At 65.0% G+C, this 112,578-nt stretch carries 100 protein-coding genes (1 of these 100 cut by a window edge); 44 read left to right on the top strand and 56 right to left on the bottom strand.

All coding sequences use genetic code 11. From position 1 onward, the window contains the following. The 3 genes from K2O50_RS21035 to pcaQ form a co-directional block, all read right to left on the bottom strand. A protein-coding gene (locus tag K2O50_RS21035; protein WP_050703967.1) for a hypothetical protein crosses the window boundary here: on the bottom strand, positions 1-1,920 show its 5' portion. The gene continues 726 nt to the left of window position 1, outside the view; the window shows 1,920 of its 2,646 coding nt (coding positions 1-1,920); it begins with the start codon at positions 1,918-1,920; its stop codon lies off the left edge, out of view. Then, positions 1,917-2,609, bottom strand: a complete 693-nt coding sequence (locus tag K2O50_RS21030) for a DUF1266 domain-containing protein (RefSeq protein WP_050703968.1) — start codon at positions 2,607-2,609, stop codon at positions 1,917-1,919. The genes K2O50_RS21035 and K2O50_RS21030 overlap by 4 nt, the downstream gene beginning before the upstream one ends. A gap of 63 nt (positions 2,610-2,672) precedes the next feature. Then, a complete protein-coding gene (pcaQ, locus tag K2O50_RS21025) occupies positions 2,673-3,605 on the bottom strand; it encodes a pca operon transcription factor PcaQ (RefSeq protein ID WP_050703969.1) in 933 nt (310 codons plus the stop codon). A 131-nt stretch (positions 3,606-3,736) separates the two neighbouring features. On the opposite strand from pcaQ, the gene K2O50_RS21020 reads away from it, so the two are divergent. Together K2O50_RS21020 and K2O50_RS21015 are read left to right on the top strand one after the other, a co-directional pair. After that, positions 3,737-4,162 (top strand): DcrB-related protein, encoded by a 426-nt coding sequence (locus K2O50_RS21020; RefSeq protein ID WP_050703970.1) that lies wholly within the window; start codon positions 3,737-3,739, stop codon positions 4,160-4,162. A gap of 24 nt (positions 4,163-4,186) precedes the next feature. After that, positions 4,187-4,666: a hypothetical protein gene (locus K2O50_RS21015; protein WP_050703971.1), complete on the top strand. Its 480-nt coding sequence runs from the start codon at positions 4,187-4,189 to the stop codon at positions 4,664-4,666. Here the strand turns inward: K2O50_RS21015 and nirD are convergent. The 3 genes from nirD to K2O50_RS21000 form a co-directional block, all read right to left on the bottom strand. Next, the gene (gene nirD, locus K2O50_RS21010; RefSeq protein WP_050703972.1) at positions 4,659-5,027 is read right to left on the bottom strand and encodes a nitrite reductase small subunit NirD; all 369 of its coding nucleotides are present in this window, start codon (positions 5,025-5,027) and stop codon (positions 4,659-4,661) included. The two genes, K2O50_RS21015 and nirD, sit on opposite strands and share 8 nt — an antisense overlap. Next, positions 5,027-7,579 (bottom strand): nitrite reductase large subunit NirB, encoded by a 2,553-nt coding sequence (gene nirB / locus K2O50_RS21005; RefSeq protein ID WP_050703973.1) that lies wholly within the window; start codon positions 7,577-7,579, stop codon positions 5,027-5,029. The genes nirD and nirB overlap by 1 nt, the downstream gene beginning before the upstream one ends. 273 nt (positions 7,580-7,852) lie before the next feature. Beyond that, complete coding sequence (locus K2O50_RS21000) at positions 7,853-11,833, bottom strand: bifunctional nitrate reductase/sulfite reductase flavoprotein subunit alpha (RefSeq protein WP_050703974.1); 3,981 nt, start codon at positions 11,831-11,833, stop codon at positions 7,853-7,855. Between the two features lie 305 nt (positions 11,834-12,138). Between K2O50_RS21000 and K2O50_RS20995 the strand changes: the two genes are divergently transcribed. From K2O50_RS20995 to K2O50_RS20970, 6 genes are all read left to right on the top strand, one after another. Continuing rightward, the gene (locus K2O50_RS20995) at positions 12,139-12,342 is read left to right on the top strand and encodes a ParD-like family protein (protein ID WP_050703975.1); all 204 of its coding nucleotides are present in this window, start codon (positions 12,139-12,141) and stop codon (positions 12,340-12,342) included. Then, entirely contained in the window at positions 12,339-13,118 is a 780-nt protein-coding gene (gene map, locus K2O50_RS20990) for a type I methionyl aminopeptidase (protein ID WP_050703976.1), read from the top strand. Before K2O50_RS20995 ends, map begins: the two co-directional genes overlap by 4 nt. Positions 13,119-13,310: 192 nt before the next feature. Then, positions 13,311-14,033, top strand: a complete 723-nt coding sequence (locus K2O50_RS20985) for an FKBP-type peptidyl-prolyl cis-trans isomerase (RefSeq protein ID WP_050703977.1) — start codon at positions 13,311-13,313, stop codon at positions 14,031-14,033. Positions 14,034-14,312: 279 nt separating this feature from the next. Further along, entirely contained in the window at positions 14,313-14,753 is a 441-nt protein-coding gene (locus K2O50_RS20980; protein WP_050703978.1) for a YkvA family protein, read from the top strand. Positions 14,754-14,843: 90 nt separating this feature from the next. After that, complete coding sequence (locus K2O50_RS20975; RefSeq protein WP_050703979.1) at positions 14,844-15,188, top strand: helix-turn-helix transcriptional regulator; 345 nt, start codon at positions 14,844-14,846, stop codon at positions 15,186-15,188. Beyond that, positions 15,185-15,553 carry a hypothetical protein gene (locus K2O50_RS20970; protein WP_050703980.1) on the top strand — a complete coding sequence of 123 codons (369 nt, stop codon included), beginning with the start codon at positions 15,185-15,187 and terminating at the stop codon, positions 15,551-15,553. Before K2O50_RS20975 ends, K2O50_RS20970 begins: the two co-directional genes overlap by 4 nt. Before the next feature lie 70 nt (positions 15,554-15,623). On the opposite strand, the gene K2O50_RS20965 is transcribed toward K2O50_RS20970, so the two are convergent. Both K2O50_RS20965 and K2O50_RS20960 read right to left on the bottom strand, forming a co-directional pair. Continuing rightward, positions 15,624-17,381, bottom strand: coding sequence for a bifunctional diguanylate cyclase/phosphodiesterase (locus K2O50_RS20965; RefSeq protein WP_050703981.1), 1,758 nt, complete (start codon positions 17,379-17,381; stop codon positions 15,624-15,626). 108 nt (positions 17,382-17,489) lie between these two features. Then, positions 17,490-19,571 (bottom strand): carboxy terminal-processing peptidase, encoded by a 2,082-nt coding sequence (locus K2O50_RS20960; protein WP_052896222.1) that lies wholly within the window; start codon positions 19,569-19,571, stop codon positions 17,490-17,492. Between the two features lie 144 nt (positions 19,572-19,715). On the opposite strand from K2O50_RS20960, the gene K2O50_RS20955 reads away from it, so the two are divergent. Next, positions 19,716-20,678 carry an NAD(P)H-quinone oxidoreductase gene (locus K2O50_RS20955; protein WP_050703983.1) on the top strand — a complete coding sequence of 321 codons (963 nt, stop codon included), beginning with the start codon at positions 19,716-19,718 and terminating at the stop codon, positions 20,676-20,678. A 149-nt stretch (positions 20,679-20,827) separates the two neighbouring features. On the opposite strand, the gene nadB is transcribed toward K2O50_RS20955, so the two are convergent. Further along, the gene (gene nadB / locus K2O50_RS20950; RefSeq protein WP_050703984.1) at positions 20,828-22,429 is read right to left on the bottom strand and encodes an L-aspartate oxidase; all 1,602 of its coding nucleotides are present in this window, start codon (positions 22,427-22,429) and stop codon (positions 20,828-20,830) included. A gap of 436 nt (positions 22,430-22,865) precedes the next feature. Between nadB and rpoE the strand changes: the two genes are divergently transcribed. The 10 genes from rpoE to pdxJ all read left to right on the top strand — a co-directional run bounded on the left by rpoE (position 22,866) and on the right by pdxJ (position 32,903). Next, a complete protein-coding gene (gene rpoE, locus K2O50_RS20945) occupies positions 22,866-23,447 on the top strand; it encodes an RNA polymerase sigma factor RpoE (protein WP_010220971.1) in 582 nt (193 codons plus the stop codon). A 31-nt stretch (positions 23,448-23,478) separates the two neighbouring features. After that, positions 23,479-24,069: a sigma-E factor negative regulatory protein gene (locus K2O50_RS20940; RefSeq protein ID WP_050703985.1), complete on the top strand. Its 591-nt coding sequence runs from the start codon at positions 23,479-23,481 to the stop codon at positions 24,067-24,069. Positions 24,070-24,082: 13 nt separating this feature from the next. Beyond that, positions 24,083-25,048, top strand: coding sequence for a MucB/RseB C-terminal domain-containing protein (locus tag K2O50_RS20935; RefSeq protein WP_050703986.1), 966 nt, complete (start codon positions 24,083-24,085; stop codon positions 25,046-25,048). Between the two features lie 200 nt (positions 25,049-25,248). Beyond that, positions 25,249-26,655, top strand: coding sequence for a DegQ family serine endoprotease (locus K2O50_RS20930; RefSeq protein WP_371263124.1), 1,407 nt, complete (start codon positions 25,249-25,251; stop codon positions 26,653-26,655). A 270-nt stretch (positions 26,656-26,925) separates the two neighbouring features. Continuing rightward, positions 26,926-28,725, top strand: coding sequence for a translation elongation factor 4 (gene lepA, locus K2O50_RS20925; protein WP_050703987.1), 1,800 nt, complete (start codon positions 26,926-26,928; stop codon positions 28,723-28,725). 5 nt (positions 28,726-28,730) lie between these two features. Continuing rightward, positions 28,731-29,585 (top strand): signal peptidase I, encoded by an 855-nt coding sequence (gene lepB, locus K2O50_RS20920; protein WP_028690124.1) that lies wholly within the window; start codon positions 28,731-28,733, stop codon positions 29,583-29,585. Between the two features lie 161 nt (positions 29,586-29,746). After that, positions 29,747-30,436, top strand: coding sequence for a ribonuclease III (gene rnc / locus K2O50_RS20915; RefSeq protein ID WP_028690123.1), 690 nt, complete (start codon positions 29,747-29,749; stop codon positions 30,434-30,436). Beyond that, the gene (gene era / locus K2O50_RS20910) at positions 30,429-31,331 is read left to right on the top strand and encodes a GTPase Era (protein WP_028690122.1); all 903 of its coding nucleotides are present in this window, start codon (positions 30,429-30,431) and stop codon (positions 31,329-31,331) included. Before rnc ends, era begins: the two co-directional genes overlap by 8 nt. 103 nt (positions 31,332-31,434) lie before the next feature. Continuing rightward, positions 31,435-32,118 carry a DNA repair protein RecO gene (gene recO / locus K2O50_RS20905; RefSeq protein WP_050703988.1) on the top strand — a complete coding sequence of 228 codons (684 nt, stop codon included), beginning with the start codon at positions 31,435-31,437 and terminating at the stop codon, positions 32,116-32,118. A gap of 62 nt (positions 32,119-32,180) precedes the next feature. After that, positions 32,181-32,903, top strand: coding sequence for a pyridoxine 5'-phosphate synthase (gene pdxJ, locus K2O50_RS20900; protein WP_189656959.1), 723 nt, complete (start codon positions 32,181-32,183; stop codon positions 32,901-32,903). Positions 32,904-33,030: 127 nt separating this feature from the next. On the opposite strand, the gene K2O50_RS20895 is transcribed toward pdxJ, so the two are convergent. Beyond that, the gene (locus K2O50_RS20895; protein ID WP_050703989.1) at positions 33,031-34,416 is read right to left on the bottom strand and encodes a heavy metal sensor histidine kinase; all 1,386 of its coding nucleotides are present in this window, start codon (positions 34,414-34,416) and stop codon (positions 33,031-33,033) included. Then, positions 34,413-35,087 carry a heavy metal response regulator transcription factor gene (locus tag K2O50_RS20890; RefSeq protein ID WP_050703990.1) on the bottom strand — a complete coding sequence of 225 codons (675 nt, stop codon included), beginning with the start codon at positions 35,085-35,087 and terminating at the stop codon, positions 34,413-34,415. Before K2O50_RS20890 ends, K2O50_RS20895 begins: the two co-directional genes overlap by 4 nt. Before the next feature lie 311 nt (positions 35,088-35,398). On the opposite strand from K2O50_RS20890, the gene K2O50_RS20885 reads away from it, so the two are divergent. Continuing rightward, positions 35,399-35,602 carry a hypothetical protein gene (locus K2O50_RS20885; protein WP_050703991.1) on the top strand — a complete coding sequence of 68 codons (204 nt, stop codon included), beginning with the start codon at positions 35,399-35,401 and terminating at the stop codon, positions 35,600-35,602. A gap of 69 nt (positions 35,603-35,671) precedes the next feature. Here the strand turns inward: K2O50_RS20885 and cmoB are convergent, their stop codons facing one another. From cmoB to K2O50_RS20850, 7 genes are all read right to left on the bottom strand, one after another. Further along, positions 35,672-36,628: a tRNA 5-methoxyuridine(34)/uridine 5-oxyacetic acid(34) synthase CmoB gene (gene cmoB / locus K2O50_RS20880; RefSeq protein ID WP_050703992.1), complete on the bottom strand. Its 957-nt coding sequence runs from the start codon at positions 36,626-36,628 to the stop codon at positions 35,672-35,674. Further along, entirely contained in the window at positions 36,625-37,368 is a 744-nt protein-coding gene (gene cmoA / locus K2O50_RS20875; RefSeq protein WP_050703993.1) for a carboxy-S-adenosyl-L-methionine synthase CmoA, read from the bottom strand. Before cmoA ends, cmoB begins: the two co-directional genes overlap by 4 nt. 90 nt (positions 37,369-37,458) lie before the next feature. Continuing rightward, the gene (locus K2O50_RS20870; RefSeq protein ID WP_050703994.1) at positions 37,459-37,851 is read right to left on the bottom strand and encodes a protease inhibitor I42 family protein; all 393 of its coding nucleotides are present in this window, start codon (positions 37,849-37,851) and stop codon (positions 37,459-37,461) included. A gap of 226 nt (positions 37,852-38,077) precedes the next feature. Continuing rightward, positions 38,078-40,498 carry an endopeptidase La gene (gene lon / locus K2O50_RS20865; protein WP_050703995.1) on the bottom strand — a complete coding sequence of 807 codons (2,421 nt, stop codon included), beginning with the start codon at positions 40,496-40,498 and terminating at the stop codon, positions 38,078-38,080. A 182-nt stretch (positions 40,499-40,680) separates the two neighbouring features. After that, a complete protein-coding gene (locus K2O50_RS20860) occupies positions 40,681-43,092 on the bottom strand; it encodes a glucose/quinate/shikimate family membrane-bound PQQ-dependent dehydrogenase (protein WP_050703998.1) in 2,412 nt (803 codons plus the stop codon). A gap of 31 nt (positions 43,093-43,123) precedes the next feature. Beyond that, positions 43,124-44,470, bottom strand: a complete 1,347-nt coding sequence (locus K2O50_RS20855; RefSeq protein WP_050703999.1) for a carbohydrate porin — start codon at positions 44,468-44,470, stop codon at positions 43,124-43,126. Between the two features lie 282 nt (positions 44,471-44,752). Continuing rightward, positions 44,753-46,792, bottom strand: coding sequence for a TonB-dependent receptor (locus K2O50_RS20850; protein ID WP_050704000.1), 2,040 nt, complete (start codon positions 46,790-46,792; stop codon positions 44,753-44,755). Positions 46,793-47,083: 291 nt separating this feature from the next. Here K2O50_RS20850 and K2O50_RS20845 point away from each other — a divergent pair, with 291 nt between their 5' ends. Next, positions 47,084-47,305, top strand: coding sequence for a VF530 family DNA-binding protein (locus tag K2O50_RS20845; RefSeq protein WP_028690109.1), 222 nt, complete (start codon positions 47,084-47,086; stop codon positions 47,303-47,305). Further along, on the top strand, positions 47,305-47,931 hold the full coding sequence (locus tag K2O50_RS20840) for a Pr6Pr family membrane protein (protein ID WP_050704001.1): 627 nt from the start codon (positions 47,305-47,307) through the stop codon (positions 47,929-47,931). The genes K2O50_RS20845 and K2O50_RS20840 overlap by 1 nt, the downstream gene beginning before the upstream one ends. Positions 47,932-48,088: 157 nt before the next feature. Here the strand turns inward: K2O50_RS20840 and K2O50_RS20835 are convergent, their stop codons facing one another. The 3 genes from K2O50_RS20835 to K2O50_RS20825 form a co-directional block, all read right to left on the bottom strand. Then, complete coding sequence (locus K2O50_RS20835; protein ID WP_050704002.1) at positions 48,089-48,850, bottom strand: siderophore-interacting protein; 762 nt, start codon at positions 48,848-48,850, stop codon at positions 48,089-48,091. Further along, a complete protein-coding gene (locus K2O50_RS20830) occupies positions 48,847-49,380 on the bottom strand; it encodes a PadR family transcriptional regulator (protein ID WP_050704003.1) in 534 nt (177 codons plus the stop codon). Before K2O50_RS20830 ends, K2O50_RS20835 begins: the two co-directional genes overlap by 4 nt. Positions 49,381-49,484: 104 nt before the next feature. Next, positions 49,485-52,604, bottom strand: coding sequence for a transglycosylase domain-containing protein (locus tag K2O50_RS20825; RefSeq protein WP_050704004.1), 3,120 nt, complete (start codon positions 52,602-52,604; stop codon positions 49,485-49,487). A 425-nt stretch (positions 52,605-53,029) separates the two neighbouring features. On the opposite strand from K2O50_RS20825, the gene K2O50_RS20820 reads away from it, so the two are divergent. Continuing rightward, positions 53,030-54,448 carry an amino acid permease gene (locus K2O50_RS20820; RefSeq protein WP_050704005.1) on the top strand — a complete coding sequence of 473 codons (1,419 nt, stop codon included), beginning with the start codon at positions 53,030-53,032 and terminating at the stop codon, positions 54,446-54,448. 95 nt (positions 54,449-54,543) lie between these two features. Here K2O50_RS20820 and K2O50_RS20815 read toward each other — a convergent pair whose 3' ends face one another. Further along, positions 54,544-56,163 (bottom strand): FMN-binding glutamate synthase family protein, encoded by a 1,620-nt coding sequence (locus tag K2O50_RS20815; protein WP_050704006.1) that lies wholly within the window; start codon positions 56,161-56,163, stop codon positions 54,544-54,546. Between the two features lie 180 nt (positions 56,164-56,343). On the opposite strand from K2O50_RS20815, the gene K2O50_RS20810 reads away from it, so the two are divergent. Next, a complete protein-coding gene (locus K2O50_RS20810) occupies positions 56,344-56,601 on the top strand; it encodes a type B 50S ribosomal protein L31 (protein WP_028690102.1) in 258 nt (85 codons plus the stop codon). Positions 56,602-56,704: 103 nt separating this feature from the next. On the opposite strand, the gene K2O50_RS20805 is transcribed toward K2O50_RS20810, so the two are convergent. Beyond that, the gene (locus K2O50_RS20805) at positions 56,705-60,991 is read right to left on the bottom strand and encodes a DEAD/DEAH box helicase (RefSeq protein WP_050704007.1); all 4,287 of its coding nucleotides are present in this window, start codon (positions 60,989-60,991) and stop codon (positions 56,705-56,707) included. A 175-nt stretch (positions 60,992-61,166) separates the two neighbouring features. On the opposite strand from K2O50_RS20805, the gene K2O50_RS20800 reads away from it, so the two are divergent. After that, positions 61,167-61,580: an NUDIX domain-containing protein gene (locus K2O50_RS20800; protein WP_050704008.1), complete on the top strand. Its 414-nt coding sequence runs from the start codon at positions 61,167-61,169 to the stop codon at positions 61,578-61,580. Here the strand turns inward: K2O50_RS20800 and metR are convergent. Continuing rightward, positions 61,564-62,481, bottom strand: coding sequence for a transcriptional regulator MetR (gene metR, locus K2O50_RS20795; RefSeq protein ID WP_050704009.1), 918 nt, complete (start codon positions 62,479-62,481; stop codon positions 61,564-61,566). The two genes, K2O50_RS20800 and metR, sit on opposite strands and share 17 nt — an antisense overlap. A gap of 197 nt (positions 62,482-62,678) precedes the next feature. Between metR and K2O50_RS20790 the strand changes: the two genes are divergently transcribed. Beyond that, positions 62,679-63,674 (top strand): alpha/beta fold hydrolase, encoded by a 996-nt coding sequence (locus K2O50_RS20790; protein WP_050704010.1) that lies wholly within the window; start codon positions 62,679-62,681, stop codon positions 63,672-63,674. A gap of 209 nt (positions 63,675-63,883) precedes the next feature. Here the strand turns inward: K2O50_RS20790 and K2O50_RS20785 are convergent, their stop codons facing one another. From K2O50_RS20785 to K2O50_RS20755, 7 genes are all read right to left on the bottom strand, one after another. Beyond that, positions 63,884-64,219, bottom strand: coding sequence for a GlpM family protein (locus K2O50_RS20785; RefSeq protein WP_050704011.1), 336 nt, complete (start codon positions 64,217-64,219; stop codon positions 63,884-63,886). A gap of 27 nt (positions 64,220-64,246) precedes the next feature. Continuing rightward, positions 64,247-65,524 (bottom strand): sigma-54 dependent transcriptional regulator, encoded by a 1,278-nt coding sequence (locus K2O50_RS20780; protein ID WP_238349771.1) that lies wholly within the window; start codon positions 65,522-65,524, stop codon positions 64,247-64,249. Between the two features lie 47 nt (positions 65,525-65,571). Further along, positions 65,572-67,476 carry an ATP-binding protein gene (locus K2O50_RS20775; protein ID WP_050704013.1) on the bottom strand — a complete coding sequence of 635 codons (1,905 nt, stop codon included), beginning with the start codon at positions 67,474-67,476 and terminating at the stop codon, positions 65,572-65,574. A 68-nt stretch (positions 67,477-67,544) separates the two neighbouring features. Continuing rightward, positions 67,545-68,279, bottom strand: coding sequence for an amino acid ABC transporter ATP-binding protein (locus K2O50_RS20770; RefSeq protein ID WP_050704014.1), 735 nt, complete (start codon positions 68,277-68,279; stop codon positions 67,545-67,547). Further along, the gene (locus K2O50_RS20765; RefSeq protein WP_011532506.1) at positions 68,276-68,947 is read right to left on the bottom strand and encodes an amino acid ABC transporter permease; all 672 of its coding nucleotides are present in this window, start codon (positions 68,945-68,947) and stop codon (positions 68,276-68,278) included. Before K2O50_RS20765 ends, K2O50_RS20770 begins: the two co-directional genes overlap by 4 nt. After that, positions 68,948-69,694, bottom strand: a complete 747-nt coding sequence (locus K2O50_RS20760) for an amino acid ABC transporter permease (protein WP_023629014.1) — start codon at positions 69,692-69,694, stop codon at positions 68,948-68,950. It lies immediately after the preceding gene. Positions 69,695-69,841: 147 nt separating this feature from the next. After that, positions 69,842-70,759, bottom strand: coding sequence for a glutamate/aspartate ABC transporter substrate-binding protein (locus K2O50_RS20755; RefSeq protein ID WP_050704015.1), 918 nt, complete (start codon positions 70,757-70,759; stop codon positions 69,842-69,844). Between the two features lie 319 nt (positions 70,760-71,078). Between K2O50_RS20755 and K2O50_RS20750 the strand changes: the two genes are divergently transcribed. Beyond that, positions 71,079-75,209: an NEL-type E3 ubiquitin ligase domain-containing protein gene (locus K2O50_RS20750; RefSeq protein WP_220689936.1), complete on the top strand. Its 4,131-nt coding sequence runs from the start codon at positions 71,079-71,081 to the stop codon at positions 75,207-75,209. On the opposite strand, the gene glpD is transcribed toward K2O50_RS20750, so the two are convergent. The 4 genes from glpD to K2O50_RS20730 form a co-directional block, all read right to left on the bottom strand. Then, positions 75,210-76,739, bottom strand: a complete 1,530-nt coding sequence (glpD, locus tag K2O50_RS20745; protein WP_050704016.1) for a glycerol-3-phosphate dehydrogenase — start codon at positions 76,737-76,739, stop codon at positions 75,210-75,212. A 255-nt stretch (positions 76,740-76,994) separates the two neighbouring features. Continuing rightward, a complete protein-coding gene (glpR, locus tag K2O50_RS20740) occupies positions 76,995-77,750 on the bottom strand; it encodes a DNA-binding transcriptional repressor GlpR (protein ID WP_050704017.1) in 756 nt (251 codons plus the stop codon). Positions 77,751-77,863: 113 nt separating this feature from the next. After that, positions 77,864-79,363 carry a glycerol kinase GlpK gene (glpK, locus tag K2O50_RS20735; protein ID WP_050704018.1) on the bottom strand — a complete coding sequence of 500 codons (1,500 nt, stop codon included), beginning with the start codon at positions 79,361-79,363 and terminating at the stop codon, positions 77,864-77,866. Between the two features lie 79 nt (positions 79,364-79,442). After that, positions 79,443-80,294 (bottom strand): MIP/aquaporin family protein, encoded by an 852-nt coding sequence (locus K2O50_RS20730; RefSeq protein WP_050704019.1) that lies wholly within the window; start codon positions 80,292-80,294, stop codon positions 79,443-79,445. Positions 80,295-80,600: 306 nt separating this feature from the next. Between K2O50_RS20730 and ybaK the strand changes: the two genes are divergently transcribed. Both ybaK and K2O50_RS20720 read left to right on the top strand, forming a co-directional pair. Next, positions 80,601-81,071, top strand: a complete 471-nt coding sequence (gene ybaK, locus K2O50_RS20725; RefSeq protein WP_050704020.1) for a Cys-tRNA(Pro) deacylase — start codon at positions 80,601-80,603, stop codon at positions 81,069-81,071. Between the two features lie 99 nt (positions 81,072-81,170). Continuing rightward, positions 81,171-81,950: a PhzF family phenazine biosynthesis protein gene (locus K2O50_RS20720; RefSeq protein ID WP_050704021.1), complete on the top strand. Its 780-nt coding sequence runs from the start codon at positions 81,171-81,173 to the stop codon at positions 81,948-81,950. Between the two features lie 191 nt (positions 81,951-82,141). On the opposite strand, the gene K2O50_RS20715 is transcribed toward K2O50_RS20720, so the two are convergent. Both K2O50_RS20715 and argF read right to left on the bottom strand, forming a co-directional pair. Next, the gene (locus K2O50_RS20715; protein WP_050704022.1) at positions 82,142-83,251 is read right to left on the bottom strand and encodes an ABC transporter ATP-binding protein; all 1,110 of its coding nucleotides are present in this window, start codon (positions 83,249-83,251) and stop codon (positions 82,142-82,144) included. Further along, positions 83,248-84,168, bottom strand: a complete 921-nt coding sequence (gene argF / locus K2O50_RS20710) for an ornithine carbamoyltransferase (protein ID WP_050704023.1) — start codon at positions 84,166-84,168, stop codon at positions 83,248-83,250. The genes K2O50_RS20715 and argF overlap by 4 nt, the downstream gene beginning before the upstream one ends. A 364-nt stretch (positions 84,169-84,532) precedes the next feature. Between argF and K2O50_RS20705 the strand changes: the two genes are divergently transcribed. Both K2O50_RS20705 and grxD read left to right on the top strand, forming a co-directional pair. Then, positions 84,533-86,641: a molybdopterin oxidoreductase family protein gene (locus K2O50_RS20705; protein ID WP_050704024.1), complete on the top strand. Its 2,109-nt coding sequence runs from the start codon at positions 84,533-84,535 to the stop codon at positions 86,639-86,641. Between the two features lie 91 nt (positions 86,642-86,732). Then, on the top strand, positions 86,733-87,068 hold the full coding sequence (grxD, locus tag K2O50_RS20700) for a Grx4 family monothiol glutaredoxin (protein ID WP_016713741.1): 336 nt from the start codon (positions 86,733-86,735) through the stop codon (positions 87,066-87,068). Between the two features lie 65 nt (positions 87,069-87,133). Here grxD and bfr read toward each other — a convergent pair whose 3' ends face one another. Both bfr and K2O50_RS20690 read right to left on the bottom strand, forming a co-directional pair. Next, complete coding sequence (gene bfr, locus K2O50_RS20695) at positions 87,134-87,607, bottom strand: bacterioferritin (RefSeq protein ID WP_028690081.1); 474 nt, start codon at positions 87,605-87,607, stop codon at positions 87,134-87,136. 202 nt (positions 87,608-87,809) lie between these two features. Continuing rightward, a complete protein-coding gene (locus tag K2O50_RS20690) occupies positions 87,810-88,031 on the bottom strand; it encodes a bacterioferritin-associated ferredoxin (RefSeq protein WP_046854452.1) in 222 nt (73 codons plus the stop codon). A 214-nt stretch (positions 88,032-88,245) separates the two neighbouring features. Here K2O50_RS20690 and K2O50_RS20685 point away from each other — a divergent pair, with 214 nt between their 5' ends. Further along, the gene (locus K2O50_RS20685; RefSeq protein ID WP_023629028.1) at positions 88,246-88,848 is read left to right on the top strand and encodes a peroxiredoxin; all 603 of its coding nucleotides are present in this window, start codon (positions 88,246-88,248) and stop codon (positions 88,846-88,848) included. A gap of 75 nt (positions 88,849-88,923) precedes the next feature. On the opposite strand, the gene rnt is transcribed toward K2O50_RS20685, so the two are convergent. Together rnt and pyrC are read right to left on the bottom strand one after the other, a co-directional pair. Then, complete coding sequence (gene rnt, locus K2O50_RS20680; protein WP_225933324.1) at positions 88,924-89,535, bottom strand: ribonuclease T; 612 nt, start codon at positions 89,533-89,535, stop codon at positions 88,924-88,926. A gap of 59 nt (positions 89,536-89,594) precedes the next feature. Continuing rightward, positions 89,595-90,641 carry a dihydroorotase gene (pyrC, locus tag K2O50_RS20675; RefSeq protein WP_050704025.1) on the bottom strand — a complete coding sequence of 349 codons (1,047 nt, stop codon included), beginning with the start codon at positions 90,639-90,641 and terminating at the stop codon, positions 89,595-89,597. A gap of 130 nt (positions 90,642-90,771) precedes the next feature. On the opposite strand from pyrC, the gene K2O50_RS20670 reads away from it, so the two are divergent. Beyond that, on the top strand, positions 90,772-91,755 hold the full coding sequence (locus tag K2O50_RS20670; protein WP_050704026.1) for an OmpA family protein: 984 nt from the start codon (positions 90,772-90,774) through the stop codon (positions 91,753-91,755). Between the two features lie 128 nt (positions 91,756-91,883). Next, complete coding sequence (locus tag K2O50_RS20665) at positions 91,884-93,101, top strand: argininosuccinate synthase (RefSeq protein ID WP_050704027.1); 1,218 nt, start codon at positions 91,884-91,886, stop codon at positions 93,099-93,101. Positions 93,102-93,144: 43 nt separating this feature from the next. On the opposite strand, the gene K2O50_RS20660 is transcribed toward K2O50_RS20665, so the two are convergent. Beyond that, complete coding sequence (locus tag K2O50_RS20660) at positions 93,145-93,600, bottom strand: hypothetical protein (RefSeq protein ID WP_052896229.1); 456 nt, start codon at positions 93,598-93,600, stop codon at positions 93,145-93,147. A gap of 367 nt (positions 93,601-93,967) precedes the next feature. Between K2O50_RS20660 and K2O50_RS20655 the strand changes: the two genes are divergently transcribed. Beyond that, complete coding sequence (locus tag K2O50_RS20655) at positions 93,968-94,594, top strand: response regulator transcription factor (RefSeq protein WP_028690074.1); 627 nt, start codon at positions 93,968-93,970, stop codon at positions 94,592-94,594. A gap of 48 nt (positions 94,595-94,642) precedes the next feature. Here the strand turns inward: K2O50_RS20655 and K2O50_RS20650 are convergent, their stop codons facing one another. The 7 genes from K2O50_RS20650 to metG all read right to left on the bottom strand — a co-directional run bounded on the left by K2O50_RS20650 (position 94,643) and on the right by metG (position 100,423). Next, positions 94,643-94,819 carry a PA3496 family putative envelope integrity protein gene (locus K2O50_RS20650; protein WP_050704028.1) on the bottom strand — a complete coding sequence of 59 codons (177 nt, stop codon included), beginning with the start codon at positions 94,817-94,819 and terminating at the stop codon, positions 94,643-94,645. A 104-nt stretch (positions 94,820-94,923) separates the two neighbouring features. Continuing rightward, positions 94,924-95,562 (bottom strand): endonuclease III, encoded by a 639-nt coding sequence (nth, locus tag K2O50_RS20645; RefSeq protein ID WP_050704029.1) that lies wholly within the window; start codon positions 95,560-95,562, stop codon positions 94,924-94,926. A gap of 4 nt (positions 95,563-95,566) precedes the next feature. Beyond that, complete coding sequence (locus K2O50_RS20640) at positions 95,567-96,091, bottom strand: Rnf-Nqr domain containing protein (protein WP_050704030.1); 525 nt, start codon at positions 96,089-96,091, stop codon at positions 95,567-95,569. Continuing rightward, positions 96,088-96,699: an RnfABCDGE type electron transport complex subunit G gene (locus K2O50_RS20635; RefSeq protein WP_220689935.1), complete on the bottom strand. Its 612-nt coding sequence runs from the start codon at positions 96,697-96,699 to the stop codon at positions 96,088-96,090. Before K2O50_RS20635 ends, K2O50_RS20640 begins: the two co-directional genes overlap by 4 nt. Then, on the bottom strand, positions 96,696-97,667 hold the full coding sequence (locus tag K2O50_RS20630; RefSeq protein ID WP_050704032.1) for an RnfABCDGE type electron transport complex subunit D: 972 nt from the start codon (positions 97,665-97,667) through the stop codon (positions 96,696-96,698). The genes K2O50_RS20635 and K2O50_RS20630 overlap by 4 nt, the downstream gene beginning before the upstream one ends. 75 nt (positions 97,668-97,742) lie before the next feature. Further along, complete coding sequence (locus tag K2O50_RS20625; RefSeq protein ID WP_050704033.1) at positions 97,743-98,291, bottom strand: Rnf-Nqr domain containing protein; 549 nt, start codon at positions 98,289-98,291, stop codon at positions 97,743-97,745. 89 nt (positions 98,292-98,380) lie between these two features. Next, positions 98,381-100,423 carry a methionine--tRNA ligase gene (gene metG / locus K2O50_RS20620; RefSeq protein ID WP_050704034.1) on the bottom strand — a complete coding sequence of 681 codons (2,043 nt, stop codon included), beginning with the start codon at positions 100,421-100,423 and terminating at the stop codon, positions 98,381-98,383. Between the two features lie 158 nt (positions 100,424-100,581). On the opposite strand from metG, the gene apbC reads away from it, so the two are divergent. Next, positions 100,582-101,676, top strand: a complete 1,095-nt coding sequence (gene apbC / locus K2O50_RS20615; protein WP_050704035.1) for an iron-sulfur cluster carrier protein ApbC — start codon at positions 100,582-100,584, stop codon at positions 101,674-101,676. Between the two features lie 222 nt (positions 101,677-101,898). Here the strand turns inward: apbC and K2O50_RS20610 are convergent, their stop codons facing one another. Continuing rightward, complete coding sequence (locus tag K2O50_RS20610; RefSeq protein WP_003254922.1) at positions 101,899-102,108, bottom strand: cold-shock protein; 210 nt, start codon at positions 102,106-102,108, stop codon at positions 101,899-101,901. Between the two features lie 328 nt (positions 102,109-102,436). On the opposite strand from K2O50_RS20610, the gene dcd reads away from it, so the two are divergent. Beyond that, entirely contained in the window at positions 102,437-103,003 is a 567-nt protein-coding gene (dcd, locus tag K2O50_RS20605) for a dCTP deaminase (RefSeq protein WP_050704036.1), read from the top strand. A 93-nt stretch (positions 103,004-103,096) separates the two neighbouring features. Continuing rightward, positions 103,097-103,339 (top strand): hypothetical protein, encoded by a 243-nt coding sequence (locus tag K2O50_RS20600; RefSeq protein WP_050704037.1) that lies wholly within the window; start codon positions 103,097-103,099, stop codon positions 103,337-103,339. A 6-nt stretch (positions 103,340-103,345) separates the two neighbouring features. Here K2O50_RS20600 and K2O50_RS20595 read toward each other — a convergent pair whose 3' ends face one another. After that, positions 103,346-104,461, bottom strand: a complete 1,116-nt coding sequence (locus K2O50_RS20595; protein WP_050704038.1) for a succinylglutamate desuccinylase/aspartoacylase family protein — start codon at positions 104,459-104,461, stop codon at positions 103,346-103,348. Between the two features lie 232 nt (positions 104,462-104,693). Between K2O50_RS20595 and K2O50_RS20590 the strand changes: the two genes are divergently transcribed. Together K2O50_RS20590 and K2O50_RS20585 are read left to right on the top strand one after the other, a co-directional pair. Beyond that, entirely contained in the window at positions 104,694-104,876 is a 183-nt protein-coding gene (locus tag K2O50_RS20590) for a type II toxin-antitoxin system HicA family toxin (protein ID WP_050704039.1), read from the top strand. Between the two features lie 20 nt (positions 104,877-104,896). Beyond that, the gene (locus K2O50_RS20585; protein ID WP_050704040.1) at positions 104,897-105,322 is read left to right on the top strand and encodes a type II toxin-antitoxin system HicB family antitoxin; all 426 of its coding nucleotides are present in this window, start codon (positions 104,897-104,899) and stop codon (positions 105,320-105,322) included. Between the two features lie 79 nt (positions 105,323-105,401). Here the strand turns inward: K2O50_RS20585 and K2O50_RS20580 are convergent, their stop codons facing one another. The 5 genes from K2O50_RS20580 to K2O50_RS20560 all read right to left on the bottom strand — a co-directional run bounded on the left by K2O50_RS20580 (position 105,402) and on the right by K2O50_RS20560 (position 109,696). Continuing rightward, positions 105,402-107,837 (bottom strand): penicillin acylase family protein, encoded by a 2,436-nt coding sequence (locus K2O50_RS20580; protein WP_050704041.1) that lies wholly within the window; start codon positions 107,835-107,837, stop codon positions 105,402-105,404. Between the two features lie 193 nt (positions 107,838-108,030). Continuing rightward, complete coding sequence (locus K2O50_RS20575) at positions 108,031-108,234, bottom strand: SEC-C metal-binding domain-containing protein (protein WP_012313055.1); 204 nt, start codon at positions 108,232-108,234, stop codon at positions 108,031-108,033. A 7-nt stretch (positions 108,235-108,241) separates the two neighbouring features. Beyond that, positions 108,242-108,718, bottom strand: a complete 477-nt coding sequence (locus K2O50_RS20570; RefSeq protein ID WP_050704042.1) for an LEA type 2 family protein — start codon at positions 108,716-108,718, stop codon at positions 108,242-108,244. Between the two features lie 2 nt (positions 108,719-108,720). Further along, positions 108,721-109,197, bottom strand: a complete 477-nt coding sequence (locus K2O50_RS20565; protein ID WP_050704043.1) for a YchJ family protein — start codon at positions 109,195-109,197, stop codon at positions 108,721-108,723. A 4-nt stretch (positions 109,198-109,201) separates the two neighbouring features. After that, positions 109,202-109,696, bottom strand: a complete 495-nt coding sequence (locus K2O50_RS20560) for a DUF6231 family protein (protein ID WP_028690059.1) — start codon at positions 109,694-109,696, stop codon at positions 109,202-109,204. A 160-nt stretch (positions 109,697-109,856) separates the two neighbouring features. Between K2O50_RS20560 and K2O50_RS20555 the strand changes: the two genes are divergently transcribed. From K2O50_RS20555 to K2O50_RS20540, 4 genes are all read left to right on the top strand, one after another. Further along, positions 109,857-110,549 carry an OmpA family protein gene (locus K2O50_RS20555; RefSeq protein WP_050704044.1) on the top strand — a complete coding sequence of 231 codons (693 nt, stop codon included), beginning with the start codon at positions 109,857-109,859 and terminating at the stop codon, positions 110,547-110,549. 89 nt (positions 110,550-110,638) lie between these two features. After that, positions 110,639-111,358 (top strand): OmpA family protein, encoded by a 720-nt coding sequence (locus K2O50_RS20550; RefSeq protein WP_050704045.1) that lies wholly within the window; start codon positions 110,639-110,641, stop codon positions 111,356-111,358. Between the two features lie 98 nt (positions 111,359-111,456). Continuing rightward, the gene (locus K2O50_RS20545; RefSeq protein WP_050704046.1) at positions 111,457-111,732 is read left to right on the top strand and encodes a DUF1145 domain-containing protein; all 276 of its coding nucleotides are present in this window, start codon (positions 111,457-111,459) and stop codon (positions 111,730-111,732) included. Continuing rightward, a complete protein-coding gene (locus tag K2O50_RS20540) occupies positions 111,725-112,483 on the top strand; it encodes a collagen-like protein (RefSeq protein ID WP_220689934.1) in 759 nt (252 codons plus the stop codon). The genes K2O50_RS20545 and K2O50_RS20540 overlap by 8 nt, the downstream gene beginning before the upstream one ends. Positions 112,484-112,578: the final 95 nt, after the last annotated feature.

The raw sequence follows: 112,578 nt of genomic DNA, 5'->3' as shown, positions 1-112,578 counted from the left end.
CAGCAGGTAGCCCAACAGATAGTCGCTGCGCAGGGTGCCGTTGTCGTTTTCCAGGCAGGCCAGCAGTTGCTGGGCGCTTGGCAGGCGGGTGCTGTTGAGCGCCTGCTGCAGGGTCAGCAGGCGAGCCGAGATCATCGCCTGCACAGGGTCGTGGATGTCCAGGCTGCCGAGCAGCCCAATACTACCGTCAGGGCTGGCCAATTGCTGGCAGAGCAGGGCGTGTGCCGCGGCGAACGGGTGTTCGACCGGGTAGTGCAATTGCCCGGGCAGCACGGGATCGATCAGTGCCAGCCAGCGCGAGGGCTGTTCCAGCAGGGCAAGCATGAACAAGTGCTGGCGGTGCCAGTTCCACAGCGCGTCACCCTCGGGCATGGCCGGCAGCAGTACGCCGGTCTCGGCGAGCGTGTCCTGCAGTTGCAGGGCGAACGGCGTGGTGAACAGGCGGCGCATGTCGAATTGCGCATTCAGGGCGTGCAGGGCGTGGGCCGGGTAGACCCGCATGCGCCGCAGCCATTCGCGGCAGACCGGGCGAATGGCGTCCTCGGTCAAGGCCTCGGGCAGCACCGCCACCGGGTCGTCGCTGGCGCAGAAGTCCACCAGCACCTTGACCACCGGGGCCTGTTCAAGCCAGTGCAACTGTTGGCTGGCCTGGCGCTGGAAGCCTTCGAGGATCAGCGCGTCGAGGGCATCTTCGGCGAGCGGTTGGGCGAGCACCTGGCGCAGCAGGCCGGCTTCCCCGCGTTGCAGCGCCCAGGCCTGCCAGTACAGGCGGTGCAGGTCGTGGTCCTGCGGGTCCTGCAGCAGCCAGGCGAGCAGCGGCAGTTCGTCGTCGCCGTCCAGCCGCCAGTCGACGAAGGTCGCGGCGATGCCTTGCAGTTCCAGGCGCGAGGCTTCGGACCAGCGCGCCAGGGTCTGCGGGGACTGCCCGGGGCTGCCCCAGTTCTGCGCGGGGTCGTCCAGCTCGGCGGGCCAGCCGGCCGGGGTGTGCAGGCGGTCGAAGGCCTGGATCAGCAACGGCAGGCGCTGGGGCTGGTGACGGGCGCAGAGGTCGATCAGCCAGCGTTCGGCCTGTGGGTGCTGGTGTTCGCGATACAGCCGCAGCCAGCAGTCCAGGGCCTGTTGCTCGGCGCCCAGGGCATCGGCCTGGCGAGCCAGCAGGTAGAGCAGGTCGGCATCGTCCGGGGCCTGTTGCTGGCGCGCCTGGAGCAGGTCGTGGAAGGTCCGGCTAGGGATGCCGGCCTGGCTGAACTGCACCAGCAGGCGTTGCACCAGGGCGGGGTCATCCGGCATGGCCAGGCAGGTATGCACGCCGGCGAACTGCTCGTATTCGAACAGTGGGCGCTGCTGGTAGCAGTACTCGAGGCTGCGGAAATACCACAGGCTTTCCATCTGTGCGCTGGCCGGCCAGTCGCGCATGCAGGCGGTGTCGAAGGGATCGGGCTCTTCCAGGCGGTCGAGGAAAGCCTCCACTTCGTGGCGGTCGTCCAGGCGCAGCAGCTGTTCGGCCCAGCCCAGGCGCCGGGCCAGCAGGCTCGCGCAGTGGTGGGACAGCGGTCCGCAGTCGCGCAGGGTGTACAGCAGTTGCCAGCCGAGATCGTCCAGTTCGTCCAGCGGCAACTCGTCCAGTTCGGCGATAAAGCTCTGCCAGGCTTGCGGGTCGAAGCGCAGGGCCGGTTCCTCGAGCAGGGTGTGGAATTGCTTGAGTGCCGGATGGGGGGCGTCTTCCTCGGCGACGGGCTCGGCCTCCCGGGGCGCCTGATCGTGGGCCAGGCGCAACGCTTCCTCGTAGGCTGTCCGCAATGCCTGGAACCCTTCGGGGTCGGTTTCCGGGTGGTGCGAGGGCAGGCGGCCGCGATAGGCCAGGCGGATGGCGTCCAGGTCCTGGGTCGGTTCGATTCCCAGGCGAATCCAGCAACTCATGACCAGCAGTCCTCTTCCAGCGTGGTGGGCCGTGCGGGCTCGGGCAGGGGCATGTCCCAGGGCAGTCCGGCCAGCAGGTCATGGGCGCCGAGGCGCAGGTTGAGCACGATGCAGCGGTTCCAGTGCTCGCTGCCCTGGCGCTCGAGGTTGGCGGCCAGGGTTTCGTCGCTGCTGTCGCTGGCATTCCACAGTGCCTTGCCGAACAGGTAGCCGGCCAGGTAGCCGTCCCAGCGGTTGTAGTAATGGCGGGCGCGCAGGGCCAGGCGGTAATGCAGGTAGAGGCTCTCGTCGCGATCGATCAGGCCCTTCTTGACCCCGGCACGCAGCAGGAAACCCATGCGCCCCAGGTCCCAGGCACGGGTGCCGCCCGGGCCGCAGTCGGGGAAGGTGCGGGCGGCGTATTCGTGGCGGATGCGCTCGCGCGGGGGCAGGGTGTCGAGCAGGGCCTGCCACTGGCTGGGCAGGCAGCGCTGGTACTGCCAGTAGGCCTCGCTCATCTCGGTGGCGTGGCCGTTGTCGGCCATGCTCAGCATGTCCAGCAACTGGGCGCGGTTGCTGATGCCCCACCAGCGCTCGAGGTCGGTCTGGTCCTCGTCCTCGAAATAGTCGGGGGCGGTGTAGCTGGCGCCGTTGAGGGCGGCCATGGGGGCGGAGAGGGCATGCAGCCAGTGCTGCGCGGTTTCGTCCATGAAAAGGGTCCTGGAGGCGCTGGGAACTGGCCGGGATTGTATAGGAAGATGCCCGCCGGGTTGTCAGGGATAGGTCCCGAGTCGATAGGCCTCGGCCACTTCGCGGAGCACCTCGCACACCCATTGCGCCGGCAGGCTCTGGGGCAGGGCCGCATTGCGGCAGATGCCCACCGACCCGCCCGGTTCGCGCACACCGAGGTCGAGTTCGGCCAGCTCGCCACGCCCGAGGTCGATCAGCACGGCGTCTCGTGGCGCCACCCAGACCGCCTCGCTGCCCAGCACATAGCGCCTGCTCAGGGCCAGCGACAGGGTTTCCAGGCGCTGCGCCGGCAGTGCAATGGCGCATTGCACGAACAGGCTGTCGGCATGCTGGCGAATGGTCGTCCCCGGTGGCGGCAGTACCAGCGGATAATCACCGACCTGCCTGCGCTCGACGGGCCGCTGCGCCAGCAATGGATGCCCGGGCCGCACCACCAGGGTCATCGACTCGCTGTACAGGTGCTCGAACGACAGCCCCTGGATCTGCGGGCTGTCGGTCATCCGCCCAACCACCAGCTCCAGTTCCCCCAGGTGCAACTGGCCGAGCAACTGGGCACTGGCCCCGGTCACCACGCTGATCAGCAACGCTTCGTGACGCTGGTGCAGGCGGCACAGCACCTCGGGCATCAGCAGCCCTTCAACGGTCGACAGCACGCCGATGCGCACCTGCGACGGCGCCCGCGCCTCGCCGCGCACACTGCCGACCCCGTCGCGTAACGCCTGCACGCTGGGGCCGGCGTAGCGCATGAAGCGCGTGCCGGCCGGGGTCAGGGTCACGCCGTTGTGGCCACGTTCGAACAGGCGTGCCTCGAGCAGGTCCTCCAGCTCCTTGAGGGTCTTGGAGATCGCCGGCTGGCTGATCGCAAGCACGTCGGCGGCCCTGGCCAGGCTGCCCTGCCGGGCAATCTCCAGGAAGCACAGCAGGTGGCGGAACTTGATGCGGGTATCGAGGTTCATGCCCGGCAGTGTATCCGTGCGGGCCAGACCTGCAACGTCTGGGTGATGTTCGTCACCGGGCGGCGGTTCCTCCCTTGCAGGCGAAGCCCTGAAGCTTTAGCGTGTGCCACTTCGATGCATGGAGCTGCGTTATGACCGCCTACCTGACCCAGGATCTGGTCCTCGAACTGGGCGATGAAACACCCGAAGACACCACCATGAACATGCTGACCTTCCGTCAGCGTGGCACCACCCTGGTGATCGCTCGCAGTCCGCTGGCGGCCGGGCAGACGCTGGAGGCGCTTTACCAGCAGCAACTGGCGCAGTTGCGTGAGCGCCTGGGGGCGGTCGTCAGCGAACCGCAGCCGGTCAGCGCAGGCCTCGATAATGGCATCCACGGCTTGGAAGTCAGCCTGCAATTCAAGCGCGGCGAAGTGGTCTCGTACCAGCGTCAGTTGGCTTATGCGCCAAGCGGACACGCCCGTTTCGTGGCAATCAGCTATAGCAAGGAAACACCGCTGGCGGCGGTCGACCTCGCCCATTGGGAAGCCATCAAGGCAGGCTTGCGGCTGAACTGACCCGGGCTGATTTGAGGCTGTAACATGATCGACCTGGAACAAACGCTCGAGCGGATCGGGCAGACTCGATTCTTCGATAATCTGGGCAAGCCCGACATCCACGATCCGCAGGTGATTCTCATCGCCTCGGTCGAGGCGGTGTTCGTGACCCCCTCGGACCAGGCGTTTCAGGGCTTGTACGATGCCACTCAGTGGCTCCCCACCTCGCCGGGCGAAGACGACCCGTACTACCCGCGGCAAGAGACGCCCAAAGCGCTGAGCGAGCAGCGCATGGCGCTGAACAGGGCAGTGATGGCCGCCACCCGCACGCTCGACAAGGCGCCGTTCACCTGCCGCCCGCACGACTTCAGCGAGGCCGCTCGCGGCGGCGCGGCCTATGCGTTCCGTCAGTACGCCACCGAGCAGTTCTTCGGTCTGGGCGATCACTGGCGTCGGGTGGTCGACCTGTACCTGGCCGGGCACTGGCCGGTGGGGCATGCCCCCGGCAAGCTGATTGTCATCTGAGCCCTTGTCCCAGTTCGACCGTCACACCATGGATACGCACCGGCCACACCGGTAGGCGCTGTGTCGGATCTTCCAGGCAGTTGCCGTTTTGCAGGCAGAAATGCTGCTTGTACAGCGGCGCCGCTACCACCACGGTTGCTCCCAGGCTGGCCACCAGCCCACGCCCGATGATGTTCGCGCCCGAACGCGGGTCACGGTTACCGACGGCGTACAGCTCCTGCCCTTGTCCCGGCAGGTAGAACAACGCCACCTGCTCGCCCTCGTGCCACACCACCACCCCGGAGTCGGCGACCAGGTCGCTGGCCTGGCACACCGCCTGCCAGCGGGTTTCACTTGCTACTGCCGTGTTGGACGGGCTCATCACATCGCCTCCTCATGGGTGGGAATCAGCTGCAGTGGCGCCGCCGGCCGGCGCTGGCCACGCTCGCGCACGAAGTGCACATCCGGATCGGCGCGCTGGTCGTTGACGAAGGTGCGGAAGCGCTTGAGCTTTTCCGGATCGCCCAGGGCGTTGGCCCATTCGCATTCGTAGCGGTCGACTACCTGCTGCATCTGTGCCTCGAGTTCGGCGGCCAGGCCCAGGCTGTCGTCGATCACCACCTGCTTGAGGTAGTCGAGCCCGCCTTCGAGGCCCTCGCGCCACACTGAGGTGCGCTGCAGCTTGTCGGCGGTACGGATGTAGAACATCAGCACGCGGTCGATCAGCCGTACCAGGGTTTCGTCGTCGAGGTCGGTGGCGAACAGTTCGGCGTGGCGCGGGCGCATGCCGCCATTGCCGCACACGTACAGGTTCCAACCCTTGTCGGTGGCGATCACGCCGATGTCCTTGCTTTGCGCTTCGGCGCATTCGCGGGTGCAGCCGGACACCGCGAACTTGAGCTTGTGCGGTGAGCGCAGGCCCTTGTAGCGCTCCTCCAGGCGCAGCGCCATGGCCACGCTGTCCTGCACGCCATAGCGGCACCAGGTGCTGCCGACGCAGGATTTCACCGTGCGCGTCGATTTGCCGTAGGCGTGTCCGGTCTCGAAGCCGGCGGCGATCAGTTCACCCCAGATCAGTGGCAGTTCATGCAGCTGGGCGCCGAACAGGTCGATGCGCTGGCCGCCGGTGATCTTGGTGTAGAGGTCGTATTTCTGCGCCACCTGCCCGATGACGATCAGTTTCTGCGGGGTGATTTCGCCACCGGGAATGCGCGGCACCACCGAGTAGGTGCCGTTCTTCTGCATGTTGGCCATGAAGGTGTCGTTGGTGTCCTGCAGCGGCACCAGCGCCGGGTCCATGATCGGCTGGTTCCAGCACGAGGCGAGGATGTTGCCTACCGCCGGCTTGCAGATGTCGCAGCCCACGTGGCCTTTGCCATGGCGTTCGAGCAGCTCGCCGAAGGTGCGGATGCCTTCCACCCGCACCAGCCCGTAGAGTTCCTGGCGGGTGTAGGCAAAGTGCTCGCACAGGCTCTTGTCGACCGTCACGCCACGGGCGGTCAGTTCGTGCTCGAAGACCTGCTTGAGCAGCGCCGCGCAACCACCACAGCCGCTGGCGGCCTTGGTGCAGCCCTTGACGGCGGCGAGGTCGCCGCAGCCACTGTCGATGGCGGCACACACCGCGCCCTTGCTGACGTTATGGCAGGAGCAGATGGTCGCGCTGTCGGGCAGCGCATCGGCGCCCAGGGCCGGCGCGCCACCACCTTGGGGCAGGATCAGCGCGGCCGGGTCGGCCGGCAGGGCGATGCCGTTCTGGGCATACTGCAGCAAGGTGTCGTAGTAGCTGTTGTCGCCCACCAGCACCGCGCCGAGCACGTGCTTGCCGCTGGCATCCACCACCAGCCGGCGGTAGGCGCTGTTGGCTTCGTCGATGAAGCGGTAGCTGCGTGAGCCGGGCGTGGCGCCGTGGGCGTCGCCAATCGAGCCGACATCCACGCCCAGCAGCTTGAGCTTGGTCGACATGTCGGCGCCGGTGAAGTCGTCCGCCGCCTCGCCCAGCAGCCGCGCGGCCAGGTTGCGCGCCATGGCGTAGCCGGGGGCGACCAGGCCGAACACGCTGCCGTTCCACGACGCGCACTCGCCGATGGCGAAGATCTGCGGATCGCTGGTCCTGCACTGGCTGTCGATCATCACGCCTCCGCGCGCGGCGATCTCCAGGCCACAGGTCCGGCCCAGGGCGTCCTGTGGGCGGATGCCGGCGGAAAACACGATCAGGTCGGTCTCCAGGTGTTCGCCACCGTCGAAGTTCATCCGGTAGCGATACTGTTCGCCAGCGCTGATCGACTGGGTCGAGCGGGACAGGTGCACGCCCACGCCGAGGGCCTCGATCCGCGCCTTGAGCGCCGCGCCGCCTTCGCTGTCCAGCTGTACCGGCATCAGGCGTGGGGCGAACTCCACCACATGCGCCTCCAGGCCCAGGGACTTCAGGGCGTTGGCTGCCTCGAGGCCGAGCAGGCCGCCGCCGACCACCACGCCACGGCGGGCATCTGCGGCGGCGGCGCGGATCGCGTCGAGGTCCTCGAGGGTGCGGTAGACCAGGCGCGCATTGCCGCTGGAACCTTCGATTGGCGGCACGAACGGATAGGAACCGGTAGCCAGGATCAACTGGTCGTAGCCCAGGCGGCCCTCGGCGGTGACCAGCTCCCGGCGCTCGCGATCGATGTCCAGCACCGTCTCGCCCAGGTGCAGGTGCACGCCGTGGCGGCTGTAGTAATCCGGGGCGCACAGGGCCAGGGTCTCGGCGCAGCTACCGGTGAAATACTCCGACAGGTGTACCCGGTCGTAGGCACGCTGGCGCTCCTCGCCGAACACATGCAGCTCGAAGTGTGCCGTGGCGCCGCGTTCGATCAGTTGCTCGACGCAGTGATGGCCGACCATGCCATTGCCGACGATCACCAGTCGTGCTCGTTGTGCCCCGTTCGCTGTTGCCTGCATAGCCGATCCTCGATCACGGAAAACGAAAAAGGCGCCTGGAGTCGAAGCTCCAGGCGCCTTTGCCTGTACTCATCAGTGTGAGGCCCCTGTCGACCGCCGTTGGTCGTTGGGGCTGTTGTGCATTATGTGAAGCAGGGAGTGTGCCAGGCTCCCGCGCATCGCTGGTCAAACCAGCTCCCATGAGGGTTGCAGCGTGTCAGGCTGCCTTTAGGTATGAGCTGCCCAGGTGGTGCGGTCGCACAAGCAGGGTGCAGCCCTCACCACCGTGGTGCATCAATACACATCCCGCCGGTAGCGCTTGTCCCGTCCCAAGCCTTCGACATAGGCCGCTGCCGCGCTCTCGTCCAGGCCGCCGTGCTGCGCCACCACCTGGTGCAAGGCCGCATCCACATCCCGGGCCATGCGCTGGGCATCGCCACAGACATACACATGCGCGCCGTCCTGCAGCCAGCGCCACAGTTCGGCGCCCTGTTCCAGCAGGCGTTGCTGCACATAGATCTTCTCCGGCTGGTCGCGGGAGAACGCGGTGCTCAGGCGTACATGGCCCTGCGCTTCCCAGGCCAGCAACTGCTCGCGATAGTAGAAGTCGTGTGCCTCGTGCTGCTCGCCAAAGAACAGCCAGTTACGGCCACTTGCAGCGCGTGCCTGGCGCTCTTCGAGGAACGCCCGGAAGGGCGCGATGCCGGTGCCGGGGCCGATCATGACGATGGGCGTGCCGTCGTCGTCGGGCAGGCGGAAGTGTTTGGATGGTTGGGCAAAGATGGCCACTTCGACGTCCGCCGCACGATCAGCGAGAAAGGCCGAGCAGACCCCCTTGCGTTCGCCGTAGCGCACCGTGGACACCGTCAGGTGCACCTGCCCCGGATGCGTCTTGGGGCTTGAGCTGATCGAGTACAGCCGTGGCTGAAGGGGCTTGAGCAGTTCCAGCCAGCGGGCCAGTGGCCATTGCCGGGGAAACTCGCGCAGCACATCGACCAGTTGCCGGCCCCACAGCCAGTCCTTGAGCGCGGTCTTGCATTCTGGCTGCAACAGCTGTTGCAGAAATGGCGTGTTTTCGCTGAACGCTTCGAGCTGTCGTGGCGTGACACGGGTAATGTCCAGCTGCCGCTCCAGCGCCAGGCTCAGGGGCATCGGTTTCTGGCCTTCAAGCTCGACCACGGCCTGGCCATCGAGCTGCATCAGGCCAAGCAGTTCCTCGACCAGCGCCGGGCAGTTGCGCGGCCACACGCCCAGCGCATCACCGGGCTGGTAGTCCAGGCCGCTACCCGCGAGATCGAATACCAGTTGGCGGGTCTCCTTGGTCGAGCCGGGGCCATTGAGCAGGCGGTTCTGCACCAGGCGCGCAGGCCATGGCTGGTGTCTGCCCTGAGATTCGGCGGTTGCTGGTGCCGATATCGCGGGGGTGTTTGTGCCAAGGGCCGCCAGCAGGGCCTCGAGCCACGCACTGAATGCGGCATCGAAATCCGGCTCGCAGTCGATCCGCTCCAGCAGGCGCTGGCCGCCCAGTTCCGCCAGGCGCTGGTCGAGCTTGCGGCCGAAGCCGCAGAACTGATCGTAGCTGGAGTCGCCCAGGGCCAGCACCGCATAGGGCAGCTTGGCGCAGTCGGCGTCGCTCGCGCCCTGCAGGGCCTGCCAGAACGCGGCGCCACTGTCCGGGGCGTCGCCGTCGCCGAAGGTGCTGGCAATCAGCAGTACGCTGGCGCAGCCGCGCAGTTGTGTCGGACTGACGCTTTCCATGCTGCTGAGCTCCACCTTAAGCCCCGCCTCGCGCAGGCGTTGGGCGCAGCGTTCGGCCAGCGCCTCGCCGTTGCCGGTCTGCGAGGCCCACAACACGCGATGGCAAGGTACTGCTACCTGCGCTTGGGGCTGGGCAAACAACCCCGCCAGCAGGCCATCGACGAACAGGCGCCGGGCCGGCGCCAAGGGTGCGGTGGCCGGGAGGCTTGGCACACCCTCGGCGCGAGTCTGCTGCAGGCCAAGCAGGAAACCTTGCAGGTAATGGCGCTCCTCTTCGGCGAGCACCGGAGCAGGTTGTGTCTCCAGGCCCAGCAGTCGGGCGAGGGTGGCGGTCGGCATGGGGACGGGCTCCGCAGGAATGGTGACGTCCAGGTCGAGGACCTCGATGCGTTCGCCCGCGACCCGTTCGAGGGTCACGGCGCAGTACTTGAAGGCCGGTTGCAGCGAGGTGGGGTCGACGGCGTCGCAGGTCACCGCGTTGATCGCCAACTGCTCGCCGTACAGGTCATTCCAGTGGAACGGCGCGAAGCAGCCGCCGGGCAACACCCGGTCGCTGAGGCGGGCCGGCAGCAGCGCCTGGCCTCGGCGTGAGCGGATCGCTACCTGGTCCTTGTCGCGGATGCCCAGGCGGCGGGCATCGTCGGAATGGATCTCGACGAAGGGGCCGGGTTCGAGGCGGTTCAGACTCGGGACCTTGCCGGTCTTGGTCAGGGTATGCCAGTGGTGTTGCACGCGGCCGGTGTTGAGGACGAAGGGGTAGGCGTCGTCCGGCAGCTCGGCGGGCGCCAGCCAGGGCCGCGCGTGAAAGCGTGCCTTGCCGCTGGCGGTCGGAAAGGCCAGCGTCGCTGGCTGGCCGTGTTCGTCGTAGCGATAGCGCAGCGGGCTGCGGTCATCTTCGCGCCCCGGCGCGCAGGGCCACTGCCGGGGGCTGGCGCGCAGCCCGGCATAGTCGATGCCGCGCAGGTCGTAGCCGGTGTCCGGGTTATGGAAGCGGCGGATCTCCTCGAACACCGCCTCGGCGTCGGGGTAGTCGAAGGCATGCGCGTAGCCCAGGGCACAGGCGATGCGCGCGATCAGGCGCCAGTCCTCAAGGCTCTCGCCGGGCGGCTCGACGGCGCGGGGCATCAGGGTCAGGTTGCGCTCGCTGTTGATCATCACACCTTCACCCTCGGCCCACAGCGCCGCCGGCAGGAGAATGTCGGCGTAGCGGTTGGTCTCGGTGTCGAGGAAGGCGTCCTGGCTGATCACCAGTTGCGCCTGGTTCAGGCCGTCGATCACTTGCTGGCGATTGGCGACGCTGGCCACCGGGTTGCTGCAGATGATCCAGCAGGCCTTCACCTCGCCGCTCTTGAGCTGTTCGAACAGCGCCACGGTGCCTTCGCCGCCCTCGCTGCGCAACGTGCCGGGCGTGAGCTGCCATTGCCGCTCGACGAAGGCGCGGTCCGCCGCCACCTGCGCCGAACGCTGGCCCGGCAGACCCGGCCCCATGTAGCCCATCTCGCGACCGCCCATGGCGTTGGGCTGGCCGGTCAGCGAGAACGGCCCGCTGCCGGGGCGGCAGATGGCGCCGGTGGCCAGGTGCAGGTTGCACAGGGCATTTGTGTGCCAGGTGCCGTGGATGCTCTGGTTCAGGCCCATGGTCCAGCAGCTCATCCATTCACCGGCCTCGCCGATCAGGCGGGCGGCTTCGCGGATGTCGGCCTCGTCCAACCCGGTGATGGCCGCGACCCGTTGCGGGCTGTAGTCCTCGAGAAAAGCCGGCAGGTCCTCCCAGCCCTCGGTGTGGCGAGCGATGAAGTCCGCGTCGGTGTGGCCGTTGGCATGCAGCAGGTATAAAAGACCATTGAGCAGCGCCAGATCAGTGCCCGGGCGCAGTTGCAGGAACAGGTCGGCCTTGTCGGCGGTGGCGCTGCGCCGGGGATCGACGACGATCAGCCTGGCCCCGGCCTTGAGCCGGTCGAGCAGACGCAGGAACAGGATCGGGTGGCAGTCGGCCATGTTCGCGCCGATCACCAGGAACACCTCGGCGCGCTCGAAGTCCTGATAGCTGCCCGGCGGTCCGTCCGCCCCCAGCGACTGCTTGTAGCCGCTGCCGGCACTGGCCATGCACAGCCGCGAGTTGGACTCGATATGGCGGGTACGGATGAAGCCCTTGGCCAGTTTGTTGGCCAGGTACTGGGCTTCCAGCGACATCTGCCCGGACACGTACAAGGCCACGGCATCCGCGCCATGGGTGTCGATGATCGCGCGCAACCGCGCGGCGGTTTCGCTGATGGCCGTGTCCAGGCTGCGGCGCGCCGGCTGCTGGTTGCGCTGGTCGCGCACGAAGGCGTGGGCCATGCGCCCGGCCTGCAGCGGCACATGGGCGCTCTGGCCCTTGGTGCACAGGCGGCCGAAGTTGCTCGGGTGCTGCTTGTCGCCACTGACCTTGACCACCTTGCCATCGCTCACGTGCATGACGATGCCGCAGCCGACCCCGCAATACGGGCACACACTGCGCACTTGGCTGTCGCTCATCGGCAATCTCCTGCTGATGAAACGACAAAGGCGCCGGCTGCCCGGCCTGCAAACGGCAAGCGGGGCAACACGGCGCCTTCGTCGTGATGGGAGGGGACCATCGGCGTTGATGGTCTCGATGGCGTATGGGGAGCAAATCCCGGGCCATGTCATCGCGGGGCAAGCCCGCGCCCACGCTCAGCGAGGTGGCATGGGCTTGATCTGTGACGGGTGTGCACCGATACGGGGAGCCACGCACCAACGGATGACACATGCAAACGGACGGATATATGATTCGAATACGTTTCATATATAGGTAGCAACACATGGGCATCGTCAAGATCTCCGACGACCTCCACGAAGACCTGCGCGTGGCCAGCGCCGCGCTGTCGCGTTCGATCAACGCCCAGGCCGAGCATTGGATCCGCATCGGCATGCTGGCCGAACTGCACCCGCAAGCGACCTACCAGGAACTGCTGCGCCAGTTGCTGCGCCAGGAACAGGCCAACCTCAAGGAGTTGCTGCAATGAGCAAGGTCATCCTCAAGGACGCCGCCGAGCTCGAGCTGATGCGCAACGCCGGTCAGCTGCTGGCCCGGGTGTTCGCCGACCTCGACGGTTTCATTCGCCCCGGGGTGACCACGATGCAGATCAACGACCGCGCCGAGGCCTTCATCGTCGAAACCCTCAAGGCCCGCCCGGCGAGCAAGGGCCAGTACGGTTTCCCCTATTCGCTGAACACCTCGGTGGACCATGTGGTCTGCCATGGCATGCCCAAGGTCGACGAGGTGCTCAAGGAAGGCTCGATCGTCAACGTCGACATCACCCTGGAGCAGGGCGGCTACATTGCCGACTCGTCGAAGATGTACTGCATCGGCAAGATCGGCGACGAGGCCAGGCGTCTGGTCGACACCACCTATGCCGCCTTGTGGAAGGGCATCGAGCAGGTGCGTCCCGGCGCGACGCTCGGCGATATCGGCCATGCCATCCAGGCCCATGCCGAGGCCGCCGGCTACAGCGTGGTGCGTGAGTACTGCGGGCACGGCATTGGCCGGCAGATGCACGAGGCACCGGAGGTGCTGCACTACGGCCAGCGCGGCCTGGGCATGGCGCTGCAAGCGGGGATGGTGTTCACCATCGAGCCGATGATCAACCAGGGGGGGCGTGGCACGCGCGGGTTGCGCGATGGCTGGACGGTGATCACCCGCGACCACAGCCTGTCGGCGCAGTGGGAGCACACGGTGGCGGTGACCGAAAGCGGGTTCGAGGTGCTGACGCTGCGAGAGGAAGAGCAGCGGCCTGTGTGAAATTCTTCCGGCAACACGCCCTTGAACCGTCAATACTGGCCATTGGCTTCAAGCGCCGAGGATGAACAACCTTTCACCCAGGAACTTCCTGCGCGCAACCCGCTCTTATGCCGGTAGCCATTGGTCGCGGCCGCCTGCTAAGCTCGCGGCTTTACCCTGATTGCCCTCATGGCGCATGAACAAGGAAATTACATGAAACAGCATCGTTTGGCGGCCGCGGTTGCCCTGGTAGGCCTGGTCCTCGCGGGCTGCGACGCCCAGACCAGCAGCGTCGAGCTGAAGACTCCGGCACAGAAGGCCTCCTACGGTATCGGCCTGAACATGGGCAAGAGCCTGGCCCAGGAAGGCATGGACGACCTGGACTCGAAAGCCGTCGCCCAGGGCATCGAGGACGCGGTAGGCAAGAAAGAGCAGCGCATCAAGGACGAAGAGCTGGTCGAAGCCTTCACCGCCTTGCAGAAGCGCGCCGAGGAACGCCTGGCCAAGGCCAGCGAGGAAGCTGCCGCCGCCGGCAAGAAGTTCCTCGAGGAAAACGCCAAGAAGCCTGGCGTGATCACCACCGCTTCGGGCCTGCAGTATGAAGTGGTCAAGAAGGCCGACGGCCCGCAACCCAAGCCGACCGACGTGGTCACCGTCCACTACGAAGGCAAGCTGACCGACGGCAAGGTCTTCGACAGCTCCGTCGAGCGCGGCAGCCCGATCGACCTGCCGGTCAGCGGCGTGATCCCGGGCTGGGTCGAAGGCCTGCAACTGATGCACGTCGGCGAGAAGTACAAGCTGTACATCCCGGCTGAGCTGGCCTATGGCGCCCAGAGCCCGAGCCCGCTGATCCCGGCCAACTCGGTCCTGGTCTTCGACCTGGAACTGATTGCCATCAAGGATCCGGCCAAGGCCGACCAGGCACCGGCCAAGTAATACCCGGCCCGTTGCAAGAAGACGCCCCGTTTCGACGGGGCGTCGTCGTTTTCAGCTCGGCTTGACGCGAACCGTCGGCGTCATTCACTGTCGCAAGCTGTAGCCGCGCAGACACGGGTGCCGGTGTCGCAAAACGTTTGCGCGGTTGAAACGGTTGTGTAAAAAACGCCCGATTCGTACCTGGCCCTTGCCCGGCGGGCACCACGCGGCGCCAATGTCGCCCTGTTCACAAGGTTATCCACAATAAATGTGGATAACCCCTGCTCCTCTGGAGGTCCCATGAGCGCACCCTGGAATTTCGCCCGCTTCCTGCCCTTGGCCGAGCGCCTGCTCAGTCGTGGCCGGCTGCCGGCCCTGCTGTTCGCGGTGGCCCGCAAGGGGCCGAAGCTGGGCCAATTACGCGAGGACCTGCGCCTGATGCAGGCGCTGTGCCTGGCCTGGTGGCGTGGCGAGTACCGCGCCGTCAGCCCCAGGGCGCTGGTGACCATCGTTGCCGGGCTGCTGTATTTCGTCAGCCCCCTGGACGCCATCCCCGACTGGTTGCTGGGTGTCGGCCTGCTCGATGACATCGCCGTGCTGGGCTGGGTGCTCAAGACCGTGGCTGATGAGCTGGGCCGTTTCAAGGCCTGGCGCGATGCCCAGTCGCCGGAACGGCTGCGGGTGGTCGAGCGTCTGCCTGATACTCCCGAGGCCCTGCGCCTTGAGCGTCCTGGCAGCTGATTCCGCACAGACCCCCGAGGTTGGTAATATAATTGGCATAAGGGTTATGCCTACGGATTACATGCCGTAATCCAACGTCAAGGGGGTTGTATGGGTATTCAGGTCATCAGCCGGGACGGTCAGCCCGAGTACGCAGTGGTTCCCTGGGAGCACTATCAGAAGTTGCTGGCGGCCGCAGGCCAGGCGCCGGCCGTAGCTCCCGACTCAGTCAGTCCCAACGAGAGCACTCAACCGAGCGCCAGCCTGTCCTCCCTGGACCAGCTGGCGTCCTTGCGTGAGGCCAAGGGCCTGGCCCCGGAGCAACTGGCACGCAGTGTCGGCATCAGCCCGGCCTACCTGGCGATGATCGAGTCCGGGGAGCGACGCCCGGACGCTGCGATCCTGCGCAGCCTGGCCTGGCACCTGGGCGTGGCCGGCTGGAGCGAGCCGTCATGAGCCAGGTCAGGATCAGCCGTCAGCAGTGGCAGAGCCTGCTGACCGAGCTCGACCTGGCCCGCCGTCAACGCCACCTGCTCACGTACCGTGCGCTGCTCGAGCGTCTGCAATTGCCCAGCCCGGCCATGCAGACCCTGACGGCGGCCCTCGAGTACCTGGCGACCCTCGACGCCCGCGCCGAGCAGCCGCTGCGCAGTTCGCTGGTGATCAGCCAGGGGGCCAGCCGCCTGCCGCGCACCGGGTTCTTCGAGTGTGTCGAGCGCCTGGGGCGGTTTTCCGGACCGGTGGATGGCATGGAGGCGGCATCCTGGCATGCCTCGGAAGTGGTGCGGGTGTTCGAGTATCGCTACCCGGAAGAAGCCTGACAGGCATCGCGGGGCAAGTCGCATCGGCGCACCGCCGCTCCCACGCATTTCCCGGCGAGTCGACGGGCGATCATGGCAACACGGTGGTATCGATCAGGCTCAGGCCTGAACCACCGCCATCCTTGGCCTGGCGCTTGGCCTGGGAGGCGAGCTCGGCCAGTTGACCGGCATCCAGCCCGTCGCTGCTGCCCGGCTCCAGCCAGACCACGCCGATCGACAGTGACAGCAAGGCGAACGTCTCCCGCTGTCCCTGGCGGTTGTGGGCGATGAAGCACCCGGCCTCCAGGTGTTCGCTGCGGTAGAAGCGTCGACATTGCCGGCCAAAGGCCTCCAGCAGCAATTGCAGGCGCTCGCGCCAGTCCGTCGAGCCCAGCACCAGCATGAAGTCGTCGCCGCCGATATGGCCGACGAAATCCCGGCTCGGATCGACGCAGTCGTTCAGGCACTGGGCCAGGCACAACAGCACTTCATCGCCTCGGGCGTAGCCATAGATATCGTTGAAGGGCTTGAAACTGTCGATGTCCACGTAGCACACAGCTGCCTTGCGCCGCTGCAACAGCAGGCGCGCCAGGCACTGCTGGATCGGCACGTTGCCCGGCAGCAAGGTGAGCGGATTGGCATGCCGTGCCTGCTGGATCTTCTGCTCGGTGATCAGCTTGAGCACGTCGATCACCCGCCCCAGCCCCAGGTAACGCCCATTCTGGGTGATGATGAAGTCCTCCTCGATACGCTGGCGCGCACGGCTGGTAAGCAGGCGGCTGACCTGCTGCAGCGACTGGCCGCGCTCGACGGCGAGAAAGTCCTGGCTCATCAGGCGGCTGATCGGCTTGCGCGCGAACAGGTCGGTGCCGAAGGGCTTGAGCAGGGCGTCGGCGAGCAAGTGGCGGTGGACGATGCCACAGGGGCGGCCTTGCGCGTCCAGCACGGCGAGGGAATTGAGGTTGGCCTGTCGACGGAAAGCGTCGAGCACCTGCTGCGTGGCGGTGTCGAGGGTGACCGAGGGTTGCTGGATAAGCAGGGCGCTGAGGTCGCGGCTGTCCTCGCACAGCGCAACGCCCGAGCCTGTCATTGGCGGCGGCAGGCCGAGGCTGTCCACGACCGGAAACTCCTGGGGGCGGCCGAGCAGGTAGCCCTGGACCAGGGTCACCCCCATGTCGCCCAGTACCGCCAGTTCCTCGGCCAGTTCGATGCCCTCGGCGATCACCTGGGCGCGGGAGGCGCGGGCGATCTGCAGGATGGAGCCAACGAACTCGCGCTTGAGCGGGTCCTGGTGGATGCCATCGATGAAATGACGGTCGATCTTCACATAGTCCGGGCGCAGCTCCGACCACAGGCGCAGGCTCGAGTAGCCGGCGCCCAGGTCGTCCAGGGCAATGGAAAAGCCCATGTCGCGGTAGTGGTGCAGGGCGTTGTACAGCAGCTGGAAGTCTTCGGTGGGCGTCTGCTCGGTCAGTTCGATGACTACCCGGCTGGGCGCCAGGCCGAGCTGTTCGAGCATTTTCAGGGTGCGCCCGGACGGGTAGTCGGGTTCGACCAGGGACTCGGGCGAGACGTTGAGGAACAACTGGCCCGGCAGGTTAAGCTCGCTGAAACGGCGGCAGGCGGTTTCCCGGCACAGCACCTCCAGTTCGGCGAGGCGGCCGGCCTGGCGGGCGATGGCGAACAGGTTCAGCGGCGAGTGCAGCGGGCTGTTGGACGGGCCGCGGCTCAGGGCCTCGTAGCCGAGGATGCGCCTTTCAGAGAGGCAGACGATGGGTTGGAACAGACAGTGGACGCTGCGTTGAGCCAGGATGGCGCTCAATGCGCTGAGCTGTTCGGTGACGGTCATGGACTGCTTCCTGAAGTGAAAAAGGCCGGACGCTTGCACGTCCGGCCCTTCCATTTCACGACAGTCCGGTGACTGTTTGATGACAGGTCACATTATTTCGCCATCATTTCAGTGCTTGGCCACCGACGTGCTGAGGCCCAGATAGTCGAGCAGGATGCGACCGGTCTCGGACAGGTAGGCATCGTCCTCGGGCTTGGTGTCGTCCGGCTCGGCGGGCAGGGCGTCCTCGTCTTCCTTTTTCAGCTCCTTGAGCGGCTCTTCGCCCTTGGCCTTGCGGCGGATGTTCTCCAGCGCCAGCTGTTTGGCCTCGATCTCATCGTGGCGGGCGCGACGTTGCTGCTCGTTGAGGCTGACGGTCTTCTCGTTCATCAGCTTCTGGGTCAGCGCCAGGCGGTCGCGGATATAGACGAACTCGGCATCCTTGTCGCTGCGCGCCTCATGCTGCGCCTTGAGCTGGGCCAGGAACGGCTTGAACGGATCGGAAGCCGGTTTGACCACCGGGCGGATGGTGTCCCACGGCATGGCCTCCGGCAGGGCGCTTTCGCCGATTTCCTTGGTGTCGATGATCGACGGATAGGCGATGTCCGGCAGCACGCCCTGGTGCTGGGTGCTCTGCCCGGAAACCCGGTAGAACTTGGCCAGGGTCAGCTTGAGCTCGCCGTGGTTGAGCGGCTGGATGGTCTGCACGGTACCCTTGCCGAAGGTCTGGCCGCCGATGATCAGCGCGCGGTGGTAGTCCTGCATGGCACCGGCGAAGATCTCCGAGGCCGAGGCCGACAGGCGGTTCACCAGCAGCGCCAACGGGCCTTTGTAGAAGGCGCCCGGGTTCTCGTCCTCGAGCACGTCGACACGGCCGTCGGCGTTGCGCACCAGTACGGTCGGGCCCTTCTCGATGAACAGGCTGGTCAGCTCGGTGGCTTCCTGCAGCGAGCCGCCACCGTTGTTGCGCAGGTCGATGACCACGCCGTCGACTTTTTCCTTCTGCAGCTCGGTGAGCAGCTTCTTGACGTCGCGGGTGGTGCTCTTGTAGTCCGGGTCGCCAGCGCGATAGGCCTTGAAGTCCAGGTAGAAGGCCGGGATCTCGATGATGCCCAGCTTGTAGTCACGCCCGTCCTGCTTGAGCTTGAGCACCGACTTCTTCGCCGCCTGCTCTTCGAGCTTGACCGCTTCGCGGGTGATCGAGACGATCTTGCTGGTCTGGTCGTTCGGCGCGTTGCTGGCCGGAATCACCTCCAGGCGCACCACCGAGCCTTTCGGGCCGCGGATCAGCTTGACCACTTCGTCCAGGCGCCAGCCGACCACGTCGACCATTTCCTTGTTGCCCTGGGCCACGCCGATGATCTTGTCGGCCGGGGCCACCTGCTTGGTCTTGGCGGCAGGGCCTGCCGGCACCAGGCGCACGATCTTGACCTGGTCGTTGTCGCTCTGCAGCACCGCGCCGATGCCCTCAAGCGACAGGCTCATGTTGATGTCGAAGTTCTCGGCGTTGTCCGGCGACAGGTAGTTGGTGTGCGGGTCGTAGGACTGGGCGAAGGTGTTGATGTAGGCCTGGAAGATGTCTTCCGCGCGGGTCTGGTCCAGGCGCGCCAGCTGGTTCTTGTAGCGCTTGATCAGGGTTTCCTGGACCTGCTTGAGTTCCTTGCCGGAGATCTTCTGGCGCAGCACCTCGTCTTTCACGCGCTTGCGCCACAGGTCGTCGAGTTCGGCCTGGTTCTTCATCCACGGCGCGTCCTTGCGGTCGACCAGCAGGTCTTCCTTGACGCTGAAGTCGATCTTGTCGACGCCCTTGTTCAGTTCGCCCAGGGCATAGTCCAGACGCTGCTTCACGCGGTCCAGGTAGCGTTTGTAGATGGTGAAGCCGGGCTCGAGGTTGCCGCTCTTGAGGAAGTCGTCGAACTGGGTCTTCCATTTGTCGAATTCGGCGATGTCGGCCGCGGTGAAGTAGCTGCGCGAGGGGTCGAGCAGCTTGATGTAGCTGTCGTAGATGATGACCGAACGGGCGTCGTCCAGCGGCGGCTTGCTGTAGTGGTGGCGCTTGAGCAATTCGACGATGTTGAGGCTGGCCACGACCTCGTCGCGGTCCGGCTGCAGGCTGTCCCACTTGTTGGCGGCGGCCGCATTGCCACCGAGCGTGAGGCTGCCCAGGCCGATCATGAGGGCGAGGGCGGTGCTGGGGAGGAAATGCTTCATGCTGATTCGACGTGGAGGCAATTGATCACGCATAGTAGGCCGTCTTATCCGTTCGCCGGTTCCATCGGAGCCGGACGCATACTGCAAAAAGCCTGGGACTTGGCGTTCCCAGGCTCGGTCATATGATTCAACTATGGAGGCACTGTGAAGGCATTGCAAGGCGTTGACGGACATGTGGCGTGGGTCGAGGCCGAGCGCCCGGCCTGCGATGCCGGGCAGGTGCGCATTCGCGTGGCCGCCGCCGGGCTGAATCGTGCCGACCTGCTGCAGCGGGCCGGACTGTACCCGCCGCCGCCCGGCGCCAGCCCCTATATGGGCCTGGAGTGCTCAGGGATCATCGAGGAGGTCGGAGCCGGCGCCGACTGGCGCGTGGGCGACCGGGTCTGCGCGCTGCTGGCCGGTGGCGGCATGGCCGAGGAAGTCGTGGTCGACGCCCGGCATGTGTTGCCGGTGCCTGAAGGCCTGAGCCTGCACGAGGCGGCGGCGGTGCCCGAGGTGTATGCCACGGCCTGGCTGAACATCTTCCAATTGGGCGCATTGAAAGCCGGTGAGAAGGTGCTGGTGCATGCCGGTGCCAGTGGCGTGGGTTCCGCGGCGATCCAGCTGTGCAAGGCGTTCGGCAACCCGGTGTGGGTCAGTGTCGGTTCGCCGGAGCGCCTGGCCTATTGTCAGGCCCTCGGGGCCGCGGGCGGCGTGGTGCGCAATGGCAACCTCGACGACCTGGAGCAGCTCGGGCCGTTCGACGTGATCCTCGACCCGGTGGGCGCCAGCTATGGCCCGCTCAACCTCAAGCTGTTGGCTCGTGACGGGCGCTGGGTGATCATCGGTCTGATGGGCGGGCGCAAGGTCGAACTGGACCTTGCGCTGGTGCTGGGCAAGCGCCTGGAAATTACCGGTTCGACCTTGCGCAATCGCGATGACGCGTTCAAGGCAGAGTTGTTGCGCGAGCTGCGCCAGCAGGTGTGGCCCCTGTTCGCCGAGGGGCGCCTGTCGCCACAGCTGGTCGACACCTACCCGGTGGCGTTCGCCGAGGCGGCCTATGCGGAACTGGCGAGCAACCAGGTGTCCGGCAAGCTGGTGCTGGTGATCGATCCGACACTCGTGTGATCTGGCGCATGGCCCTGTAGGAGCGGCCTTGTGCCGCGAAAGGGGTGCGAAGCACCCCCATCGATTGATGCGTTATCGCTGATATCCTGGGGCTGCGTCGCAGCCCTTTCGCGGCACAAGGCTGCTCCTACAGGGATCGCGCAGACTGCCTACGGCACCAGAATGGTGTCCCGGGCCTCGGGCAGCATCCCCGGGTAGTCCAGGGTGTAGTGCAGGCCCCGGCTTTCCTTGCGTTGCATCGCCGAGCGGATCATCAGCTCGGCCACCTGCGCCAGGTTGCGCAGCTCGATCAGGTCGCGGCTGACCTTGTAGTTGCTGTAGAACTCGTCGATCTCGTCCAGCAGCATGCGTACCCGGTGCTCGGCGCGTTGCAGGCGCTTGCTGGTGCGCACGATGCCTACATAGTCCCACATGAACCGCCGCAGCTCGTCCCAGTTGTGGGCGATGATCACGTCCTCGTCCGAGTCGGTCACCTGGCTTGCGTCCCAGCAGGGCAGGGCGCGGGGCATGGCCACCTGGTCCAGGCGCGCCTCGATGTCGGCGGCGGCGGCGCGGCCATAGACGAAGCATTCGAGCAGTGAATTGCTGGCCATGCGGTTGGCACCGTGCAGGCCGGTGAAACTGGTCTCGCCGATGGCGTACAGGCCGGGCACGTCGGTGTGGCCGTGCTCGTCGATCATCACCCCACCGCAGGTGTAGTGGGCCGCGGGCACCACCGGGATCGGCTGGCGGGTGATGTCGATGCCGAAGGTCAGGCAGCGTTCGTAGACCGTCGGGAAGTGGCTGGTGATGAAGTCGGCCGGTTTGTGGCTGATGTCCAGGTAGACGCAGTCCACGCCCAGGCGCTTCATCTCGTGGTCGATGGCGCGGGCGACGATGTCCCGTGGCGCCAGTTCCTCGCGCGGATCGAAGCGCGGCATGAAGCGCTCGCCGTTGGGCAGGCGCAGCAGGGCGCCCTCGCCGCGCAGGGCCTCGGTGATCAGGAAGCTCTTGGCCTGCGGGTGGTACAGGCAGGTCGGATGGAACTGGTTGAACTCCAGGTTCGCCACCCGGCAGCCGGCGCGCCAGGCCATGGCGATGCCGTCGCCGCAGGCGCCGTCGGGGTTGCTGGTATACAGGTAGACCTTGGCCGCGCCGCCGGTGGCCAGCACGGTGAAGCGTGCGCCGAAGGTGTCCACCTCACCGGAGTTGCGGTTCAGTACGTAGGCGCCCAGGCAGCGGTCGCCGTCCAGGCCAAGGCGGCGCTCGGTGATCAGGTCGACGGCCACGCGCTGTTCGAGCAGCTCGATGTTCGAACGTTGCCGGGCCTGTTCCAGCAAGGTGGTGAAGATCGCGGCGCCGGTGGCGTCGGCGGCATGGATGATGCGCCGGTGGCTGTGGCCGCCCTCGCGGGTCAGGTGGAATTCGAAGCCGCCGTCGTCGACGCTGTAGTGTTCATCACGGGTGAATGGCACGCCTTGCTCGATCAGCCACTGGATGGCCTCGCGGCTGTGCTCGACGGTGAAGCGCACGGCGTCCTCGTGGCACAGCCCGCCACCGGCGTTGAGGGTGTCCTCGACATGGGACTGCACGGTGTCGGTGTCGTCGAGTACCGCGGCGACGCCGCCCTGGGCCCAGAAGGTCGAGCCGTTGGCCAGGTCGCCCTTGCTCAGCACGGCGATGCGCAGGTGGCGCGGAAGGTTAAGTGCCAGGCTGAGACCGGCGGCACCGCTGCCGATCACCAGGACATCATGTTGGAATTGTTGGCTCATGTCGGGACACTAGTAATCTTTGGAAGGGGCACGGCACAATAGTCGAGCGCAGATGGCACTGTGAAACTATCGTGAAACCTGGCCGGGATGCCTTTATAGCAGCCCCGGGCGCCTGATTTCCAATGGCGCATATGGGGTGGTGGCGATCTTTTTAGGAACTTTCCGATACTCTTGGAAATCCTATGAAGGCTGCCCGTACGCCACAGATTGCCGCGGCGACGCAAGGAGGCAGCTCTATCTTGGGCTGACACCTGCGTAACGAAACCAGATTATCGACGCAGCCGGCCGTGACCGCGCTGCGTCTTTCGTGCGAGCCGACCAAGGGCCGCAGGAAACTTGCTTGGAGGGGAGAACTTTTGCGCAAAGCCCGAGTCTATGGTTGCAAGCCTGAACGATGGCTGTTGCAGCGCTCCTTCGAGATCACTGAGGAGTGTTCATGCTAACCCAGGAAGAGGATCAGCAGCTTGTCGAGCGCGTGCAGCGTGGCGACAGGCGAGCTTTCGATCTGTTGGTGCTGAAGTATCAGCACAAGATTCTCGGGTTGATCGTGCGTTTCGTACACGACACCCATGAGGCGCAGGACGTGGCGCAGGAAGCCTTCATCAAGGCATACCGGGCGCTTGGGAATTTTCGCGGTGACAGTGCTTTTTATACCTGGCTGTACCGCATCGCCATCAACACGGCGAAGAACTATCTGGTGTCCCGCGGCAGACGGCCACCAGACAGCGATGTGAGCTCCGAGGATGCGGAGTTTTACGACGGCGATCATGGTCTCAAGGATCTCGAGTCCCCAGAGCGCGCGTTGTTGCGGGATGAAATCGAAGGCACTGTCCATCGCACCATCCAGCAACTGCCGGAAGACCTGCGTACAGCATTGACGCTGCGCGAGTTCGATGGACTGAGTTACGAGGACATTGCCAGCGTCATGCAATGTCCGGTGGGTACCGTGCGCTCTCGAATCTTCCGCGCTCGGGAGGCCATAGACAAAGCCCTGCAACCCTTGTTGCAGGAAACCTGAGACAGCGGCGACAGCCAAGAGAGGAACCGCCATGAGTCGTGAAGCTTTGCAGGAATCGCTGTCCGCGGTGATGGATAACGAAGCGGACGAATTGGAACTGCGTCGCGTGCTGAATGCCGTCGACGATGCCGAAACCCGTGCCACCTGGTCGCGTTACCAGGTCGCCCGCGCAGCCATGCACAAGGAGCTTCTGCTGCCCAAGCTGGACATCGCCTCGGCGGTTTCCGCAGCGCTGGCTGACGAGGCCGTGCCGGCCAAGGTCAAGCAGGGCCCGTGGCGCAGCCTCGGCCGCCTGGCCGTGGCCGCTTCGGTGACCGTTGCCGTGCTGGCCGGCGTGCGTTTCTACAACCAGGACGAGATCACCGGTGCCGAACTGGCCGCCCAGCAGCCTGCCCAGCAGGGCCTGAGCATGCCACAGGCGCAAGGCCCAGCCGTATTGGCAGGCTATAGTGAAGGCAACGAGCAACCGACCGGGCCGATGGCCAACGGTGTGCTGCAGAACCAGGCCGGCTGGGATCAACGCCTGCCGGGCTACCTGCGCCAGCACGCCCAGGAGTCCGCGCTGAAGGGCAACGAGACCGCGCTGCCTTACGCCCGCGCCGCCAGCCTGGAAAACCGCTAAGTTAAGGAGGATCATGCGCGCGCTACCTCTCCTGTCGCTGCTGCTTGGCAGCAGCCTGACGGTGCAGGCCCTGGCCGCAAACTCATCGCCCGAGGCGAGCGAGTGGCTGAACAAGCTGGCACGGGCCGAGCAGCAGCAGAGTTACCAGGGATCCTTCGTCTACGAACGCAACGGCAGCTTCTCATCCCACGATATCTGGCATCGCGTCCAGGACGGCAAGGTCAGCGAGCGGCTGCTGCAGCTCGACGGCTCGGCCCAGGAAATCGTGCGGGTCGATGGCAAGGTGCAGTGCGTCAGCGGCAACCTGGTCAGCAGCGTGGGCACACCGCCGGACAGCGCTCCGCGGGTGCTTGATCCCCTGAAGCTCATGGGCTGGTACGACCTGAGCGTGGCAGGCAAGTCACGCGTCGCCGGGCGCGACGCGGTGATTGTCGCGCTCACCCCGCGTGACCAGCATCGCTATGCCTTCGAATTGCACCTGGACCGCCGCACCGGCTTGCCCCTGCGTTCGTTGATGCTCAACGACAAGGGCCAGTTGCTCGAGCGCTTCCAGATGACCCGCCTGGACACCGACGCTGTGCCAACCGACGCCGAACTGGCTGCCGGTGCCAGCTGCAAGCCAGTCGAACGTTCAGTGGCCGGCACAGCCGAAACCGTCGCCGGATGGCGTTCGGACTGGCTGCCGCCGGGGTTCGAGCTGGTCAATAGTTCGGTTCGCCGCGACCCTGAGCGCAAGAGCAACGTCAGTAGCCTCATGTATGACGACGGCCTGGCCCGTTTCTCGGTGTTCCTCGAGCCGATCGGCAACGAGGCCGGTGTCGATACCCGTGCCCAGCTCGGCCCCACCGTCGCGGTGTCGCGGCGCCTGAACACACCCAAGGGCAAGGTAATGGTCACCGTGGTCGGCGAGATCCCGCTGGGCACCGCCGAGCGTGTCGCCCTGTCGATGCGGGCCCAGGATGCCCAGGCGCGTCAATGACGGCGCGCCCTCTGACAGCTCTTGTTACACAGAGCTGACATGAAATTAAGGCATTGTCATTTGCAATCCTGCCGCAAATTTTCTATAGGTCAGGCTTCTCGGAGTCTGGCCTTTCCTGCGTCTGCGGGAACCTTACTGCTAACTACGCTCGTTGTGACGGGAGCCGTATGTCAATACCACGCTTGAAAACCTACCTATCGATGTTCGCCGCCGTGCTCATGCTCGGCCAGGTGCTCAGCGCCCAGGCCGAGGAGTCCCTGCCGGACTTCACCACCCTGGTCGAGCAGGCCTCGCCAGCGGTGGTCAACATCAGTACCAAGCAGAAACTGCCGGATCGCCGCGTCGCCGCCGGGCAGATGCCGGACCTCGAAGGCCTGCCGCCGATGTTCCGCGAGTTCTTCGAGCGCAATATGCCGCAGCAGCCGCGTTCGCCCCGTGGCGACCGCCAGCGCGAGGCGCAGTCGCTGGGTTCGGGCTTCATCATCTCCAGCGATGGCTATGTGCTGACCAACAACCACGTGGTGGCCGACGCCGACGAGATCATCGTCCGTCTGTCCGACCGCAGCGAACTGCAGGCCAAGCTGGTAGGCACCGACCCGCGCACCGATGTGGCCCTGCTCAAGGTCGAAGGCAAGAACCTGCCGACCGTCAAGCTGGGCGACTCGGAGAAGCTCAAGGTTGGTGAGTGGGTGCTGGCCATCGGCTCGCCGTTCGGCTTCGACCATTCGGTGACCAAAGGTATCGTCAGCGCCAAGGGCCGTACGCTGCCCAACGACACCTATGTGCCGTTCATCCAGACCGACGTGGCCATCAACCCGGGTAACTCCGGTGGCCCGCTGTTCAACATGAAAGGTGAGGTGGTGGGGATCAACTCGCAGATCTTCACCCGTTCCGGCGGCTTCATGGGCCTGTCGTTCGCCATCCCGATCGATGTGGCGATCGATGTGTCGAACCAGCTGAAGAAAGACGGCAAGGTCAGCCGCGGCTGGCTGGGCGTGGTGATCCAGGAGGTCAACAAGGACCTGGCCGAATCCTTCGGCCTGGACAAGCCGGCCGGCGCCCTGGTGGCCCAGGTCCTGGAAAACGGCCCGGCAGCCAAGGGCGGCCTGCAGGTGGGTGACGTGATCCTGAGCATGAATGGCCAGCCGATCGTCATGTCCGCCGACCTGCCGCACCTGGTTGGTAGCCTCAAGGACGGCGAGAAGGCCAAGCTGGAGATCATCCGCAACGGCAAGCGCCAGAACCTGGATGTCACCATCGGCGCATTGCCCGAGGATGACGCCGACATCGGCCTGGGCGCGGGTGCCGATGGCAGCGCCGAGCGCAGCAGCAACCGCCTCGGTGTGTCCGTGTCCGACCTGACCGCCGAGCAGAAGAAGTCGCTGGAACTCAAGGGCGGTGTGGTCATCAAGGAAGTCCAGGATGGTCCGGCGGCCATGATCGGCCTGCGTCCGGGTGATGTCATCAGCCACCTGAACAACCAGGCCATCGCCTCGGCCAAGCAGTTCACCGAGATCGCCAAGGAGCTGCCGAAGAACCGTTCGGTGTCCATGCGCGTGCTGCGTCAAGGGCGTGCGAGCTTCATCACCTTCAAGCTGGCTGAGTAAGCGGGTTGAACGGTAGGGAAAGGGCAGCTTCGGCTGCCTTTTTTCATGAGCAGCAGGCTTGATGGTCCTGCGTGGGAGCGGGCTTGCCCCGCGATGTGGCTCGATCAGGCAACATTTTCAGCTGATCGGACGCCATCGCGGGGCAAGCCCGCTCCCACGCTAACCGATAGGCAGGTGACAAGGGTTCTCCCATATCCCTCCGGCTTGAGGTACAATTCCCGGCTATTTTTCGGCGGGCGTCCGGCTCGCAGCCTTTTCGAGTGTTGACCCGTGAGTGATTTGAGTCATATCCGCAATTTCTCCATCATCGCCCACATCGACCATGGCAAGTCGACGCTGGCCGACCGTTTCATCCAGATGTGCGGTGGCCTGACTGCGCGCGAAATGGAAGCTCAGGTTCTCGACTCCATGGATCTCGAGCGCGAGCGCGGTATCACCATCAAAGCCCACAGCGTCACGCTGCACTACAAGGCTCAGGATGGTAAGACCTACCAGCTGAACTTCATCGATACCCCCGGCCACGTCGACTTCACCTATGAAGTCTCGCGCTCGCTGGCGGCGTGCGAGGGTGCGCTGCTGGTGGTCGATGCCGGTCAAGGTGTCGAGGCCCAGTCCGTGGCCAACTGCTACACCGCCATCGAGCAGGGCCTGGAAGTCATGCCCGTGCTGAACAAGATGGACCTGCCCCAGGCCGACCCGGACCGCGTCAAGGACGAGATCGAGAAGATCATCGGCATCGACGCCACCGACGCCGTGGCCTGCAGCGCCAAGAGCGGCATGGGCGTCGACGAGGTACTCGAGCGCCTGGTGCAGACCATCCCCGCGCCGGAAGGCGAGATCGATGCGCCGCTGCAGGCACTGATCATCGACTCCTGGTTCGACAACTACCTGGGCGTGGTCTCGCTGGTGCGCGTGCGCCAGGGCCGCGTCAAGAAAGGCGACAAGATCCTGGTCAAGTCCACCGGCAAGGTGCACCTGGTCGACAGCGTCGGCGTGTTCACGCCCAAGCACACCCAGACCGCCGACCTGAAAGCCGGTGAAGTGGGCTTCATCATCGCCAGCATCAAGGACATTCACGGCGCGCCGGTCGGTGACACCCTGACCCTGTCCAGCACCCCTGAAGTCGAAGTGCTGCCAGGCTTCAAGAAGATCCAGCCGCAGGTCTACGCCGGCCTGTTCCCGGTCAGCTCCGACGACTTCGAGGATTTCCGCGACGCCCTGCAGAAGCTCACGCTGAACGACTCGTCGCTGCAGTACATGCCGGAAAGCTCCGACGCCCTGGGCTTCGGCTTCCGTTGCGGCTTCCTCGGCATGCTGCACATGGAGATCATCCAGGAGCGCCTGGAGCGCGAATACGACCTGGACCTGATCACCACCGCGCCAAGCGTGATCTACGAGCTCGAACTCAAGACCGGCGAGACCATCACCGTCGACAACCCGTCGAAGCTGCCGGACGTCTCGGCGGTCAACGACTTCCGCGAGCCAATCGTCACCGCGACCATCCTGGTACCCCAGGAGCACCTGGGCAACGTCATCACCCTGTGCATCGAGAAGCGTGGCGTGCAGCGCGACATGCAGTTCCTCGGCAGCCAGGTGCAGGTGCGCTACGACCTGCCGATGAACGAAGTGGTGCTGGACTTCTTCGACCGCCTGAAGTCCACCAGCCGCGGCTACGCCTCGCTGGACTACCATTTCGACCGCTACCAGTCGGCCAACCTGGTCAAGCTGGACGTGCTGATCAACGGCGACAAGGTCGATGCCCTGGCCCTGATCGTGCACCGCGACAACGCCGCCTACAAAGGCCGTGCGTTGACCGAAAAGATGAAGGAACTGATCCCTCGGCAGATGTTCGATGTGGCGATCCAGGCAGCCATTGGCGGCCAGATCATCGCGCGGACAACCGTCAAGGCGCTCAGAAAGAACGTACTGGCCAAGTGCTACGGCGGTGACGTCAGCCGTAAGAAAAAGCTGCTGGAGAAGCAGAAGGCCGGTAAGAAACGCATGAAGCAGGTGGGTAACGTGGAGATTCCACAGGAAGCCTTCCTTGCCGTGCTCAGGTTGGATAGCTAGGTCCTATGTCGCTAAATTTCCCGCTGTTGCTCGTCATCGCCGTCGCCGTCTGCGGTCTGCTGGGTCTGATCGACCTGCTGTTCCTGGCCCCGCGCCGGCGGGCGGCGATCGCCAACTACCAGGGCAGCGTCAGCCAGCCCGAAATGGCCGTGGTCGAACGCCTGAACAAGGAGCCCTTGCTGGTTGAATACGGCAAGTCGTTCTTCCCGGTGCTGTTCATCGTGCTGGTGCTGCGTTCGTTCCTGGTCGAGCCGTTCCAGATCCCGTCGGGGTCGATGAAGCCGACGCTGGAAGTGGGCGACTTCATCCTGGTGAACAAGTTCTCCTACGGCATTCGCCTGCCGGTGATCGACAAGAAGGTCATCGAGGTGGGCGATCCGCAACGCGGGGATGTGATGGTGTTCCGCTACCCAAGCGACCCCAACGTCAACTACATCAAGCGTGTGGTCGGCCTGCCGGGCGACGTGGTGCGCTACACCAGCGACAAGCGACTGTTCGTCAACGGCCAGTCGATCGCCGAGCAACTGGTCGGTAGCGAGCCGGGTACCCTGGGCAGCGCCGAGCTGTACAAGGAAAAACTCGGTGAAGCCGAGCACCTGATCCGCAAGGAAATGACCCGCTACCGCATGCCGCCGGACCAGCAATGGACCGTGCCGGCCGGTCATTACTTCATGATGGGCGACAACCGCGACAACTCCAACGACAGCCGCTTCTGGGATGACCCGAACATTCCCAAGGAGCTGCACGGCATGGTTCCGGACCACAATATCGTCGGCAAGGCGTTCGCGGTCTGGATGAGCTGGCCCGAGCCAAAGCTCAGCCACTTCCCGAACCTGTCGCGGGTCGGGCTGATCCATTGAGTAACGACGGCGCTGTCCACGGACAGCGCCGATTGCATTTCTGACATAGGCTGTGTTCTCAGGGAGCGAGAGCTTTCGCCGTTTCCGGCGACAGACCGCAGTCAAACCGTCTTTCAGGATGTTGATTTGAACAACGCGTTGAACATTGCACGGGTGGCCCCATGAGCGCTTCCCTGGCCCGCCTGGAGCGCAAGCTCGGCTACACCTTCAAGAACCAGGACCAGATGCTGCTGGCCCTGACCCATCGCAGCTACGCCGGGCGCAATAACGAGCGCCTGGAGTTCCTCGGCGATGCCATCCTCAACTTCGTGGTCGGCGAGGCGCTGTTCGAGCGCTTCCCGCAGGCCCGCGAAGGCCAGCTGTCGCGCCTGCGTGCCCGCCTGGTCAAGGGCGAGACCCTGGCCCGCCTGGCCCGTGGCTTCGACCTGGGCGAGTACCTGCGCCTGGGCTCGGGCGAACTCAAGAGCGGGGGCTTTCGTCGCGAGTCGATCCTCGCCGACGCCCTCGAGGCCCTGATCGGAGCCATCTACCAGGACGCCGACATGCAGACCGCCCGCGAGCGTATCCTGGCCTGGCTGACCGATGAATTCGACGGGCTGACCCTGGTCGACACCAACAAGGACCCCAAGACCCGCCTGCAGGAGTTCCTGCAGTCGCGTGCCTGCGAGCTGCCACGTTACGAAGTGGTGGACATCCAGGGCGAACCGCACTGCCGGACCTTCTTCGTCGAATGCGAAGTGGTCCTGCTGAACAAGAAAAGCCGCGGCCAGGGCGTGAGCCGGCGTATCGCCGAGCAGGTCGCCGCCGCCGCCGCATTGATCGCCCTGGGCGTGGAGAATGGCAATGACTGAGAACACTTCGACCCGCTGCGGCTACGTGGCCATTGTCGGTCGCCCGAACGTGGGCAAGTCCACGCTGCTCAACCATATCCTCGGGCAGAAGCTGGCAATCACCTCGCGCAAGCCGCAGACCACCCGTCACAACATGCTCGGCATCAAGACCGAGGGTGACGTGCAGGCGATCTATGTCGACACCCCTGGCATGCACAAGGCCAACGACAAGGCGCTGAACCGCTACATGAACCGCAACGCCTCGGCGGCCCTCAAGGACGTCGACGTGGTGATCTTCGTGGTCGACCGTACCAAGTGGACCGACGAGGACCAGCTTGTGCTGGAGAGGGTGCAGTACGTCACCGGCCCTCTGATCATTGCGGTCAACAAGACCGACCGCATGGAAGAGAAGGCCGAGCTGATCCCGCATCTGCAATGGCTGCAGGAGCAACTGCCGAACGCCGAAGTGATGCCGATCTCCGCGCAGCAGGGGCACAACCTCGAAGCGCTGGAAGCCCAGATCGCCAAGCACCTGCCGGAAAACGAGCACTTCTTCCCGGAAGACCAGATCACCGACCGCAGCAGCCGCTTCCTCGCCGCCGAACTGGTGCGCGAGAAGATCATGCGCCAGCTCGGTGCGGAGCTTCCGTACCAGATCACCGTGGAAATCGAGGAATTCAAGCAGCAGGGTCATGTGCTGCACATCCATGCGCTGATCCTGGTCGAGCGTGACGGGCAGAAGAAGATCATCATTGGCGACAAGGGCGAGCGTATCAAACGCATCGGTTCCGAGGCGCGCAAGGACATGGAAGTGCTGTTCGACTCCAAGGTCATGCTCAACCTCTGGGTGAAGGTCAAGGGTGGCTGGTCCGACGACGAGCGCGCCTTGCGTTCGCTGGGTTACGGCGACCTGTAAGCCTCAAACCCTGCTTTTGCTCCTGTGGGAGCGGGCTTGACCCGCGATGGCGATCGCGGGGCAAGCCCGCTCCCACAAGCATTTCTGGTATCGAGAGAGCCGAATGGACCAACCCACCCCCCAACCCGCCTACGTGCTGCACAGTCGCGCCTACAAGGAAACCAGTGCGCTGGTGGACTTCCTCACCCCCCAGGGGCGGGTGCGGGCGGTGCTGCGCCGGGCGCGGGGCAAGGGTGGCAGCCTGGTGCGGCCGTTCGTGCCGCTGGAAGTCGAACTGCGCGGGCGCGGCGAACTGAAGAACGTCGGTCGCCTGGACAGCATTGGCATCGCGGCCTGGCTGCACGGTGACGCGCTGTTCAGCGGGCTCTACCTCAACGAGCTGTTGATGCGCCTGCTGCCCGCCGAGGCGCCGCACCCGGCGTTGTTCGAGCACTACACCCTGACCTTGCAGGCCCTGGCCGCCGGACGTCCGCTGGAGCCGCTGCTGCGCTCCTTCGAATGGCGCCTGCTGGACGAACTGGGTTATGCCTTCGCTTTGGACCATGACGTCAACGACAGCGTCGTTGTCGCCGAGGGGCTGTATCGCCTGCAGGTGGACGCTGGCCTGGAGCGGGTCGAGCTGTTCCAGCCTGGGCTGTTCAAGGGCAGCGAGTTGCTGGCCCTGGCCCAGGCCGACTGGGACGCGCCCGGCGCCTTGCTCGCCGCCAAGCGCCTGATGCGCCAGGCCCTGGCGGTTCACCTGGGGCCCAGGCCGCTGGTCAGCCGGGAACTGTTTCGCAAGCGCTGAGCACGACGTATGCTGTGGGGCTCAATCTTCAGGAGAGCCCCTTCGTGACTCACAGCAACCGCATGCTTCTCGGCGTCAACATCGACCACGTGGCGACCCTGCGCCAGGCCCGGGGCACCCGCTATCCGGATCCGGTCAAGGCCGCCCTGGACGCCGAGGAAGCGGGTGCCGACGGCATCACCGTGCACCTGCGCGAAGACCGCCGGCATATCCAGGAGCGCGACGTGCTGCTGCTCAAGGATGTGCTGCAGACCCGCATGAACTTCGAGATGGGCGTCACCGAAGAGATGATGGCCTTCGCCGAGAAGATCCGCCCGGCGCATATCTGCCTGGTACCGGAAACCCGCCAGGAACTGACCACCGAAGGCGGCCTCGATGTGGCCGGCCAGGAGGCACGGATCAAGGCGGCGGTCGAGCGCCTGTCGCGCACCGGCGCTGAAGTATCGCTGTTCATCGATGCCGACGAGCGGCAGATCGAGGCCTCACGTCGCGTCGGCGCACCGGCCATCGAACTGCACACGGGGCGCTACGCTGACGCCGAGACGCCGACCGAGGTGGCCGAGGAGCTCAAGCGTATTGTCGATGGCGTGGCATTTGGTGTTGGCCAGGGGCTGATCGTCAACGCCGGCCATGGCTTGCACTACCACAACGTCGAGGCCGTGGCCGCGATCAAGGGCATCAACGAACTGAACATCGGCCATGCGCTGGTGGCCCATGCGCTGTTCGTCGGCTTCAAGGCGGCGGTAGCAGAGATGAAGGCACTGATCGTCGCCGCTTCGCGCTGACCAGCGCTCTTCAGTACCGGCCCTTTCGCGGGTGAACCCGCTCCCACAGGTAATGGGCAAGCCCAAGGGCTGTTGAGATCCCTGTGGGAGCGGGTTTACCCGCGAAGAGGCCGGCGCTGGCGGTGGATCACTCGGCCTGGAAGACCAGGGTGAAGCGAGTCGGGCCCGCTGGTTGGCTTTGAACCTCCACTCGCCCCCCATGCAGCTGCATGATCGACTTGACGATCGCCAGCCCCAACCCCGTCCCGCCTTCCAATCGCGAACGCCCGGCCCCGGCCCTGTAGAACCGCTCGAACAGGTGTGGCAAGTATGTCTCGCCAATCCCCGGCCCGCGATTTTCCACCCACACGCCGATCTGGTCGCCGATTCGCTCGATGCCCACGGCCACTGGCTGACCTTCAGGGCCATGGCGAATCGCATTGCTGAGCAGGTTCGACAGCGCCCGCTGGAACATCAGCTTGTCCGCCATCGCGGTACCCCAGCCTTGCAGGTGCAGGGAGATGCCCTTGAGTTCGGCGCTGAAGGTGAACAGCTCGCTCACCCGCGCCACTTCGTCCGCCAGCGCCACGGGAACCAGGGCCACCTGGGTCTGTGGCTGGCTGACCTGGGCCAGGAACAGCATGTCGTTGATGATGCGGTTGAGCCGAGTCAGCTCCTCTACGCTGTCCTCCAGGGCTTCGCGGTACTTGTCGCCGTCACGCCCGCGGGCCAGGGTCACCTGGGCCTTGCCCATCAGGTTGCCGATGGGCGTGCGCAGTTCGTGGGCCAGATCATCGGAGAACTGCGACAGCTGGCGCACGCCCTGGTCGAGCCGGTCGAGCATGACGTTGATGGCGCGGGCCAGGTCGGCCAGTTCGACGGGCAGGCCCTCATCCGGCAGGCGATGCGCCAGGTCCTGGGTCGAGACTTGCCCGGCGATCCGGCGAAAATGCCGCAGCGGACGCAGGCCACGCTGCACCAGCTTCCACGCGGCGATGCCGATCAGCACCAGCAGCAGCGGCAGGGCCAGCAGGGTCGAGTTCAGGTAGGCCTGCAACAGGCTGTTGTCGTCGCTGCGGTTGAGCGACATCAGCACCTTGACCGGGGTGTCGTCGCGCAGGCGCATCAGACGGCTGGCCGTGAGGATCTGATTACCATCATCGTCGCGCCAGGTATGGAAGGTCAGCTGGTTGTCGGCCTCCTGGTTCAACAGGTGCTGCGACTGCAGCGCCGGCCCCAGGCTGAGCAGGGCGGGGTGGCGGCCGTTGACGGCCAGCACGCTGAGGCTGAGGTTGTCGTGGCCCATGACCAGGTCGAGCAGGGGGTGGGCGCGGGCGCCGAGGTCGTCGCTGCGCAGATCGACGCGCAGGTTGTGTTCGACCTGCTGCATCTTGCGCGCCAGGTCCTTGCGCGCCCGGCTGTCCAGCTCATGATCGAGGGCGAATACCGCCAGGCACGCCAGCAGCAAGACCAGCGCCGCCCCCAGCAAGGTGACGGTCAGGCCCAGGCGCAGCGACAGGCTGGGGCGCTTCACGTCCGCGCCTCGAGCACGTAGCCGACGCCGCGCAGGGTGTGGATCAGCTTGTCCTCGAACGGGTCGTCGATCTTTGCCCGCAAGCGGCGGATCGACACTTCCACCACGTTGGTGTCGCAATCGAAGTTCATGTCCCACACCAGCGAGATGATCTGTGTACGCGACAGCACCTCGCCGCTCTGGCGCATCAGCAGGTGCAGCAGGGCGAACTCCTTGGCGGTCAGGTCGATGCGCTGGCCGCCGCGCCAGGCGCGGTGGCGGCCGGGGTCAAGCTCAAGGTCGGCGACTTTCAGCGTGCTCGGCTGCAGGTGCTGGTCGTTGCGTCGCAACAGGCTGCGGATACGCGCCAGCAGTTCGGGAAACTCGAAGGGCTTGAGCAGGTAGTCGTCGGCGCCCAGGTCCAGCCCCTTGACCCGGTCGGCCAGACGGCCATGGGCGGTGAGCATCATGATTCGCGTCGAAGACTCGGCGCGCAGGCGCTGCAGCACGCCCCAGCCATCGAGCCCGGGCAGGTTGACGTCGAGGATTACCAGGTCGTACGCCTGCTGGCGGGCCAGGTGCAGGCCGTCGGTGCCGGTGTGGGCGCAGTCGACCACGTAGCCGTTCTCGCGCAGGCCCTGTTGCAGGTAGTCGGCGGTGCGGGGTTCGTCCTCGATGATCAGTAGGCGCATGGTCGGGCTCTGTGTGGAAAGGGGGCGATTCTCGACCCTGTAGTGACATCAGGGTCAAGCGGCGAGGATGTTACTGGATGCGAATGGGCAAGCGGCGGGAATAACGGATTTGTAATACGCGGGTCATGTGCCTGACAGGGCCGTCGCCATCATGGGGCAAGCCCACTCCGAGAAAGCCAGCAGGATCCCGTGGGAACGGGCTTGCCCCGCGATGCGGCTCTCTTGCAAGACTGTAATGTCCGCCTCACCTTGGCGTTAGCTGCCGCTTGCGATGATGGCCCTGTCGAAACGGTTATCACGAGGCAAGCACGATGAACCTGACCAAGTACCTGCTGCTGGCGATTCTCGCCCTGGGCAGCACCAGCGTTTTCGCCGAAGGCGGCGCGGAGCGTTCGAAGCAATTCTGGCAAGCGTTCCGCGACGACCAGGCGCGCCTGTACGGCGACAAGCAGCAGGCGCTGGCCGAGCGCGAGCGCAAGGCCGAGGAAAAGGCCCGCGAACTGGCCGAGGACTGAGTACCACACACCTGCGCCGCGACAGCTCCTCGCCGCTGGTGAACCTGGGCGCCCGAATGGGCGCCTTTTTTATTTGCGTGCCAGCAATGTGGCGCGGCGCGGGGCCGGCAGGCCCTCGACGGTCTTGCCGTGGTCGTTCGGGTCGAGGAAGTCGCCCAGCGACTGGTAGCGCATCCACTCGGTGCTGCGCTGCTCCTCGACGCTGGTGACACTGACATCGACGCAGCGCACATCACTGAAGCCGGCGCGGCGCAACCAGAGCTCCAGGGCCGGCACCGACGGCAGGAACCAGACGTTGCGCATCTGCGCGTAGCGGTCCTCGGGTACCAGCACCTGGTTTTCGTCACCCTCGATCACCAGGGTTTCCAGCACCAGTTCACCGCCCTTGACCAGGCAGTCCTTGAGCGCCAGCAGGTGCTCGATGGGCGAGCGGCGGTGGTAGAACACGCCCATGGAGAACACGGTGTCGAAGCCTTCGAGGTTGGCCGGCAGCTCTTCGAGGGCGAATGGCAGGTGCCAGGCCGGCAGTTCAGGCAGGTACTGCTGCACGGCCTGGAACTGGCAGAAGAACAGCCAGTTGGGGTCGACGCCGATGACCATGTCGGCGCCGGCGCCGAGCATGCGCCATTGGTAATAGCCATTGCCGCAGCCCACGTCGAGCACGCGCTTGCCCTTGAGGTCCAGGTGCGGGCCGACTCGCGACCATTTCCAGTCCGAGCGCCACTCGGTGTCGACATGCACGCCGAACAGGTCGAACGGGCCCTTGCGCCAGGGTGACAGGCCCATCAGTGCCTGACGCATCTGCGCCCGGGTGGCGTCGTCGCAGTCGCAGTCCAGGCGCAGGCCGTCGACCAGGTCGATTTCGCTGGGGGTCAGCCGCGGCAGTGCCTCGAGGGCGCCGCGCCAGCGGTCGAGGTCGCCGTGGCCCTTCTCCAGCTTGGCTTCGAGTTGCGCCTGCAGGCCGTGGGACCAGGTGGCAAGGGGCGTGCCCGCCAGGCGGCGGACAAGGGGGGACAGATCGATCATGGCAGGGCTATCAGCGAGGCGAAGTTGAGGCATTGGAACCAGGGCACGACCTTGGAGAAGCCGGCGGCGCGCAGGCGCTGCTCATGGGTTTCCAGGGTGTCGGGCTTCATCACGTTCTCGATGGCGCTGCGTTTCTGGGCGATTTCCAGTTCGCTGTAGCCATTGGCACGTTTGAAGTCCAGGTGCAGTTCGTTGAGCAGGTCCTGCTCCTGCGCGTCGGTGAAGCGCAGTTTTTCCGAGAGGATCAGCGCACCGCCCGGCAACAGGGCCTGGCGGATGCGGCCCAGCAGCTCCAGGCGCTGCTCGGGGGCGACGAACTGCAGGGTGAAGTTCATCGCCACCACCGAGGCGGGCTCGAAGGGCAGGGCGAGGATGTCGGCCTCCAGCACCTGCACCGGCAGCAACTCCTGGAACATCGAGTCCTGGGCGGTGAGGTACTGGCGGCAGCGCTCGACCATGGCCGCGGAATTGTCCACCGCGATGACCCGGCAGCCGTCCGTGCGCACATGGCGACGCAGCGCCTGGGTCACCGCGCCCAGCGAGGCGCCGAGGTCATACAGCGCGGAGTTCGGCTGGGCGAAGCGCGCGGCCAGCACGCCGAGGTTCTCGACAATGGTCGGGTAACCGGGCACCGAGCGCTTGATCATGTCCGGGAACACCTGCACCACGTCTTCGTTGAAGACGAAGTCGGGCACCTGCTCCAGGGGTTGGGCGAAAAGGCGGTCGGGTTGTTTGCTCACGGGTGGGTCCAGGCGGCTGGCAATCTACAGGGGCGGCATTCTAGCCAAACCACGGCAAGCTTGCATGACTCACTGACCGGCGCCGTCCGCTCACTTCACCCGGATGGCGCAATCGAAGGTCTGCACCGGCCGCACTTCAGGGGCCCAGGGCTGCTGGTAGACCAGGATCAGGTGACCCTCGCCTGCGGCCTTGGCCTGGAAGCGCCAGGAAGAAAGCCCGCCGCTGCCGACGATGCCGGCCTGTTCCGGGGAGCTGTACACCTCGGGGCCGAGGCTGCGCAGGATCTCCGGCGCCGGGTTCTGCAGCAGCCAGCGGTAGCCGGTGGTGGGGTTGCTGGGCAGGGTGAGGGTCATGGTCTGGCCGACGACCAGGCGCGTGGGGCACTCGCTTTCGCCGTCCAGTTCGACGGTGCGTTGCGGTTGCTGGGCGCAGGCGGTGAGCAGGGCCAGGCCCAGGGGAACGAGCAGACGAGGGGCGGACATGGTGGCTCCTGAGGCTGAAGTTGCCTGAGGATAACCGAAGCAGATGGAAGTTTGTGATGGCAGTGTTGGCGTCTCATTGCCATGCACGAGCCCTGTAGGAGCGGCCTTGCGTCGCGAAAGGGGTGCGAAGCACCCCCAGGGTCTCTGGCCTACTTTGAAATAGCCGGGGCCGCTGTGCGGCCCTATCGCGACACAAGGCCGCTCCTACAGTGGCCCGGCTGGGCGTTCAGAACAGCACTTTCGCCACGTCGGCAAAGCGCTTGGCGAAATGCACGGTCAAGCCGTCCTTCAGGTACTCCGGCAACTCCTCGAAATCGCCGCGGTTGGCCTCCGGCAGGATCAGTTCGAAGATCTTCTGCCGGCGCGCCGCGATCACCTTCTCGCGCACCCCGCCGATCGGCAGTACCTGGCCGGTCAGGGTCAGTTCGCCGGTCATCGCCACGCCTTTCTTCGGCGCCTGGTCCCGGGCCAGCGACAGCAGGGCGCTGGCCATGGTCACGCCGGCGCTGGGGCCATCCTTGGGCGTCGCGCCTTCAGGGACATGCAGGTGGATGAAGGCCTCGTCGAAATAGCCGGGCGTGCCGCCGAACTGCTTGAGGTTCGAGCTGACATAGCTGTAGGCGATTTCCGCCGATTCCTTCATCACATCACCCAGCTTGCCGGTGAGCTTGAGGCCGCGGCCGAGGGTGTGGATGCGCGTGGCCTCGATCGGCAGGGTGGCGCCGCCCATGCTGGTCCAGGCAAGACCTGTGATCACGCCCTTGCCGGCCAGTACCTGCTCGCTGCGAAACACCGGCATGCCCAGGGCGGGCTCGAGGTCCTTGGTGCCGATCTTGAGCTTGGCCTGCGGATCCTCCAGCAGCTTGACCACCGACTTGCGCACCAGCTTGCCCAGCTGTTTCTCCAGCTGGCGCACACCGGCTTCGCGGGCATAACCTTCGATCACCGCGCGCAGCGCGGCGTCGTTGATGCTCAGGCTGGCCTTGGCCACGCCGGCCTTGTCCAGCTGCTTGGGCCACAGGTGGCGCTTGGCGATGGCGAGCTTTTCCTCGGTGATGTAGCCGGACAGGCGGATCACTTCCATGCGGTCGAGCAACGGGCCGGGGATCGAGTCGAGGGTGTTGGCGGTGCAGACGAACAGCACCTTGGACAGGTCCAGGCGCAGGTCCAGGTAATGGTCGAGGAAGTCGACGTTCTGCTCGGGGTCGAGGGTCTCCAGCAGTGCCGAGGCCGGGTCGCCCTGGTAGCTCTGGCCCATCTTGTCGATCTCGTCGAGCATGATCACCGGGTTCATCACCTCGACTTCCTTCAGCGCCTGCACCAGCTTGCCCGGCTGTGCGCCGATGTAGGTGCGGCGGTGGCCCTTGATCTCGGCCTCGTCGCGCATGCCGCCGACACTGAAGCGGTAGAACGGCCGGCCCAGGGATTCGGCGATGGACTTGCCGATGCTGGTCTTGCCCACGCCCGGCGGACCCACCAGCAGCACGATGGAGCCACTGATCTCACCTTTCCAGGCGCCCACGGCGAGGAACTCGAGGATGCGCTCCTTGATGTCGTCCAGGCCCGCGTGGTGACGGTCGAGTACCTTGCGCGCGTGCTTGAGGTCGAGCTTGTCCTTGCCGTACACGCCCCAAGGCAGGGCCGTGGCCCATTCCAGGTAGTTGCGGGTGACGGCGTACTCCGGCGAGCCGGTTTCGAGGATGGCCAGCTTGCCCATCTCCTCGTCGATGCGTTTTTTCGCCTGGTCAGGCAGGGTCTTGCCCTCCAGGCGCTGCTGGAACTGCTCCAGGTCGGCGCTGCGGTCGTCCTTGGTCAGGCCCAGCTCCTGCTGGATGACCTTGAGCTGTTCCTTGAGGAAGAACTCGCGCTGGTGCTCGCCGATCTGCCGGTTTACCTCGGCGGATATCTCGTTCTGCAGCCGGGCCACCTCGACTTCCTTGCGCAGCATCGGCAGGACCTTTTCCATGCGCTTGAGCATGGGCACGCAGTCGAGCACTTCCTGCAGCTGGTTGCCGGTGGCCGAGGTGAGGGCGGCGGCGAAGTCGGTCAGCGGTGACGGGTCGTTGGGGCTGAAGCGGTTGAGGTAGTTCTTCAGCTCTTCGCTGTACAGTGGGTTGAGCGGCAGCAGTTCCTTGATCGCGTTGATCAGGGCCATGCCGTAGGCCTTGACCTCGTCGGTGGGTTCCGCCGGCTGGCGTGGGTAGTCGACTTCCACCAGGTAGGGCGGACGATGGTGCTTGAGCCAGGTGCGGATGCGCACCCGGGTCAGGCCCTGGGCGACGAACTGCAGCTTGCCGCCTTCGCGGCTGGCGTGGTGCACCTTCACCAGGGTGCCGTACTCGGGCAGGGCCTTGGTGTCGAAGTGGCGGTGGTCTTCCGGCGGGGTGTCCATGAAGAACAGCGCCAGGGAGTGGTGCGGGGTCTTGGCGACCAGGTCGAGGGTTTCGGCCCAGGGTTCTTCGTTGACGATCACCGGCAGCACTTGCGCGGGGAAGAACGGGCGGTTGTGGATCGGGATTACGTAGACCTTGTCCGGCAGCTGCTGGCCGGGCAGGGCGAGGTGGTGGCCGGGGGCGGCCGAGGGATCGAGGTGTTCGACTTCGCTGTGTTCGTCGGGATGTTCCGGGAAATCCTGCTGGTCGCTCATGGGGCACCTGCGTGAATGGCTATGGTGCTTAGATGGGGCAGGGGAGGATGGGTTTCAATGGTAGACGAACGGGGTGAAACCATCGCGGGGCAAGTCGGGGCGCCGAACCGCCGCTCCCACGAGCCCCATACAGGCTGCGTGGGAGCGGCGGTTCGGCGCCTCGACTTGCCCCGCGATGAGGCTTACTCGGCCAGTTTGTAAGCGATGATGTAATCACCCATGCGGGTGCCCAGCGAGCCATGGCCGCCGGCGGTCACCAGCACGTACTGCTTGCCGTCCTTGCCGGTGTAGGTCATCGGCGTGGCCTGGCCGCCTGCCGGCAGGCGGCCCTTCCACAGCTCCTGGCCGTTCTTCACGTCATAGGCGCGCAGGTACTGGTCCAGGGTGCCGCTGAGGAAGCCCACGCCACCGGCGGTGACAATCGAGCCACCCATGCTCGGCACGCCCACCGGCATGCCGATCGGCACCGGGGTGCTGTCGCGGGTGGTGCCGTTCTTGTGCTTCCACACTACCTTGTTGGTGAACAGGTCGATGGCCGCCACATAGCCCCAGGCTGGCGCCTGGCACGGGATACCGAGCGGCGACATGAACGGGTGCATGGTCACCGCGTACGGCGCGCCGGCGTTCGGCTGCACGCCGCTGGTCTCGCTTTCGCGCTTGCTGCCTTCGGCCACCTGCTCGCGCGGGATCATCTTCGACACGAAGGCCATGTAGTTCGGCGAGGTGAAGAGGATCTGGCGCACCGGGTCGACCGACACGCTGCCCCAGTTGAACACGCCGACGTTGCCCGGGTAGACCAGGCTGCCCTGCTCGGACGGCGGGGTGTACTGGCCTTCGTAGCGCAGGCTGCGGAACTGGATGCGGCAGAGCATCTGGTCGAACGGCGTGGCGCCCCACATGGCCTGTTCGGTCAGCTCGGGGCCGAGCAGGTTGAGGTCGGAGCGGGCCTGGGTCGGCGCGGTGTGGTCGCCTTTCACGGCGCCCTGCGGTACCGGGATCTCGCGAATCGGCACGATCGGCGTGCCGTCGCGGCGGTCGAGCACGTACAGGCTGCCTTGCTTGGTCGGCACGATGACCGCCGGCTTGACGCCGTCATCGGTCTTCAGGTGAACCAGGGTCGGCTGGCTGCCGACGTCCATGTCCCACAGGTCGTGGTGGGTGAACTGGTAGTTCCAGCGCGCCTTGCCGGTGGCCAGGTCCAGGGCGACGATGCCGGCGCTGTACTTCTCCGCGCCCGGGGTACGGTCGGCGCCCCACTGGTCGGGGGTCTGGTTGCCCAGCGGCAGGTAGATCATGCCGAGGTCTTCATCGACGCTGGCGATCGACCACATGTTGGCCGAGTTGCGGCTGTAGAACTTGCCGTCGGCCAGGGGCTTGGTGTCGTCCGGGTTGTTGCTGTCCCAGTTCCACACCAGGTGGCCGTCGTGCACGTCGTAGGCGCGGATCACGCCGGACGGCTCGTTGGTCGATTCGTTGTCGGTGACGTGGCCACCGATGATCACCAGGCTGCGGGTGATCGCCGCCGGCGAGGTGGAGTAGTAGCCACCGGCGGTGAACGGGCCGATACCGCGGGTCAGGTCGATCACGCCCTGGTTGGCGAAGCCTTCGCAGACCTTGCCGGTGTCGGCGTTGATGGCGATCAGGCGGGCATCGGCGGTGGGCAGGTAAAGACGGCGCGGGCAGGCCTGGGCCACGGCCTGGCCTGCGTCGGTGATCTTCGGCGCGGGGCTGCCGTCACGGCTGACGTAGCTGTTCTCGTCATAGTACGAGACGCCGCGGCAGGTCATGTGGGCGAAGCCCTTGAAGGTGCCGGTGGGGCTCTTGACCTGTGGGTCGTAGCGCCAGATCTCGGCGCCGGTGTCCGGGTCCAGGGCCAGCAGGCGGCTGTGGGCGGTGCAGGCATAGAGCATGCCGTTGACCTTCAGCGGGGTGTTCTGGTTGGTCAGCTCCACTGGGTCGTTTTCAGTCGGCAGGTCGCCGGTGCGGATGCGCCAGGCCTCTTCCAGGCGGTAGGCGTTCTGCGGGGTGATCTGGCGCAGCGGCGAGTAGCGGTCGCCGTGCTCGGTGCGGCCGTAGGCCTGCCATTCACCGTCCGGCATGGCCGGGGCGGCGCTGCCCATCTCGCTGTTGTCGCGGGTGAACTCGCCACGGATCTCGCCCGGGTGGGTGAACTGGCTGGCCACGGCGGTGGCGCCGGAGGCGACCACGGCGACGCTGAGCAGGGCGGTGTTGACCTTCGACGCCGGGCCGACCAGCGGGCGGCGCGCCCACGGCAGCAGCAGGACCACGCCGATGGCGAACCAGATGGCCAGGCGTGGCACCAGCTGCCACCAGTCCAGGCCGACTTCCAGCAGCGCCCAGGCGGTGCTGCCCAGCAGCACCAGGCCATACAGGCCCAGGGCGATACGGCGCTTGGCCAGCAGCAGGATGCCGGACAGGGCGAAGCCGATACCGGCAATCAGGTAGTAAAGCGAGCCACCCAACTGGCTCAGCTTGATGCCGCCGGCCAGCAGGGCCAGGCCCATCAGCAGCAGCAATACGCCCATCAGGCGCGGTAGCCAGCGGGTTCCATTCTTGGCACCGTCAGTGCTCATCGTCTGTTCTCCGTAGTGTGAAAGGGTCGGGTTAGAAACTGCTCTGGATCTTCAGGCCACCGATCAGGGCGTCGTCGACCCGCGACACCCCGCCCGGATGGCGGATGTACTGCAGGTTCGGACGCACGGTGAGCCAGTCGGCCAGGTGGATGCCGTAATAGAGTTCGGCGCTGTACTCGGTGTCCTGCACGGGCAGGAAGCCGGGGTTGTCGTAGTCGTCCAGGCCGTTGGCCTGGTTGATGAGGCGGGCGTTCTTGCGGTAGCCGGGATTGACGTGCACGCGGGCCAGGGCGAAACCGATGTCGTCCTTGGCGCGGGCATCGAAGGGCCCCTTGTAAACCACACCTGCCTGCACATAGTTGTCGATGGCATTGGTCTTCTTGTCGTGCACCGTGGCATTGGCGAACAGGCTCAGGCCACGCGACTGGTCCGAGGCCAGCGCGGTCACCTGCTGCTGGGCGCCCAGCCACAGGCCATGCTTGCTCGAGCTGCTGCGGTAGGCGGCGCCGCTGATGGCGGCTGGCGCGCCGTTGCTGTCCTTGAGTACATCCTGTGCCTTGGCATTACTGTAGTAGTAGCCGGCGCGATATTCCCCTTTCAGGCCATTGACCCGTGGGCTCCAGACCAGTTCGATCGGCATCACCGCGCCCTGGGTGCCGCTGCCGCTGAGCTTGAAGCCGTTGCCGCTCTCGAGGTTGGAGGGGTTCTGCTCGAACACGCCGACCTGGGCGTAGAGTTCGTCGTTCAGGTTGTAGCGCACGCGCAGGGCCCACTGGCTGACCGGCCAGTTGTACCAGATGCCACCGACCCAGTTGCCCACTTGCGAGCCGCAGAAGGCCAGGTTCTGGAAGTCGCAGGGGAAGCTGTTGAAGTCCTCGCCTTCGCCGAAGCGGCCGAATTTCACATCCAGCGCGCCATCGAAGTATTTCTGCTTGATCCACATCTGCGTCAGTCGCCAGGTCTCGCCACGGCCCCAGACTTCCTGGGCCGAGGTGAAACCGCCGACGCGCGGGTCGTTGATGCGGTCGTTGCTGATGTTGTCGCCGTGGCGTTCGGTGACGGTCAGCTGGAACTCGGTGTCGTGCCAGCCGAGGATCTTCTGCAGGTCCATGTTCACGCCGAAGGTGAACTGGTCGCTGTAGCGTGCCGCGCGGTCATGGCTGTAGCCGCCGTGCAGGTTGCTGCCCATCTCGCCGGTGTAGCCGAGGGTGAAGTCGTAGCCTTTCTCCAGCAGCTCGCTGCGGGTCCCGCCCCAGTCGCCGAGCATCCACGGCGAGTCCTTGGCGAACATCTCGCTGGCGCTGGTGGTGGGGGACAGGGCGCCGAGCAGGGTGGCGAGGGCGAGGCCGGAGTAGCGGGTATTGGGCAGCTGGAGCATGAGATAGCGCTATCTTTTGATTGTTGAGGAAACGGCAAGCGCAACGAAGTGCGAGATCTTCGAAGGGAAATGACTGCGTTGGGAAACGAGTGAAGCGATTCAGCTTGCGGCGGGGAGGATATAGGGGAAGTTGTAAGAAAAAAAGACAAAATGTCGCAGGGGATTGTTGCTGATGGGGTAACAGTTCGAAGTGCCGGGCCAATGTGGGAGCGGGTTTACCCGCGAATGCAATGTTGAATCCACTACCGCATTCGCGGGTAAACCCGCTCCCACAGAGGAACCTTAGAAGGAAGTACGCAGCCCTACCTGCACACTACGCCCCGGCGCCGGCGCGATATCGCGCAGGATCGAGCTGGCATAGCGCACGGTCTGGTCGGTGAGGTTCTCGCCGCGCACGAAGGCCAGCCATTCACTCTGGCCGATGTCGAAGCGATACCCCAGGCTGGCGCCGAGGGTGGTGTAACCGTCTGTGCGGGTCTCGTTGGCCGGTTTGCGCTGCTGTGACGCGGCGTGCTGTACATCGACCCGCGCCTGCCAGCGGTCCAGCTCCCAGACCAGGCCACTGTTCAGGCGCAGCGGGGCGATGCGCGGCAGCGGCTCGCCGCTGTCGAGGTTCTTGGCCCGGGTGTAGTCGCCGGACAGTTCCAGGGCGAAGCTGCCGTAGCGGTTTTCCAGCAGTTGCCAGCGGTCCTGGGCCTCGATGCCGTAGAAGCGTGCCCGCACGCCCTGGTAGGCATACTCGGGGATATCGCCGTGGTCGTGATCGTGGTCATGATCGTCATGGTCGTGATCATGGCCTTCACGCAGGTTGCCGGTGCCGATCAGGCCGATGTAGTTGCGAAAGTGGCTGTAGAACACGCCGACGCTGCCCTTGTGTGTGCCGTTGTCGAAGCGCAGGGCCAGGTCGGTGGAGATGGCCTTTTCCTTGTTCAGGTTCGGATCACCGATCTCGTAGGCGCCGGTGGCCACGTGGGCACCGTTGGCGTACAGCTCGTAGAAGGTCGGCGCGCGCTCGGTGTAGCCGAGGTTGGCGGCCAGCGACCAGACCGGGTCGAGCTGGTACACCGCGCCCGAGGACAGGCTGAAGGCGTTGAAGCTGCTGGCGCTGTCGGCGCCGGCGAAATTCTCGTTGCCCTTGGCGTCCGGATCGACCCGGGTGTGTTCCAGGCGCGCGCCCAGGCTCAGGTTCAGGCGTTCGCTGGCCTGCCATTGCTCGAGCAGGAACAGCGCCAGGCTGTCGGTGTCGGTGTGCGGGACAAAGGCTTCCTCGCCCAGCGCGGAGAATTCGTTGCGGCTGACCTGGGCGCCGATCACCCCCTCGACCGGGCCCAGCGGCTGGTGACGGGCCTCGATGCGCGCCTCGTAGCCCTTGTTCTTGAAGGTGGTGTGCACCTCGCCGCTTTCGATCTCGCGGTGCTGGTAGTCGGTGTAGCCGGCATCGACCTTGACCGAGCTGAACGGCCCGTCGAGGTCGCGCAGTTCCGAGGCGAAGCCGTAGTGGTCCTGCTGCATGTCCAGGCGCACGCCGGGCTCGGCCACCGAGCCGTAGTTGCTGTCGTAGCGGCTGTAGGACAGGCCGGTGTAGCCATGGTCCCAATGGTAGGAACCGCCGATCGCACCGCCGTCCTGACGCCCATCGCTGTTTTTCAGGCGATGCTTGCTGCCGGGCTCGTCGGCATCGCGAACCTTCGAGCTGCGGGCGTAGCCGGGGATGCGCAGGTCGTTGAACTGGCGGCTGTTGGCGTCCAGGTGCAGGGCGAAGGCACCGTTGCCGGCCTCCAGCTTGCCGGCGCTGCTGCGGGTGGTGTCGGCGCCGCCGTAGCGCAGCTCGCCCGCGCCGTGGATGCCGTCGATGGGCGAGTCGGGGATGCGGTTGTCGAAGGTGTTGACCACGCCGCCGATGGCGTTGCCGCCATACAGCAGGGCGGCCGGGCCGCGGACGATCTCGACTCGCTCGACGGTCACCGGGTCCAGTGGCACGGCGTGGTCGTAGGACAGCGACGAGGCGTCCAGGGCGCCAACGCCGTTGCGCAGGATACGGATACGGTCGCCGTCCAGTCCGCGGATCACCGGGCGGCTGGCGCCGGGGCCGAACCAGGTGGAGGCGACGCCAGGCTGTTTGTTGAGGGTTTCACCGAGGCTGCCGTGCTGCTGTTGCAGCAGGTCGTCGCCTTCGAGGACGGTACTGGGCGCGGCCAGCTGGGCGTTGCCCAGCGGGTTGGCGGTGATCACCTGGGGTTGCAGTTCGACGGCCTGGCTGGAGGTGGAGGCCAGCCAGAGCGCGACGGCAAGGGGAGAGAGGTACAGCGGCGTGTGACGCATGGGGATGTGGCGTTCCTTGGCAGAATTGTCATTGGTTACTTTATAACATTTCATCACAAGCTGTTTGCCACTGGCCAGTACTTTGTGAGGTGGCGCGTTTACCCTGTAGGAGCGGCCTTGCGCCGCGAAAGGGGCGCAAAGCGGCCCCAGGATCGTGGCCATGGCATAGATCGCCGGGGCTGCTTTGCAGCCCTTTCGCGGCACAAGGCCGCTCCTACAGGCAGGCTGCAGATGCCACTACCCCACTACACTCGTGTAAGGTGCGCACCTTCCCGAACCTGGAGCACTGGCATGAGCACGGCCAATCACAACGCGCTGCACGGCAAGACCCTCGAGCAGATCCTCACCGAGCTGGTGGCGCACTACCAATGGCAAGGCCTGGCCGAGCGCGTCGACATCCGCTGCTTCAAGAGCGACCCGAGCATCAAGTCGAGCCTGACCTTCCTGCGCAAGACCCCGTGGGCACGGGAAAAGGTCGAGCAGCTGTATGTGAAGCTGCAGCGCAAAGGCTGATGGCGCGCCGCCCCTGGCTGACCCTGGCGGCCGTCCTCGGCTGGACCGGCCTGGCGATCCAGTTGTACCTGGTGCTGCTGGCGCGCTGGCAGGAGCAGGCCAGCCTGATCGGCGGGCTGGTCAACCTGTTCTGTTATTTCACCGTATTGAGCAACACACTGGTGGCCACCGTGCTCAGCCAGGCCGCGTTCGGCCGCGAGTCGGCGGCCAGGCGCTGGTTCCTGTCGCCGGCGGTGAGCGCGTGCATCGCCGCGAGCATCCTGCTGGTGGCGCTGGCCTACAGCCTGTTGCTGCGCCACCTGTGGCAGCCCCAGGGCTGGCAGTGGCTGGCGGACGAACTGCTGCACGATGTGATGCCGCTGGTGTTCGTCCTGTACTGGTGGCTGGAGGTGCCCAAGGGGCGGTTGCGGCTCTGGCACCTGGCGGCCTGGACGTTGTACCCGGCGCTGTATTTCGCCTTCGTGCTGTTGCGCGGGCATGAGATCGGGGTCTATCCCTACCCGTTCATCGATGTGGCACGGTTGGGATATGGGCAGGTGCTGGGCAATGCCCTGATGGTGCTGGCGGGGTTCTGGGGGATCGGGTTGGTATTGTTGGGGTTGGATCGCTGGCGCAGGCTGTCGTGAGGTTGCCGATATGCAACCCGTGTAGGAGCGGCCTTGTGCCGCGAAAGGGCCGCGCAGCGGCCCCAGCAATTTCTGACCTGGCGCTGAGACCCCGGGGCCGCTGCGCGGCCCTTTCGCGGCACAAGGCCGCTCCTACACCGGGGTGTGCAGATTCTGATCATTCGTTGTCGACGGTACCGTCAGCTCGCCAGTAAGCCGCTGCCTTGAGGGCATCCTCGGGCACGCCTTTCTCCAGCAGCAGCGCCTTGGCCTGGCGGGTCAGTGCCTTCTCCAGTGCCACCCAGCCATACAACCGGCCCTGGGGCAACGCCAGGTGCTTGACCCGTTCCAGCACATCTTCCTGGTGCCGGCGCACCCAGATCACCTCGACCTGGGCCTTGCTCGTCAGCGCCTGGCGCTCCTGCTCGTCCTCGATCTGGATCACCGCCAGCACCTGGCGGCCCGCCGGCAGTTCCTCCAGGCGCCGGGCAATGGCCGGGATCGCCGTCTCGTCGCCGATCAGCAGGTAGCTGTCGAAGATATCCGGCACCACCATCGAGGCCCGCGGGCCGGCGATGTCCAGGGTCTGGCCAGGCGCGGCCTGGGCTGCCCAGGTAGAGGCGGGGCCGTCGCCATGCAGGACGAAATCGATATCCAGCTGGTTGTTCACCAGGTCGATGCGCCGTGGCGTGTATTCGCGCATGGTCGGCCGGGCGCCGCCGTCGCGGCCCAGGTGGCGCGCGTCGATGGCCTGCTGCTCTTCGGGCGTGCAGGCGAACAGCAGCTTGATGTGGTCGTCCGTGCCGACACTGGTGAAGCCGGCCAGCTCCGCGCCACCGAGGGTGATGCGGCGCATGCGTGGGGTGAGGTCGGTGACCCGCAGCACTTCGAGGCGGCGCTGGCGGATCTCGTGGTTGACGCGATGAATGGTGTCGCTCATGGGGTGTTCTCCGTAACAGGGGTGGCCGGCCCGGAGGCGATGGCCTTGGCGGTGTCGTTGAGCAGGTTGCGCACCCGCTCGATCTCTTCGCTGGTCCAGCGGCCACTGTGCATGTGCAGGGCGTGGCGCAGGTTGCCGACGGCTTCGTGGATTTCCGGCGGCCGGTCGTGGCCGCGCAGCGCACGCTTGCTCACCTCGATGCGCATGCGCACGCCGTCGAGGGCGACGGCCTGTTCCTGCAGGGCACTGCGGCCGGCATCGGTGATGGCGTAGAGGCGCTTGCTGCCCTGGATGGCGCCGGTGACCAGCTCGGCTTCCTCGAGGTAGCTGAGGGTGGGGTAGATCACCCCGGGGCTGGGGCTGTAGCTGCCGTCGAAGAGGGTCTCGATCTGGCGGATCAGGTCGTAGCCGTGGCCGGGTTGCTCGGCCAGCATCGACAGCATCAGCAGCTTCAGGTCGCCCGGGGCGAACACCCGCGGGCCACGCTCGCCGCGGCCGGGGCGGCGTTCGAAGGGGTCGTGGTCGCGCATGGGGAAGGGCTCCGTCTGTTTAGATATATCGTAAGATATTACTCAAGATATATCTAAAGACAAGCCTTCAAATGCAGATGATTATCATCTAATTTCTTGATGGTTCAGGACTGGCCCGTCACCTGCGGCGCCTTGCAGGCGGTGGGGTTGCCCGGCTCCAGGTACGGCATGAGGATCGGCGCCATGCCCTTGAGCACCTGAACCGGCAGCGCCGAGGTGAACGTGAAGGCTTCTGCCGAGCGCCCCGGGACGAACGCGGTGAGGGTGCCGAAGTGGTTGTCGCCGAGGAAGAACACGAAGGTCGCGGTGCGGTTCAGCGAACGCGAGCCGATCAACCGGCCGCCGGCGCCGAAGCTTTCGATGCGGTTGTCGCCGGTGCCGGTCTTGCCGCCCATCACCAGCGGGGTGCCGTCGTGCAGCTTGAAGCTGCCGGAGATGCGCCGCGCGGTGCCGGCGTCGACCACCTGCGACATGGCGCCCTTGAGCGCCCGGGCGACTTCCACTGGGAGGATCCGCTGGCCACGGTCCGGGTCGCTGATCAGCTGCGTCTCATAGGGGGTGTTCTGGGCGAAGTGCAGGGTGTCGATGCGCAGCGTGGGCAGGCGCACGCCGTCGTTCTGGATGATCCCGACCAGTTCGGACAGCGCGGCCGGGCGGTCGCCGGAGCTGCCAATGGCGGTGGCTAGCGACGGCACCAGGTGATCGAACGGGTAGCCGACGCGCTTCCAGCGCTGGTGGATATCGGTGAACGCCTCGATCTCGACCATGGTGCGGATGCGGCTGTCGCGGGCGCCCTGGTGGCGGCTCTTGAACAGCCAGCTGTAGACCTCCTGGCGCTCGAAGCGGCTGGCGTTGAGGGCGTCCTTGAGCGAGGCGCCGGGGTTCTTCAGCAGGTAGCCGAGCAGCCACAGGTCCAGCGGGTGGACCTTGGCGATATAGCCCTGGTCGGGCAGGTCGTACTTGCCCGGGCCGTAGGCTTCGTACATCTCCACCAGGCGGCCGTCGGTGAGCTTGGCCATGGCCTTCTTGTCTTCCTTGCTGTGGGCGCGGACGAAAGCGTTGAAGGTCTCCTGGCCGGCCTCGGGGAACAGGTAGCGGTGTACCGCGGCCAGGCGCTGCGGGGTCACGCGCATGCTGTCGAGGAAGGTGTCCAGGCGCTGCTGCGAGGTCTTGCGCTGGTACTTCTTCCAGAAACGCATGGTGTAGTTGGAGCCTTCGCGGTCGGCGAAGCGCGCCAGGTATTCCTGGCGGCGCGGGTCGCTGTCGTCCCTGAGCAGTGGTTCGCGGTTGAACGGCTGCTGGTAGGTGACGTAGCGCACGATGTCGCGCATCAGGCGGATGAACGGCAGGTTGATCGACTCGCGCAGGGCATCCTTGAGGGTCGGGTTGCGGTTGTTGTCTTCCTTGCGGAAGTTGTTGAACACATGCATGCCGCCACCGGTGAAGAAGGCCTCGCCGGTGTTGGCCGAGTACTTGCGTTCGAGCGCCGCGTCGAGCATGGCGTCCAGGCTCTGGTTCTTGCTGTTCTGCATCAGCCATTCCAGCGACCACTGGGTGAGGCGGTCGAGTTCGGCCACCGGGACCTTCTTCAGCTCGGCTGCCGGCTTGCCGGCGTACTTGTCGTGCAGCTCGGCGATGATTTCCAGGTAGGTGGTCAGCACCCGCAGCTTGGCGGTGGAGCCCAGTTCGAGCTTGCTGCCTTCGTTGATGTCGAAGGGCTGGTTGGTGCTGTCGGTCTGCACCCGCACCCGCGAGCCGTCGGCGGTGCGTTCGAACAGGGTGAAGCTGTAGCTCACCTGGTCGGTGGTCTTGGCGGTGAGCAGGCGTTCGCCGATCAGGCCGATCTGCGCGGCGAACTCCGGGTCGGCGAGGTTCTTCAGGTACTGGCTGACCTGCACCTGCAGGTCGGCCTGCAGGGTACTGGTGGCCGACAGGTCGAGGCGGTCGAGGTCGTACAGCGGCCGGTTGAGCATGGCCGCCAGGCGATTGCGGGCCAAGCTGATGCCTTTGTTGGTGATGATCGGCACGATGGTCGGTTGGGCCACCCAATCGCGGTACACCGCCTTGCTGGCCAGGGCGGCGTCGGCCAGGGGGCGCTCGATGATGCCGTTTGCCGCCAGCACGCGGATGTGTGAGTCGGTGAGCTCGGCCAGCTCGATGCGGCCCTTGGACAGGTAGTGCGAAGGGCGGCGCTGGGCGATCATCAGCGACAGCACCTGACGCAGGGCCAGGCCGCGCTCGCCCATGCTTTTTTCGTCGCTGGCGGTGGAGGTGAGGGCCTGGTTGACCTGGTCGAAGTCGGCGCCGTACCACACCCGCAGACCCTCGGCCATGCCGTGCACCTCGCCGTGACCGGGTACCGCCGACAGCGGCACGCTGTTGAGGTAGTCGCGCACGATGCGTTCGCGGGCCTCGGTGGTGTCCGGGCCGCCCTGGTAGGCGCGCACGCTGGCGGAAATCATCTGGCGGATCTTCTCGGCGCCCGAGACGGTCAGCCCGTCGGGCGAATGCCGGTACTTCTCCAGCTGGGTGGCCAGGGTGCTGCCGCCGGCCGACTGCCCGGGCAGCGCCAGGTACTTGGCCACCTGGCTGTAGGCGGCCTTGGCGAAACGCGGCCAGTCCACCGCCGGGTTGTTCTGCGGGTCCTTCGGGTCGAGCAGGTCGCGGTTCTCGATGAACAGCAGGCTGTTGACCATTACCGGCGGGATCGCCGCGAAGTTCGGGTACAGGTGCTGCGGGTAGTTGTACTGGTAGAGCATGTCGCCGCGGCAGTCGGTGATCGACAGGCCGGCCTGGATCTTCTCCACGTAGGGCACGAACAGGCCGTGATCGACGTAGTTCATCAGCGCCGGGGAGAAACGCACCTGCTGGTTGATCAGGTAGTCGCGCTTGAGCAGTCGCGGCAGGAACTCGCCCAGGGCGCTGTAGCCCAGGCGCCTGTCGAAGGGGCCCTCGCCCGGGTAGACGATGGCGTCGCTCGGGCCGGGCTCCAGGGCGTAGGTGAGGGTGCCGGCCAGGCGGCTGAACTCGCGCGATTGCAGGCGTGAGGTCTGGAACTCGTCGTAGGCTGCCAGGCCCACCGCGACCAGGCCGATCAGCAGGATGAGCAGGATCAGGCGCCACCACAGGCGGCGCTGACGTGGGGTCTTGGGCAAGGGGGCTTCAGCCTGAGGTGCTTTGGGTGCTTCCGTTCCGGTTGGTTCCGATTGCCACAGTGCGCCCATAGTCTTAAGTCCGGCCAAGTGTTTTCGCGTTACTTGTCTGAAGCTTAGACGCTGGCCCAGTTTGGTGAAAAATTTGTAAGAAGCTTCTAGCAATCGCGTATGAACATGCGCCTTTGGTGCGACTTCCATTCTTCGGCAATGTTGTTAATGTAGCTGCCCCATTCCTGTGCATGGGCGGAGCGAGGCCAGAATGCCCCTCCGGTGAAGGGCTTTTTGCCGAGAATTCTCGCCAAATATCCCGCTGTATATAGTGAAAAGCCCTGCAAGTGGCTTCCTATACTGCTCGCCCCCTTCGACCCGCCGGCGCCCCGCGCCCGGTGGACAGGCCCGCCCACAAGGCGGCCTGGCGAGACGACGCCCCGCCTATCGGCGCGGCCGGTGCTGCACGAAGGTCAAATCCAATAACAAAATGAGGTTGTATTGCTATGCCAGTCGGCAACCATCCTGCCCCCGACGAGTCCGTCCAGGGCGGCCCGCTCAAGCGCGAGCTGGGCGAACGGCACATCCGTCTGATGGCCCTTGGCGCCTGTATCGGCGTCGGCCTGTTCCTGGGATCGGCCAAGGCCATCGAAATGGCCGGCCCCGCCATCATGCTCTCCTACATCATCGGCGGCCTGGCCATCCTGGTGATCATGCGCGCCCTCGGCGAGATGGCCGTGCACAACCCGGTGGCAGGCTCCTTCAGCCGCTACGCGCAAGACTACCTCGGCCCCCTGGCGGGCTTCCTCACGGGCTGGAACTACTGGTTCCTGTGGCTGGTGACCTGTGTCGCCGAGATCACCGCGGTGGCCATCTACATGGGCATCTGGTTCCCCGACGTGCCGCGTTGGATCTGGGCGCTGATGGCCCTGGGCAGCATGGGCGCGATCAACCTGATCGCGGTCAAGGCGTTCGGCGAGTTCGAGTTCTGGTTCGCCCTGATCAAGATCGTCACCATCATTGCCATGGTGCTCGGCGGCATCGGCATCATCGCCTTCGGCTTCGGTAACGACGGCGTGGCCATGGGCATCTCCAACCTGTGGAGCAACGGCGGCTTCATGCCCAACGGCGTGACCGGCGTGCTGATGTCGCTGCAGATGGTGATGTTCGCCTACCTGGGCGTGGAAATGATCGGCCTGACCGCCGGCGAAGCGCGCAACCCGCAGAAGACCATCCCCCAGGCCATCGGTTCGGTGTTCTGGCGCATCCTGCTGTTCTACGTGGGCGCGCTGTTCGTGATCCTGTCGATCTATCCGTGGAACGAGATCGGCAGCCAGGGCAGCCCGTTCGTGATGACCTTCGAGCGCCTCGGCATCAAGACCGCCGCCGGCATCATCAACTTCGTGGTGATCACCGCCGCGCTGTCGTCGTGCAACGGCGGCATCTTCAGCACCGGGCGCATGCTCTACAGCCTGGCGCAGAACGGCCAGGCCCCGGCCACCTTCGCCCGCACTTCGAAGAACGGCGTGCCGCGCAACGCGCTGCTGCTGTCGATCGCCGCGCTGCTGCTGGGCGTGCTGGCCAACTACCTGGTGCCGGAGAAGGTGTTCGTCTGGGTGACCTCGATCGCCACCTTCGGCGCGATCTGGACCTGGGTGATGATCCTGCTGGCGCAGCTCAAGTTCCGCGCAGGGCTCACCACCGCCGAGCGCAACGCGCTGAAATACCGCATGTGGCTGTGGCCGCTGAGCTCGTACCTGGCGCTGGCGTTCCTGGTGCTGGTGGTGGGGCTGATGGCGTACTTCCCGGATACCCGCGTGGCCCTGTACATCGGCCCGGCATTCCTGGTGCTGCTGACGGCGCTGTACTACACCTTCCGCCTGGCGCCGAAAGAGGCCCAAGGCGTGGCGAGTACCGCCTCCTGATGAACAAAGCCCCGGCCAGTGCCGGGGCTTTGTTTTTGTATGGCCCTCATCGCGGGGTTGGCGTGGGAGCGGGCTTGCCCCGCGATGAGGGGCGATCAGGCCGCCACCTCGCTATGCGGCTCGAAACTGTCGGCCCGGGCCAACTGCCACATCCGCGAATAGAACTGCCCATTGACCTCGCCGGTCAGCAACTCGCCCGGCTTGAGGAACACGTGCATCTGCGAGAACAGCTTGATCTCGGTGGCCGAGATCCGCCGCACCAGGTGCTTGGCCTCCAGTTGCGCCGGATGCTCCAGGCCCGCCGCGGCGAGCATCTCGGCCAGGGCGCGCAGGGTGTTGTGGTGGAAGTTCTGCACCCGCTGGGCCTTGTCCGGCACCACCAGCGCACGCTGGCGCAGGGCGTCCTGGGTGGCCACGCCGGTCGGGCACTTGTTGGTGTGGCAGCTCTGCGACTGGATGCAGCCGATGGCGAACATGAAGCCGCGCGCCGAGTTGGCCCAGTCGGCGCCGATGGCCAGCACGCTGGCAATGTCGAAGGCGCTGACGATCTTGCCGCTGGCGCCGAGCTTGATCTTGTCGCGCAGGTTCAGGCCGACCAGGGTGTTGTGCACGAACAGCAGGCCCTCGCGCAGCGGCACGCCGATATGGTCGGTGAACTCCACCGGGGCGGCGCCAGTGCCGCCTTCCTTGCCGTCGACGACGATGAAGTCGGGCAGGATGCCGGTTTCCAGCATGGCCTTGGCGATGCCCATGAATTCCCACGGGTGGCCCAGGCAGAACTTGAAGCCCACCGGCTTGCCGCCGGACAGTTCACGCAGCTGGGCGATGAACTGCATCATCTCGATCGGGGTCGAGAAGGCGCTGTGGCGTGATGGCGAGATACAGTCCTCACCCATCATGACGCCACGGGTCTCGGCGATTTCCCGGGTCACCTTGTGCTTGGGCAGGATGCCGCCATGGCCGGGCTTGGCACCCTGGCTCATCTTGATCTCGATCATCCGTACCTGCGGGTTCTGCGCCTGGGCGGCGAAGCGTTCGGGGTCGAAGCGGCCATCCGCGGTGCGGCAGCCGAAGTAGCCGCTGCCCAGTTCCCAGACCAGGTCGCCGCCGTGTTCGCGGTGGTAGGGGCTGATGCTGCCTTCGCCGGTGTCGTGGTGGAAATTGCCCAGCTTGGCGCCCTGGTTGAGGGCCCGGATGGCGTTGGCGCTGAGCGAGCCGAAGCTCATGGCCGAGATGTTGAAGATCGATGCCGAGTACGGTTGGGTGCACTGCGGGCCGCCGACGCTGACGCGAAAGCTGGCCGGGTCGGCCAACGGTGCCGGGCGCATGGAGTGGCCGATGAACTCGAAGCCCGACTCGTAGACGTCGATCAAGGTGCCGAAGGGTTTGTCCGAGGCTTCGTTCTTGGCCCGGGCGTAGACCAGCGAGCGCTGGGCGCGGGAGAAGGGCAGGGCGTCGCTGTCGGACTCCAGCAGGTACTGGCGGATCTCCGGGCGGATGCCCTCGACCAGGTAGCGGATGTTGCCCAGGATCGGGTAGTTGCGGCGTACCGCGTGGCGTTGCTGGAGCAGGTCGAACACGCCGATCAGGCTGAGCACCCCGGTGGTCAGGGTGAACGGCCACAACCAGTCGTGGGCGAGGAACGGCAGGCTGGCGAGGGTGAACAGCACGCAGGCGGCGAAGAAGGCGTAACGGCTGAGGAGTGACAGGCTCATACGGTGTCCTTGCGAATGGCTCGGTCAGGCTCAGGGGCCTGGGGCAAAGCCCGACCATAGCCCGGTTGGGCGCCGGTATGCCAGCGTGGGGCGGACGAGAAAAATGAAAGTTGGGGTATCGAAAATCATTCGCAATGAGATATGTTATAAAGTAACCGCTACTCGCAGGAGATTGCCCCCATGAAAGCTGGTATCCACCCCGCCTATCGCCCCGTGCTGTTCCACGACACTGCCGCCGATGTGTTCTTCCTGATCGGCTCGACCGTCGAGACAGATCGCACCCAGGTGCACAGCGACGGCCAGACTTACCCCTATGTGGCGCTGGATGTGTCCAGTGCCTCGCATCCGGTGTACACCGGGCAGCAGCGCAAGACCACGGTCGAAGGGCGGGTGGCCGGGTTCAACAAGCGCTTCGCCGGTTTCCAGGCCAAGCGTTGATCTTGCAGGCGATCACCTGGCCTTTTGGGCTGCGCTGTCGCGCAGGGCGCACCGCCGCTCCCACGATGGTGATGCCTCCAGCTGTACCCTGTGTAGACCCCTTCTACAGCGCAGGTGTGTCGCGCAACAGATGCTGGCGCCATTGCGTCTGTTCGGTGGCGGTCGAGTCGACAAGAAACTGGTACTTGCCCGCCACCCGAGTGGCCACCGCGACACCCGCCCGGTACAGCACGCGGTTACCCGCCACCGCCGGTACCTTGGCCCCCGGCAACAAGGTACCCACCAGGTTCAACGGATCGCAGCCGCTGACCACTACCAGCTCGCCTTGCGGTAAGCGCCTGCGTACCTGGCGCAACAGCCCCACGGCTTCGGGCAAGGCGAACTGCTCACCCGCCAGCCCGGCGATAAAGCGCCCACCACGGATTTCGCCACGGGCCTCGAGGCGGTGGTAGCAGCGCAACAGGTCGCGCCATGGCGGCAGCACATCGCTCTCGCGCTCCAGCAGGCGCCAGCAGACGACGCCATAGCGGCGCAGCAGGCTGCGGGCCACATGTTCCAGGCGCAGGTCCTTGTCCACGGCGGTGCTCGAACGACGCAGCAGTGCCCAGCGTCCGGCGTGGACCATGCTGCTCGACAGCGCTGGATGGCCACGGCGGCTGTTGCGCGAAGTGCGCTTGGCCGCCGGGGTTATCAGGCTGCGCAGGCCGCTGAAACCATCGGCGCTGGCCAGGCCCGAACCGACCAGCTCCTGCAGGGCTGTCTCCAGCTCGCTGGGTAGCAGATGAGCTTCGTGGGCCAGTTCATCGAAGAACAAGGCGCCTTGTTCCTGCAGCGTCTGCAGCACCCGTCGTGCGCGTGCACCCAATTGTTCGAGGTCGGCTGTGGGCGCCAGGCTGCGCCACAGCCCCAGGTGTTCGCGTGGCAGCAGCACCAATGGCGTGCTGGTCAGGGTACTGGCTGATTGTGTGGAGGCCAGTCGGCTCCAGGCCCACTGGCCGCTGCGACAGGCATCGTCCAGCCAGTGCGGGCTGTAGTCCTTGATCCGTGCTGGCAGCAGGTCGCTTTCCCAGGCGCCGGCGGCAGCGGGGAAGCCTTGCAGCTGGGCGAGCACTTCGCTCAGCGCCTGCGGCCCGCGCAGGCGGGTTTCGCCACCCAGGTGCTGCCAGTCGAACAGAAAGCGCAGGAAGTCCTGCAGGCTGACCGGCTCGATTTCCTGGCGCAGGCGCTTGACCGTGTAGCGGTGGATGCGCGCCAGCAGGTGCCGCTCGCACCACTGCAGGCCAGTCTGGCCTGGGCTGAAGTGGCCACGCATCACATAGCCTTCGCCTTCCAGGCGGGCCAGGGCCTGTTCGGCATTACCCGCCGCCTGTGCAAGCGGGTCGATGATTTCGGCCAGGGTCAACGGGCCGAAGCCACTGAGCCGTGCGCGCAGCAACTCGACCAGGGCCGTGTCGAGGTCGGGCGGATCGGTGAAACCCGGCAACACCGCAACGTCCGGGTGCGGGCGGGCGTCCGGATACAGGATCAGCATCGCCTGCAGGCGCTCGCGGGCGAACCACAGGCGTTGCTCCCCGGCATCCAGATGACAGGCGCGCCCGGCCTTGGCCAGTTGCAGCAGCAGTTGCGGCCAGCCGGGATTATCCTCGACTTCAGGTTGGGTAATGGCGCCCAGGCTCATCAGCGCCTCATGCATTTCGTCGGCGTTGTTCGCCTGCGGCCAGGCCTCGGCCTGCACCGCGGCGATGGCGTCTCCGTCCAGTGCACCCAGGTCGTCGGCGCTGTGCACGTCGTTCCAGCGTCGGTTGAGCACGGCCTGGGTACGCCGCTCTTCAAGCGGCGCGTCGTCGAGGAAGGTGTAGGGCCGGGCGTTGAGGATGGCCGAAGCCAGCGGCGAAGGGGCCGGCAGATCGCGACTGAGCAGGCGTACCTCGCCATTTTCCATGCGCCGCAGCAATGCCAGCCAGCCCTCGCTGTCCATGGCCTCGTGCAGGCAGTCGTCGAGGGTCTGTTGCACCAGCGGGTGGTCGGGGATCTGTCGCTCGCCGACGATATTCTCCAGGCAGGCGATCTGGTCGGGGAACACGGCGGCCACCAGGTCCTCGCTCTTCATCCGCTGGATCTGCGGCGCCACCTTGCGTCCGCCCACATAGCGCGGCAAGGCCAACGCCACCGCCGCGTTCCAGCGCCAGCGCACGCCGAACAGCGGCGCATCGAGCAGGGCCTGGACCAGGATCGGCTCTGCGCTGCGGCTGTGCAGGTAGCGCCATACCTCGTCCAGCGCGAAGCTGTGGCTGGTGGACAGCGACAGCACGATGGCGTCCTCGCTGGCCGCCGCCTGCAGCTCGAAATTGAACGCACGGCAGAAGCGCTTGCGCAGGGCCAGGCCCCAGGCCCGGTTGATGCGGCTGCCATAGGGCGAATGGATGATCAGCTGGGTGCCGCCGGACTCGTCGAAGAAGCGCTCCATCACCAGCGTTTGCTGCGAGGGCAGGGCGCCCAGCACCTGCCACGTGCGCCCCAGGTAGTCGAGCAGTTGCTCGGCGCAGCCTTCATCCAGGGCGTATGTCGCTTGCAGCCAGGCGCGCACTTGCTGGCCATCGCCGGCCTGCAATTGCTGGTCGATCCGCTGCTGCAGGCGGGCCACCGCGACGGACAGCTCGTCACTGCGCCCCGGTGCCTCGCCCAGCCAGAACGGGATGGTCGGCGACAGGCCGTGGGCGTCCTCGACCCGTACACGTCCCGGTTCGACCCGCAGGATGCGATAGGAGGCGTTGCCCAGCTGGAAGATATCGCCGGCGATGCTCTCCACCGCGAAGTCTTCGTTGACGCTACCGATATTCAGCGCCTGGGGTTCGAGCAGCACCGCGTAGTCGGCGGTCTCCGGGATGGTGCCGCCGCTGGTCAGGGCGGACAGCTGGCTGCCGCGGCGCCCGCGCAGGGTGTGGTTCAGCGCATCACGGTGCAGGTAGGCGCTGCGAATACCCTGGCGGCCGTTGAAGCCTTCGGCAAGCATGCGCAGCAAGGCCTGATAGTGGCTTTCGTCGAGCTGGCCATAGGGACTGGCGCGGCGCAGCAAATCGAACAGCGCCCGCTCGTCCCAGGGCTGGTTGCTGACTTCGGCAACGATCTGCTGGGCCAGCACATCCAGTGGCGCCACCGGGATATGCAGTTCGTCCAGCTCGCCCTGGCGCACGCAGTCGAGCAGGGCGACACACTCGATCAAATCGTCTCGCGAGGTGGGGAACAGGCGCCCCTTGGGCACGCCGTCGACCTGGTGGCCGGAACGCCCGACCCGTTGCAGCAAGGCGGCGATCGAGCCCGGCGAGGCGATCTGGCAGACCAGGTCGACCTCACCGATATCGATGCCCAGCTCCAGTGAGGCGGTGGCCACCAGCACCTGCAGTTCGCCGCCCTTGAGGCGCTGCTCGGCGGCCAGGCGATGCTCCTTGGCCAGGCTGCCGTGGTGCGCGGCCACGGCGTGATTGCCCAGGCGCTCGCCAAGGTGGCGGGTCAGGCGCTCGGCCAAGCGCCGGGTGTTGACGAACACCAGGGTCGTGCGGTGCTCGCGGGCGAGGCTGGCGAGGCGGTCGTAGACCAGGTCCCAGACATCCGTGGCCATCACCGCGCCCAGCGGCACGGGCGGCACTTCCAGGGCCAGGTCGCGATGGCGGACATGGCCGATATCGACGATGGCGCAGGGGCGCTCCTGCCCGACCAGGAACCGCGCCACCCGCGCCACCGGACGCTGGGTGGCGGACAGGCCGATACGCCGCAGCGGTCGGCCGGCCAGGGCCTGCAGACGCTCCAGGGTCAGCGCCAGGTGGCAGCCGCGCTTGTTGCCGGCCAGCGCGTGGATTTCGTCGACGATCACCGTGTGCACGCTGGCCAGTCCCTCGCGACCCGAGGCCGAGCCCATCAGTACATAGAGCGACTCCGGCGTGGTCACCAGGATATGCGGCGCCAGCTTGCGCATGGCCGCGCGCTCCTTCTGCGGGGTGTCGCCGGTGCGCACGGCGGTGGTGATGCGCGGGGCCTTCAGGCCAAGCTGTTCGAGCTGTCGGCTGATACCTTCGAGCGGCACATCGAGGTTCAGGCGGATGTCGTTGGACAGCGCCTTGAGTGGCGAGACGTAGACGACCTGGGTCTGCGCCGGCAGTTCGCCGTCGTGCGCCAGGCCCTCGCGGAACAACTGGTCGAGCACGGCGAGGAAGGCGCTGAGGGTCTTGCCCGAGCCGGTCGGTGCGGCCAGCAACATCGACTGGCCACCGTGGATCAACGGCCAGGCGCCGGCCTGGGCTTCGGTGACCGTGGCGAAACGCTGACGGAACCAGGTGGCGACGGCGGGGTGGAACAGGTCGAGCACCGGGTGTTGGTGGGCAGGGAGGTTCATGGGGGGGTTATGGCGGGTTGCCAGCGGATTGGCAAGGGGCCGTTCGTCCGGGAAGCCTATCGCGGGGCAAGCCCGCTCCCACGCGTATTCGGCAGGGCTGTCGTGGGAGCGGGCTTGCCCCGCGATAGGGCCTTGTCAGGTATCCTGCGTCCCTTCATCTGTCTGTGAGTCCACCATGCCCAACACCATCCGCATCGCCGCCGCCCTGCTCATCGACGCGCAAGGCCGCACTCTGCTGGTGCGCAAGCGCGGCACCCTGGCGTTCATGCAGCCCGGCGGCAAGATCGATGCAGGCGAGTCGCCGGCCCAGGCGCTGGTACGCGAGCTGCACGAGGAGCTGGGCCTGCGCGTCGATCCGGCCCAGGCCATTCACCTGGGCCGTTTCAGCGCCCCGGCCGCCAACGAGCCGGGCTTCGAGGTGCAGGCCGAGTTGTTTCGCGTCCAATGCACCGCGACGGTAAACCCGGCGGCGGAAATCGAAGAGGTGACCTGGCTGACCGCCGACCAGGCGACGGACCTGAACCTGGCCCCCCTGACTCGCGACCTGATCCTGCCGCTGTGGCGCGAAGGCCTCAACGCACCGCGCTGACCCCGTCCAGGGTGGCGAACGAGGTGTCCTTGGCGGTCAGCAGGAAGTCGCGCATGTACGGCGCATCGAGCATGTCGGTGCGCACTGCGGCATAGAGCGTGGCGAACAGCCCTTTCTCGCCCAGGCGCTTGCCCTTCACATAGCCTCGCGAGCTGTACTCGTGCAGCGCCCAGTGCGGCATGCCGCACACGCCGCGGCCGCTGGCCACCAGTTGCATCATCATCACCGTCAGCTCCGAGGTGCGCACCGCCGCCGGCTCGATGTCGGCCGGCTCCAGGAAGCGGGTGAAGATGTCCAGGCGGTCGCGTTCCACCGGGTAGGTGATCAGGGTCTGGTCGAGCAGGTCCTGGGGCACGATGTATGGCTTGCTGGCCAGCGGGTGCTGGTTGGCCACGGCGAGCATGGCCTCGTAGGTGAACAGCGGCACGTAGGTGATGCCGGCCAGGTCCACCGGGTCGGAGGTCACCACCAGGTCCAGGTCGCCACGGGCCAGGGCCGGCAGCGGGGCGAAGGCGAAGCCCGAGGCCAGGTCCAGCTCCACCTCCGGCCAGGCGTCGCGGAACTGGTCGATGGTCGGCATCAGCCACTGGAAGCAGCTGTGGCACTCGATTGCCATGTGCAGGCGTCCGGCGGTGCCGCCGGCCAGGCGGGCGATGTCGCGCTCGGCGCCGCGCAGCAGCGGCAGGGTGGCGTCGGCCAGTTGCAGCAGGCGCAGGCCGGCACTGGTGAAGCGGATGGGCTTGGTCTTGCGCACGAACAGCGGCAGGCCCAGGCGTTCCTCCAGCTCCTTGAACTGGTGCGACAACGCCGACTGGGTCAGGTGGAGGCGCTCGGCGGCCTCCACCAGGCTGTCGGCTTCGCGTAGGGCATGAAGGGTTTTCAGGTGGCGGATTTCCAGCACGACGGCTCCGTGAGCATTCTTTGAGCTAAAACGAGGTTTCGTTGAGTTTCCCTCATGTTGCCCTGCGCTGTCGACAACAGGATGCACACGACCGCTCGGCAAGGTTCATGAAACTGTCACGGTTTTGTGGCAGCGCGCCCGAACGGATTTCATCAGACTCGCGCTCTACTGGGGATCTGCATTCTGGTGTTTCTTTCATGCGGGCTTTACTACTTTTCTTCTTGCTGCTGGTCAGCGTGCCGGCGAGCTTCGCCGAGGGTCGCTGCGACGTCCATGTGCCGGTGCAACGGGCCGAGCTCGGTGAGCTGAGCCTGGTCTACCAGAGCGTCGGCGCGCCCCGCGATCCGGCGCTGTTGCTGGTCATGGGCCTGGGCGGGCAGCTTATCCACTGGCCGGACGATGTGGTCGAGGCGCTGTGCCGCCAAGGCTTTCGGGTGATCCGCTACGACAACCGTGATGTCGGCCTGTCGCGCTGGAACCAGCTGCCGGCCTCGGCCAACCTGACCGTCGAACTGCTGCGCTACAAGCTGGGCCTGCCGGTGTCGGCGCCCTATACCCTCACCGACATGGCCGGTGACGGCCTGGGCCTGATGGATGCCCTGGGGATCCGCCAGTTCCATGTGCTGGGCGTGAGCATGGGTGGCATGATTGCCCAGCATCTGGCGGCCATGGCCCCGGAGCGGGTAAGCAGCCTGACCCTGGTGATGTCCAGTTCGGGGGCCGCCGGCCTGCCGACGCCGGATCCGGCGCTGGTGCAGTTGCTGGCGCGGCGCAGCGCGCCGAGTCGCGAAGTGGCCATCGAACAGCAAGCCGACCTGCTGGCGGCGCTGGGCAGCCCCGAGGTGCGGGATGATCGGGCTGCGCTGCTCGAACAAGCCGCCGTGGCTTATGACCGGGCGTTCAATCCGGAAGGGGTCAAGCGCCAGATCATGGCGATCCTTGCCGAACCCAGTCGGGTCGAGCTGCTCAACCAGCTGCGGGTGCCGACGCTGGTGGTGCATGGCACCGCCGATCCGTTGCTGCCGGTGATGCACGGGGTGCATCTGGCGGCGCATATCCGGGGCAGTCAGTTGCGGCTGATTCCGGGGCTGGCGCATCGTTTCCAGGAGCCGTTCAAGGCGCCGTTGCTGGGGGCGGTCCTACCCTACCTACAGGCGCATCGGCAGGATGTCACGCATATCGCCCGGCTCTAGTGTCCTGTCTCGGAAATACGTTCTCTTTTGGCGAGTGGCTTGGGTGTCCGGCCAAGGCGCCGCGACGAGTCATAGCAGGGCTATGGCGAGGAGTGGCAACGCCGGCCGGGCGCCCAAGACGCCGCCAAAAGTGAACAGCTTATTTCCGAGACAGGACACTTGAGCCCATCGCGGGGCAAGCCCGCTCCCACGATAGCCCTGCGGTACGCTCAGTGCATTCTTACCCAAACGCTTACCAGCACCGTCGCCGCCACCAGCCAGGCCACCGTGGCCAGTGCCAGCGACGCTTCCAGGCGCAGGCGGTCGACCAGCACGTACAAGGTTGCCAGGTACACGAAGTACGGAATGATCGACCACATCCCGAACAGGATGGTGGTCTTCAGGTCTTCCAGCGATCGCCCCTTGCCGACGATGTAGTGGGCGATCAGGGCAAAGGTGGGAAACAGCGGCACCAGGCCGGCAATGTAGTAGTTGCGGGTCTTCGACAGGATCGCCAGGAGCACCACCACGCCGGCGCCCAGGGCCGCTTTGAATACCAGGTCCACGTTGAACTTCCAGGGTCAGGTTGCCGATCAGCCGAGGCCGTACTTCTTCACTTTGTCGAACAGCGTGGTCTTGGCCATGCCCAGCTCCTGGCTGGCCTGGCTCAGGTTGCCGCCGGTGCGCTGCAACGCGTCGCTGAGTAGGTTGCGTTCGAACGCTTCGACCGCCTCGGCAAAACCCAGTCCCTGGCTGGCACCACCACTGGGACCCTTCTTGAACGCGGGCAGGCCCAGGGCATGGCGCTCGGCGACGTTGCGCAGCTCGCGCACGTTGCCCGGCCAGTCGTGGGCCATCAGCCGCGACAGGGTCTGGCTGTCCAGCTCCGGCGCCTCGCGATCGAAGCGCAGGGCCGATTGCTGCAGGAAGTGCTCGAACAGTTGCAGGATGTCTTCGCGGCGCTCGCGCAGCGGCGGCAGCTCCAGGGTGACCACGTTGAGCCGGTAGTACAGGTCGCTGCGGAACTGGCCGCTCTGGCCGAGCGTGGCAAGGTCGGACTTGGTCGCGGCGATCACCCGGCAGTCCACCGGGATGCTCTGGTTCGAGCCCAGGCGTTCCAGGGTGCGCTCCTGCAGCACGCGCAGCAGCTTGATCTGCAGGTTGATCGGCATGCTCTCGACCTCGTCGAGGAACAGCGTGCCGCCATTGGCATGTTCGATCTTGCCGATGCGGCGCTTGCCGGCGCCGGTGAAGGCGTTGGCCTCGTGGCCGAAGATTTCGCTTTCGAACAGGTTCTCCGGCAGGCCGCCGCAGTTCAGCGCCACGAATGGCTGGCCCTGGCGCCGGCTGAAGTCGTGCAGGCAACGGGCGACCAGCTCCTTGCCGGTGCCGGTCTCGCCTTCGATCAGCACGTTGGCCGAGGTGTCGGCGACGTTGGCGATCAGTTCGCGCAACTGCTCCATGGCCGGCGAACGGCCGATGATGCGCCCTTCCAGGCTGCTCTGCTCGGCCAGTTGGCGGCGCAGGGCGAACACCTCGCGAGACAGGCCGCGCTGTTCAAGGGCGCGGCGCACCACCTCGACCAAGCGCTCGGGCGAGAACGGTTTCTCCATGAAGTCATAGGCGCCGTTGCGCATGGCGCCGACCGCCATGTCGATGTCGCCGTGGCCGGTGATCAGCACCACCGGCAGGCTGCGGTCGCGGGCCTTGAGGCGGTTGAGCAGTTCCAGGCCATCGATGCCCGGCAGGCGGATATCGCTGACGACGATACCGGCAAAGTCGTCGCCGATGCGCTCCAGGGCCTGTTCGGCGCTGCCGACGCCTTCGCAGGCGATGTCTTCCAGGGCCAGCGCCTGCTGGCAGCCGAGCAGCACGTGCGGGTCGTCTTCGACGATCAGGACGGTGAGAGGGGCTTGTTTCATAGAGGCTCAGCCAATTCGCTAGGGGGCGTGACCAGGGGCAGGGCAAGCACGAACGCGGTGCCGCCACCGGCGGGATGTTCGACGCTCAGTGTACCCTTGGCGGCGGTGGCCAGGCTCGCCGACAGGGTCAGGCCCAGGCCCAGGCCATGCTCGCCCGGTTTGGTGGTGAAGAAGGGTTCGAACAGGTGCTTGCGCGCCTCGGCATCGATGCCGTGGCCGTTGTCGAGCACCCGCAGGCGGTACTTGTCGCCCTGGACTTCGCCTTCCAGCCACAGTTGCGGCAGGGGTTGGGTGGCCATGGCGTCGAGGGCGTTGCCGATCAGGTTGACCAGGATCTGTTCCAGACGGGTCTGGTCGATGGCCAGCAGCTGGTCGTCGAACTGCCGGTGCAGTTGCAGATGACAGGCGCTGATGCGGTTGGCCAGCACCTGCAAGGTGGCCTCCACGGCCTTCTCCAACGAGGCCTGGCCACTGTCGTCGCCACGTCGGGCGAATGAGCGCAGGCTGGCGGTGATGCGGCCCATGCGGTCGATCAGGTCGTTCATGGTGCGCAGGTTGGCGCTGGCGGTTTCCAGCGCGCCGCGCTCAAGGAAGCGCACGGTGTTGCCGGACAGGGTGCGCAGGGCCGCCAGCGGCTGGTTCAGTTCGTGGGCGATGCTGGTGGACATCTGCCCGATGGCTGCCAGCTTGCCGGCCTGGACCAGTTCATCCTGGGCGTGGCGCAGGGTCTGCTCGGCGTGGCGGCGCTCGCGGATCTGGCCCTTGAGCCGTTCGTTGCTGGCGCGCAGGTCGGCGGTGCGCTCGGTGATCTTGCGTTCCAGCTGGCTGTTGGCTTCTTCGAGCGCCTCGCGGGCGGCCAGGCGGGTGGCGATCACCTTGCGCCGCTCGTTCCAGGCGATGGCCAGGATCGCCAGCAGGGCGAAGGCCACGCCCACCAGGATCCCCTGCATCATCGATTCGCGGCGCAGGTCCTGCAACGGGGTGAGCAGGGTGAAATGCCAGGGGGTGTCGACCAGGCGGCGGGTCTGGGCCAGGTAGGACACCTCACGTTGCTTGCCCTGGTCGGTCTCGCTGTTGGCCGGGAAGGTGAGCTTCTCCACGCCGTCGGCCAGGGTTTCGCGGGCCAGCGGTTGCAGTTCGTTGAGCGGCCACCAGTAGTACTGCAGGCTGCGCGCCAGGCGTTCCTTGATCTGCGGCGTCAACGGGCGTACCGATTTCAGGCGCCGGGCCGGGTCGCTGGAGAGGATGATGATGCCGTTCTCATCACTGACGAAGGCCTCCAGGCGGGCACGCTGCCAGCGCTCCTCAAGGGTGTCCAGGCGCACCTTGATCACCGCCACGCCGATGATCTTGCCGTGCTCCTCCAGCCCGTGGGCCAGGTAGTAGCCGGCCTCGCCCGTGGTGCTGCCGATGCCGTAGAAGCGCCCCGGCTCGCCGCGCACGGCGACCTGGAAGTAGGCTCGGAACGCCAGGTCTTCGCCGAGGAAGGAGTCGGCGTCGCGCCAGTTGCTGGTGGCCTGGACCCGGCCGTTGGTGTCGAGGACGAAGATCGCCCGGCTGCGGCTGCGCCGGTTCAGGCCTTCGAGGTATTCGTTGACGGTCTGGCGGTCACCGGCCTCGGGGTCGGTGAGCAGGCGCGAGACGCTGTCTTCCAGCTCCAGCAGGCTGGGCAGGTAGGTGTACTTGCTGATTTCGCTTTCGACGGTGCGGGCATGCAGCTCCAGCTGACGCTCGCCGTTCTCGCTGAGAGTGCGGATGCCATTGCTCTCGCTGATCAGGAAGGCGGCGAAGCCCAGCCCGACCATCAGCAGGATGACCAGGGGCGGGACAAGCAGTTGGCGGATCAGACGGGATTTCACGGCGGGCTGGGCAGGGCGAAGGAGCGAAGGATCGCATTTCATCACAGTGGCCTTGTCACGACCAGCATCCGCTGCCCGGCAGGTGGCCGGGCAGCGTCACTGTAGCCGACTCAGTGTTGCAGGATCTTGCTCAGGAAGTGCTGGGTGCGCTCGTGGCGGGCGTTCGGGTTGCCGAAGAAGTCTTCCTTCTGGCAGTCCTCGATGATGTTGCCCTTGTCCATGAAGATCACCCGGTTGGCGACCTTGCGCGCGAAGCCCATCTCGTGGGTCACGCACATCATGGTCATGCCTTCGTGGGCCAGCTCGACCATCACGTCCAGTACTTCGTTGACCATTTCCGGGTCCAGCGCCGAGGTCGGTTCGTCGAACAGCATGACGATCGGGTCCATCGACAGGGCGCGGGCGATCGCCACGCGCTGCTGCTGGCCGCCGGACAGCTGGCCGGGGTGCTTCTTGGCGTGGGCGCCCAGGCCCACACGATCGAGCAGGGCCAGGCCCTTCTTGGTGGCTTCCGCCTCGCTGCGGCCGAGCACCTTGCGCTGGGCAATGGTCAGGTTCTCGGTGATCGACAGGTGCGGGAACAGCTCGAAGTGCTGGAACACCATGCCGACCCGCGAACGCAGCTTGGGCAGGTCGGTCTTCGGGTCGGCGATGGAGGTGCCGTCGACCACGATGTCGCCTTTCTGGAACGGCTCCAGCGCGTTGACGCACTTGATCAGGGTGGACTTGCCCGAGCCGGAAGGACCGCACACGACCACTACTTCACCCTTCTTGACCTCGGTGCTGCAGTCGGTCAGTACCTGGAAGTCCCCGTACCACTTGTTGACGTTCTTGATGGAAATCATACGGTGATCCTTTTTTGCAGGCGCTTGACCAGCCAGGAAGCGGAGAAGCTGATGAGGAAGTAGACGACACCGGCGAAGATCAGGAACTCATGGGAGCGTCCGATGATGTCGCCGTTGGAGCGGGCCGAGTTGAGGAAGTCGATCAGGCCGACGGTGTAGACCAGCGAGGTGTCCTGGAACAGGATGATGCTCTGTTGCAGCAGCAGCGGGGTCATCTTGCGAAACGCCTGGGGCAGGATGATCAGGCGCATGCACTGGCCGTAGCTCATGCCCAGCGCCTGCGCGGCGCCCATCTGGCCCTTGGAGATCGACTGCACGCCGGCGCGGACGATTTCGCAGAAGTAGGCCGCCTCGAACATCATGAAGGCCACGACGCAGGAGGTGAACGCGCCCACCGGGGTGTCTTCGCCAGTGATCCAGCGCAGCACGAACGGCACCGCCAGGTAGAACCAGGTGATCACCAGCAGCAGCGGGATGGAGCGGAAGTAGTTGACGTAGGTGCCGGCGATATTGGCCAGCAGCTTGTTCGACGACAGGCGCATCAGGGCGAGGATGGTACCCAGGGCAATGCCGCCGACCACGCCCATGACCATCAGTTGCAGGGTCAGGACCATGCCGTCCCACAGGGCGGGCAGGGCCGGGATGATTTCACTGAAATCCATGTCCATTTACTTGCCTCCCACGGAAATCAGGCCCGGTACCGCGACTTTCTTCTCGACCATGCGCATGAGCAGCATCAGGCCCATGTTCAGGGTGAAGTAGATCAGGGTGGCCAGGGTGAATGCTTCGAACAGGTTCGCGGAGAACTCGGCGGTCTGCTTGGTCTGCGCCAGCAGCTCCATCAGGCCGATCAACGAGGCCACCGAGGAGTTCTTGAACACGTTCAGGAATTCCGAGGTGAGCGGCGGAATGATGATCCGGTAGGCCTGGGGCAGCAGCACGTTCATGTAGATCTGCGGCAGGCTGAAGCCCATCGCGCGCCCGGCCGACTCCTGGCCGCGGGGCAGCGCCTGGATGCCGGTGCGCACCTGCTCGCAGACACGGGCGGCGGTGAACAGGCCGAGGCAGATGACCACGCTGATCAGCGCCGAGGTGGTCGGGTTGAGATCCTGCTTGAACCACTCCTGCAGGCCTTCGGGCAGCAGGTCCGGTACCAGGAAGTACCAGATGAACAGCTGCACCAGCAGCGGCACGTTGCGGAACAGCTCGACGTAGGCGGTGGCAATCCCTGACACCAGACGATTGGGTACGGTACGCATCACGCCGAGCAGCGAGCCCAGCAGCAAGGCGATGATCCAGGCGGAGATGGCGATGGCGATGGTCCAGCCCAGGCCGGTGACGTACCAGTCCAGATAGGTTTCGCTGCCCACGCCGGTGGACTTGAAGAACACGCCCCAGTCCCAGTTGTAATTCATCGGGATTTCCCCTCAGACGGTTGTTTCACGGGCACCTCGATACATCCGGGGGCGTTCGACGCCCTCGGATGTAAAGGTTAGACACTAACTAAGTGGCCTGTTGGATGGATTCGCGCGGATGCGCTTCAGGCCACTATTTGCCGGAGGTCAGGACTTCTTCTCGTCCGCCGCCTTGTCGGTCGGCTCGGCGATCAGCTTCTTCAGCTCGTCGCTCATCGGGAACTGCAGGTTCAGGCCCTTTGGCGGAATCGGCTGCTGGAACCACTTGTCGTAGCTCTTGTTGACGTCACCCGACTTGAAGTAGGCGACGATGGCCTCGTCGACCGCTTTCTTGAAGGCCGGGTCGTCCTTGCGCACCATGCAACCGTAGATTTCGTACGACTGCGGCGTGCCGGTGATGACCCAGTCGGAAGGCTTCTTGGCCTTGGCCATTTCACCTGCCAGCAGGGCGTCGTCCATCATGAAGGCCACGGCGCGGCCGCTTTCGAGCATGTTGAAGGCTTCACCGTGGTCCTTGGCGGAGATCACGTTCATCTTCATCTGCTTGTCGGCGTTCATCGCCTTGAGGATGCGCTCGGAGGTGGTGCCGGCGGTGGTCACCACGTTCTTGCCGGCCAGGTCGGCGAAGTCTTTATAGGAGGGCTGGCCATCCTTGACCTTGGTCAGCAGGCGGGTGCCGACTTCGAAGATGCCCACCGAGAAGCCGACCTGCTGCTGGCGCTCGACGTTGTTGGTGGTGGAGCCGCACTCAAGGTCCACGGTGCCGTTCTGCACCAGCGGGATGCGGGTCTGCGAGGTGACCAGGTTGTACTTGACCTTGATGTCGGTGCCCAGTTGCTTCTTCAGGGCTTCGACGACGGCCAGCTGGATGTCATGGGAGTAGCCCACTGGTTCCGGTTTGCCGGCCAGGTAGGAGAACGGGATGGAGGAGTCGCGATGGCCCAGGGTGATGGTGCCGGAGTCCTTGATCTTCTTCAGGGTGCCGGTCAGTTCTTCGGCCATGACAGGCGACGAAATGATTGCTGCCGCGATGGCGGCGCCCAGCAATTGACGAACGATGCGCATCAAATTTTCCTCGACGTGTTTGTTTTTTTTATGGAGCCGTTGGCGGACTCTTTCGTTCAACGAATACAGCATGAAGCGTGGTGCATTCGGCTTCCAAGTGTAGAGCATGAGTCGTGCCAAGCCCCAACCTTGATGATAACGCCGCGAAAATACTAGGTATTACTCTTTGTTGAAGGTTTTTGGGTGTCATTTGATGTCCGTCAAACCGAACGCGTTGTGAAATGCCGTTCGGAAATCCGAATGAAGACATGCAACTATCTACCGACAGGGCTTGGCCGGTCGCGGGTCAACTGTGGCTTTTCCCATCAGGAGAAGCTGGATGAGTCTTCATGAGATTGCCCCCGATTCCATCGATGCGTTGATTGCCAAGCGTTTGCCGGCTTGGTTGCAAACCGCCGCGGTCGACCGCTTGCAGGGACTGCATCGCGCACTCAAGGCGCAGCAGAAAAGTGCCGAGAAGATGCGTGAATTGCTGGCGCCCGTGCCCGCGCTCGATACGTTTGCCGAGCCCTTGCTCAGGCAGGCGCTGCTCACACAGCTCAAGCTCGATACCAATGTGCGCGCCAGCAGTGTGAAGATCGTGCAAGAGGCCTATCACCCGGTGCCGCTGAATTCGGCGCCCAAGCTGTGGTATCGGCGCACCACCAACCGCGAGCTGCTGAGTGCGGCGCTGCACAACTACACCGAGGATCAGACCACGCCTGGCGTTCTGACGGTGGCCACATTGCTAGGGGCGGATAAAAAGCAGTTGAATGTCAGCTTCACTCAGTTCGCGAAACTCTGCCGCAGACTGGACCTGGGCGGTCAGTACCAGAAGTTGCTAAAGGCGTGTCTGCAGCCGAGCGACTCGCTGGCGAAGGAGGCCGTTCATGCGCAGATCGAAGAGGACATTCGGGCCCGCATGGAGGTCGCCGTGCGTCGCGCGATTCTCCAAGGGCACATCGATGAGCGTGCCTACCTGCAACTGCTGCCATCGTGTGTGCCTCAACCGATCGTTCCCGGCGATCCGGCCATATTGACCTACCGCCAGCTGAACCTGCTGGGCAAGCGCATGGAAGGTGTGGTGACCTTGGAAGTCCGGGAGCAGGCTGCGGGTGCTGCTACGGGTATCCTGAGCTGGATTCCGGACGACCCGGTACAGCCCATCCAGCATCATGCCTCCTGGTCTGCGTTGTACCTGACGCTGGCCAGGCGCATGCGGCAACCCTCTTATGTCGATTTCTTCATGCGTTTCATCCGAGAGCGAGACAGGCCAGTGTTCGCCACTGTCCTCAAAAAGCTGCTCAAGGATACGGATAGCTGCCGGGATGTCGAACTGGATGGGCGTCATCTGGCGTTCGAAGGCACGTTGATTGCGTATCTGCGCAAGTTGCGTATCGAGAAAATCCTGGATGACGCGCGTGTGCTTGCGGTGCCCACCGCGGAAGCAGACGCCGACGCGTGTCGCGAGCGATTCGAGCGTTATCTGGAAGCCGGGCTTACCCTGCTCAATCTGGCGGGCTTCTTCGTGCCAGTGCTTGGCGAGGTCATGCTGGGGGTGGCCGCCGCCCAGATCGCCAACGAGGTGTACGAGGGCTACGAGGACTGGGCGATAGGTGACCGTCAGGCCGCCTTGCAGCATATGTTCGGGGTGGCCGAGAACCTTGCGGTGGCTGCCATCCTTGCCACGGGGGGAGTGGCGGCCGGGAAGGTGATGGAGCGTTCGCTGAAGGTAGACAACCTGGTACCGATAGTCGATGACGCCGGGCAGACGAAGTTGTTCAAGGGCTCAAAGGAACCCCATGAATGGTCCGGCACAGGCCTGTTGATGCGTCGGCTAGGCCGAGAACTGAGTGACATGACCGATGAGCAGGCCCTGCGGCTGGCCGAAGGTACCGGTTTTGGCGAGGAGCACCTGCGTCGATTGCATGTGCAGCAGGCTTCACCTCCCGCCCGGTTGCTCGATGCCTGGGAGCGCTATCAGCTGCACGAGCAGTTTCCCTCGTTGCGTGACGAAGCCTTTGAAGCCGAGGTGCGATCCAGGCAAGGTACCGAGACTCCAGAAGCGTTGCTGTTGAGACGGGACTTCCCCGGTCTGAGCCACCGTGGCGCGCAGGAAATCATCGAACAGGCCAATGGGCGGCAGCTCGCAGAGATGCTCGATAAGCAGCGTATCCCGCTGGAGCTCGCCGAGCACGCGCGCTGGTTTATGCGTGACAGTCGGTTGGATCGGGCTTGCGCTGGCTTGCGCCAGGCAAGCGCGGTGAATCTGGACAGCGAGCGTCTGGCCCTGGGGTTGGTCGACCAGCAAGCTCCGTGGTCTGAAAACGTGCGCGTTGAATTGCGCGACGGTTCTCGTGAGGGGATGTTGCGCACGCAGGTCGGCAGTGCGGAGGCCGCAGATACTCGCTATATCGTTCGCGGCACCAAGGGTTATCAAGCCCAGGATGGTAACGGCATCCCGTTACCGCAGGCGTCGGAGCAGGACAGTCTGATCCAGGCGATATGCCTGCATCTGGATTCGTCGCAGAAGCTGTTGCTGGGTGATGCCTCGCTTGGCGAAATGGCATTGACAGACAAGCTGGCAGCATTGGCGGGTACCCAGCGTGAGCAGGCAGCCATATTGATCAGGCAGGCGCCGGTCGGAGAGGGAATCCGCCCGCCGGCTCGTTTCGCCGACGGCCGCCTGGGATATCCACTATGTGGCCGTACTCCAGGTGGTCGGCAGGCGAGTCGACGGGGGATTCATCAGATCTACCCGACCCTTGGCGAGGAGGAGCTGGAAAACTACCTGCTGGACCTGCTGGCCAGGCATGTCGATCCGTGGGTGCACTACAACCAGCTGAAACATCAGTTGAACCGTCTACGAGAGGGCTTGCAGAGCTGGTGCAGCGCAGGCGGCGGCATACTCGCCAAGCTCAGGCGCCGGCGCGTGGCCACCGTCATGCGTCGTTGCTGGCGCCGCAAGAGTCGGGTCCTGGGCGATGGTGGACATTGGCTGATGGTCCGTGGCGAGCAGGTCGGCAGCCTGCCGAGCCTGCCCGCAGGCATCAGCTATGGCCATGTGACCCGTTTGACCCTGCGCGACATGGACCTTGCCGACGTCGATGCGGACTTCCTGTCACGCTTCACCGGGCTGGTGGAACTCGACCTGCGGGAAAACCGGCTGACCCAGGTGCCGGCGGGCATCGAGCGCCTTACCTCGCTGCGCTACCTGCGACTTGGGTACAACCAGATCGCCATGGACAGTGCCGGCAACCAGCGCCTGCTGGCCCTGGTCAATCTGCGGGAACTCGACCTGGGCCATAACCCGCTCGGTTGGGCCCCGGATGTGAATGGGTTGCGGCACCTGCGTCGGTTGTCGCTGCATTCGGGCGAGATCGCCACGTTGCCCGAGCGGGTTCAGCAGTTGCCCTGGCAGGGTGTGGTCGACCTGCGCAACAACAGCATTCAGCATGTGCGCCAGGACTTGCACAACCTGCAGTTGCGTCTGCAGCGGATGGTCCTGCATGACAATCCGCTGGATGAAGCCAGCCAGGCGCTGGTGAACCTGGCGTCCCGTGAGCCCGTCAATCGCCATCCCATCGAGCACCAACTGATCGATCAGGCGGCACGGGAGCTGTGGTTGGCCGGCAGCACGGGCAAGCTGCGTAGTCGGCGTGAAGCCCAGTGGCTGAGGCTGCGCGAAGAACCTGAATCGACGGCGCTGTTCCAGTTCTTCGCCGATTTTGCCCGGACCGAGGATTTTCGAGAGCATGCCGATTTCTATCGCAGGCGCATCTGGCGAATGATCGATGCATGCGAGCAGAACACCGAGCTGCGTGCAGTGATGTTCGCCCAGGCTGGCGGGGAGCGTGCCTGCGAGGATCGCTTGTTGCTGATCCTCAGTGAGCTTGAGGTCACGTTGTATGTGGAGCGTGCTTCGGCGGGGAGGCGTCTGGCCGAGCGCGAGGAGGCATTGCTGAAGGCCGGTCGGGCGTTATATCGGCTGGATGAGGTCAATACCCTCGCTGCACGCAAGGTGCAGGAGCTCGAACGTCGGGGCGGGGAGGTGGACCCGATCGAAGTCTACATGGCCTACCGGACGCATCTTGCCGGGCCATTGGGCCTTCCCGCCCAACCTGACGGTATGTATTACCTGACGGATGCCAGGGTGTCACCGGGTGATCTGAATACGGCCATGCTCAAGGTCCGGCGGGAAGAGACACCGCAACGGCTGAGCGAGGCTTTGGCGCAACGACCATTCTGGGACAGCTTTGTGCATGCGCGCTATCCGGAGAAGGTAGATGCCTTGGTCTCTGCCCTGGATGAGCAGCTTACACAGGCCGCGGCGCTCTCCGAACAGATGTACCTGGTTCGTTCCGAGGCCCTGCGGGTTAAGTACGAAGCCTCGTTGCAGGCGCTGCGCCTGAGCCTGGCACAGGAGGCGTATGCTCGCCTCCTGCCGGTCGTACCTGCCGTCGAGGGGTGATCAGGCGGCCTGGACGCGAGTCTGGTTCTGCAGCAGGTACTCCTCGAGTGCCTGCTGCTCGGCGGCCGAGGTGAACAGACCGAGCTTGGTCCGGCGCCAGAGGATGTCGGCGGCGTCAACCGCCCATTCCTGCTCGCGCAGATAGTCCACCTCACGGCTGAACAGCCCGCCGCCAATCGATTGCCCCAGGCCTTCTGGGCCTTCCACGCCTTCGAGCAGACGCCATACGCGGCTGCCGTAGGTCACGGCCCAACGCTTGGCAATATCCACCGGCAACCAGTCATGGCGTGCCAGCACGGCATCAACCAGGGCCTGGACGGTAGTCATGCTTTCGCCGCCCGGAAGGGGGGCACCGGCAGTCCAGCTGCCACGCATCTGGGTGAAGAACGGTTGCAGTTCGGCCATGGCCGACTCGGCGAGTTTGCGGTAGGTGGTCAGCTTGCCACCGAATACCGACAGCAGCGGTGCCTCGCCCTGGGCAGCGGACAGTGCCAGGGTGTAGTCGCGGGTCACGGCCGACGGGTTGTCCGACTCGTCGTTGCACAGCGGACGTACGCCGGAATAGGTGTGCAGGATATCGGCGCGGCTGAGCTGGTGGTTGAAGTGCTCGTTGACCACCTTTAGCAGGTAGTCGGTTTCCTGATCGGTGATCGCTACTTTGGCCGGGTCACCGCTGTATTCGCGGTCGGTGGTGCCGATCAGGGTGAAGCGATCCAGGTAAGGAATGCAGAAGACGATGCGTTGGTCTTCGTTCTGCAGGATATAGGCGTGCTCGCCTTCATACAGGCGCGGCACGATCAGGTGGCTGCCCTGGATCAGGCGGATGCCGTACGGTGCGTCGAGCTTGAGATCGTCCTTGATGAAGCTGGCGACCCAGGGGCCGGCCGCGTTCACCAGTGCCCGGGCGCGGATGCTCTGCAGGCTGCCGTCGGCATGCTGCAGTTCTACCTGCCACAGGCCGTCGACGCGCTCGGCGCGCAGGCAGCGGGTGCGGGTGTGGATGTGCGCGCCCTTTTCCCGTGCGGCCATGGCGTTGACTACCACCAGGCGCGCATCGTCCACCGCGCAGTCGGCGTATTCGAAGCCGCGGGTGATGGCCGGCTTGAGCGGGTAGCCCGGGCCGAAGCGCAGGCCGCGCGAGGCGCCCAGGCGCTTGCGCTTGCCCAGATGGTCATAGAGGAACAGGCCGGCGCGGATCATCCACGCAGGACGCAGGTGCGGGCGATGGGGCAGCACGAAGCGCATGGGCTTGACGATGTGCGGCGCCTTGGCCAGCAGTACTTCGCGCTCGGCCAGTGCTTCGCGCACCAGGCGGAACTCGTAGTGTTCCAGGTAGCGCAGGCCGCCGTGGATCAGCTTGCTGCTGGCCGAGGAGGTGTGCTGGGCCAGGTCGTCCTTTTCGCAAAGGAGCACCTTCAGGCCGCGCCCGGCGGCATCGGCAGCGATACCGACGCCATTGATGCCACCGCCGATCACGGCGAGGTCGTAGCAGTCCTGGAGCGGTGGCTGGGACGAAACGGGCTGGGACACGGGCAAGGCCTCCTGGGGCTGTTCACATCGAATATGAACATTGATGTTCGTTTTCGAAAATACTAGCGCAATGAACAGGCGGCTGCCAGTCAGTCTTTATAGAAAAAACTGATCGGATGACAGGTAAATGAACATTTGTGAAAAAGGTGGGGTGAAAAATAGGTGATCTTCAGGGTCGCCGAAATCGAGCGCCGCGCGGGTGGCGCTCGATCTCGTGGGTGACACAAGGGGAGGCATGCGGTCACGCCCAGGGCGTCAAACCACCTCGAGACGAATCTTGTACTGGTTGAGCAACTGAGTCAGGGCAGGAGAGGGGGCCTGATCGGTCACCAGGCAGTCGATCAAGCTAATAGACCCGAGGCGGACCATGGCATTGCGACCGAACTTGCTCGAGTCCGCCGCCAGCAGCACCTGGCGGGCGTTGGCAATGATCGCCTGGGATACCCGCACCTCCTGGTAGTCGAAGTCCAGCAGGCTGCCGTCCTCGTCGATACCGCTGATGCCGACCACGGCGAAATCGACCTTGAACTGGTTGATGAAGTCGACGCTCGCCTGGCCGACCACGCCGCCGTCGCGACGAACCGTGCCGCCGGCCACCAGCACCTCGAAGTCGTCCTTGGCCGCCAGGATCGCCGCCACGTGCAGGTTGTTGGTGATGACCTTCAGGTGGTTGTGATTGAGCAGGGCGCGGGCGATGGATTCGGTGGTGGTGCCGATGTTGATGAACAGCGAGGCATGGTCGGGAATCTGCCGGGCCACGGCTTCGGCGATGCGCTGCTTCTCGTCGCGCATCTGGTCGGCGCGCATGGCGTAGGCGGTGTTCTCGATGCTCGAGTCGTAGGCCGCGCCACCGTGATAACGGCGCAGCAGGTTGCCCTCGGCGAGCTGGTTGATATCGCGGCGGATGGTCTGCGGGGTGACGACGAACAGCTGCGCCATCTCCTCGATGCTGACGTAGCCGCGTTCGCGGACCAGCTCGAGGATTTGTTGTTGGCGTGGAGGCAGATTCATGGGCGGTCCTTTGGGGCAGCCGGACAAATTCTGCAATGATGCCGTAGGAAGGGGATGACGACCAGTAGGCCTTTGGTCAACTGGGGCTGCGCAGCAGCCCCGGCATTCCTCAATCAGGCGTCGTGATCTTCCCAGTCACGGGTGCGATCGACAGCCTTGCGCCAGCCCTTGTACAGCTTCTCTTTCGCCGCTTCATCCAGCTGCGGGCTGAACTCGCGCTCGATGATCGCCTTGTCGCGCAGCTCGTCCAGGCCGCTCCAGAAACCGCAGGCCAGGCCTGCCAGGTAGGCCGCGCCCAGCGCCGTGGTCTCGCGCATTTTCGGGCGCTCGACGCAGGTGCCGAGAATGTCGGCCTGGAACTGCATGAGGAAGTTGTTGGCCACCGCGCCACCGTCCACCCGCAGTTCGCTCAGGCGCTGGCCGCAGTCCTGCTGCATGGCGTCGAGCACGTCGCGGGTCTGGTAGGCGATCGATTCCAGGGCGGCGCGGATGATGTGATCGACCTTGACGCCACGGGTCAGGCCGAACAATGCGCCGCGGGCGTACGGATCCCAGTAGGGTGCGCCCAGGCCGGTGAAGGCCGGTACCAGGTAGACGCCGTTGCTGTCCTTGACCTTGCTGGCGAAGTACTCGGTGTCGTAGGCGTCGTTGACGATCTTCAGTTCGTCGCGCAGCCACTGCACGGTGGAGCCGCCATTGAACACTGCGCCTTCGAGGGCGTAGGCCACCTCGCCGCGTGGGCCGCAGGCAATGGTGGTGAGCAGGCCGTGGGACGACTGGACCGCCTTGTCGCCGGTGTTCATCAGCAGGAAGCAGCCGGTGCCGTAGGTGTTCTTGGCCTGGCCCGGCTCCACGCACATCTGGCCGAACAGCGCCGACTGCTGGTCGCCAGCGATACCGGCGATGTCGATGCCGCTCTTGGTCTTGCCATAGACTTCGGACGATGGGCGTACCTCAGGCAGCATCTGACGCGGAATGCCGAGGATATCGAGCAGCTTCTCGTCCCACTGCAGCGTATGGATGTTGAACATCAGCGTGCGCGAGGCGTTGGTGTAGTCGGTGACATGCACCTTGCCGCCGGAGAATTTCCAGATCAGCCAGGTATCGATGGTGCCGAACAGCAGCTCGCCACGTTCGGCGCGTTCGCGGGCGCCTTCGACATTGTCGAGGATCCACTTGAGCTTGGTGCCGGAGAAGTACGGGTCGGTGACCAGGCCGGTGGCCTCGCGGATGTACTGCTCGTGGCCGTCGCGCTTGAGCTGGGCGCAGATGTCGGTGCTGCGGCGGCACTGCCAGACGATGGCGTTGTACACCGGGCGGCCGGTTTCCTTGTCCCAGACGACGGTGGTCTCGCGCTGGTTGGTGATGCCGATGGCGGCGACCTGGGCGTGGCTGATGCCGGCCTGGGCCAGGGCCTCGACCATGGTCGCGCTCTGGGTGGCGAAGATTTCCATCGGGTCGTGTTCGACCCAGCCCGCCTGCGGGTAATGCTGGGCGAATTCACGTTGCGAGGTGCCCACCACGTTGGCGTCGCGATCGAAGATGATGGCGCGCGAACTGGTGGTGCCCTGGTCCAGGGCGATGATGTAGTTCTTGTCCAGGGTATCGGTCATGTCGGTGGCCTTGCGCGAATATGGGAGTAGGTCAGGGCGTGGCGGGCGCCGGCCTTGCGGTCCGGGCCCGGCGCTGGCATCAGGAAACCTGGGTATCGCCCTGAGGATTATCGTCTGTCTGTTGGGCCGCGGCCTGGGTGGCTGGCAAGTTGCGGGCGATCAGCCCGCGGTACAGGGCCGCGCCCAGGCTGGCACCGAGGATCGGCGCGAACACCGGCACCAGGAAATACGGAATATCGCGCCCGCCGGTGAAGGCGACTTCGCCCCAGCCGGCCAGGAAGGTCATCAGTTTAGGCCCGAAATCCCGCGCCGGGTTCATCGCGAAGCCGGTCAGCGGGCCCATGGCGCTGCCGATCACGGCGATCAGCAGGCCGATCAGCAGAGGGGCGGTGGCGCCGCGTGGCAGACCGTTGTTGTCGTCGGTCAGGGCCATGATCACGGCCATCAGGATGGCGGTGATGATCACTTCGACCAGGAAGGCCTGGCCGGTGGACAGCGCCGGGTGCGGGTAGGTGGAGAATACCGAGGCCAGCTCCAGGCTGGCCTGGCTGCCGCGTACCATGGCGTGGCTTTGTTCGAAATCGAAGAACAGGTTGCTGTACAGGAAGTACACCAGGGCGGCGCCGCAGAACGCGCCGCACACCTGGGCCAGCATGTAGAACGGCAGCTTGCGCTTGTCGAAACCGGCGAATACGGCCAGGGCGATGCTGACTGCCGGGTTCAGGTGCGCGCCGGAGACACCGGCGGTCAGGTAGATCGCCATGCTCACGCCGACCCCCCAGATGATGCTGATCTCCCACAGGCCGAAGCTGGCGCCGGCGACCTTGAGCGCGGCGACACAACCGGTGCCGAAGAAGATGAGCAGGGCGGTGCCGAGAAATTCGGCCAGGCATTGGGCGGATAACGTGGGTTCGCGTAGAGCAGTTGTCATGTGTGACCTCGGTTCTTGTTGTTGTGAGGCGCTGGGCGCTCGACAGCAAAAAAGCCCGGAGTCGATCCCCATTGACGCCGGGCGGGTACAGTAAGTGCACCTTATAGGTGCACCATGTATTCATAAACGAAAAAATATAGACAAGAAACGCTGATGTCAAAGGTCGAAAATGAACGCTCGGCCACAATCTGACTGGCGCACCGGGTCGTGAATCCATGGCCGCTGCTCTAGCCTGGGACCTGCGCTGGCTGCACGGGTGGAATTGCCCTAAAGTACCGGGCGACTTGTGATCGAGTGGAGCCGTTGATGACCCCCGCCCTGGACCTCTTGAAGAAGGCGCGCGCCGAGCACCGCGTGCACAGTTACGAACATGATCCGAAAACTGCCTCGTATGGCCTGGAGGCGGCGGAAAAGCTGGGCCTTGATCCGCTGCGGGTGTTCAAGACCCTGCTCGCCAGCAGCGAAAAGGGCGAGCTGCTGGTGGCCGTGGTGCCGGTGGTCGGCACCCTCGACCTCAAGGCACTGGCCCACGCGGCGGGGGTGAAGAAGTGCGAAATGGCCGATCCGCAGGCCGCCCAGCGCGCCACGGGCTACCTGGTCGGAGGGATCAGCCCGCTGGGGCAGAAGAAGCGCCTGCGCACCTTTATCGATCAATCCGCGCAACAACATGAAACGATTCATGTGAGCGCTGGTCGCCGTGGCCTCGAAGTGGAACTGGCCGCCGTGGTGCTGGCCACCCATACCCAGGGACAGTTCGCCGAAATCGGTCGCGGCTGATCATCTGTACTGATTTAAATTCCACGACTCTGTCACTGTCGGGCCTTGGCGGCATGCCGCATGCTCGGGGCCTTTCCCGCCAGATACAGGAGTCGTGGCATGCAGTTGCATTTTCATCAGGTGGACGCCTTCAGCGACCGTCCCTTCGCCGGCAACCCGGCCATGGTCTACCACCTGGAGCAGTGGCTCGACGATGGCCTGATGCAGCAGGTGGCCGCCGAGCACAACCTCGCCGAAACCGCCTTCGTGGTGGCCGAGGGTGATGGCTATCGGATCCGCTGGTTCACCCCGAGCACCGAAGTCCCCTTGTGCGGTCACGCCACCCTGGCCAGCGCCCATGTCCTGTTCGACGTCTACGGTGAGCGTGAGCCGCGCCTGGACTTCCAGAGCCGTTCGGGCCTGCTCAGCGTCAGTCGTGAGAACGATCGCCTGTGGTTGGACTTCCCGCGCATCGACCCGCAGCCGCTGGTCGAGCCAGTGTCGGTAGCCGAGGCGCTGGGGTGCGAGGTGCGCGAGGTCTACCAGACCCGCGAGCTGTTCGTGGTGCTCGACTCGGAACAGGCGGTACGCGATTGCGCGCCGGACATGGCGGCGCTGGCTCGCCTGCCGGGCTTGGGGGTGATCGTGACGGCTGCGGGTGAGCGACATGATTTCGTATCGCGCTATTTCGCTCCGGGCATCGGCATTGCGGAGGACCCGGTCACCGGCTCCACCCATTGCTCGCTGATTCCGTACTGGGCGGCGCGGTTGGGCAAGCACGAATTGCAGGCGTTCCAGTGTTCGGCCAGGGGTGGTGAACTGTTCTGTCGCCTGGAAGGGGAGCGGGTGAAGATCGGCGGAATGGCTCGGCGGGTGGCCAGCGGTACGCTGATGTTGTGAGCCGAGCCTTGTCGAGCAAGGTGCAGGGTTGAAAACATCATCTGCGTGGGAGCGGGCTTGCCCCGCGATGGAGTATGGCACCGGCTTCGCCGGTGATCGCGGGTCAAGCCCGCTCCCACGCTGTCCCAGCCAGATCAAAGTGATAGGGGCGGGCAAGCCCGCCCCAAAAGGATGTTTTCAGTCCCAGTGCATCAATGCGCGGAACTCACGCGCCGCACGCCCTGCTCATGACTGGCCAGCTGCGCGGCAACGCTGCCGGGCACCGCGAACAGCACCAGGTGGTCCGCCGCTACCGCGATACCGACGTCCTGGCCGACCTGATGGTCGTTGTGGCTGGGGAAAATCGCCTCGAGCTGGCTGCCGGTGGGCAGTTGCAGGCGATACAGCGTCGAGGCGCCGAGGAAGCTCTTGCCGATGATCCGTGCCCGCAACGGGCTGTCGGGGGCATGGATGATGTCATCCGGACGCAGCAGCACGTCCACCGAACTGCCAGGAGCCATGGTGTAGGCGCGGTTGCCGCGCAGCTCGCCGAGTTCGGTGGTTACTGCCTCATGGCTGCTCATCTGGCCGCGAATGAAGTAACCCTGGCCGATGAAGCTGGCGACAAACGGGGTCTGCGGTTCGTGGTAGAGGTTGTAGGGGGTGTCCCACTGTTCCAGGCGACCCTCCCTGAACACGCCGACATGGTCGCTGACGGCAAAGGCTTCCTCCTGGTCGTGGGTGACCAGGATGGCGCTGGTGCCGCGGCTCTTGAGAATGTCGCGCACCTCATGGCTCAGGCGCCGACGCAGCTCCACATCGAGATTGGAGAACGGCTCGTCGAGCAGCAGCAGCTGCGGCTCGGGCGCGAGTGCCCGGGCCAGGGCCACGCGCTGTTGCTGGCCGCCGGACAGCTCGTGCGGGTAGCGCCCGCCCAGGCCGCCGAGCTTGACCAGCTCGAGCATCTCGTCGACTACCGCCGCCTGGCGCGGGTGCTTGCCGATGCCGAAGGCGATGTTCTGCGCCACGGTGAGGTGGGGGAACAGGGCGTAGTCCTGGAACACCATGCCGATCCGGCGCTTTTCCGGGGCCAGGGTGAACCCGGCGCGGGAAATGACTTCCCCGGCCAGCTGGATCTCGCCGTCGTGCACCGGCTCGAAGCCGGCGATGGCGCGCAGCGTGGTGGTCTTGCCGCAACCGGAGGACCCCAGCAGGCAACCGATGTCGCCTGCGTTCAGGTGCAGGTTGAGGTTCTGGACGATGCGCTGCTCGCCATAGCCGCAGGCGAGGTTGCGCAGGTTGAGCAGTAGCTGTTGACTCATGCGTGGTGGTAAGCCGGTTCTACAAGGAATTCCAGAAGGGCCTTCTGCGCATGCAAGCGGTTTTCAGCTTCGTCCCAGGCGACCGAACGGGGGTCGTCGAGCAGGTCCTGGCTGATTTCCTCGCCCCGGTGGGCGGGCAGGCAATGCATGAACAGGGCATCGGGTGCCGCCAGGTCGAGCAGTTCGCGGGTGACCTGGTAAGGCGCGAAATGCGCCAGGCGCCGTGCAGTTTCCTCTTCCTGGCCCATGGAAGTCCAGACATCCGTGGTCACCAGATGAGCGCCGCGCACGGCTTCCTTCGGATCACGGATGATCTGCACACGGTCACCACCCAGCGCCAGGAAGCGTTGATCAGGCTCGTAGCCTTCAGGGCAGGTGATGCGCAGTTGGAAATCGAACTGCACGGCAGCTTCGATATAGGAGTTGCACATGTTGAAGCCGTCGCCGACCCAGGCCACGGTCTTGCCCTGGATCGCGCCACGGTGCTCGAAGAAGGTCTGCATGTCGGCCAGCAGCTGGCAGGGGTGCGACTCGTCGGAAAGGCCGTTGATGACCGGTACCTTCGAGTTGGCAGCGAACTCGGTCAGGGTGCTGTGGGCGTGGGTGCGGATCATCACCGCGTCGACCATGCTCGACAGCACGATGGCGCTGTCGGCGATCGGCTCGCCGCGGCCCAGCTGGGTGTCGCGCGGCGACAGGAAGATGGCCTGGCCGCCGAGCTGGATCATGCCGGCTTCGAAAGAAACCCGGGTGCGGGTCGAGGACTTCTCGAAGATCATGCCCAGCACGCGGTTCTTCAGTGGCTCGAACAGCACGCCTCGTTTGCGCAGGTCCTTCAGCTCGATGCCTCGACGGATCACGCCGAGCAATTCGTCAGCGGTGAAATCCATCAGGGAGAGAAAGTGCCTTGCGCTCATGATTGACTACCTTATCTGCAACGTTCTGCAGGTCGACCGTATGGGTTTTGTTGACAACGGGGGTGACCTGCGGCGTAAGCCGCACGGGGCGGACGGAATAGGGGAAGGCGCAATACTATAATTAAATGTCGCCTAAAACCAAGAGGGGAAACAGCGCCACTGTGTCAAAGGGTGTCGTAAGCCCTTGCCGGCTGGCTGTTTTTTATTTGCTACAGCGGTTGTACACGGCTCGGAGCGTATTTGGCAAACCCGTTGTCGCGAATCGCCCGCCTGATGTCGTCCGATTCACGACGCGAACCTCGCTGGCGAGCCCCGGTCGGCAGGCGCATAGTCGAATCTCGACAATAACAAGGCAGAGGCGGCCATGACCAAGACCCTGCATCACCGAGCCTGTCACCTGTGCGAGGCCATCTGCGGCCTGAACATCGAAGTCACCCACGAAGCCGAGGGCCCGGCGCGGATCAGCTCGATCAAGGGCGACCCGCAGGATCCGTTCAGCCGCGGCCATGTCTGCCCCAAGGCGGTCGCCCTGCAGGACATCCAGGAGGACCCCGACCGCCTGCGCCAGCCCCACCGGCGCATCGGTGACCAGTGGCTGCCAATCAGTTGGGACGAAGCCTTCGCCCTGGCCGCCGAGCGGCTGTGGGCGATCCAGCAGGCCCACGGGCGCAACGCGGTCGCCGTGTACCAGGGCAATCCCAGCGTGCACAACTATGGGCTGATGACCCACAGCAACTACTTCCTCGGTTTGCTCAAGACCCGTAATCGCTTCTCGGCGACTTCGGTGGACCAGTTGCCGCAGCACCTGACCAGCCACTTGATGTACGGCCATGGCCTGCTGCTGCCGATTCCGGACATCGACCAGACGCAGTTCATGTTGATCCTGGGGGGCAATCCTTTGGCCTCCAATGGCAGCATCATGACCGTGCCGGACGTGGAGAAGCGCCTCAAGGCGCTCAAGGCCAGGGGCGGGCAACTGGTGGTAGTGGATCCGCGACGCAGCGAGACAGCTGCGCTGGCCGACCAGCACCTGTTCATTCGCCCCGGTGGCGACGCGGCGCTGCTGTGTGGGCTATTGCATACGCTGTTCAGCGAGAACCTGGCTCGGGGCTCGCATCTGCCGGTTGCGGGCCTGGAGCAGGTGCGCGAAGCCATCCTGCCGTTCGATGCGTCTGCCATGAGTGCGTTGTGCGGTATCCCGGCCGAGGCGATCCGCCAGCTGGCGCGGGATTTCGCCGCTGCCGACAAAGCGGTGTGCTATGGCCGGATGGGGGTATCGACCCAGGCCTTCGGTTCGCTGTGCCACTGGCTGGTCCAGTTGATCAACCTGGTCACCGGCAATCTAGATCGGGAGGGCGGTGCCCTGTGCACGGCGCCTGCGGTCGACCTGGTCGCCAGCACTTCCGGCGGGCATTTCGACCAATGGCGTAGCCGGGTATCCGGCTTGCCCGAGTATGGCGGCGAGTTGCCGGTCTCGGCACTGGCCGAAGAGATCCTCGAACCCGGGGAGGGGCAGGTGCGGGCGCTGGTGACCGTGGCGGGCAACCCGGTGCTGTCCACGCCCAACGGGCGACGCCTGGACGACGCCCTGGCCGGCCTCGACTTCATGCTCAGCATCGACCTGTATATCAACGAGACCACGCGCCATGCCGACCTGATCCTGCCGTCGACTTCGGCCCTGGAGAACGATCACTACGATTCCACCTTCAACCTGCTGGCGGTGCGCAACGTTACCCGCTTCAACCGGGCGATCTTGCCCAAGCCCGATGGCGCGCTGCACGACTGGGAGATCTTCGTGGGGCTGGCCAGGGCCTTTGCCGAGCGTGCGCAGGTCGAGCTCAAGGCAACCCTGCCGCCGGCACAGATGATCGACTTCGCCCTGCGCAAGGGGCCTTATGGCGAGGAGACGCCCTGGAAGCTCTCGTTAGGCGTGTTGGACGCGCATCCCCATGGCCTCGACCTCGGGCCGCTACGGGCCAACCTTACGACGCGCCTGCGCACGGCCAGCGGCAAGGTCGAGGCGGCCCCGGGAATACTGCTCGAGGACCTGCGGCGCCTCGCCCGTATGACCGTGCCTGCGGATGACCAGTTGCTGCTGATCGGCCGTCGACACGTGCGCAGCAACAATTCGTGGATGCACAACTACCATCGGCTGGTCAAAGGCAAGCCGCGCCACCAGTTGCTGATGCACCCGGACGACCTGCGCCGGCGTCTGTTGCAGGACGGCCAGATGGTGCGGGTGCGCTCGCGCACGGGGGTGATCGAGGTGACGGTGCAGGCCAGCGAGGAGATGATGCCGGGCGTGGTCAGCCTGCCCCATGGCTATGGCCATGGGCGCCAGGGCGCACGGTTGCAGGTGGCCGCTGCACAGCCGGGGGCGAGCGCCAATGACCTGACCGACGAACACCTGCGTGATGGCGTTTCCGGCAATGCTGCCCTCAATGGCGTGCCGGTGCAGGTCGAAGCCGCATGAAGCACGGCAAGGCCGAGCATGCTGCTCGGCTTTCCGATACAATGCGTCACCGTGCCGACGACCCTGTCGGAAAGTTCAGCCGAGGTGCTTCATGGATATCATCGATACAATCAAAGAGCAGATTGCCAACAACACCATTCTGCTTTACATGAAAGGTTCGCCGAATGCGCCGCAGTGTGGCTTCTCGGCCAAGGCTTCGCAGGCAGTGATGGGTTGCGGCGAGAAGTTCGCCTACGTCGACATCCTGCAGAACCCGGAAATCCGCGCCAACCTGCCCAAGTACGCCAACTGGCCGACTTTCCCGCAACTGTGGGTGGCCGGTGAGCTGGTCGGCGGCAGCGACATCATGCTGGAAATGTTCGAAAAGGGTGAGCTGCAGACCCTGATCAAGGAAGCGGCCGCCAAGGCCAAGGCTTCCGAGGCCTGATCCGGCGCTTGCCGCAGGTAGCAAAAAGCCCCGCCTAGGCGGGGCTTTTTCGTTGCTGGCGAAACTTATTCTTCGCCCATCTGCGACTGCAGGTAGTTCTCGATGGTGATCTTGTCGATCAGGCCCAGCTGGGTTTCCAGCCAATCGATGTGCTCTTCCTGGTCTTCGAGGATGTCTTCGAGCACATCGCGCGAGCCGAAGTCGCCGGCGGTTTCGCAGTGGGCGATGGCGGCCTTGAGGTCGGCATGGGCCTTTTTCTCAAGCTTAAGGTCGCAGTCGAGCATCTCCTTGGTGTGCTCGCCGATCATCAGCTTGCCCAGGTCCTGGACGTTGGGGATGCCTTCGAGGAAGAGGATGCGCTTGATCAGCTTGTCAGCGTCCTTCATCGCCTGGATGGACTCTTTGTACTCGAGCTTGCCGATCCTGTTCAGGCCCCAATCTTCATACATGCGCGCGTGCAGGAAGTACTGGTTGATTGCGACCAGCTCGTTTCCGAGGATCTTGTTGAGATGCTGGATGACGCTTACGTCGCCTTTCATGATGGGGTCCTGCCCTGTAGAAGTTGAGCCAATACAGAGAAGTTTGAGCCCGACCTATTCCTATGTCAAACCTAAGTTATTGAATAATAAGTGAAAATTAATCGGAATAAGAATGTTTGTGAACCGCGTTCGAGCGCTAACTTATTGAATTGCAGGCATAAAAAAACCGGACACTGGGTCCGGTTCTTCAAATTCGGGAAAATTACGCCGCGTTGAATTCAACGGGGTAGGGCAGGGCGGCCTGCTGGCTCAGTTGCAGCTCGGTGAGGGTTTCGCGTACCACCTGCTTGGCGAGGCAGGCGCACTTGCCGCACTGGCTGGCCACATTGGTGGCGGCGCGCACTTCCTTGTAACTGCAGCATCCTTCGTAGATCGCATCGCGGATCTGTCCATCGGTGACACCGACACAGAGACACACATACATAAAGGCTGACCGTCGCGGGTTGAGTCGATGCGTTGGAGAGTAATGGTAATGAGAATGCTTGTCAAAACACTTTGTGTAAGGTGCGTGCCAGAGCGACCGGCGGTCGAGATTCGGCCTGTCACGCAAAGCTGTGTATGATGGTCGGCCTTTGCTGGATCCGGGGGAACGTGTTCCGCCCGGGCAAGGTTTTTCACCCCTCATCAGGAGAGATCGAATGAGCGTACTCGTTGGCAAACAAGCCCCGGACTTCACCGTTCCAGCCGTGCTGGGCAACGGCGAGATCGTCGACAGCTTCAACCTGGCCTCGGCCATCAAGGGCAAGTACGGCCTGGTATTCTTCTACCCGCTGGACTTCACCTTCGTCTGCCCGTCCGAGCTGATCGCCCTGGACAACCGCATCCCTGACTTCCAGGCGCGCAACGTGGAAGTGATCGGCGTGTCGATCGACTCGCACTTCACCCACAACGCCTGGCGCAATACCCCGGTCAACAACGGCGGTATCGGTCAGGTCAAGTACACCCTGGCGGCCGACATGACCCACGAAATCTGCAAGGCCTACGACGTCGAGTCCGAAGGCGGCGTGGCCTTCCGTGGCGCCTTCCTGATCGACACCAACGGTGTCGTTCGTTCGCAGATCGTCAACGACCTGCCACTGGGCCGTAACATGGACGAGCTGCTGCGTCTGGTCGACGCCCTTCAATTCCACGAAGAGCACGGCGAAGTCTGCCCGGCCAACTGGAAGAAAGGCGACAAGGGCATGAACGCTTCGCCGGAAGGCGTTGCTGCTTACCTGAGCGAGAACGCTGGCAAGCTGTAATTGCCACGCGTATAAAAAAACCGGCCCTGGTGGCCGGTTTTTTTATGCCCTGCGAGCATGTCGCGGGAGGTGGGCTTAATCGTTGAAATCGCGCCAGCCGCCCATCTCTTTCCAGCGATTGACGATACCGCAGAACAGCTCGGCGGTCTTCTCGGTGTCGTAGCGCGCCGAATGCGCCTCACGGCCGTCGAAGTCGATGTCCGCGCTCTGACAGGCCCGCGCCAGTACCGTCTGGCCGTAGGCGAGGCCGGCGAGGGTGGCGGTATCGAAGCTGGAGAACGGGTGGAACGGGTTGCGCTTGATGTCATTGCGCGCCACCGCGGCATTGAGGAAACCGAGGTCGAAGCTGCTGTTGTGCCCGACCAGGATCGCCCGTTTGCAGCCATTGGCCTTCAACGCCTTGCGCACGCCTCGGAAGATATCGGTCAGCGCGCTTTCCTCGCTCACCGCCATGCGCAGCGGGTGGTCCAGCTTGATGCCGGTGAACTCCAGCGCGGCGGCCTCGATATTGGCCCCTTCGAACGGTTCTACCCGGTGGAAGTAGGTGTGCTCGGGGAACAGGAAGCCCTTCTCGTCCATGCCGATCGTGACGGCGGCGATCTCCAGCAGTGCGTCGGTGGCGCTGTTGAAGCCGCCGGTCTCGACATCTACCACCACCGGCAGGTAGCCACGGAAACGCTCGGCCATCGGATGGCGCGAGCCGCTGCTAACCTGGCTGTCCTGGTCGTCTTCGTAAAGATCTTCGCTCACGCGTTGTCCTCCAGCAGGCGCCAGCGCAACTTCTCACCGGCGCGCAGGGGAATCACGGTGTTGTCGCCGAACGGCAGGCTGTCTGGCGCGGTCCATTCTTCGCGCACCAGGGTGATGGTGTCGGTGTTGCGCGCCAGGCCGTAGAAGTCCGGGCCGTGCTTGCTGGCGAAGCCTTCGAGCTTGTCCAGCGCGTTGCGCTGTTCGAACGCTTCGGCGTACATCTCGATGGCGGCGTAAGCGGTGTAGCAGCCGGCGCAGCCGCAGGCGGCTTCCTTGGCATGCTTGGCGTGGGGCGCCGAGTCGGTGCCGAGGAAGAACTTCGGGTTGCCGCTGGTGGCGGCATCCAGCAGCGCCACCTGGTGGGTGTTGCGCTTGAGGATCGGCAGGCAGTAGAAGTGCGGGCGGATACCGCCGACCAGCATGTGGTTGCGGTTGTACAGCAGGTGCTGGGCGGTGATGGTCGCACCGACGTTGGCCGGTGCCTCGCTGACGAACTGCGCGGCGTCGCTGGTGGTGATGTGTTCGAACACCACCTTCAGGGTCGGGAAGCGCTCGACCAGACGGCGCATGTGTTCGTCGATGAAGCGTTTCTCGCGGTCGAACACGTCGATCTCGCTGCGCGTGACTTCACCGTGCACCAGCAAGGGCATGCCGGTTTCGGCCAGGGCCTCGATCGCCGGGAAGATATTGTCGATGCTGGTCACGCCCGAATCGGAGTTGGTGGTGGCGCCGGCCGGATAGAGCTTGGCGGCGTACACGATCCCGCTGGCCTTGGCGGCACGCACATCGTCGGCGCTGGTGCGGTCGGTGAGGTAGAGCACCATCAGCGGCTCGAAGCGGCTGCCGGCAGGGCGTGCGGCAAGGATGCGCTCGCGGTAGGCAGTGGCCTCGACGGCGTTGCGCACCGGCGGAACCAGGTTGGGCATGATGATGGCGCGGGCGAAGGTGCGCGCCACGTCACCGACGGTGTGGGGCAGGACGGCACCATCGCGCAGATGGATGTGCCAGTCGTCGGGGCGCAGGAGGGTCAGGCGATCGGACATTGGAGATTCCAGGCGGGTCGAACTCAGAAGCCAATGCTACCGGAAAACCCCTGTTGGAGCACGGCTATCAAGTTTTCCGACGGGCGACCGATAGCGTTCAGGTAAGCCGTCGAAATTTGTGGAGCCGCCCGTGCGCCAGCGTTATCTAGCCCTGTTCACCCTCGTTGCCAGCCTGCCGGCCGGGGCAATGACCTTCCAGACCCGCGTGGAGAACGTCGCCTGGAAAGTCGAGGGTGACCAGTTCGAATGTCGCCTGATCCAGCCGATCGACGGTTTCGGCAGCGGTGAATTCGTGCGCCGTGCCGGCGAGCAGCCGACCTTCCAGCTGCGCTCGGACAGCAATGTCCTGGGCGCCGGTTCCGCCACCCTGCTGGCCGCTGCGGCGCCCTGGCAGCCCGGGCGCGGCGACATCAACCTCGGTGCGGTGCACATGGCCCGTACCGGCGTGCTGTTCACCTCCAGCCAGGGCCAGGCCAGCCGCCTGATCAACGGCCTGCTCGATGGTCGCAGCACCGTGGTGCGCAACTACCGCGGCGAAGGTGGTCGGCCGATGGAAGTGCATGTGATGCCGGTCAGTTTCGCCAAGGCCTACAGCGACTACCAACTGTGCGCCGCCAAGTTGCTGCCGATGAACTACGACCAGATCCGCCAGACCCAGGTTGGCTTCCCCGGAGGCGGGATCGAGCTGGACAGCTCGGCGCGCGCCCGTCTGGATGTGCTGCTCGACTACCTGAAGGCCGATCCGACGGTCAACCGCATCGAACTCAACGGCCACTCCGACAACAGCGGCAACCGCCTGACCAACCGCGACACCTCGCGCCGACGGGCGCTGGCGGTGGCCGATTACCTCAAGGCCCATGGCGTGCCGGAAGAGCAGATCAGCGTACGCTTCCATGGCGAGCGCTATCCGCTGGCCAAGAACAACAGTGCCGCCAACCGCGCGCGCAACCGCCGGGTGAACATCCAGCTCGAGCGCGTGACGCCGGTCGAGAAGCCGGTGGAGAAACCGGCAGCGCAGGTGCCGCCGTCGTCAGCCCCGGCACCCGCCGCCGCCACGCCTGCGCCAACGACGCCTGCAGCCGCTGCCACGCCGTCCGCACCAGTGAAATCCTGAGTGCGACAGCGGGTCGCGCCCTCGACAATTCCTGTCGCTTTGTCGTCACAAGCTGTCGCCCCATTGTAAATTTTTCGGTAACGCCGGTAGAATCATCCGCTTTCCGTACAACCCCGTGGAGTGATGGCATGGCGGACGTAAAAAAGGTCGTATTGGCGTATTCCGGCGGCCTTGATACTTCGGTGATTCTCAAGTGGCTGCAGGACACCTACAACTGTGAAGTGGTGACCTTCACCGCTGACCTCGGCCAGGGCGAGGAGGTCGAGCCGGCCCGCGCCAAGGCCCAGGCGATGGGCGTGAAAGAAATCTACATCGACGACCTGCGCGAAGAGTTCGTGCGTGATTTCGTCTTCCCGATGTTCCGCGCCAACACCGTCTACGAAGGCGAGTACCTGCTGGGTACTTCCATCGCCCGCCCGCTGATCGCCAAGCGCCTGATCGAGATCGCCAACGAAACCGGCGCCGACGCCATTTCCCACGGCGCCACCGGCAAGGGCAACGACCAGGTGCGTTTCGAGCTGGGCGCCTATGCGCTCAAGCCAGGCGTCAAGGTCATCGCCCCATGGCGCGAGTGGGACCTGCTGTCCCGCGAGAAGCTGATGGACTACGCCGAGAAGCACGGCATCCCGATCGAGCGCCACGGCAAGAAGAAGTCGCCGTACTCGATGGACGCCAACCTGCTGCACATCTCCTACGAAGGCGGTGTCCTGGAAGATACCTGGACCGAGCACGAAGAAGACATGTGGAAATGGAGCGTCTCCCCTGAGAACGCCCCCGACCAGGCCACCTACCTCGAGCTGACCTACCGCAACGGTGACATCGTCGCCATCGACGGCGTCGAGAAGAGCCCGGCCACCGTGCTGGCTGACCTCAACCGCATCGGCGGCGCCAACGGCATCGGTCGCCTGGACATCGTCGAGAACCGCTACGTCGGCATGAAGTCGCGCGGCTGCTACGAGACCCCGGGCGGCACCATCATGCTCAAGGCCCACCGTGCCATCGAGTCGATCACCCTGGACCGCGAAGTCGCTCACCTGAAGGATGAGCTGATGCCCAAGTACGCCAGCCTGATCTACACCGGCTACTGGTGGAGCCCGGAGCGTCTGATGCTGCAGCAGATGATCGACGCTTCGCAGGTCAACGTGAACGGTGTTGTACGCCTGAAGCTGTACAAGGGCAACGTCACGGTCGTTGGCCGCAAGTCGGACGACTCGCTGTTCGATGCCAATATCGCGACCTTCGAGGAAGACGGCGGCGCCTACAACCAGGCCGACGCCGCAGGCTTCATCAAGCTCAACGCACTGCGCATGCGCATCGCGGCCAACAAGGGCCGTTCGCTGCTGTAAGCCTTTGGTGTACCTGAAAAAACCCGGCTTCGGCCGGGTTTTTTCATGCCCGGGATTCAGGGGGAGGCGGGGCCTCGCCTTCCTGCATCGGCGACACCGAGAGGTGGATGCAGGTTCGCGTATCGAGGTTGTACAGGATCCAGCGCCGCTGTTGGCAGTGGGGGCGCTCGATCATCCGCAGCACATGGTTTTCGATGAGCTTTCGACTGTCGGTGCCGGAGATGGCGATGATCATCGCCCCTTTGTCCCGTGCGGCAGGTGGGTATGGGGGCCTGTCCATCCCCGTGGCGCGTCTGTCCGGGGCAAACAGCGACCCGTTGTTGAAGTTGAGCGTAAGGAAGAACAGCACGGTAAGGAAGAACGGAAACCCTACCAGGAACCAGGTGTAGACAGTCTGGCTGTCGTCGCTGAGAAACGGCAGCGAGGCCAGGGCGGACGCCTCGATCACACCGGCAAATACAGCGATAAGGGTCAACGGACTGATAGGGTCGCGATTCATGATGAGTGCCTGGCCATGCTTTGCCCATCAGTAGCTCGTTTTCCCGATTGCGATAAGCGTGGATCATTTCCCTGCCGGGTGATGCCACAGGCTACGGCAGCGCTTTTTATCCAGTCTGTACAGTCGAAATTTCCTGCATGAAGTGTCACCTGGCGGCACTTGGATCCAATTCTGCCGACTGTTACTTTTTGGGGGCGATGAACATGCATCTATTACATTTTGTTAATTAGCTGCTTGTAGGAAGAATCTCTATTAACAGTAGTCCACTTCTTTCGGTGAATTTGCCAGGGAAACCGCTGCATAAATAATCGTTATGCTCGGGTGTGGTGGTCTATCGAACTAAAAATAACGTATCAATGGGAATCGCATGAATAAAGTGCTGATCGTGGATGATCACCCGGTCATTCGCCTGGCCGTACGCATGCTGATGGAGCGGCATGGCTACGAGGTGGTGGCGGAGAGCGACAATGGTGTGGATGCCTTGCAACTGACGCGGGAGTATTTGCCGGACATTGTCATTCTGGATATCGGGATCCCCAAACTGGATGGGCTTGAAGTGATTGCCCGGATGACCCTGGCAAGTCCCGGGACCAAGGTGCTGGTGCTGACCTCCCAGGCGCCGGGGCATTTCTCGATGCGCTGCATGCAGGCGGGGGCGGCGGGTTATGTGTGCAAGCAGCAGGAGTTGACCGAACTGCTCAGCGCGATCAAGGCGGTGCTGTCCGGCTACAGCTATTTCCCCAACCAGGCGCTGCACAAGGGGCGCTCGGGCGTGAGCGGCGCCACGGAGATGGAGATGGTCGAGCGGCTTTCCGGGCGGGAGATGATGGTGTTGCAGCAGCTTGCCCGGGGCAAGAGCAACAAGGAGATCGCCGACAGCATGTTCCTCAGCAACAAGACGGTCAGTACCTACAAGACGCGCCTGCTGCTCAAGCTGAATGCCCGCTCGCTGGTGGACCTGATCGAGCTCGCCCAGCGTCATGGGCTGGCCTGACAGCATCATTGAAAAAGCCTCCACTGGGGAGGCTTTTGCGTGCTTGTTCTACAAGTCGTAGTCGAAGTCGGCCAGTTGCTTCTGCAGGCGTCGTTCCTCGAGCATGTTGTCGATGGTGCGGCGTTTGCTCAGGTTGGTCTTGGCCGGTTCGGCCTGCGGCTCCACATCGTCGTCCGCACTCTGGAAATCGTCGTCGATTGCCAGCTCTTCTTTATCGGTGCTCATGCGTCACTCCAAGCCAAAGGGCCATTGGCCGTCCTTATAACGGGAATCGCAGAGCGGGTAAAAAAGATTTTTTCAATTGCCTCGAGCAGGTTTCAGCTATTGCCTCAATCGTCGGAGGTCTTGTGCTTGTATTCGCACAGGTCTTCGATCCGGCAACTGCCACAGCGCGGTTTTCGGGCCAGGCAGACGTAACGGCCATGCAGGATCAACCAGTGGTGGGAATCGAGCAGATAGTCCCTGGGCACGAACTTGAGCAGCTTCTTTTCCACCTCCAGCACGGTCTTGCCCGGTGCGATACCCGTGCGGTTGCTGACCCGGAAGATATGCGTGTCGACGGCCATGGTGAGCTGGCGAAAAGCGGTGTTGAGCACCACGTTGGCGGTCTTGCGGCCGACGCCGGGCAGGGCTTCGAGGGCTTCGCGGGTCTGCGGGACTTCGCCGGCATGTTGTTCGACCAGCAGACGGCAGGTCTCGATGACGTTCTTGGCCTTGCTGTTGTACAGGCCGATGGTCTTGATGTACTCGCTCAGGCCGTCGACGCCCAGGGCGTGGATGGCCTGCGGGGTGTTGGCGACCGGGAACAGGCGGGCGGTGGCCTTGTTGACGCCGACATCCGTCGACTGGGCCGAGAGGATCACGGCAATCAGCAGTTCGAAAGGGCTGGTGTAGGCCAGTTCGGTCTTGGGCTCGGGATTGTCTTCATGCAGCCTGCGAAAGATCTCCAGGCGTTTGGCGGCATTCATGGGGTCAACGGGTTCCTTGACGACGTGAGGCGGTATTCGATGGACGCAGGTGATTGTACAGGCCTAGCAGCAGGCCGAGCAGTATCAGCGCGCCGGGCGCCAGCGCGGCGAGGTGCAGGCCGAGACCGTCGGCCAGCAGTTGGCGGCAGATGCCCAGGGCCAGGCAGGCCGCCAGCAAACCAAGCAGTCCGAGCCCCAGGAGGCGATATCGGCCAGGCTGTGCCGGAAGTTGCTCGATGGCCAGGCAGGGCAGGGCCAGCAGCAGTGGGTAGAGGCCAAGCTGTTTGGCCAGGGGCATTGCCCAGGCTTGCAGGCCGAGGTGCAGGCAGGTCACCAAGGCGGCGGCAAGTACAGTGCTCGTCCACAGGCGGGGGGCTTGTTCCAGGTGGCGGCGCAGAGGCGTCATCAACGCCTGGTGCAGGCCCACCAGCAGTATTGTGCAAAGGCTGATCGCAAGCGCCTGGACGATGCTGCTGGTCGCGCCGAGCAATGGCGCCAGGCTGATTGGCAGAAGCCAGAAACGGTTCATGGAGGCGTCTCACCGAGCAATGCGGGGCGATGCTGGTCAAAATAGCGCAGTGCATCCTGGATCGCCTCGATGACCGCCCGCGAGGTTACCGTCGCCCCGGCCAGCTGGTCGAACGCACCCTGGTCACGCTTGATCGCCCAGGCCTGCTCGGGCGTATCGCGCAGTGTCCGGCCGATGAACTGGTCCAGCCAATGGCGCGCCGGGTCGACCAGTTGATCGCCAAGGCCTGGGCTTTCCTGCTGTGCGAGCACGCGCACGCCAATCAGGCGGCCCTGGGGGGCGATGGCGATCACCAGTTCGATGGCTCCGCCATAGCCCTGGACGCTGCTGTGCAGCAGAACAGCGCTGGTGACGCCCGCCAGGCTGGCGCGGTAGCCGGCCAGCAGATGGCTATGGCTCAGCTTGGCCTCTGTCAGGGCCACGGGGGTTTGCAATGGTCGGTTGTCGTAGCTGCCCGGCGGCAGCACCTCGAGCCACTGCTGTTCTTGCCACTGTCGCGAGGCCTCGGCAATCGGCCCGGCGGTGAATCGCTGCCAGGCCAGCGTCGCGGCAATCGCCAGCCCTGCCACCAGTAGCAGCATTGCGGTACTGCGCCAGCGGGCGGTCATGGACAGGCCTGCTGGCGGCGTTCCGCCCAGCGATCCAGGGTTGGGGCGGCGAGGTTCATCAGCAGGACGGCGAACGCCGTGCCATCGGCGAAGCTGCCCCAGGTGCGGATCAGGTAGATCAGCAGGCCGGTGCCGATACCGAACAGCAGGCGGGCCAGCGGCTGCTTGCAGCCAGATACCGGTTCGGTGGCGATGAAGAAGGTGGCCAGCATGGTCGAGCCGGACAACAGGTGCAGCAGTGGCGAGCCGTTGGAGTCGGAGCCTGAGCCATTCCAGCCCAGCAGGCTGGACAGGAACAAGGCGCCGAGCAGGCCGACGGGGGCCTGCCAGCCGAAGACCTTGCGCTGCAGCAGGAACACCCCGCCGAGCAGGAACGCGAGGTTGACCCACTCGGTGCCACGCCCACCCAGGTTGCCGAACGCCGGGTGGCTGGCGAACAGTTCGTCGATGGTCAGGCTGCGGTTGTGGCGCAGGACATCGAGCACCGTGGGGCTGGCCCAGGCGTCGATCCGTTCGCTGGCGCCGAAAGCAAGGTTCAGACTGTCGACGAGCCCGGGGGCCTGGCCGGGCCAGTGGTTCAGCTGCAAAGGGAAGCTCAGCAGGACGAACGCATAGCCGAACATGGCGGGGTTGAACAGGTTGCGCCCGACCCCGCCGAAAGCCTGTTTGCCCAAGCCGATGGCGACGCAGGCCGCCGTCACGGGCAGCCACCAGGGTGCCTGGCTGGGCAGGGCTGCGGCCAGCAGCGCGGCGGTGACCAGCGCACTGCCGTCGCCAAGGGCACAGGCGACCGGCATTCTCCGCCAGCGCAATAGCACAGCCTCGGTGGCCAGCGCCGCACAACTGCTCAACAGCAGGTTGATCAGCACCCCCCAGCCATGCAGCCAGAACAGCACCAGCAGGCCAGGAGCGCAGGCCAGCAGAACCAGCTGCATGGTGCTGCGCAGGCGCGGATCAGTAGTCGGCATGGGTTTGCAGGTCCTCGAGGTGTTGTACAGCGATGGCTTCCGTTGCCGGGGGCAGGGCGATGCGTGGACCCAGGTTCATTGGGTGAAGAGTCCGTTGAGTCCCGAAAACGCCATGGCCATCACGCCTGCCCCGATCAGCTGGATGGGCAGGCCGCGCAGGGCTGCGGGTATCTCGGCATGGCGGCAGCGGGCGTCAAGATCGGCATACAGCACCAAGGCCAGCCAGAATCCCAGCGCGCCGACAATGGCCCACGCCAGAATCCCCCACCCGTCCACGCTGTCGCTGCCAAGCAATAACAGCAAACCTAGCACCACGGCGTTTGCGCTTAGCAAGGGTTGCAGGTCGTGCAGGGGCCAGTCTGGACGAAAGCGTCGGAGCAGGTTTGGCAGTGTCCAGGCCAATGCCGCCAGCAAGGGCAGGAAGATGAACAATTGCAGGTCCTGCAACCCCAAGGGCAGGAGAAATTGCCGGTGCAGCCAGACGCCTGCAGGTAGTGCAACGAGGATCAGCAGGGCCGAACACAGGCCCAATGCATGCAGGCGCGCACGCTCGACCGGCTCGGCCTGCAGGACCAGGTGATTGACCAGCGCGGCGCTGACCAGGATCAGGACGTAGTCACTCATGGCGATGCCGAAAATCGGAGGGTGCCATCATTATCGGGCAGCGGGTGGCAGATGCAACTGCCCCGGCCAATTGGCCGGGGCAGGAGGGCTTACTTGATACGCTGGCCTGGCTTGGCGCCGCTGTCGGGGCTGAGCAGGTAGATCTCTTCACCGCCAGGGCCGGCGGCCATGACCATGCCTTCGGAAACGCCGAAACGCATCTTCCGCGGCTTGAGGTTGGCCACCATCATGGTCAGGCGGCCTTCCAGCTGGGAAGGGTCCGGGTAGGCCGACTTGATGCCCGAGAACACGTTGCGGCGCTCGTCACCGATGTCCAGGGTCAGCTGCAGCAGCTTGTCGGCACCGGGCACGGCTTCGGCCTTGACGATCAGCGCCACGCGCAGGTCGACCGCAGCGAAGGTGTCGAACTCGATCTCGGCCGACAGTGGGTCCTTGGCCAGTTCGCCATTGCCCGCCGGAGCGGCCTTGGCTTCGGCGGCCAGCAGGTCTTCCTTGCTGGCGGCGACCATGGCCTCGACTTTGGCCGGTTCGATGCGGCTCATCAGGGCCTTGAACGGGTTGAGCTGATGGTTTTCCAGGCGCGACAGGTGGTCGTCCCAGGTCAGCGGGGCGATGTTGAGGAACGCCTCGGCGTCCGCTGCCAGCAGCGGCAGCACCGGCTTGAGGAAGATCACCAGATGGCGGAACAGGTTGATGCCCTGGGCGCAGATGGCCTGTACTTCGTCCTGCTTGCCTTCCTGCTTGGCCAGCGACCACGGCGCCTTGTCGGCGATCCAGGCGTTGGCGCGGTCGGCCAGGGCCATGATCTCGCGCATGGCGCGGCCGAAGTCGCGGGCCTCGTAGGCCTCGGCGATCGACGGCGCGGCGGCGAGGAAGGCCTCGGTCAGCTCGGGCGCGGCATCGCCGGCAACCATCACGCCGTCGTTGCCCTTGTGGATGAAGCCGGCGCAGCGACTGGCGATGTTGACCACCTTGCCGACCAGGTCGGAGTTGACCTTCTGCACGAAGTCCTCGAGGTTCAGGTCGAGGTCGTCGACGCCGCGGCCCAGCTTGGCGGCGTAGTAGTAGCGCAGGTATTCCGGCTGCAGGTGGTCGAGGTAGGTGCGCGCCTTGATGAAGGTGCCGCGCGATTTCGACATCTTCGCGCCGTTGACGGTCAGGTAGCCGTGCACGTTGACCGCGGTCGGCTTGCGCAGGCCGGCGCCTTCGAGCATGGCCGGCCAGAACAGGGCGTGGAAGTTGACGATGTCCTTGCCGATGAAGTGGTACAGCTCGGCCTTGGAGCCTTCGTTCCAGAACGCGTCGAAGTCCAGCTCCGGACGGCGGTCGCAGAGGTTCTTGAAGCTGGCCATGTAGCCGATCGGCGCGTCCAGCCAGACATAGAAGTACTTGCCCGGCTCGCCCGGGATCTCGAAGCCGAAGTACGGCGCGTCACGGGAGATGTCCCATTCCTGCAGGCCCGAGTCGAGCCATTCGGCGAGCTTGTTGGCTACCGCGTCCTGCAGGGTGCCGCTGCGGGTCCACTGCTGCAGCATGGCCTGGAAGTCCGGCAGCTTGAAGAAGAAGTGCTGCGAGTCGCGCAGCACCGGGGTGGCGCCGGAGATCGCCGACTTGGGGTTCTTCAGTTCGGTCGGGGCATAGGTGGCGCCGCATTTCTCGCAGTTGTCGCCGTACTGGTCCTCGGCCGCGCACTTGGGGCAGGTGCCCTTGATGAAACGGTCGGCGAGGAACATGCCCTTCTCGGGGTCGAAGTACTGGGTGACCGAACGGGTGGCAATGTGCCCGGCGTCGCGCAGGCGAGTGTAGATCAGGCTCGACAGTGCGCGGTTCTCCTCGCTGTGCGTGGAGTGGTAGTTGTCGAAGTCGACCAGGAAGTCGGCGAAGTCGGCGCTGTGCTCGGCCTGGACGTTGGCGATCAGCTGCTCCGGGGTGATGCCTTCCTTTTCCGCGCGCAGCATGATGGCCGAACCATGGGCGTCGTCGGCGCAGACATAGATGCACTGGTTGCCGCGCAGCTTCTGGAAGCGCACCCACATGTCCGTCTGGATGTACTCCAGCATATGGCCAAGGTGGATCGATCCATTGGCATAGGGCAGGGCGCTGGTGACGAGAATCTGACGTGGCTCGGACATGGTGGCTCGGCTACTTATCTGGCTACGGGGTAAAAATGAGGATGATCGGCCACTATAAAGGGCTGGCGAATTTATTTCACCCCAAGGACGCATCTGCTGACGATTGACGGGTTAGCATAGGCGCCTGTTCCGTATCCAGTTTGCCAATGGGAGCCTCCATGAGTGCCGTCACCCGTGCCGCCGTCGAAGGCGTGCTTCGCCAGTACACCGACCCCTACCTGAACCAGGACCCGGTCAGCGCCGGTTGCGTGCGCGCCATCGACATCCAGGGCGGGCAGGTCAGCGTGCAGTTGCAGCTGGGGTATGCCGCCGGCCTGTTCAAGGGCGGCTGGGAGCAGGTGCTGCAGACCGCGATCGGCAACCTTGATGGCGTTGCCTCGGTCAGCGTGAGCATCGACTGCGTGATCGCCACCCACAAGGCCCAGGCCCAGGTGCCGGCCATGGCCAACGTGAAGAACATCATCGCCGTGGCCTCGGGCAAGGGCGGGGTAGGCAAGTCGACCACCGCGGCCAACCTGGCCCTGGCCCTGGCCCGCGAAGGAGCCCGGGTGGGCATTCTCGATGCCGACATCTATGGCCCGAGCCAGGGGGTGATGTTCGGCATCGCCGAAGGCACCCGCCCGCAGGTGCGCGATCAGAAGTGGTTCGTGCCGATCAAGGCCCATGGCGTCGAGGTCATGTCCATGGCGTTTCTCACCGACGACAACACGCCGATGGTCTGGCGTGGCCCGATGGTCTCGGGGGCGTTGCTGCAACTGGTGACCCAGACCGCCTGGGACGACCTCGACTACCTGGTGATCGACATGCCGCCGGGCACCGGCGACATCCAGCTGACCCTGGCGCAGAAGGTGCCGGTGGCAGGCTCGGTGATCGTCACCACGCCTCAGGACCTGGCGCTGCTGGACGCGAAGAAAGGCGTGGAGATGTTCCGCAAGGTCAACATCCCGGTGTTGGGTGTGGTCGAGAACATGGCCGTGCATATCTGCTCCAACTGCGGCCATGCCGAGCACCTGTTCGGCGAAGGCGGTGGCGAGAAGCTGGCGGCGCAGTACGGCGTCGAGCTGCTGGCTTCGCTGCCGCTGTCGATGCTGATCCGCGAACAGGCCGACAGCGGCAAGCCGACCGCCATCGCCGAACCGGAAAGCCAGATCGCCATGGTCTACCAGGAGCTGGCGCGGCAGGTGGGGGCGCGGATCGTGCTGCAGGAAGCGGCGGCGCCGGCGATGCCGAGCATTACCATCAGCGAAGACTGACGCGTTACCTGTAGGAGCGGCCTTGCGCCGCGAAAGGGGTGCGAAGCGCCCCCAGAATCTGTGTATCAAGCAGATATTGCCGGGTCCGCTCTGCGGCCCTTTCCGGCCGGTCCGACGCCTCGGCAAGGCCGCTCCTACAGGGGCCGGCGAATAGTTTTTGAACAGGCACAAAAAAACCCGCCAATGGCGGGTTTTTTTTGAAAGCGAGGAAGCGAGATCGACTTAGGCGATCTGAACTTCTTCAGCCTGCATGCCTTTCTGGCCGCGGGTAGCGACGAAAGTAACAGCCTGGCCTTCTTTCAGGGTTTTGAAGCCGTCAGCTTGGATGGCTTTGAAGTGCACGAACAGGTCGTCGCCCGACTGAGGGGTGATGAAGCCGTAGCCCTTCTCATCGTTGAACCACTTGACAACACCGGATTGACGGTTGGACATTTTTCTGTCTCCTTGGACAAAGTTGATAACGGTCAGGAAACACCCTGACCGGGACTGAGCGCAAAGAGAGCAGAAAATTCAGCGATGGGCCGATCAGGATCGTGCATCAAACTAGAGATTCTCGGTGTCACGTGCAGCACAGTGGCGCCACCTTAACCCACTTTCCACAACCTGCCAATGGCCAAGAAGCGCTTTGATGAAATTCGGATCGACGGCCTGTACAGGCCCCGTCCGGCGCGGGATAGGGCGAGGAAACTTTAACCCGGGCGTCGGGACCGGTAAGATGCACCTCTCGTTTTTTACCCCGCACTCTTCAGGACACCCCGCCATGAGCATCAAATCGGACAAGTGGATTCGCCGCATGGCGCAGGAACACGGCATGATCGAACCGTTCGTCGAGCGCCAGGTGCGCGGCGAGCAGGACAGCCGGGTCATTTCCTTCGGTGTCTCCAGCTACGGCTACGACGTGCGCTGCGCCGACGAATTCAAGGTTTTCACCAACATCAACTCGGCCACCGTCGATCCGAAGAACTTCGATGCCGGCAGCTTCGTCGACATCAAGAGCGACGTGTGCATCATCCCGCCGAACTCCTTCGCCCTGGCCCGCACCGTCGAGTACTTCCGCATCCCGCGCGACGTGCTGACCATCTGCCTGGGCAAGAGCACCTATGCCCGTTGCGGCATCATCGTCAACGTCACGCCGCTCGAGCCCGAGTGGGAAGGCCATGTGACCCTGGAGTTCTCCAACACCACCACGCTGCCGGCAAAGATCTACGCCAACGAAGGCGTGGCGCAGATGCTGTTCCTGCAGTCCGACGAGGCATGCGAAGTCTCGTACAAGGACCGTGGCGGCAAGTACCAGGGCCAGCGCGGCGTCACCCTGCCACGCACCTGAGCCGACAAAGCGCGGGAATTGTTTCCGCGCCCGGCACTCCAATGAGAAGTCCCGGCGCGCATGCCGTGCGCCGGGCCTCGTCAGGAGCCGCCGATGAAACTCGACCCCGCAATCAGTGCCAAGCTGGCCGTCCTGCAGCCGAACCAGATCGGATTGCTGGCCTGGTCGCTGATGGCCCACCCGCCGATCCACACACCGCTGCCGATGCAGGCCGGTGGCGTGCCGCACCAGCCCGATCCCGACACGCCGCAGCCGCCGGAACCCGGCGAGCACCCGCCGATGGAGCCGGGCGAGCCGACCCTGCCCGACGAGCCGCCTCCCGCCCCAGTGGCCTGATTTTTCTCAGTTGCCCAGCAGGTAGCCGCTGCGGCAAACCTGTTCACCGGCCACATGGGCAACCACCATGCCCGCCGTGGCCATGCGCCGGATGCTGCGCGCATAGAGCAGCCCGGCCTGGGTATTGCGCAGGGGCGTGACCCGGTCGTTGAGCGGGTCGATGACCTCGGCAATCAGTTCACCGGCTTGCAGGTACTGGCCGGGCGCGGCGTGGAACACCAACAGCCCGCCGAGTGGCGTCATGACCGGCTCCACCGCCGCCAGCGGCGTCGCCGGGTGCACCAATGCGGGCATCGGGGCCGGCTGGCCCTCTATGACCCCGGCATGGGTAAGGAAGTCGAGGATCGCCTGGCAGTCCCGGGTCGCCAGGGGGTGGCTGACATCGGCCTGGCCGCGCAGCTCGATGGTCACCGAGAAACTGCCCTGGGGGATCGGGAAGCGTTTGCCGAAGCGCTGCTGCAGCTGCCACCACACCAGGCTGAAACACTCATCGAACGACTGTCCGCCCGAGTCGGTGGCCAGCAGGCTGGCCTGCACGCCCAGATAGCGGGCCAGCGGCTCGACCTGGGGCCATGCCTCCGGGGTGGTGTACAGATGCTCGACGGCCTCGAAGTCGCAATGCAGGTCGAGCACCATATCGGCGTCGCAGGCCAGGCGTTGCAGGGTCAGGCGCTGCGACTGCAGCGGCGTGTGCGCGGGGTGGGCATCCAAACCCCGGCGCAGGTATTCGCGTATCAGCGCCAGGTTGTGCGCCGGATCCTGGGTGAGATGGCCTTCGATCTGGTCGCCGATGCTGTCGGACAGGTCGACGAACCTGCGGTTGAAGTTCTCGCCGCTCTGCAGTTCGAAACGGCCCAGCGGCGCGTCCAGCAGCACCTGCTCCAGGCCCACCGGGTTGGCCACCGGCACCAGGATGATCTCCTTGTGCAACCGGCCCTGCTGCTCCATTTCCCCGAGTCGCTGCTTCAGGTGCCAGGCTACCAGCATGCCCGGCAGCTCGTCGGCGTGCAGCGAGGCCTGGATGTACACCTTGCCGGCGCCACGCGGGCCGAAATGGAAGCTGTGCAACTTGCGGGCGATACCCGGAACAGGGGAGAGCAGGTCATGGGTCGAGTGGTGCATGGTGGTCCTGATGTCAGCGTTTTAGGGCGAAGGCTGGGATCAAGGATAGAAGCATAACTTCGGGAGTGGCGCACTATTCAGATCGCGGAACCGAGGAGCACGGTACAGACACGGACTACCTGAAATGAAGAAATGCTGAACCTTCAGGTGTTGTTTACTGGGGCTTCATCGCAATGCGCAACAGATATGTTGCGTTTGCGGCCTGTTTGCTGCATTTTCTTCTGGTGCACCCATGAAGTACAGCGAGCTACGTCGATGGCTGCGGTCCCAAGGCGCCACCTTCGTTCCTGCCAAAGGCAGCCATTTCAAGGTTTACCTGGGTGATCGACAAACCATCTTCCCCGATCATGGCGCCAAGGAAATGGGTGAAGGGTTGAGGAAGAAGATCCTCAAGGATCTTGGGTTACGCGATTGACCACGCAACGAGGTGACGAAATGAATTTCGATTATCCGGTGAACGTGCACCGTGATGCAGGCAGTGTCTGGATCAGTTGCCCGGATATCCCCGAGATGGCCAGTGCGGGGGATACGCTCGATGAGGCGCTGTTCGATGCGGTGGATGCCCTGGAGTCAGCGCTTTCACTGTACGTAGATCGTCGGGTCGCCATTCCGTTGCCTTCGTCATTGCAATCAGCCGAGGCTGTAGTCAGGTTGCCGGCGTTGACCGCCGCGAAGGCTGCCTTGTGGAACACCATGATTGCCCAGAACGTAACCAAGACGGAAATGGCCCGACGGCTTGGCGTGAACCGGCCTCAGGTGGATCGCCTGGTCGATCTGTTGCATCGCTCCAAGATCGAGCAGGTCGAGCATGCCTTGCATGTGTTGGGGCAGCGCATCGAACTTGCAGTGGTGGCTGCCTGAGGTGGCTCCGGGAGCTTACCTCCCGGCTAAGTTTGTAGTGTGGTCCATCCAGGATTACCCCGGATGAACCGGATAGGACTTATTTCCCAGGCACTAGCGTCAACCGCTGACTACCATATGCCCTTGCAAAATTTTGCGGTTGCAGCGGCAGGCTGCTGAAGCGGCCTTTGAACCAGGCATCGAGCCCGTCGCTGTAGTGGCGGCTGGCCGGGTTGCCGGACTGGCCGTTGCTGGTCAGTACCTGCAGCGGTTCGGCCTGGCCGAAGTCGACGATCATCCGCGCCGAGGCCGGCAGCTGGGTGTCGAAGCCGTTCCCCCAAGCATAAGGGGTCAGGGCCAGGGTGCTGAAGTCGCCGCCCGCCGCCAGGGGCACACGGTCGAGCTTGTCGCCCAGGCCGTGGTAGGCCGGTGCCGGCCAGCGGTACTGGTGCAGCTTGCCCCATTGCCAGGCGCGGCGATCGGTGCCGAGCTGGGCGGTGCCGGTATCCACCGCGGCGGCCAGGCTGCGGGCGAGGATGGTCGGCTTGTCTTCCTTCTGCGGCGTGCCGCGATCATCCCAGAACGGGCTGTCCTCGCGCCCCAGCAGGTGATCGACCTGGGCGGAGTAGGACAGCTGGGCATTGCCGACGAAGGCCTGCCAGGCCGGGCTGGATTCTGGGCCCAGCTCGTCGAGGAAGGTCTGCCGGGTGACCGCCTGCAGGAACAGTTCATACAGCGCGGCATCGGCCGAGACCGGGCTCAGCCGACCATCGAAGGTTTTGAGCCGGGCCAGGGCATCGCGGGCCTTGTCGCGCTGAGCGGCGGGCAGGGCATCGATGGCCTGCTTGAGCGGCTGGGCCATGCCGGGCGCGTCGAACATCTGCTTGAGCTTGTCAGCCAGCAGCGTCACCTGGTCGTTCTGCAGGGCCATCAGGCTACGGCTGTCGTGACGACCGTTGCCGGCCAGCTGGGCCATGCGCTCGGCACGCTCGGGGTAGTACCAGCTGCTCGACAGCTGCATGCCATAGCCCTTGGGCAGGCTGCGCTGGTTGGCGTGGCCGATGAAACCGGCGGGCGGATCCTGGTCGTAGGGGTGCAGCATCGCGTCGGCGTAGCCGTCCCAGTCATAGCGCCCGTCCCAGCCCGGCGAGGGCAGCAGGCCCTGGCCTTCGCGGCGGTTGGGGTAGCGGCCGCTGACCTGCCAGCCGATGTGCTGGGGCTCGGCGAACACGAAGTTCAACGCCGCCGCAGCGACCTCGCGGGTGCTGTCGAAGGCGCGCTCGATGTTCTGTGCGCGGGTCAGGTCGAACAGCGCGTCGAGGCTGCGATCCTCCTTGAGCTGCGGCAGGTGCAGGGCCAGGGCCAGGCTGCCATGGCCCGGCAGCAGGGTGCCGTGGCGGGTGTCGTACATCACCTCGCGCTGCGGGCGCTGGCCGCGGACGAGGAAGGTTTCGTTGCGTGCGCGGGCCTGCTGCCACTTGCCGTCGGCGAGGTAGCTCAACTGGTTGCCCTGGCGGCGTACCTGCTCGAGGAACAGGTCCTGGTTGTCGGCCATCACCGCGCTGCTGCTCCAGGCCAGCTTGCCGTTGTAGCCGGCCAGCACGATCGGCAGGCCCGGCAGCGACAGGCCGGCGACCCGGTACTTGGTGGTATGGATCTGCACCGGGCTCAGTGCCCAGGTGGCGCGGCTGTCGCTGGCCAGCAGGCTCTTGCCGCTGCGGCTGCGCTGGGGCGTCAGGGCCAGGTTGGCCGAGCCGGGGGCGCCCAGCAGGCCGAGGTCGGCCAGTTGCTGGCCGGCGGCGGTGAGTGCGCCGAGCCCTGGTAGCTGGCTGGCCAGGTTCACGCCCTTGAGTTTGTCGATCTCGCCCTCTGCCAGTGGCTCGTCGGGGGCGCCGGGCAGCAGCCAGGCGAGTTTGTCGGCACCGACCTTCTGCGCCAGGGTCAGGGCGGACAGTTCTTCCTGCAGGTTCACTGACTGGCTGAAGGCATAGAGGCTGAAGATCAGCGCCGAGTCTTCGGGTTTCCAGTATTCCGGGCGGTAGTCGCTGCGGGCGAGCTCGCCCGGCAGCTTGTCGCGGTAGCGGAACAGGTAGGCGTTGACCCCGCGGGCGTACACCTCGAAGAAGCGCTTCAGGCGCGGCGAGGCATCGGCGTAAAGCTGGCCGGCGCTCTGCTTGAGGTTGGCGGCGCGCATCAGGCGGTCCATCTCCAGGGCGTCGGCCCCGGCCAGCTCGGCCAGGCGTCCCTGGGCCAGCAGGCGCATGGCGACCATCTGCTCGATGCGATCCCCGGCGTGCAGGTAGCCCAGGCTGAACAGCGCGTCATGGAAGCTGCTGCTTTCGATCAGCGGCGCGCCCATCGCGTTGCGCCGAACCGAGACGTTCTGCGCCAGGCCCTTGAGCGGTTGCACGCCGGTCGTCGGCAGCACACTGTCCTGGTGACCACCCATCTGGCAGCCGCCGAGCGCGAGCAGGCCAAGCAACGCGGCAGCACTGCCGAGGCGGAGAGGGAAGGGCGGAAGGACGGGGGCGGCCATGACTAGGCTCCTGCAGGGCGTGGCGGGGTTCTGAATGGCGCTAAGGTAGTGAGCGCGCAGTCGCCGTGCAAGGTGCCGGGGAGCTTTATTTACCAGTGGTAGTGCTGGTGCGTGCAAATCGCGGGTCAAGCCCGCTCCCGCGACGATTTGCCGGAGAGCGGGCTTGACCCGCGATGGCCTGCTTCGACGTCGATCAGGCGCCGTGGCACTTCTTGAATTTCTTCTCGCTGCCGCACGGGCAAGGGTCGTTGCGGCCGACGTCCTTCAGGGCGTTGCGCACCGGCTCCTGGTGGCCGTGGTTGCAGTGCGGGCCGTGCACATGGCCATGGTCGTGGTCGTGGTGATGGTCGTGACCGTGGTTGCAGTCGGGGCCATGGACATGGGGTTGCTGGGTCATTGCGGGGTTACTCCGGTTGTAGATCGCCGGGGATTATCTCACCCCTTTGCGACAAGTGCAGGTCCCGATGGACGATCAGCCCGGTGGCCAGCTCGCCGCGCAGTTGGTATTGCAGGGGTTGCCCACTCTTGAGCAGCTTCGCCAGGGGCTTGAGGTGCTGCCAGAGGTTGGTGCGCACGGTGATCTTGAAGGTACGCCGAGCCTGGCCGCCGACGCTGCGCCAGAGGCTGGCCTCGTCCTCGGCCAGGAGCAGGTCGCCCAGGCGCACCGAATAGGTCAGATGGCGGATGAACAGGCGGCTGTCGTTTGGGTTGTCGACCCGCAGGTGCAGGACGAACTCCTGCTGGTGCAGACGCATCTTCACCGGCTTTACCTCAAGCAGGTGCAGCTGTGGCTCGCGCCAGGTGTCGTCGCCCCAACTGGCGCAGCCCGCCAGCCAACCCAGCAGCAGGCCGAGTGTGAGCAGGCGGGCCAGGGGGCGCATGTTCAACTACCGAGGTAACTGGCGCAGCATTTCTTGAACTTCTGCCCGCTGGTGCAAGGGCAGGGGTCGTTGCGGCCGGCCTTGAGCGCCACGGTCGGGTCGATGAAGTACCAGCGTCCGGCATGCTGGACGAATGCCGAGCGCTCGCGGTGCTGGTGGTCGCCTTCCAGGTCGTGCCAGCGCGCGGTGAAGGTGACGAAGGCGTGCTCGGGTTGCCCGCCCAGTACCTCGGCGCTTTCCACCTCCAGACCCAGCCAGGTGCTCTGCGCGCTCCAGGCTGCCATGGCGGCGCGATCCAGCTCGGCCTGCTGGGCCGGCAGGGTGGTATCGACCAGGTAGTCCACCAGGCCCAGCACGTAGGCGCTGTAGCGCGAACGCATCAGGGCCTGGGCATCCGGCGCCGGAGTGCCGCTGTGATAATGCCCGCAGCAGGCGTCGAGCAGGTTGCCGCTGCCGCAGGGGCAGATCGAGACACTCATCCGGTCACCACCAGTACTTGCCGAAGTTTTCAGGGTTGGCCCAGAACTTCGCATTGAGCCAGTCCGGGACCTGCTTGTAGTCATGCAGATCATAGGTGAACAGGCTCAACACCTGTTCGTCACGCTGGAATTTCTCGCTGGCCGAGAGTGCCAGCGAATAGAAGTCGGTGTCCTGCCAGCCGCAGGCGTTCAGATCCGCCAGCACTGCGACGCGGCTGGCGTTGAGGTTGCGGATGCCGCCCAGCAGCTCCAGGCCGGTGCGCTTGGGCAGGTGCTCCAGGCAGTCGACCAATACCGCCAGGTCGAAGCGTCGGGCCGCCTGTTCGGCGGGGAGCGGACCGGGTGCGGCGACCTCGATCCGGGTCTCGGGATGTGCGGCAGCGAAGGCTTCCAGAGCTGGGAAGCGACTGCCCACCAGCAGCAGCTGGCGCGGGGTGAAGCGATCGAGCAGGGCGGCCAGGGCCTGCTGCGGCGTGCGTTGTGAGAAAACCTCGGTCATTGCCATTCCTCGTTCAGGTCGCTCAAGACTAGCGGTCCTGGGCGATCGGGCAAAGAGGCGCGTCGCCACGTCGGGGCTTATTGCTGGCAGAGCGGTAATCGCCGGTCTTTACTCCCAGGGCATCGGTAATGCACCGATTCCCCCTAGGAGAAGCAACAAGATGAGCATAGTACGCACAGCGATACCCCTGGTTCTGCTCACCAGTGTGTTGACTGGTTGTGCAGGTTTGCAGAAAACCGACTGGCCGAAGTGCGCTGCCGTCGGGGGCGTGGGCGGCGCGGCCCTGGGCGCGATCGAGAGCTCCAGCTGGGCTGGCTGGGGCGCATTGCTCGGTGGTGGCCTGGCGGCCGGCTATTGCTGGGCCCACGGCGATGGCGACGAAGACGGCGATGGTGTGCCGGACAGCCGCGACAAGTGCCCTGGCACTCCGCGTGGCGTGCAGGTCGATGCCAACGGTTGCCCGCCTGAGCCGGCGCCGGTGGTCGAGGAAGTGGTGGTGCAGAAGGAAGAGGTCATCGTCATTCGTGACGTTCACTTCGAGTTCAACTCGGCAAGCCTGACTCTCAAAGACAAAGATCGCCTGGATAAAGTGGCCAGTCGTCTGAAGCAGGAAGCGCCGAGCGCTCGTCTGAGCGTGACAGGTCATACCGACAGCGTCGGCTCCGATAGTTACAACCAGAAGCTTTCCGAGCGTCGTGCCCAGTCGGTGACCAACTACTTGGTCGAAAGCGGCGTGCCGCGAGCCAGCTTCATTTCGGTGGGGGGCTCGGGTGAGACCCAGCCGGTCGCTGACAATGCCACGGCCGATGGCCGGGCGATGAACCGCCGCACCGAGATCAAGATCCAGCGTTGAGTGCCGTATGCCCGCGCCTTGAGAAGTGACGCGGGCGCGTCTTTACTCCTGTGTGACCGGTAGCGGCCGGTGACACAGGAGCAATCACCATGCGTGTTTTGTCGAAAGCGGCACTGCCGTTGGTGGTGGCGACGAGCCTGCTTACAGGCTGCGCCACCCACAGCGATGGCAGCGCGCCCCTCAATCAAAGGACCTGGCCTATCTGCAGCCTGCTTGGCGGACTGGTCGGCGGCGGCCTGGGCGCCATCGAGAGTTCCGCCTGGGCGGCCGGCGCTGGTGCTGCCGGAGCCATTGCCGGTGGCCTGATCTGCTATGCCCAGGATGGCGACGAGGATGGCGATGGCGTGTTCGACCGCCGCGACCGCTGCCCGGACACCCCGGCAGGCACCCAGGTCAATCACATGGGCTGCCCGTTGCCGCAGTATCCGGCGTCGGCACCTCAACCGGAGCCGGCGGCAACCCCGGAGGTGATCACGCTCGATGACCAGGGCCAGGTGCTGTTCGCCTTCGACTCCGCCGAGCTGACCCAGGGCGCTCAGCAGCGCCTGCAAGGTTTGCTGCCCAAGCTCAACGACCCCGGCGTGGCCAGTGTCAAGGTCATCGGTTTCACCGACAGCGTGGGCTCGGACAGCTATAACCAGCGCTTGTCCGAGCGTCGTGCCAATGGTGTTGCCGAGTACTTGATCAGCCAGGGACTGGCGCTGAACAAGGTGACCAGCCAGGGGCGTGGCGAGAGTGAGCCGGTGGCTGACAACGACACCGATGAGGGTCGCTCGCGCAACCGACGGGTGGAGCTGCACCTGAACTGAACCCCTCTGGCGCATGCCCTGGCAGTAGGGTTACTGTTGCCGGCGCGGCCCGCTCGAACGGGCCGCGCCGACATAACAACAATCCATGGGGGCCGGACATGAAGTTCATCCTGGGCCTGGGCAAGGCTCTGACGGTGGCGTTCTGGGGCGTGGTGCTGTTCAACCTGTTCATGCCACAGCCGTTGCCGCTCAATCTGCTGATCAATGCCGCGGGTATCGTCCTGCTGTCGCTGCATGCGCTGGAGGTGCTGTTCTTCAATGGCAGCCTGCGCGGGCGCAGCCATCGCTGGTTCGACCGCCTGCAGATCCTGCTGACCGGTATCTTCCACGTCATGTCCATCCCCCGTCCGCAGGAGGCGTCGAGCCATGCGTAAACTGATGTTGCTGGCCGCACTGGCCAGCCCCCTGGTCCAGGCCGAAAGCCTGGAGGTCGCCGCCCATTCGATGCTGCGTCTGCCCAACAAGGCGGCCAGCGTGTACCTGGAGCAGTTGCGGGTGGCCGACTCGGCGACGCTGTTGCTGCCGGCCACGCTTACCGAACTGAAGATCGACCGGCTCGAATTGGGGCGCGATGCGCGGATCGCCATTGCGCCGGCCGAGCGGGACCTGAGCATCGAGGCTTTGAGTGCCTACCTGGGCGAGGGCAGCGAATTCAGCGCGCCTGGGGCGCCCGGGACCTATGAGCGCGCGGCGCGGCCGGGGCGTAACCTGGATCTGCGGTTGCAGGCGCTGGAGGCGGATCGGCTGTCGATCGATGCCCGGGGCGGGGCGGGGGCGCCTGGGTATGTTGGGCTTGATGGGGCCAATGGCAAGCCTGGGGGTTGTACCTGGGGGCAGGCCAGCCGGGGGGCCAATGGTGATGATGGTGGTAATGGGCATGATGGGGCTTCCGGTGGGCGGGTTCGTCTGGCGGTGCCTGAAGGGTTTGCGCAGGAGCGGATTGTGGTGAGGCTTGATGGTGGTGCGCCGGGCAAGGCGGGGGCTGCTGGGAAGGCTGGTTTGGGTGGGGCCAGTAAGGGGTGTCTGGTCTATCGGACTGATGCTGGGGGTAATGGGCGGCCTGGGCAGGCCGGGCAGCCTGGGTTGGCTGGGGGGGCGGGGGAGTTGATTCTTCAGCGGCTTTGAATTTTTTGGATTAGTGTTGTTTGGTTGTTTGGTTGTTTTAGTTGGTGTTGAGAGTTGTATGCGCATTCATTTGTGATGTCGACGCTTATTCACCT

It is taken from the genome of Pseudomonas sp. 2hn (genome assembly GCF_019646095.1).
Classification (GTDB): Bacteria; Pseudomonadota; Gammaproteobacteria; order Pseudomonadales; family Pseudomonadaceae; genus Aquipseudomonas; species Aquipseudomonas peradeniyensis.
The sequence above is the reverse complement of the archived record's forward strand: the minus strand, read 5'-3'. Positions and strand labels throughout refer to the sequence as shown.

Bases quoted from the DNA above. Each gene is read 5' to 3' on its own strand.
- K2O50_RS20545 (WP_050704046.1), top strand. From the start codon at position 111,457: ATGAAGTTCATCCTGGGCCTGGGCAAGGCTCTGACGGTGGCGTTCTGG.
- cmoB (WP_050703992.1), bottom strand. From the start codon at position 36,628: ATGATCGATCTGTCCCCCCTTGTCCGCCGCCTGGCGGGCACGCCCCTT.
- metG (WP_050704034.1), bottom strand. From the start codon at position 100,423: ATGTCCGAGCCACGTCAGATTCTCGTCACCAGCGCCCTGCCCTATGCC.
- K2O50_RS20825 (WP_050704004.1), bottom strand. From the start codon at position 52,604: ATGGGCGCACTGTGGCAATCGGAACCAACCGGAACGGAAGCACCCAAA.
- K2O50_RS20600 (WP_050704037.1), top strand. From the start codon at position 103,097: ATGAAACTCGACCCCGCAATCAGTGCCAAGCTGGCCGTCCTGCAGCCG.
- K2O50_RS20560 (WP_028690059.1), bottom strand. From the start codon at position 109,696: ATGACCGAGGTTTTCTCACAACGCACGCCGCAGCAGGCCCTGGCCGCC.
- rnt (WP_225933324.1), bottom strand. From the start codon at position 89,535: ATGGCCGAGCGTTTCCGTGGCTACCTGCCGGTGGTGGTAGATGTCGAG.
- K2O50_RS20930 (WP_371263124.1), top strand. From the start codon at position 25,249: ATGTTCGCCGCCGTGCTCATGCTCGGCCAGGTGCTCAGCGCCCAGGCC.
- K2O50_RS20800 (WP_050704008.1), top strand. From the start codon at position 61,167: ATGCCCAACACCATCCGCATCGCCGCCGCCCTGCTCATCGACGCGCAA.
- K2O50_RS20665 (WP_050704027.1), top strand. From the start codon at position 91,884: ATGGCGGACGTAAAAAAGGTCGTATTGGCGTATTCCGGCGGCCTTGAT.
- K2O50_RS20860 (WP_050703998.1), bottom strand. From the start codon at position 43,092: ATGAGCACTGACGGTGCCAAGAATGGAACCCGCTGGCTACCGCGCCTG.
- K2O50_RS20630 (WP_050704032.1), bottom strand. From the start codon at position 97,667: ATGCCGACTACTGATCCGCGCCTGCGCAGCACCATGCAGCTGGTTCTG.
- K2O50_RS20570 (WP_050704042.1), bottom strand. From the start codon at position 108,718: ATGCGCCCCCTGGCCCGCCTGCTCACACTCGGCCTGCTGCTGGGTTGG.
- K2O50_RS20775 (WP_050704013.1), bottom strand. From the start codon at position 67,476: ATGAAATGCGATCCTTCGCTCCTTCGCCCTGCCCAGCCCGCCGTGAAA.
- bfr (WP_028690081.1), bottom strand. From the start codon at position 87,607: ATGAAAGGCGACGTAAGCGTCATCCAGCATCTCAACAAGATCCTCGGA.
- K2O50_RS20805 (WP_050704007.1), bottom strand. From the start codon at position 60,991: ATGAACCTCCCTGCCCACCAACACCCGGTGCTCGACCTGTTCCACCCC.
- K2O50_RS20810 (WP_028690102.1), top strand. From the start codon at position 56,344: ATGAAAGCTGGTATCCACCCCGCCTATCGCCCCGTGCTGTTCCACGAC.
- K2O50_RS21020 (WP_050703970.1), top strand. From the start codon at position 3,737: ATGACCGCCTACCTGACCCAGGATCTGGTCCTCGAACTGGGCGATGAA.
- K2O50_RS20815 (WP_050704006.1), bottom strand. From the start codon at position 56,163: ATGAGCCTGTCACTCCTCAGCCGTTACGCCTTCTTCGCCGCCTGCGTG.
- K2O50_RS20935 (WP_050703986.1), top strand. From the start codon at position 24,083: ATGCGCGCGCTACCTCTCCTGTCGCTGCTGCTTGGCAGCAGCCTGACG.
- K2O50_RS20640 (WP_050704030.1), bottom strand. From the start codon at position 96,091: ATGAACCGTTTCTGGCTTCTGCCAATCAGCCTGGCGCCATTGCTCGGC.
- K2O50_RS20755 (WP_050704015.1), bottom strand. From the start codon at position 70,759: ATGCGCATCGTTCGTCAATTGCTGGGCGCCGCCATCGCGGCAGCAATC.
- K2O50_RS20655 (WP_028690074.1), top strand. From the start codon at position 93,968: ATGAATAAAGTGCTGATCGTGGATGATCACCCGGTCATTCGCCTGGCC.
- glpK (WP_050704018.1), bottom strand. From the start codon at position 79,363: ATGACCGATACCCTGGACAAGAACTACATCATCGCCCTGGACCAGGGC.
- K2O50_RS20830 (WP_050704003.1), bottom strand. From the start codon at position 49,380: ATGCGCGACCACGACCCCTTCGAACGCCGCCCCGGCCGCGGCGAGCGT.
- K2O50_RS20890 (WP_050703990.1), bottom strand. From the start codon at position 35,087: ATGCGCCTACTGATCATCGAGGACGAACCCCGCACCGCCGACTACCTG.
- K2O50_RS20635 (WP_220689935.1), bottom strand. From the start codon at position 96,699: ATGACCGCCCGCTGGCGCAGTACCGCAATGCTGCTACTGGTGGCAGGG.
- K2O50_RS20960 (WP_052896222.1), bottom strand. From the start codon at position 19,571: ATGAAGCATTTCCTCCCCAGCACCGCCCTCGCCCTCATGATCGGCCTG.
- K2O50_RS20650 (WP_050704028.1), bottom strand. From the start codon at position 94,819: ATGAGCACCGATAAAGAAGAGCTGGCAATCGACGACGATTTCCAGAGT.
- K2O50_RS20540 (WP_220689934.1), top strand. From the start codon at position 111,725: ATGCGTAAACTGATGTTGCTGGCCGCACTGGCCAGCCCCCTGGTCCAG.
- era (WP_028690122.1), top strand. From the start codon at position 30,429: ATGACTGAGAACACTTCGACCCGCTGCGGCTACGTGGCCATTGTCGGT.
- K2O50_RS20820 (WP_050704005.1), top strand. From the start codon at position 53,030: ATGCCAGTCGGCAACCATCCTGCCCCCGACGAGTCCGTCCAGGGCGGC.
- pcaQ (WP_050703969.1), bottom strand. From the start codon at position 3,605: ATGAACCTCGATACCCGCATCAAGTTCCGCCACCTGCTGTGCTTCCTG.
- K2O50_RS20975 (WP_050703979.1), top strand. From the start codon at position 14,844: ATGGGTATTCAGGTCATCAGCCGGGACGGTCAGCCCGAGTACGCAGTG.
- K2O50_RS20730 (WP_050704019.1), bottom strand. From the start codon at position 80,294: ATGACAACTGCTCTACGCGAACCCACGTTATCCGCCCAATGCCTGGCC.
- K2O50_RS20550 (WP_050704045.1), top strand. From the start codon at position 110,639: ATGCGTGTTTTGTCGAAAGCGGCACTGCCGTTGGTGGTGGCGACGAGC.
- K2O50_RS20720 (WP_050704021.1), top strand. From the start codon at position 81,171: ATGCAGTTGCATTTTCATCAGGTGGACGCCTTCAGCGACCGTCCCTTC.
- K2O50_RS20770 (WP_050704014.1), bottom strand. From the start codon at position 68,279: ATGATTTCCATCAAGAACGTCAACAAGTGGTACGGGGACTTCCAGGTA.
- K2O50_RS20705 (WP_050704024.1), top strand. From the start codon at position 84,533: ATGACCAAGACCCTGCATCACCGAGCCTGTCACCTGTGCGAGGCCATC.
- K2O50_RS20750 (WP_220689936.1), top strand. From the start codon at position 71,079: ATGAGTCTTCATGAGATTGCCCCCGATTCCATCGATGCGTTGATTGCC.
- K2O50_RS20980 (WP_050703978.1), top strand. From the start codon at position 14,313: ATGAGCGCACCCTGGAATTTCGCCCGCTTCCTGCCCTTGGCCGAGCGC.
- K2O50_RS20565 (WP_050704043.1), bottom strand. From the start codon at position 109,197: ATGAGTGTCTCGATCTGCCCCTGCGGCAGCGGCAACCTGCTCGACGCC.
- K2O50_RS20885 (WP_050703991.1), top strand. From the start codon at position 35,399: ATGAACCTGACCAAGTACCTGCTGCTGGCGATTCTCGCCCTGGGCAGC.
- pdxJ (WP_189656959.1), top strand. From the start codon at position 32,181: ATGCTTCTCGGCGTCAACATCGACCACGTGGCGACCCTGCGCCAGGCC.
- K2O50_RS20685 (WP_023629028.1), top strand. From the start codon at position 88,246: ATGAGCGTACTCGTTGGCAAACAAGCCCCGGACTTCACCGTTCCAGCC.
- lepB (WP_028690124.1), top strand. From the start codon at position 28,731: ATGTCGCTAAATTTCCCGCTGTTGCTCGTCATCGCCGTCGCCGTCTGC.
- K2O50_RS20660 (WP_052896229.1), bottom strand. From the start codon at position 93,600: ATGAATCGCGACCCTATCAGTCCGTTGACCCTTATCGCTGTATTTGCC.
- dcd (WP_050704036.1), top strand. From the start codon at position 102,437: ATGAGCATCAAATCGGACAAGTGGATTCGCCGCATGGCGCAGGAACAC.
- rpoE (WP_010220971.1), top strand. From the start codon at position 22,866: ATGCTAACCCAGGAAGAGGATCAGCAGCTTGTCGAGCGCGTGCAGCGT.
- glpR (WP_050704017.1), bottom strand. From the start codon at position 77,750: ATGAATCTGCCTCCACGCCAACAACAAATCCTCGAGCTGGTCCGCGAA.
- K2O50_RS20625 (WP_050704033.1), bottom strand. From the start codon at position 98,291: ATGAGTGACTACGTCCTGATCCTGGTCAGCGCCGCGCTGGTCAATCAC.
- K2O50_RS20575 (WP_012313055.1), bottom strand. From the start codon at position 108,234: ATGACCCAGCAACCCCATGTCCATGGCCCCGACTGCAACCACGGTCAC.
- apbC (WP_050704035.1), top strand. From the start codon at position 100,582: ATGAGTGCCGTCACCCGTGCCGCCGTCGAAGGCGTGCTTCGCCAGTAC.
- nth (WP_050704029.1), bottom strand. From the start codon at position 95,562: ATGAATGCCGCCAAACGCCTGGAGATCTTTCGCAGGCTGCATGAAGAC.
- K2O50_RS20585 (WP_050704040.1), top strand. From the start codon at position 104,897: ATGAATTTCGATTATCCGGTGAACGTGCACCGTGATGCAGGCAGTGTC.
- grxD (WP_016713741.1), top strand. From the start codon at position 86,733: ATGGATATCATCGATACAATCAAAGAGCAGATTGCCAACAACACCATT.
- nirD (WP_050703972.1), bottom strand. From the start codon at position 5,027: ATGAGCCCGTCCAACACGGCAGTAGCAAGTGAAACCCGCTGGCAGGCG.
- nirB (WP_050703973.1), bottom strand. From the start codon at position 7,579: ATGCAGGCAACAGCGAACGGGGCACAACGAGCACGACTGGTGATCGTC.
- K2O50_RS20840 (WP_050704001.1), top strand. From the start codon at position 47,305: ATGGCGCGCCGCCCCTGGCTGACCCTGGCGGCCGTCCTCGGCTGGACC.
- K2O50_RS20590 (WP_050704039.1), top strand. From the start codon at position 104,694: ATGAAGTACAGCGAGCTACGTCGATGGCTGCGGTCCCAAGGCGCCACC.
- rnc (WP_028690123.1), top strand. From the start codon at position 29,747: ATGAGCGCTTCCCTGGCCCGCCTGGAGCGCAAGCTCGGCTACACCTTC.
- K2O50_RS20715 (WP_050704022.1), bottom strand. From the start codon at position 83,251: ATGAGTCAACAGCTACTGCTCAACCTGCGCAACCTCGCCTGCGGCTAT.
- K2O50_RS20690 (WP_046854452.1), bottom strand. From the start codon at position 88,031: ATGTATGTGTGTCTCTGTGTCGGTGTCACCGATGGACAGATCCGCGAT.
- K2O50_RS20995 (WP_050703975.1), top strand. From the start codon at position 12,139: ATGGGCATCGTCAAGATCTCCGACGACCTCCACGAAGACCTGCGCGTG.
- argF (WP_050704023.1), bottom strand. From the start codon at position 84,168: ATGAGCGCAAGGCACTTTCTCTCCCTGATGGATTTCACCGCTGACGAA.
- map (WP_050703976.1), top strand. From the start codon at position 12,339: ATGAGCAAGGTCATCCTCAAGGACGCCGCCGAGCTCGAGCTGATGCGC.
- nadB (WP_050703984.1), bottom strand. From the start codon at position 22,429: ATGAGCCAACAATTCCAACATGATGTCCTGGTGATCGGCAGCGGTGCC.
- K2O50_RS20845 (WP_028690109.1), top strand. From the start codon at position 47,084: ATGAGCACGGCCAATCACAACGCGCTGCACGGCAAGACCCTCGAGCAG.
- K2O50_RS20610 (WP_003254922.1), bottom strand. From the start codon at position 102,108: ATGTCCAACCGTCAATCCGGTGTTGTCAAGTGGTTCAACGATGAGAAG.
- K2O50_RS20765 (WP_011532506.1), bottom strand. From the start codon at position 68,947: ATGGACATGGATTTCAGTGAAATCATCCCGGCCCTGCCCGCCCTGTGG.
- lon (WP_050703995.1), bottom strand. From the start codon at position 40,498: ATGAGCGACCAGCAGGATTTCCCGGAACATCCCGACGAACACAGCGAA.
- K2O50_RS20580 (WP_050704041.1), bottom strand. From the start codon at position 107,837: ATGGCCGCCCCCGTCCTTCCGCCCTTCCCTCTCCGCCTCGGCAGTGCT.
- K2O50_RS21015 (WP_050703971.1), top strand. From the start codon at position 4,187: ATGATCGACCTGGAACAAACGCTCGAGCGGATCGGGCAGACTCGATTC.
- ybaK (WP_050704020.1), top strand. From the start codon at position 80,601: ATGACCCCCGCCCTGGACCTCTTGAAGAAGGCGCGCGCCGAGCACCGC.
- K2O50_RS20555 (WP_050704044.1), top strand. From the start codon at position 109,857: ATGAGCATAGTACGCACAGCGATACCCCTGGTTCTGCTCACCAGTGTG.
- K2O50_RS20970 (WP_050703980.1), top strand. From the start codon at position 15,185: ATGAGCCAGGTCAGGATCAGCCGTCAGCAGTGGCAGAGCCTGCTGACC.
- K2O50_RS20985 (WP_050703977.1), top strand. From the start codon at position 13,311: ATGAAACAGCATCGTTTGGCGGCCGCGGTTGCCCTGGTAGGCCTGGTC.
- K2O50_RS20595 (WP_050704038.1), bottom strand. From the start codon at position 104,461: ATGCACCACTCGACCCATGACCTGCTCTCCCCTGTTCCGGGTATCGCC.
- K2O50_RS20855 (WP_050703999.1), bottom strand. From the start codon at position 44,470: ATGCTCCAGCTGCCCAATACCCGCTACTCCGGCCTCGCCCTCGCCACC.
- K2O50_RS20835 (WP_050704002.1), bottom strand. From the start codon at position 48,850: ATGAGCGACACCATTCATCGCGTCAACCACGAGATCCGCCAGCGCCGC.
- K2O50_RS20965 (WP_050703981.1), bottom strand. From the start codon at position 17,381: ATGACCGTCACCGAACAGCTCAGCGCATTGAGCGCCATCCTGGCTCAA.
- K2O50_RS20790 (WP_050704010.1), top strand. From the start codon at position 62,679: ATGCGGGCTTTACTACTTTTCTTCTTGCTGCTGGTCAGCGTGCCGGCG.
- K2O50_RS20940 (WP_050703985.1), top strand. From the start codon at position 23,479: ATGAGTCGTGAAGCTTTGCAGGAATCGCTGTCCGCGGTGATGGATAAC.
- K2O50_RS20760 (WP_023629014.1), bottom strand. From the start codon at position 69,694: ATGAATTACAACTGGGACTGGGGCGTGTTCTTCAAGTCCACCGGCGTG.
- K2O50_RS20850 (WP_050704000.1), bottom strand. From the start codon at position 46,792: ATGCGTCACACGCCGCTGTACCTCTCTCCCCTTGCCGTCGCGCTCTGG.
- K2O50_RS21030 (WP_050703968.1), bottom strand. From the start codon at position 2,609: ATGGACGAAACCGCGCAGCACTGGCTGCATGCCCTCTCCGCCCCCATG.
- recO (WP_050703988.1), top strand. From the start codon at position 31,435: ATGGACCAACCCACCCCCCAACCCGCCTACGTGCTGCACAGTCGCGCC.
- pyrC (WP_050704025.1), bottom strand. From the start codon at position 90,641: ATGTCCGATCGCCTGACCCTCCTGCGCCCCGACGACTGGCACATCCAT.
- K2O50_RS21000 (WP_050703974.1), bottom strand. From the start codon at position 11,833: ATGAGCGACAGCCAAGTGCGCAGTGTGTGCCCGTATTGCGGGGTCGGC.
- K2O50_RS20870 (WP_050703994.1), bottom strand. From the start codon at position 37,851: ATGTCCGCCCCTCGTCTGCTCGTTCCCCTGGGCCTGGCCCTGCTCACC.